The organism is Pseudovibrio sp. FO-BEG1 (assembly GCF_000236645.1).
In the GTDB taxonomy this organism is placed as follows: domain Bacteria; phylum Pseudomonadota; class Alphaproteobacteria; order Rhizobiales; family Stappiaceae; genus Pseudovibrio.
In genome coordinates this window covers 3,281,708-3,397,050 of sequence record NC_016642.1, presented here as the reverse complement: position 1 = coordinate 3,397,050, position 115,343 = coordinate 3,281,708, and the positions used below count along the sequence as shown (strand labels likewise).

General features: G+C 51.3%; 104 protein-coding genes, 2 tRNA genes and 1 pseudogene (2 of these 107 running past the window's edge). 23 read left to right on the top strand and 84 right to left on the bottom strand.

Going from position 1 to position 115,343, the window contains the following annotated elements:
- Both PSE_RS15440 and adhP read left to right on the top strand, forming a co-directional pair.
- Positions 1-266: the 3' end of a CoA ester lyase gene (locus PSE_RS15440; RefSeq protein ID WP_208997950.1), read on the top strand. 580 nt of this gene lie to the left of the window's left edge; only the last 266 of its 846 coding nucleotides appear in the window; its start codon lies off the left edge, out of view; its stop codon occupies positions 264-266.
- 631 nt (positions 267-897) lie between these two features.
- Positions 898-1,914 (top strand): alcohol dehydrogenase AdhP, encoded by a 1,017-nt coding sequence (gene adhP / locus PSE_RS15435; RefSeq protein ID WP_041768593.1) that lies wholly within the window; start codon positions 898-900, stop codon positions 1,912-1,914.
- A 195-nt stretch (positions 1,915-2,109) separates the two neighbouring features.
- Here the strand turns inward: adhP and wecB are convergent, their stop codons facing one another.
- The 26 genes from wecB to PSE_RS15305 form a co-directional block, all read right to left on the bottom strand.
- Positions 2,110-3,255 carry a non-hydrolyzing UDP-N-acetylglucosamine 2-epimerase gene (gene wecB / locus PSE_RS15430; protein ID WP_014285723.1) on the bottom strand — a complete coding sequence of 382 codons (1,146 nt, stop codon included), beginning with the start codon at positions 3,253-3,255 and terminating at the stop codon, positions 2,110-2,112.
- Between the two features lie 18 nt (positions 3,256-3,273).
- The gene (locus tag PSE_RS15425; protein WP_083841574.1) at positions 3,274-4,212 is read right to left on the bottom strand and encodes a DUF4434 domain-containing protein; all 939 of its coding nucleotides are present in this window, start codon (positions 4,210-4,212) and stop codon (positions 3,274-3,276) included.
- Positions 4,213-4,318: 106 nt separating this feature from the next.
- Positions 4,319-8,020 (bottom strand): tetratricopeptide repeat protein, encoded by a 3,702-nt coding sequence (locus PSE_RS15420; RefSeq protein WP_041768591.1) that lies wholly within the window; start codon positions 8,018-8,020, stop codon positions 4,319-4,321.
- Positions 8,017-9,483 carry a glycosyltransferase gene (locus PSE_RS15415; RefSeq protein WP_014285720.1) on the bottom strand — a complete coding sequence of 489 codons (1,467 nt, stop codon included), beginning with the start codon at positions 9,481-9,483 and terminating at the stop codon, positions 8,017-8,019. The genes PSE_RS15420 and PSE_RS15415 overlap by 4 nt, the downstream gene beginning before the upstream one ends.
- Before the next feature lie 174 nt (positions 9,484-9,657).
- Positions 9,658-10,797: a CaiB/BaiF CoA-transferase family protein gene (locus tag PSE_RS15410; RefSeq protein WP_014285719.1), complete on the bottom strand. Its 1,140-nt coding sequence runs from the start codon at positions 10,795-10,797 to the stop codon at positions 9,658-9,660.
- A gap of 416 nt (positions 10,798-11,213) precedes the next feature.
- Positions 11,214-12,023, bottom strand: coding sequence for an alpha/beta hydrolase (locus PSE_RS15405; RefSeq protein ID WP_041768589.1), 810 nt, complete (start codon positions 12,021-12,023; stop codon positions 11,214-11,216).
- A 4-nt stretch (positions 12,024-12,027) separates the two neighbouring features.
- Positions 12,028-12,447, bottom strand: a complete 420-nt coding sequence (locus PSE_RS15400) for a RidA family protein (RefSeq protein ID WP_008547140.1) — start codon at positions 12,445-12,447, stop codon at positions 12,028-12,030.
- Positions 12,444-12,866, bottom strand: coding sequence for a thioesterase family protein (locus PSE_RS15395; RefSeq protein WP_041768587.1), 423 nt, complete (start codon positions 12,864-12,866; stop codon positions 12,444-12,446). Before PSE_RS15395 ends, PSE_RS15400 begins: the two co-directional genes overlap by 4 nt.
- Positions 12,856-13,539, bottom strand: a complete 684-nt coding sequence (locus PSE_RS15390) for an ABC transporter ATP-binding protein (protein WP_008546744.1) — start codon at positions 13,537-13,539, stop codon at positions 12,856-12,858. Before PSE_RS15390 ends, PSE_RS15395 begins: the two co-directional genes overlap by 11 nt.
- Positions 13,539-14,288: an ABC transporter ATP-binding protein gene (locus PSE_RS15385; RefSeq protein ID WP_014285716.1), complete on the bottom strand. Its 750-nt coding sequence runs from the start codon at positions 14,286-14,288 to the stop codon at positions 13,539-13,541. The genes PSE_RS15390 and PSE_RS15385 overlap by 1 nt, the downstream gene beginning before the upstream one ends.
- Entirely contained in the window at positions 14,281-15,306 is a 1,026-nt protein-coding gene (locus tag PSE_RS15380; RefSeq protein WP_014285715.1) for a branched-chain amino acid ABC transporter permease, read from the bottom strand. Before PSE_RS15380 ends, PSE_RS15385 begins: the two co-directional genes overlap by 8 nt.
- Positions 15,293-16,213, bottom strand: coding sequence for a branched-chain amino acid ABC transporter permease (locus PSE_RS15375; protein WP_014285714.1), 921 nt, complete (start codon positions 16,211-16,213; stop codon positions 15,293-15,295). Before PSE_RS15375 ends, PSE_RS15380 begins: the two co-directional genes overlap by 14 nt.
- 108 nt (positions 16,214-16,321) lie before the next feature.
- On the bottom strand, positions 16,322-17,461 hold the full coding sequence (locus PSE_RS15370) for an ABC transporter substrate-binding protein (RefSeq protein WP_014285713.1): 1,140 nt from the start codon (positions 17,459-17,461) through the stop codon (positions 16,322-16,324).
- Positions 17,458-19,104, bottom strand: coding sequence for an AMP-binding protein (locus PSE_RS15365; RefSeq protein ID WP_193384370.1), 1,647 nt, complete (start codon positions 19,102-19,104; stop codon positions 17,458-17,460). Before PSE_RS15365 ends, PSE_RS15370 begins: the two co-directional genes overlap by 4 nt.
- The gene (locus tag PSE_RS15360; RefSeq protein ID WP_014285711.1) at positions 19,046-20,257 is read right to left on the bottom strand and encodes an acyl-CoA dehydrogenase family protein; all 1,212 of its coding nucleotides are present in this window, start codon (positions 20,255-20,257) and stop codon (positions 19,046-19,048) included. The genes PSE_RS15365 and PSE_RS15360 overlap by 59 nt, the downstream gene beginning before the upstream one ends.
- Entirely contained in the window at positions 20,258-21,079 is an 822-nt protein-coding gene (locus tag PSE_RS15355) for an enoyl-CoA hydratase family protein (RefSeq protein WP_014285710.1), read from the bottom strand.
- A complete protein-coding gene (locus PSE_RS15350; RefSeq protein ID WP_008546910.1) occupies positions 21,079-21,561 on the bottom strand; it encodes a MarR family winged helix-turn-helix transcriptional regulator in 483 nt (160 codons plus the stop codon). Before PSE_RS15350 ends, PSE_RS15355 begins: the two co-directional genes overlap by 1 nt.
- Positions 21,558-22,310, bottom strand: coding sequence for an SDR family NAD(P)-dependent oxidoreductase (locus PSE_RS15345; protein ID WP_014285709.1), 753 nt, complete (start codon positions 22,308-22,310; stop codon positions 21,558-21,560). The genes PSE_RS15350 and PSE_RS15345 overlap by 4 nt, the downstream gene beginning before the upstream one ends.
- A gap of 11 nt (positions 22,311-22,321) precedes the next feature.
- Positions 22,322-24,619: a bifunctional salicylyl-CoA 5-hydroxylase/oxidoreductase gene (locus tag PSE_RS15340; RefSeq protein ID WP_014285708.1), complete on the bottom strand. Its 2,298-nt coding sequence runs from the start codon at positions 24,617-24,619 to the stop codon at positions 22,322-22,324.
- Between the two features lie 295 nt (positions 24,620-24,914).
- On the bottom strand, positions 24,915-25,733 hold the full coding sequence (locus PSE_RS15335) for an MBL fold metallo-hydrolase (RefSeq protein ID WP_014285707.1): 819 nt from the start codon (positions 25,731-25,733) through the stop codon (positions 24,915-24,917).
- Between the two features lie 49 nt (positions 25,734-25,782).
- Positions 25,783-26,565 (bottom strand): TatD family hydrolase, encoded by a 783-nt coding sequence (locus tag PSE_RS15330; protein ID WP_014285706.1) that lies wholly within the window; start codon positions 26,563-26,565, stop codon positions 25,783-25,785.
- 147 nt (positions 26,566-26,712) lie between these two features.
- Positions 26,713-28,266: a methionine--tRNA ligase gene (gene metG, locus PSE_RS15325; protein ID WP_014285705.1), complete on the bottom strand. Its 1,554-nt coding sequence runs from the start codon at positions 28,264-28,266 to the stop codon at positions 26,713-26,715.
- A 232-nt stretch (positions 28,267-28,498) separates the two neighbouring features.
- On the bottom strand, positions 28,499-29,407 hold the full coding sequence (locus tag PSE_RS15320; protein WP_014285704.1) for a DNA polymerase III subunit delta': 909 nt from the start codon (positions 29,405-29,407) through the stop codon (positions 28,499-28,501).
- A 2-nt stretch (positions 29,408-29,409) separates the two neighbouring features.
- Entirely contained in the window at positions 29,410-30,093 is a 684-nt protein-coding gene (gene tmk / locus PSE_RS15315; RefSeq protein ID WP_014285703.1) for a dTMP kinase, read from the bottom strand.
- A 52-nt stretch (positions 30,094-30,145) separates the two neighbouring features.
- Entirely contained in the window at positions 30,146-31,267 is a 1,122-nt protein-coding gene (locus PSE_RS15310; protein ID WP_014285702.1) for a D-alanyl-D-alanine carboxypeptidase family protein, read from the bottom strand.
- A gap of 205 nt (positions 31,268-31,472) precedes the next feature.
- Positions 31,473-32,615, bottom strand: coding sequence for a septal ring lytic transglycosylase RlpA family protein (locus PSE_RS15305; RefSeq protein WP_041768584.1), 1,143 nt, complete (start codon positions 32,613-32,615; stop codon positions 31,473-31,475).
- A 307-nt stretch (positions 32,616-32,922) separates the two neighbouring features.
- Between PSE_RS15305 and PSE_RS15300 the strand changes: the two genes are divergently transcribed.
- A tRNA-Ser gene (locus tag PSE_RS15300) sits at positions 32,923-33,012 on the top strand.
- A gap of 232 nt (positions 33,013-33,244) precedes the next feature.
- The gene (locus PSE_RS15295) at positions 33,245-33,574 is read left to right on the top strand and encodes a hypothetical protein (RefSeq protein WP_041768582.1); all 330 of its coding nucleotides are present in this window, start codon (positions 33,245-33,247) and stop codon (positions 33,572-33,574) included.
- An 868-nt stretch (positions 33,575-34,442) separates the two neighbouring features.
- On the opposite strand, the gene speB is transcribed toward PSE_RS15295, so the two are convergent.
- The 4 genes from speB to speA are packed head-to-tail and all read right to left on the bottom strand — an operon-like array spanning position 34,443 to position 39,615.
- Entirely contained in the window at positions 34,443-35,303 is an 861-nt protein-coding gene (speB, locus tag PSE_RS15285) for an agmatinase (RefSeq protein WP_014285699.1), read from the bottom strand.
- Between the two features lie 9 nt (positions 35,304-35,312).
- Complete coding sequence (gene nspC / locus PSE_RS15280; RefSeq protein ID WP_208997949.1) at positions 35,313-36,476, bottom strand: carboxynorspermidine decarboxylase; 1,164 nt, start codon at positions 36,474-36,476, stop codon at positions 35,313-35,315.
- 16 nt (positions 36,477-36,492) lie between these two features.
- A complete protein-coding gene (locus PSE_RS15275) occupies positions 36,493-37,704 on the bottom strand; it encodes a saccharopine dehydrogenase family protein (protein WP_014285697.1) in 1,212 nt (403 codons plus the stop codon).
- Positions 37,705-37,725: 21 nt separating this feature from the next.
- On the bottom strand, positions 37,726-39,615 hold the full coding sequence (speA, locus tag PSE_RS15270) for a biosynthetic arginine decarboxylase (protein WP_014285696.1): 1,890 nt from the start codon (positions 39,613-39,615) through the stop codon (positions 37,726-37,728).
- Positions 39,616-39,953: 338 nt separating this feature from the next.
- Here speA and PSE_RS15265 point away from each other — a divergent pair, with 338 nt between their 5' ends.
- Both PSE_RS15265 and PSE_RS15260 read left to right on the top strand, forming a co-directional pair.
- A complete protein-coding gene (locus PSE_RS15265) occupies positions 39,954-40,373 on the top strand; it encodes a helix-turn-helix transcriptional regulator (protein ID WP_014285694.1) in 420 nt (139 codons plus the stop codon).
- A gap of 518 nt (positions 40,374-40,891) precedes the next feature.
- The gene (locus PSE_RS15260) at positions 40,892-41,323 is read left to right on the top strand and encodes a hypothetical protein (protein ID WP_128647452.1); all 432 of its coding nucleotides are present in this window, start codon (positions 40,892-40,894) and stop codon (positions 41,321-41,323) included.
- Positions 41,324-41,410: 87 nt separating this feature from the next.
- Here the strand turns inward: PSE_RS15260 and PSE_RS15255 are convergent, their stop codons facing one another.
- From PSE_RS15255 to PSE_RS15230, 6 genes and pseudogenes are all read right to left on the bottom strand, one after another.
- Entirely contained in the window at positions 41,411-41,938 is a 528-nt protein-coding gene (locus PSE_RS15255; protein ID WP_014285693.1) for a nitrous oxide reductase accessory protein NosL, read from the bottom strand.
- Entirely contained in the window at positions 41,935-42,765 is an 831-nt protein-coding gene (locus PSE_RS15250) for an ABC transporter permease (RefSeq protein WP_014285692.1), read from the bottom strand. Before PSE_RS15250 ends, PSE_RS15255 begins: the two co-directional genes overlap by 4 nt.
- 3 nt (positions 42,766-42,768) lie before the next feature.
- On the bottom strand, positions 42,769-43,689 hold the full coding sequence (locus tag PSE_RS15245) for an ABC transporter ATP-binding protein (RefSeq protein WP_008546182.1): 921 nt from the start codon (positions 43,687-43,689) through the stop codon (positions 42,769-42,771).
- The gene (locus tag PSE_RS15240) at positions 43,686-44,960 is read right to left on the bottom strand and encodes a nitrous oxide reductase family maturation protein NosD (protein WP_008546637.1); all 1,275 of its coding nucleotides are present in this window, start codon (positions 44,958-44,960) and stop codon (positions 43,686-43,688) included. Before PSE_RS15240 ends, PSE_RS15245 begins: the two co-directional genes overlap by 4 nt.
- 13 nt (positions 44,961-44,973) lie before the next feature.
- Positions 44,974-46,866: pseudogene (gene nosZ / locus PSE_RS15235) on the bottom strand (TAT-dependent nitrous-oxide reductase); the annotation flags it as partial.
- Between the two features lie 49 nt (positions 46,867-46,915).
- The gene (locus PSE_RS15230; RefSeq protein WP_014285689.1) at positions 46,916-49,117 is read right to left on the bottom strand and encodes a NosR/NirI family protein; all 2,202 of its coding nucleotides are present in this window, start codon (positions 49,115-49,117) and stop codon (positions 46,916-46,918) included.
- 643 nt (positions 49,118-49,760) lie between these two features.
- On the opposite strand from PSE_RS15230, the gene PSE_RS15225 reads away from it, so the two are divergent.
- Positions 49,761-49,836: transfer RNA gene (locus tag PSE_RS15225), tRNA-Lys, on the top strand.
- A gap of 382 nt (positions 49,837-50,218) precedes the next feature.
- Here PSE_RS15225 and PSE_RS15220 read toward each other — a convergent pair.
- Positions 50,219-50,482: a hypothetical protein gene (locus tag PSE_RS15220; protein ID WP_041768574.1), complete on the bottom strand. Its 264-nt coding sequence runs from the start codon at positions 50,480-50,482 to the stop codon at positions 50,219-50,221.
- A gap of 1,782 nt (positions 50,483-52,264) precedes the next feature.
- On the opposite strand from PSE_RS15220, the gene PSE_RS15215 reads away from it, so the two are divergent.
- Positions 52,265-55,291 (top strand): hypothetical protein, encoded by a 3,027-nt coding sequence (locus PSE_RS15215; protein ID WP_014285684.1) that lies wholly within the window; start codon positions 52,265-52,267, stop codon positions 55,289-55,291.
- Between the two features lie 30 nt (positions 55,292-55,321).
- Here the strand turns inward: PSE_RS15215 and PSE_RS15210 are convergent.
- Positions 55,322-56,673 (bottom strand): IS3 family transposase gene (locus PSE_RS15210; protein ID WP_086003608.1). Its coding sequence is split into 2 segments (ribosomal slippage): positions 55,322-56,335 and positions 56,338-56,673, totalling 1,350 coding nucleotides; the frame shifts between segments, so codons are not numbered across the junction.
- A gap of 526 nt (positions 56,674-57,199) precedes the next feature.
- Here PSE_RS15210 and PSE_RS15195 point away from each other — a divergent pair.
- Positions 57,200-57,715 (top strand): MBL fold metallo-hydrolase, encoded by a 516-nt coding sequence (locus PSE_RS15195; protein WP_208997948.1) that lies wholly within the window; start codon positions 57,200-57,202, stop codon positions 57,713-57,715.
- A 622-nt stretch (positions 57,716-58,337) separates the two neighbouring features.
- On the opposite strand, the gene PSE_RS27485 is transcribed toward PSE_RS15195, so the two are convergent.
- Complete coding sequence (locus tag PSE_RS27485; protein ID WP_014285681.1) at positions 58,338-58,709, bottom strand: HlyD family efflux transporter periplasmic adaptor subunit; 372 nt, start codon at positions 58,707-58,709, stop codon at positions 58,338-58,340.
- Between the two features lie 203 nt (positions 58,710-58,912).
- Positions 58,913-59,776, bottom strand: coding sequence for an ankyrin repeat domain-containing protein (locus tag PSE_RS15185; protein ID WP_041768572.1), 864 nt, complete (start codon positions 59,774-59,776; stop codon positions 58,913-58,915).
- A 209-nt stretch (positions 59,777-59,985) separates the two neighbouring features.
- Between PSE_RS15185 and PSE_RS27235 the strand changes: the two genes are divergently transcribed.
- Complete coding sequence (locus tag PSE_RS27235) at positions 59,986-60,309, top strand: hypothetical protein (protein ID WP_148266156.1); 324 nt, start codon at positions 59,986-59,988, stop codon at positions 60,307-60,309.
- 381 nt (positions 60,310-60,690) lie between these two features.
- Here the strand turns inward: PSE_RS27235 and alr are convergent, their stop codons facing one another.
- The 4 genes from alr to dctP form a co-directional block, all read right to left on the bottom strand.
- Positions 60,691-61,794: an alanine racemase gene (gene alr, locus PSE_RS15180; protein WP_256378190.1), complete on the bottom strand. Its 1,104-nt coding sequence runs from the start codon at positions 61,792-61,794 to the stop codon at positions 60,691-60,693.
- Positions 61,795-61,880: 86 nt separating this feature from the next.
- On the bottom strand, positions 61,881-63,170 hold the full coding sequence (locus PSE_RS15175; protein WP_014285677.1) for a TRAP transporter large permease: 1,290 nt from the start codon (positions 63,168-63,170) through the stop codon (positions 61,881-61,883).
- On the bottom strand, positions 63,167-63,781 hold the full coding sequence (locus PSE_RS15170; protein ID WP_014285676.1) for a TRAP transporter small permease: 615 nt from the start codon (positions 63,779-63,781) through the stop codon (positions 63,167-63,169). Before PSE_RS15170 ends, PSE_RS15175 begins: the two co-directional genes overlap by 4 nt.
- Before the next feature lie 78 nt (positions 63,782-63,859).
- Entirely contained in the window at positions 63,860-64,852 is a 993-nt protein-coding gene (dctP, locus tag PSE_RS15165; RefSeq protein ID WP_014285675.1) for a TRAP transporter substrate-binding protein DctP, read from the bottom strand.
- 163 nt (positions 64,853-65,015) lie between these two features.
- Here dctP and PSE_RS15160 point away from each other — a divergent pair, with 163 nt between their 5' ends.
- Positions 65,016-65,975 carry a LysR family transcriptional regulator gene (locus PSE_RS15160; RefSeq protein ID WP_014285674.1) on the top strand — a complete coding sequence of 320 codons (960 nt, stop codon included), beginning with the start codon at positions 65,016-65,018 and terminating at the stop codon, positions 65,973-65,975.
- A gap of 157 nt (positions 65,976-66,132) precedes the next feature.
- Here PSE_RS15160 and PSE_RS27480 read toward each other — a convergent pair whose 3' ends face one another.
- The 14 genes from PSE_RS27480 to PSE_RS15100 all read right to left on the bottom strand — a co-directional run bounded on the left by PSE_RS27480 (position 66,133) and on the right by PSE_RS15100 (position 81,701).
- Positions 66,133-66,288, bottom strand: coding sequence for a hypothetical protein (locus PSE_RS27480; RefSeq protein ID WP_014285673.1), 156 nt, complete (start codon positions 66,286-66,288; stop codon positions 66,133-66,135).
- Complete coding sequence (locus PSE_RS27475) at positions 66,269-66,589, bottom strand: tyrosine-type recombinase/integrase (RefSeq protein WP_208997946.1); 321 nt, start codon at positions 66,587-66,589, stop codon at positions 66,269-66,271. Before PSE_RS27475 ends, PSE_RS27480 begins: the two co-directional genes overlap by 20 nt.
- 328 nt (positions 66,590-66,917) lie before the next feature.
- The gene (locus tag PSE_RS27470) at positions 66,918-67,286 is read right to left on the bottom strand and encodes an Arm DNA-binding domain-containing protein (RefSeq protein ID WP_208997945.1); all 369 of its coding nucleotides are present in this window, start codon (positions 67,284-67,286) and stop codon (positions 66,918-66,920) included.
- Between the two features lie 451 nt (positions 67,287-67,737).
- A complete protein-coding gene (locus PSE_RS15150) occupies positions 67,738-69,153 on the bottom strand; it encodes an exonuclease domain-containing protein (protein WP_014285669.1) in 1,416 nt (471 codons plus the stop codon).
- Complete coding sequence (locus PSE_RS15145) at positions 69,153-69,674, bottom strand: hypothetical protein (RefSeq protein WP_014285668.1); 522 nt, start codon at positions 69,672-69,674, stop codon at positions 69,153-69,155. Before PSE_RS15145 ends, PSE_RS15150 begins: the two co-directional genes overlap by 1 nt.
- Positions 69,675-69,734: 60 nt before the next feature.
- On the bottom strand, positions 69,735-71,564 hold the full coding sequence (locus tag PSE_RS15140; protein ID WP_014285667.1) for a DUF294 nucleotidyltransferase-like domain-containing protein: 1,830 nt from the start codon (positions 71,562-71,564) through the stop codon (positions 69,735-69,737).
- A gap of 106 nt (positions 71,565-71,670) precedes the next feature.
- Entirely contained in the window at positions 71,671-73,458 is a 1,788-nt protein-coding gene (locus PSE_RS15135) for a sodium:solute symporter family protein (protein WP_008546604.1), read from the bottom strand.
- A gap of 12 nt (positions 73,459-73,470) precedes the next feature.
- Positions 73,471-73,731: a DUF4212 domain-containing protein gene (locus PSE_RS15130; protein WP_014285666.1), complete on the bottom strand. Its 261-nt coding sequence runs from the start codon at positions 73,729-73,731 to the stop codon at positions 73,471-73,473.
- Positions 73,732-74,237: 506 nt separating this feature from the next.
- Positions 74,238-74,996 carry an ABC transporter ATP-binding protein gene (locus PSE_RS15125; protein ID WP_014285665.1) on the bottom strand — a complete coding sequence of 253 codons (759 nt, stop codon included), beginning with the start codon at positions 74,994-74,996 and terminating at the stop codon, positions 74,238-74,240.
- Positions 74,993-75,952, bottom strand: coding sequence for an iron chelate uptake ABC transporter family permease subunit (locus tag PSE_RS15120; RefSeq protein WP_014285664.1), 960 nt, complete (start codon positions 75,950-75,952; stop codon positions 74,993-74,995). Before PSE_RS15120 ends, PSE_RS15125 begins: the two co-directional genes overlap by 4 nt.
- On the bottom strand, positions 75,927-76,880 hold the full coding sequence (locus PSE_RS15115; RefSeq protein ID WP_014285663.1) for an ABC transporter permease: 954 nt from the start codon (positions 76,878-76,880) through the stop codon (positions 75,927-75,929). Before PSE_RS15115 ends, PSE_RS15120 begins: the two co-directional genes overlap by 26 nt.
- Before the next feature lie 59 nt (positions 76,881-76,939).
- Positions 76,940-77,848 (bottom strand): siderophore ABC transporter substrate-binding protein, encoded by a 909-nt coding sequence (locus tag PSE_RS15110; protein ID WP_041768569.1) that lies wholly within the window; start codon positions 77,846-77,848, stop codon positions 76,940-76,942.
- A gap of 151 nt (positions 77,849-77,999) precedes the next feature.
- Positions 78,000-79,601, bottom strand: a complete 1,602-nt coding sequence (locus PSE_RS15105; protein WP_014285661.1) for an alpha/beta hydrolase-fold protein — start codon at positions 79,599-79,601, stop codon at positions 78,000-78,002.
- 63 nt (positions 79,602-79,664) lie between these two features.
- Entirely contained in the window at positions 79,665-81,701 is a 2,037-nt protein-coding gene (locus PSE_RS15100; protein ID WP_014285660.1) for a TonB-dependent receptor domain-containing protein, read from the bottom strand.
- Between the two features lie 261 nt (positions 81,702-81,962).
- On the opposite strand from PSE_RS15100, the gene PSE_RS15095 reads away from it, so the two are divergent.
- From PSE_RS15095 to PSE_RS15080, 3 genes are all read left to right on the top strand, one after another.
- Positions 81,963-82,823: an AraC family transcriptional regulator gene (locus tag PSE_RS15095; protein WP_208997944.1), complete on the top strand. Its 861-nt coding sequence runs from the start codon at positions 81,963-81,965 to the stop codon at positions 82,821-82,823.
- A gap of 146 nt (positions 82,824-82,969) precedes the next feature.
- The gene (locus PSE_RS15090; RefSeq protein ID WP_008547124.1) at positions 82,970-83,464 is read left to right on the top strand and encodes a ferritin; all 495 of its coding nucleotides are present in this window, start codon (positions 82,970-82,972) and stop codon (positions 83,462-83,464) included.
- Positions 83,465-83,774: 310 nt separating this feature from the next.
- Positions 83,775-85,754 carry a TonB-dependent receptor domain-containing protein gene (locus PSE_RS15080; RefSeq protein ID WP_014285657.1) on the top strand — a complete coding sequence of 660 codons (1,980 nt, stop codon included), beginning with the start codon at positions 83,775-83,777 and terminating at the stop codon, positions 85,752-85,754.
- A 32-nt stretch (positions 85,755-85,786) separates the two neighbouring features.
- Here PSE_RS15080 and PSE_RS15075 read toward each other — a convergent pair whose 3' ends face one another.
- From PSE_RS15075 to PSE_RS15065, 3 genes are all read right to left on the bottom strand, one after another.
- Positions 85,787-86,245 (bottom strand): MarR family winged helix-turn-helix transcriptional regulator, encoded by a 459-nt coding sequence (locus PSE_RS15075; protein ID WP_014285656.1) that lies wholly within the window; start codon positions 86,243-86,245, stop codon positions 85,787-85,789.
- Between the two features lie 102 nt (positions 86,246-86,347).
- The gene (locus tag PSE_RS15070) at positions 86,348-87,103 is read right to left on the bottom strand and encodes a hypothetical protein (RefSeq protein ID WP_014285655.1); all 756 of its coding nucleotides are present in this window, start codon (positions 87,101-87,103) and stop codon (positions 86,348-86,350) included.
- Complete coding sequence (locus PSE_RS15065; protein WP_244421316.1) at positions 87,100-87,696, bottom strand: RNA polymerase sigma factor; 597 nt, start codon at positions 87,694-87,696, stop codon at positions 87,100-87,102. Before PSE_RS15065 ends, PSE_RS15070 begins: the two co-directional genes overlap by 4 nt.
- Positions 87,697-87,721: 25 nt before the next feature.
- Between PSE_RS15065 and PSE_RS27685 the strand changes: the two genes are divergently transcribed.
- Positions 87,722-88,663 (top strand): cytochrome c family protein, encoded by a 942-nt coding sequence (locus PSE_RS27685; protein WP_014285653.1) that lies wholly within the window; start codon positions 87,722-87,724, stop codon positions 88,661-88,663.
- Between the two features lie 57 nt (positions 88,664-88,720).
- On the opposite strand, the gene PSE_RS15055 is transcribed toward PSE_RS27685, so the two are convergent.
- The 5 genes from PSE_RS15055 to bioB are packed head-to-tail and all read right to left on the bottom strand — an operon-like array spanning position 88,721 to position 93,718.
- Positions 88,721-89,713, bottom strand: coding sequence for a beta-ketoacyl-ACP synthase III (locus PSE_RS15055; RefSeq protein WP_014285652.1), 993 nt, complete (start codon positions 89,711-89,713; stop codon positions 88,721-88,723).
- The gene (locus tag PSE_RS15050) at positions 89,700-90,959 is read right to left on the bottom strand and encodes an adenosylmethionine--8-amino-7-oxononanoate transaminase (protein ID WP_014285651.1); all 1,260 of its coding nucleotides are present in this window, start codon (positions 90,957-90,959) and stop codon (positions 89,700-89,702) included. The genes PSE_RS15055 and PSE_RS15050 overlap by 14 nt, the downstream gene beginning before the upstream one ends.
- Positions 90,959-91,597: a dethiobiotin synthase gene (bioD, locus tag PSE_RS15045; RefSeq protein WP_014285650.1), complete on the bottom strand. Its 639-nt coding sequence runs from the start codon at positions 91,595-91,597 to the stop codon at positions 90,959-90,961. Before bioD ends, PSE_RS15050 begins: the two co-directional genes overlap by 1 nt.
- Positions 91,594-92,733 (bottom strand): 8-amino-7-oxononanoate synthase, encoded by a 1,140-nt coding sequence (locus tag PSE_RS15040; protein WP_041768565.1) that lies wholly within the window; start codon positions 92,731-92,733, stop codon positions 91,594-91,596. Before PSE_RS15040 ends, bioD begins: the two co-directional genes overlap by 4 nt.
- Positions 92,717-93,718, bottom strand: coding sequence for a biotin synthase BioB (bioB, locus tag PSE_RS15035; protein ID WP_371256218.1), 1,002 nt, complete (start codon positions 93,716-93,718; stop codon positions 92,717-92,719). The genes PSE_RS15040 and bioB overlap by 17 nt, the downstream gene beginning before the upstream one ends.
- A gap of 649 nt (positions 93,719-94,367) precedes the next feature.
- On the opposite strand from bioB, the gene PSE_RS15030 reads away from it, so the two are divergent.
- On the top strand, positions 94,368-94,922 hold the full coding sequence (locus PSE_RS15030; RefSeq protein ID WP_041768563.1) for a hypothetical protein: 555 nt from the start codon (positions 94,368-94,370) through the stop codon (positions 94,920-94,922).
- 30 nt (positions 94,923-94,952) lie between these two features.
- Here the strand turns inward: PSE_RS15030 and PSE_RS15025 are convergent, their stop codons facing one another.
- Complete coding sequence (locus PSE_RS15025; RefSeq protein ID WP_051125919.1) at positions 94,953-96,002, bottom strand: endonuclease/exonuclease/phosphatase family protein; 1,050 nt, start codon at positions 96,000-96,002, stop codon at positions 94,953-94,955.
- Between the two features lie 148 nt (positions 96,003-96,150).
- Positions 96,151-96,810 (bottom strand): hypothetical protein, encoded by a 660-nt coding sequence (locus tag PSE_RS15020; protein WP_014285643.1) that lies wholly within the window; start codon positions 96,808-96,810, stop codon positions 96,151-96,153.
- A 130-nt stretch (positions 96,811-96,940) separates the two neighbouring features.
- Here PSE_RS15020 and PSE_RS26755 point away from each other — a divergent pair, with 130 nt between their 5' ends.
- Positions 96,941-97,507, top strand: coding sequence for a hypothetical protein (locus tag PSE_RS26755; RefSeq protein WP_014285642.1), 567 nt, complete (start codon positions 96,941-96,943; stop codon positions 97,505-97,507).
- Between the two features lie 99 nt (positions 97,508-97,606).
- A complete protein-coding gene (locus PSE_RS15010; RefSeq protein WP_014285641.1) occupies positions 97,607-98,461 on the top strand; it encodes a hypothetical protein in 855 nt (284 codons plus the stop codon).
- A gap of 34 nt (positions 98,462-98,495) precedes the next feature.
- Here PSE_RS15010 and PSE_RS26990 read toward each other — a convergent pair whose 3' ends face one another.
- Together PSE_RS26990 and PSE_RS15000 are read right to left on the bottom strand one after the other, a co-directional pair.
- The gene (locus tag PSE_RS26990; RefSeq protein WP_014285640.1) at positions 98,496-99,362 is read right to left on the bottom strand and encodes a Bro-N domain-containing protein; all 867 of its coding nucleotides are present in this window, start codon (positions 99,360-99,362) and stop codon (positions 98,496-98,498) included.
- Complete coding sequence (locus PSE_RS15000) at positions 99,359-99,616, bottom strand: hypothetical protein (protein ID WP_041768559.1); 258 nt, start codon at positions 99,614-99,616, stop codon at positions 99,359-99,361. The genes PSE_RS26990 and PSE_RS15000 overlap by 4 nt, the downstream gene beginning before the upstream one ends.
- Positions 99,617-100,476: 860 nt before the next feature.
- Here PSE_RS15000 and PSE_RS27390 point away from each other — a divergent pair.
- From PSE_RS27390 to PSE_RS14985, 4 genes are all read left to right on the top strand, one after another.
- On the top strand, positions 100,477-100,614 hold the full coding sequence (locus PSE_RS27390; RefSeq protein WP_014285638.1) for a hypothetical protein: 138 nt from the start codon (positions 100,477-100,479) through the stop codon (positions 100,612-100,614).
- A 134-nt stretch (positions 100,615-100,748) separates the two neighbouring features.
- The gene (locus PSE_RS14995) at positions 100,749-102,341 is read left to right on the top strand and encodes an AAA family ATPase (RefSeq protein ID WP_014285637.1); all 1,593 of its coding nucleotides are present in this window, start codon (positions 100,749-100,751) and stop codon (positions 102,339-102,341) included.
- A complete protein-coding gene (locus PSE_RS14990; RefSeq protein WP_051125918.1) occupies positions 102,334-102,963 on the top strand; it encodes an HNH endonuclease in 630 nt (209 codons plus the stop codon). The genes PSE_RS14995 and PSE_RS14990 overlap by 8 nt, the downstream gene beginning before the upstream one ends.
- A gap of 7 nt (positions 102,964-102,970) precedes the next feature.
- The gene (locus PSE_RS14985; RefSeq protein WP_041768557.1) at positions 102,971-103,495 is read left to right on the top strand and encodes a hypothetical protein; all 525 of its coding nucleotides are present in this window, start codon (positions 102,971-102,973) and stop codon (positions 103,493-103,495) included.
- Positions 103,496-103,544: 49 nt separating this feature from the next.
- Here PSE_RS14985 and PSE_RS14980 read toward each other — a convergent pair whose 3' ends face one another.
- The gene (locus tag PSE_RS14980) at positions 103,545-104,309 is read right to left on the bottom strand and encodes a hypothetical protein (protein WP_014285635.1); all 765 of its coding nucleotides are present in this window, start codon (positions 104,307-104,309) and stop codon (positions 103,545-103,547) included.
- Between the two features lie 389 nt (positions 104,310-104,698).
- On the opposite strand from PSE_RS14980, the gene PSE_RS14975 reads away from it, so the two are divergent.
- Positions 104,699-105,322 (top strand): hypothetical protein, encoded by a 624-nt coding sequence (locus PSE_RS14975; RefSeq protein ID WP_014285634.1) that lies wholly within the window; start codon positions 104,699-104,701, stop codon positions 105,320-105,322.
- Between the two features lie 38 nt (positions 105,323-105,360).
- Here the strand turns inward: PSE_RS14975 and PSE_RS27815 are convergent, their stop codons facing one another.
- The 13 genes from PSE_RS27815 to PSE_RS14910 form a co-directional block, all read right to left on the bottom strand.
- Entirely contained in the window at positions 105,361-106,404 is a 1,044-nt protein-coding gene (locus PSE_RS27815; protein WP_014285633.1) for a calcium-binding protein, read from the bottom strand.
- Between the two features lie 194 nt (positions 106,405-106,598).
- Positions 106,599-106,949 carry a hypothetical protein gene (locus tag PSE_RS14965; RefSeq protein ID WP_014285632.1) on the bottom strand — a complete coding sequence of 117 codons (351 nt, stop codon included), beginning with the start codon at positions 106,947-106,949 and terminating at the stop codon, positions 106,599-106,601.
- 73 nt (positions 106,950-107,022) lie between these two features.
- Positions 107,023-107,526, bottom strand: a complete 504-nt coding sequence (locus PSE_RS14960) for a thermonuclease family protein (RefSeq protein WP_014285631.1) — start codon at positions 107,524-107,526, stop codon at positions 107,023-107,025.
- 218 nt (positions 107,527-107,744) lie between these two features.
- Positions 107,745-107,966, bottom strand: coding sequence for a hypothetical protein (locus PSE_RS14955; RefSeq protein WP_014285629.1), 222 nt, complete (start codon positions 107,964-107,966; stop codon positions 107,745-107,747).
- Positions 107,963-108,469, bottom strand: a complete 507-nt coding sequence (locus PSE_RS14950) for a hypothetical protein (protein WP_041768555.1) — start codon at positions 108,467-108,469, stop codon at positions 107,963-107,965. The genes PSE_RS14955 and PSE_RS14950 overlap by 4 nt, the downstream gene beginning before the upstream one ends.
- A 33-nt stretch (positions 108,470-108,502) precedes the next feature.
- Positions 108,503-108,970 carry a D-Ala-D-Ala carboxypeptidase family metallohydrolase gene (locus PSE_RS26750; RefSeq protein ID WP_014285627.1) on the bottom strand — a complete coding sequence of 156 codons (468 nt, stop codon included), beginning with the start codon at positions 108,968-108,970 and terminating at the stop codon, positions 108,503-108,505.
- Positions 108,971-109,404: 434 nt separating this feature from the next.
- Positions 109,405-110,397 (bottom strand): phage late control D family protein, encoded by a 993-nt coding sequence (locus PSE_RS14940; protein WP_014285626.1) that lies wholly within the window; start codon positions 110,395-110,397, stop codon positions 109,405-109,407.
- 3 nt (positions 110,398-110,400) lie between these two features.
- Entirely contained in the window at positions 110,401-110,610 is a 210-nt protein-coding gene (locus tag PSE_RS14935; RefSeq protein ID WP_014285625.1) for a tail protein X, read from the bottom strand.
- A gap of 19 nt (positions 110,611-110,629) precedes the next feature.
- On the bottom strand, positions 110,630-111,058 hold the full coding sequence (locus PSE_RS14930; protein ID WP_014285624.1) for a phage tail protein: 429 nt from the start codon (positions 111,056-111,058) through the stop codon (positions 110,630-110,632).
- Between the two features lie 44 nt (positions 111,059-111,102).
- A complete protein-coding gene (locus PSE_RS14925; RefSeq protein WP_014285623.1) occupies positions 111,103-114,252 on the bottom strand; it encodes a phage tail tape measure protein in 3,150 nt (1,049 codons plus the stop codon).
- Between the two features lie 168 nt (positions 114,253-114,420).
- On the bottom strand, positions 114,421-114,729 hold the full coding sequence (locus PSE_RS14920; protein ID WP_014285621.1) for a phage tail assembly protein: 309 nt from the start codon (positions 114,727-114,729) through the stop codon (positions 114,421-114,423).
- Between the two features lie 9 nt (positions 114,730-114,738).
- Entirely contained in the window at positions 114,739-115,245 is a 507-nt protein-coding gene (locus PSE_RS14915) for a phage major tail tube protein (protein ID WP_014285620.1), read from the bottom strand.
- Between the two features lie 9 nt (positions 115,246-115,254).
- Positions 115,255-115,343, bottom strand: the end of a protein-coding gene (locus PSE_RS14910; RefSeq protein WP_014285619.1) for a phage tail sheath C-terminal domain-containing protein. Its footprint extends 1,312 nt past the window's final position; 89 of the gene's 1,401 nt are visible here — the last part of the coding sequence; its start codon lies beyond the right edge, outside the window; the stop codon is at positions 115,255-115,257.

Here is a 115,343-nt window from a genome sequence, read left to right as displayed (position 1 = left end):
CTGAAGGGCTTGAGGATGAAGCTCAAAACGCGCGTGACATGGGCTACAACGGAAAGTTTGCCATTCATCCCTCTCAGGTCAGCGTGATCAACACCTGCTTTGAGCCAAGCGATGAAGAGGTTCAGTGGGCGCTCAATGTGCTTGAGCAGCAGAAAAACTTTGCGGGTCAGGGGGCCTTTGTGGTCGATGGCAAAATGGTGGATGCGCCGGTCATCTTACGCGCCCGTCGGGTGCTAGGATTGACTGATAGTGATGCTCATCCATGAGGTTTTGAGAGATTAATTACAGTACTACACTCTCTGTTCTTTCCTGCAGATGTATATCCGTGTAGTGCTGCGTATTTCTCGTGTGAAATTATGTTGAATTATGTATAGTTATATTATAAAATAATAAATTGGCGCATAATATTACGTAATTCCATAATCTACCTTATGCATATTTGATGTTATTTCACAGAGAGAGGGGGTATATTGTAAGTATAGGTGGTGTTGTGTTGTTGGTTTTGCTTGGGACGGGTGATCTGGGTGAGGGGTGTTTTCCGATGACTGGGTTGGCGGGGGAGAGAGACTCACGCGCTCCGCATATCCTCGTATTTTCTTTTACGTAGAAAGACTAAGATACTGAATTCATTTCACTTTACGGAAATGTATGTCCTTGAATACATGGTTTCTGGGCATGTGATTTAGGTTTGAAAGAACAAGCTTTTTTAACTTTGAATGACCTTGCTGAAACGCTGTTAACTGCAGAAGTATCCTTGAAATATCATCTCTTTTATACTTACCGGAAGGTTTGTTAGGCTTGCTGTAAATGCAGGCATTTTGTGCTCGCATTTGAAAAATTTAGCTGTCCCTGTATGCTTTTGGGCTGTCCTGGCCCAAACAGGTTTAGGAGCCCGTCATGTCTATGATGAGAGCAGCGGTTGTGCGTGAATTTGGTGCGCCGCTGGACGTGTGTGAAGTTGAAAAACCTACAGTAACTGATGATACCGTTGTGGTGAAGATTGAAGCCACAGGCGTGTGCCATACGGACCTTCATGCTGCGGAAGGTGATTGGCCGGTCAAGCCGACACCAGCCTTTATTCCGGGCCATGAAGGCGTTGGGATTGTGGTTGAGAAAGGCCGCAATGTGACTTCAGTGAAGGAGGGGGATCGTGTTGGAATTCCCTGGCTCCACACGGCTTGTCGGTGCTGCCGGCACTGCGTAGACGGCTGGGAAACCCTTTGCGAAAGCCAGCAGAACTCAGGCTACAGCGTCAATGGCAGCTTTGCTGAATATGCTGTGGCAGACCCCAACTTCGTCGCTCATTTGCCCAAAGAACTTGAGTTTGCACCAGCTGCGCCAATCCTGTGTGCGGGTGTGACAGTTTACAAGGGCTTGAAGGAAACAGAGACAAAACCGGGGCAAACCGTCGTGATTTCCGGCATCGGTGGTCTGGGGCATCTGGCTGTTCAGTATGCCAAAGCCATGGGCTTGCACGTGATTGCGGTTGATATTGCAGAGGACAAACTGGAGCTTGCAAAGTCTTTGGGCGCTGACATGACGCTCAATGCCTTCAAGTGTGATCCGGTGGCAGAAGTGCAAGCCGGCGGCGGTGCTGAGGGCGTGTTGGTGACAGCGGTGGCTGGCAAGAGCTTCCAGCAAGGCGTTGGCATGCTGGCCCGTGGTGGCACGATGAGCCTTGTGGGTCTGCCACCAGAAGATTTCCCGCTGAACATTTTTGATATGGTGCTGAACCGGAAAACACTGCGTGGTTCCATTGTGGGCACGCGAAATGATCTGCGCGAGTCATTGGAGTTTGCTGGCGATGGCCAGGTTGCTGCGCATTACACCACAGAGCCGCTGGACAACATCAACGACATCTTCGATCGCATGCGTAACGGCAAGATTGATGGTCGTATCGTGATGGATATGTAAAAGCCTGATTTGAGTATTGTGATGCCGCAGACACATGCGTGTCTGCGGCATTGGCTTGTCTAAAGCTGGTTTGATGGAACGTGTTTGAAGCCAGTTCCGCGCTTGCCAGCACCACAAACCGTGCTATGGGGCGTCTATATCATTAATACGCATAAGGTAGATTATGGAATTAAATGATAAAAGGTCAGATTCTGATTAGTGGACTGACTTTATGTGGTTTTCGACGGCAGCTGCGATGCGCTGTGATGCGTGGCCGTCGCCAAACGGGTTTTTGCGGTCGATCTTTGTCCGCTCACATTTCAGAATATGTGCGGCTTCGTCTGTGATTGTTTGCTCGCATGTGCCGACCAGTTTTGCAAGTCCGCTGGTCAGAGCTTCCGGTCGTTCGGTTGTCTTGCGCAGGATCAGCAGCGGCGTTCCAAATTCGGGTGCTTCTTCCTGTATGCCGCCGCTGTCTGTCAGGATCAGGTCAGCATCCCGTTCCAACGCCACGAGCGCTTCATAGGACAGCGGCTTGACCAGATGAACGCGCCGGACGTTTTTTAGCACATCCTCAACAACGTCTCTGACCACTGGATTTGGATGCACCGGCAAAACCACTTGGAGATCTTCGTGGGTGTCGACTATGTGTTTTATGGCCTGGCAAATGCGGCGCATGGGATCGCCCCAATTTTCACGCCGGTGTGTGGTGACCAGTGCCAGTCGCTTTTCAGGCTCCAGTACGTTCTTTAGCTCATGGAGCTCTCGTGCTGGTTTGATCTTCTGAGCCAGATGGCGCACGGCGTCGACCACCGTGTTTCCGGTGGTGAGGATTTTGTCTTCGCTCAGGCCTTCGCGCAGCAGGTTGTCCTTGGCGATGGATGTTGGTGCGAACAGCCTGTGACACAGTTGATCTGCCAGCCGCCGGTTGGCTTCTTCGGGAAACGGGTCCGTCAGCTCGCCGCTGCGCAAACCGGCTTCCACATGGCCAACTGGCACGGCGCTGTAAAAGCTGGCAAGCGCACCGACGAAGCCTGTTGTGGTGTCGCCGTGGACCAAAGCGTATTTGGGATGATGCACGGCCATATAGGCGTTGATGCCTTTGAGCAGCTCACCGGCCTGATCGGCCAGTTTGTGGCTGGTGCTGGAAACATCGAGCCAGTTGATTTGGGTGATATCAAAGGACTTTAGCGCTTCTGATGCGATTTCGCGGTGCTGACCCGTCATGAGAACATGGGCATGAAGATTTGGGCAGTTTGCGATGGCAGAGATAACCGGCGCCATCTTGATAGCTTCCGGGCGTGTGCCGATGATGCACAGGACTTTCGCCGCGCCCGATCCGATGATCTCTGGTTCCTTCATCCTGTGTGCTTCTGTCCTTTATTGCGGCGTTGAGGTGTTGGCGGTTTCCAGCTCTAGGCCGTTGCAAACCTTGGCGTTTTGCTTCAAAAACGTCTCGATGTCCCGGCTGTGCTTGTTATCAAACTTGAGTACGTGACTGGATAATGAGAATAAAGCCACCGGGTTGCCCGGAGCAAAGCGCACGTTCTTCAGGCGGCTTTTCATGGTGCCAACGGTGGTCGGGATTGTTTTGAAATCTGCGGTGCGTGGGTCAATCTCGAAGATCTCAACAACCGGAATAACTGTATGTTTTTGCTGGCGAAATGCTGTGCTGACCGCATTGTGCAGGCTGCGGCTGGAGTAAGGTTCCATAAGCTTGGCCCCTAGCCCATCCTGCAAAAGCAAGATGTCCATGGAGGACTTGCTCATCAACTTATCCCAGTGACCGGCCAGTTTCTTCGGTTTGCTTTTCAAATCAGTGTATCCAGATATGGCCACCGGGCCCGGCAATATGCTTTTCAGAATTGCCCGGGTCTGGGTGGTGTACCTGGTGACGAGCTTTCTGAGGTTGCTATCCAACAGCAGTTCGCCGTCGATTTCATCTGAGATATACCAGCCCGCGAAAATCTTATTGGGCTCGGATGAGACATAGAGGATCTGTGATTTCAGTGCTTTTGCGAGCCTGCTGGTTTCCTGAAGGCGTTGATGCAGATAGGTGCTGCCGTTTTGCTTCAGCTTTTCGATGAAGGACGGATCGTAACGCAGGCCGAACCAGATCTTGGTGCCAGATTCATCTGCCCCGCGGATCGCTGCTTCCACCCACATGGGAAGTTTGACTGGCTGGCTGACATCCGTGCCCCACAGGGTCCACTGCAGGACCACTTCATTTATGCCAAGTCTTTGATGTGAAAGGAGTTCACTGCGCCATAATCCGGGGTTAGGAAAATATTCATCACCCCACGGCTGAATGAAACTCATGCGGATAGGAATACATTCCGGAGCGCCCGAATCTTGTCGTGCGAGGGTTTTATGTGGTGCTATGAATGTGAGGAAAGAGAGGCAGAGCAGCCCAAAAATCAAATGCTTAAAAGTTTGCTTGTAGGCCGAGAAGAACCCGGCTGGTTTGGCTGTCATCGGTGTTCAGTACTTCATGTCCTACTCGCCCGAACACTTCCAGCTGAAGCAGGTCACCGTAGGTTTCGGTGTACCACCCTCTCCACTTCAAAGATGCTCCCAGCCCTGCTTCTATGGCGACAGCGCTGGTTTGGGAGTTCCAGTTTCCGCTGCCTATGGAATACGCAAAGGGCGACAAAATCAGGTTAGGATCGAGCCTAAAAGTGTAACCAAGTCGGCCATCTCCATAGAATAGAATGGTTTTTTCGTTTTCGAAGAAACGTCCTCCTTCCACGTAAAGACTGACGTAAGGCTCTTTGTCGATGGGCTCGCCGGAGTACATATCGTAAAGGGGCAGGAAGTCGTTGCCGGTGGTGAAAGACCAAAGCACCCTCCCCAGCCAGTTGTCTTCGGTGATGCTGCCGCCCTTGAAGAAGCGCTCCAGACCGATCTTGAGGTTCTGGGTCATAAAAGGCTTGAAGCGCAGGCCGACGATGGTTTGGTAGGTGTCCGGATTGGGTCGGAAGCTGTAGCGTTCGTTGAGCCATTGGGCGCGGGCGATGATCTCGAAGACCCGGCCATTCTGGTAGCCGATGACCGGCGGTCGCCATGCCACCTCCAGGGAGCCGAACGGGCTACTTGAGGGAATGCCGAGGATAGCGCCTGCGAAATCCTCTTCGTCTTGCCGTGATGGGCTGGCACCATCGAAGAACAGGAAGCTGATCGGGATTTCAAGGATGCGGAGCTGGCGCTGGAAACGCTCCAGTTTGTCTTGCCCGTAGATGTCGAGATGCTGCTGGTTCAGAGCATGGATTCGCTTGCGAAACATTTCAGCAGCCTTCTTGTTCTCATAGGCTGCCAGATAGGTATATGCGAGGTCTTCCTCCAGATTGGCCTGATCCGGCTTTTCATGCAGCGAATGCTCAAAGCGGGTGATGGCGAGGTCGTAATCGCCCTGTGCCCGCGCAAGATAACCACCGAGGGCCAGAGTGGCTGGGTTGTTTTTGTCTGAGGGAGGCAACTGCTCATATTCAGCTTCGGCCTCTTGCAACTGATCCAGCTGGAACAGAACCTGAACCACGGAGAAGCGGTTGTCGGGCGTTGAGGATATGGCACGTGCTCTGCGGAAGTCGTCCAGAGCGCTTTCCAGCGCCTCGTAGGATTGATCGCCTTTGTGGAGGGTGAGCTGGGCTCTGGCGGCGTAGTAGCCTGCCATTTGCTCCTGTGAGAGCTTTGCGGGGTCGAGCTCGGCCAGAAGCTTTTCTGCTTGCGGATAGTCCATCTGGCGTAGGTTGATGAAAAGCAATGCCATACCGGCGGTCTGGTCGTCGTGTTCTTCAAAGCTCTCCTCAAACCATTCCTCAGCTTCCTCAATTTCACCCAGTTGCTGATAAAGGAACCCCAGTTGATTGGCTGTGGCAAGGCTTGGGCTGAGCTCGTAGGCCTGCTGAAGCTCCTGACGGGCCTTGTCTCGGTCTCCCAGACGCAAATAGAGGCTTGCCAGTGTCAGGTGTTTATCAGCGCTTGCAGGTTGGGCCAGTGCTTCTTCCTGAGCACAGGCCAGCGCTTCCAGATTGCGGCCCAAAGAGCGATAGGCTTCGCACTTGATGGCCATGATGGCGTCGATGTTCTTGGTCTGGTCGAGCTTCTGGACCAGCATGAGTGCGCGTCTGGGGTGATTGAGCTGTAAGGCCAGATAAGCTGCTTCCAGCCGTGTTTCGACTGCCGGGTTTAACCTCAGAGACTGGCGGTACATTCTTTGCGCTTCTTCCGGCTGGTCTTCTGTTTTCAGGAGACGTGCCAGCGAGAGGAAAGACGCGGCGTACATCTCTTTGCTCTCAATAGTCAGGTTCGCCGTGTTGGTGTAGGCGAAAACGTAGTTGAGCCACATGTTGGCTGTAATGTTTTTCGCCGTGCTTTCCTTGAGCATAAGGTAGGCTGGCAGGACAAGCGTGGGATCAGGCTGAAGCTTCCAGTCTGCGATCAGATAGTCCAGCGTGCTTGTCCAGTCCTCATTGGTGGCGGAAACGGCGGCCAGATCAAACAGAAGCCGTGCGTAGGCTTTCTTGTCGTTCTCATTAAAGGCACCAGCAGCACGGGCCCGTTTGGCGCGGGCAAGAGCATCCTGAAGCACAGCAGAGGCGATGCGGTGTTTGTTGGAGAGAAGGGCGACCTGCCCGCGCTTTGCTGTGATGCGCCAGTTGGGCATTAAGGCTTCAGCTTCCTTCAGCACCTCGTTGGCGAGGTCCAGATCCCCTGCTCTTCGTGCCAGATCAGAGAGCGTTTGCAGCAGTTCCACCCATGCTTCCGGTGATTTTTGCCGGTCTGTGAACTGGGTGATGGCCCGCAGTTCTACAAGTGCGTTGATGGCCTGCGTTTCCCAGCCGTTGGCGAGTGCGACCTTGCTGAGCTGGAGGCCATACTCCGGGCTGCGGGTGAGTTTGATCAGCAAACGGCCCGCAGTAACGGCTCTGGCGTCATCTCCGGCGCGGATGGCGATGTCTGCCAGCGCCAGATAGTAGTTGGCGGCTTCTTCCGGCCCTGAGGCCTTGGTGTCCAGAATTCTGCCATCTGCGGTCAGCAACGCCATTTCCGCTTCAGCGCTGGAGCCCTTTTTCACCAAGGCATAGGCAAGCTGTACCCGTGTCGATAATCCCAGAAGGTCAATGCGACCGGGGAGAAGAAAAGCCAGCAGCTCATCCAGGTGACCTGAGTTGAGTGCGGCGGCTGACAGGGCTCTTGCAAAGGTGCGTTGTTCCAATGCGGAGGACTGGCGCCCGGTGAAGAGGCCATTCATTTCACCGCGGAGCAGCAGGCGGTAGGCATCTTCGTCCTTGCCTTGCTCCAAAAGCAGGAAAGCTTCGTTGAGGATGGCTGTGCGCTGGGTTCTTGGCGCATTGTCCAGTTTGGAGAGCTCATCCCATTCGCTGCGTGCTTCCTCCAGTTGATTGAAGTTGCGCAGGAGGTCGGCGCGGATCAGGCGCTGTCTTGGTGTGGCGGCACCCAGCTCCCGCAGGATGTTAAGGGCGTGGAGTGCTTCCTTTGTTTTGCCGAGCTTGATGGCGGCTTCTGCGGCGCCGGCCAATGCCTCTTCCCGATCACTCGGCAGCAGCTTGCCGGTTTCGATGGCGAGGCGGAAGTCATCAAAGGCTTCGGCATACTCGCCGGTAAGCATTTGCAGGTGGCCGAGGGAGAGATAGCCACGACTGAAAGCGGGGGCGAGGGTTTGCAGGGTTTCCAGTTGGTCGATGGCTGCCAGCGGACGGTTGAGGCCAATCAGGAGCTGAACCTTTTGCCAGCGGGCGACCAGATGATCAGGATCCTGCTTGAGCAGCTCATCCAGTTCGCGCAAGGCATCTTCTGTTCTGCCTTCTGCAAGTAGTCGGTAGGCCAGATCCAGCAAGGGGTATGAGCGGTAGTCGCGCCATTTGCTTTGCAACAGGGACTGGCTGTCTTGCCGATCCTTCAGCAAGCTGATGTAATAGGCATCCTTTTGGGCGTTGGTGTATGGCGTGTTGCCAGTAATTGCGCTCGGTTCAGGCTGAGGGGCTGGGTTCTGGGACTGGGTTGGAATGGACAGGCCCAACGCAAACATGACCACCCACAGCAGATAGAATGCCGAGTTCCGGTTTGCCTCCTTTCGTGCGTTGTGGGATGAGCGGAAGCGGGTCATGTGGGTGCTTCCTGTTTTACCGGGATGTTATGAAGGCTGTCGTCATCCGGGTAGTCGTGGGCTGTTTTATCCCATCCGATCACCTCACCTGTACCCAGATGACGGATCCATGTTTTGATGGCGCGCATCATGGCGATGTAATTGATGATGATGGAAACGAAATAGCGCAGTGTGACAGGCGCGAGTGCACGCAGACCGTAGTGATAGCCGGTCCAGATATGGCGTTGAAGGAGACGGTGGGCCAGCAAAAGTACGTTGAACCAAATCACATACCAAAACGGGCTGTTTTCCGGCAGCAATGGGGGCAAGTGGTAGGCGTCTGGTGCGAGGTGCTCATAAAGGCGCAGGCACCAGTAGAAGATCAATGAAATATAGCCGATGATGATGGCGTGGCTGAAGAACACCATCTTCCTGTCGCGCCAATAAAAGTACTTATCGGCGAGCCCTCCTTTCCACCCCAGCTGCGCCCAGCCCTGAAAGGCTATGCCGATGGTCCAACGGGTTTTCTGGCGCACGCTCTGCCAGAAGCCAGAGGGAAACAGCTCCTGAGTGACTGCAAAGTCCGTGTGATCGCTCTTTTGGGATGGATGGACCCAGAGTAGGCGGTGAGTGAGCCCCTTCCCTGTGAGCCGCATGGCCAGATCATAGTCTTCTGTGAGTGAGCCGGTGTTGAAGACCTCCGGTATGCCGTTGTCATCTGTTCCGGATATGGACTTGGCGGTCTCAATTGTCTTCTTGGAATAACAGGTGCCAACGCCTGCACCGGGGACGGTTCCGGTCAGAAACCCTCTGACGAGCACTTCCTTGGAGTGGAACTCAGCGAACTCGTCCATATAGTGGCCAGCGGTCAGGTCTCGTCGGCGGCGTGGCAGGGACAGAACAGGCAGTTGGACCACATCGGTCAGTTCCAGACTGGCGTTGAAGATATGTAGGGCGTTTGGATTGAGGATGTCTTCGGCATCTTGCATGACGATGCCTGCAAAGGAGATGTTCTGCTCCTGTTCAAACTTTTCTATTTCCGCGATGATGGTGTTGACGCAATCGGCCTTGCAGGTTGGGCCGGGATTATTGGTGATGACGACCCGCAGGTTCTCATGCTCTGCTGCGAGCCGGTTTGCAGCCTTCTGGGTGGCCTCGTCATTGGGATAGACGCCGATGAAGATCCAGTAGGACGGATAATCCAGCTTTCGCATGATGCCGGTGACAGCGGGATAAAGGATGGCTGCTTCATCCCACGCGGGCAGCATGATGGCCAGCGGCCTTGGCTCCACATGGCCTGTTTCGTCAAACAGGCGCTCTTCTGTGCGTCCTACAAGCGGGCCGCGATACCAGGCGACGAAGAAGTAATAGAGCGTGTCCACAAACAGGTCATCCGCGCCCGACACCGCAAAGACGTAAGAGGCGACGAGGAAGAGGCCCTGGGTAACAAGAAACAACAAGACAAAAGCATCTGTTACCAGCATTCTCCGGTAGACCTCTTTCGCAGTAACTGATCAAAGTTACCCTAGGAGATTCGGGAGAATGCCCTCAGTCATGGGATGTTCTCAGAGGATTGGGCGGAGGCAGTTATAACGTGGGAGGGAGTGCTGAGGCCCCCTCCTTTCTCCGTTTGTTTCGCATCGTTAATTAACGCAGATTCAGGCCAAAGTTTTGCTCTGCTGCATCTCATTGATGTCGCTTTCAGAAAAACCAAGCTCCTGTAAAACCTGTGAAGTATGGTCTCCGGTTCTTCCTGCTGGTTCAGGCGTTTGCGGAACAGTGCGGCTGAAGCGCGGTGCGGGTGCTGCCTGTGTGACGCCGCCCAGTCGGATGCGGTTGGCGCGTTCTGTGTTGAGAGCGGCTGCGTTGGCCTCTTCAATGGAAAGCACCGGGGCAACGCAGGCATCTGTTCCGGCAAAGACACCGGTCCAGTGATCCAGCGTGTTGGCTTTGATGGCCGTGCCGATCTGTTCTTCCAGCTTCGGCCATTCCTTCATGTTCATCTGGATCTTGGAGAGCTCTGGCGGCAGGTCCAGACCTTTCAGCAGCAATGCGAAGAACTGAGGCTCCAGAGACCCCACTGACAGGTAGCGGCCATCGGAGGTTTCATAACAGCGGTAGAACGGTGCGCCGCCATCCAGCAGGTTGGTTTGGCGTTTGTCCTGCCACAGGCCGCGACCCATCAAAGAGTAGATCAAGCCCATCATGGCTGGTACGCCATCAACCATGGCCGCGTCGATCACCTGCCCTTTGCCGCTTCTGGACCGTTCAAACAGGGCTGAGAGCACACCCAGCAGAAGGAACATGGAGCCGCCGCCATAGTCTGCGGCCATATTGAGAGGCGGCACAGGTGGACGGCCTTCTTCGCCAATAGCGTGGAGCATGCCTGTCATGGCGAGGTAGTTGAGGTCGTGACCAGCGACATGGGCCAGTGGGCCGTCCTGCCCCCAACCGGTCATGCGGCCATAAATCAGGCCGGGGTTCCTGGCGAGGCACTCGTCCGGCCCCAGACCGAGACGTTCCATCACGCCAGGGCGGAAGCCTTCAATCAGGATGTCAGCTTTCTCAATCAGGGAGAAGAACACGTTGACGGCGCCTTCGCTCTTCATGTTAAGCGCGATGGATTTCTTGCCGCGGCGGTTCACATCCTTGTCGATGCGCTCGCCCGTGCGCCTGTCTATGACGATGACATCAGCCCCAAGATCGGCAAGCAACTGTCCAGCCATGGGCGCTGGGCCAAGGCCTGCCATCTCCACCACCTGAAGTCCTGAAAGTGGTCCTGCTTTTGCTGCTGTCACGTATGCCTCCCCAGTCAGCCAAGTTCTGCGCGTATGAGTACCCTTGGTGAGCGCTCATTGCCGGAGCTGATTTGCCTCAGTGCAGAATTGAGTATTCAGTCTACCCGACTTCTGCGCTGGGCGGATAACTCCGGCTCGCTTTCTTGGATCAACCTTAAAGTGGCTGAGGGTAGCTCCACAACTCTCCATTTGGTGAATAGCTTATCCATTAGGTTAAGAGAGATTGTGGGGGCTGGGAATTTGAGGAGATGTTGCCCGATGAGGTTTGATGATGCTTGATGATGAAATGCGTTCATCTGGCGGGCAGCATAGCAACTTAAAGTAACGCATGAATCTTTTAAACCACGCAAATGAACGCACATAAGAGCGCAAAATCGCGCGGTTTAGAAAGATTTATATATTACAGTATGATACAACTATGTATTCAACATAGTTGTGAGGAGAAGGCTATCTGCCTGTTCCAGTGCCTCTACCACGGTAAAATGGTTTTTGCCCGGGTCCTCATAGGCCGTGACCTGCGTTTCAAAACCGCCCCACATGGCACAGTGGGCCGCATTCTGACGGCGGAATTCGGCAAGCTCTTCTGCCCCAACCCAGCCGGTAAAGCGCAGGTTATCAAGAGGTTCGTGCAGCACCGGACTTTCCGCCAGCGCCTCCGCCTCGTCGATATGCAGCGTCTCGTTCATCGCCGTCCTGCGGATCGGCCGCAGATCGTAGACACCACTGATGCCGAGGATGTGCTTAATCCTGCCAGTGATACTATCTGGTATCATCGCGTTCTTACAACCAAGCCGCGCTACCAAGTGACCACCAGCGGAGTGACCAGTCAGATGAATCGGTCCTTTAACTTGTTCAGCCACAACTTCAAGAGCGCGATGCATCTGCTTGGTAATGCTGGTTATTTTCGTATTTGGGCATAGGTCATAGGACGGCACGGCTACGGTGTAACCCATCTCCGTAGGCCCCTTTGCCAGGTGGCTGAACGCGGACTTGTCGAAGGCCTTCCAGTACCCGCCATGAACGATCATAACGAGCCCTTTGGATGCCTCGGGAGCTTTGGGGAAGAAGAGGTCGAGCTTTTCTCTCTCCCCGCTTCCATAGGCGATATCCAGCTGGTTGTTTGACGTCTCGCGAAACGCTTTGGAGCGCTCAACCCATTGATCGAACAGCTCTAGCGCGTTCGGCACTACGCCGGAGTTATGGTAGGCCGCGTCCCAATCCCGCATCACGTTATCCCGCTTTTGGCAGCACTGCTGTTGCTTCAATTTCCACCTTGGCCTGATCTTCCACCAGATCAGCCACCTGGATCATGGTCATGGACGGGAAATGACGCCCAAACACAGAGCGATAAGCCTCACCCACTTCGCGCAGACGTGCGGTGTAGTCCTTCTTGTCGACCACATACCATGTCAGGCGCACCACATGCTCAGGTTTTGCCCCTGCGACAGCGAGAATTTCGCGAATGTTCTCAAGCGTTTGCTTGATCTGATCGACGAGGTCATCGCTCTCGAATACTTGCTGTGCATTCCAGCCGATTTGTCCGCCCAGAAAGATCGGAGTGCCTTCCGCCATAATACCGTTGGCATAACCGGAGGCTGGCTTCCAACCTTCCGGCTGGAGATGTTTGAACAGTGCTTGTTGTGTTGTCATGAAGGTCCCTCTTCCTTCAGGAAAAATTCCATTTGTTTTCTAATGGTTTGCGGCCAACTCACTGGCTTCTTGTCTTCGCCTTTGACGTAGACAATGACCGAGCGGCTAGTGAGACGAAGCTCGTCCTCGCATGTCACCGTGAACTCCAGGTGGACGCTGGAACGGCCCAGCTTTGTCACCTGAAGCGTGAACAAGAGTGTGTCGCCAAGCTTACTCGGCTTTTTGAACTCTGTTTCGATCTTTGCGGTGGGGACTGCATCCCCTTGATTTATATGAATGTCTACGAACGACGCCCCGAGCGATTGCTCGAACCACTCCTCGGTGACCTGATTGATCATCTCGTAGTAGCGGGGATAGAAGACAATTCCAGCCGGATCGCAGTGCTGGAATGCCACCTTTATCGTGCGTTCAAAGACCAAGGTATCTGTCCTTCATTTCCTCGGTGAGCGTGTCCGGACGTCCCGCCCAGACGGACTCGCCTTTTTCCAGAATGACGGCCTGATCCGCCAATGGCAGGAGCTCCTTCAAGGTCTTGTCGACGATGAGGATGGACAGTCCTTCCTTCTTCAGCTTGGCAATGGCCTGCCAGATTTCCCCGCGGACTACCGGCGCCAGACCTTCTGTTGCTTCATCAAGGATCAGCAATTTCGGGTTTGTCATCAGGGCTCTGGAGATAGCGAGCATCTGCTGCTCACCGCCCGAAAGCGTGTTGGCGCTCTGGTTTTTCCTCTCTTTGAGCCGCGGAAACAGGTCGTAAACGCGGTCCAGCGTCCACTCGCCTTTACGCGCAGCGGCAGTGAGGTTTTCCAGAACGGACAGGTTTGGGAAGCAGCGGCGCCCTTCTGGCACCAGTCCCAGCCCCAATCGTGCAGCTTTATGGCTGGACATGCGGTTCAGGCTTTGGCCGCGGAACTCGATGGTGCCTCTGGTTGGTGTAACCATCTGACAAATCGAGCTGATTGTGGTTGATTTGCCCATGCCGTTTCGGCCGAGCATGGCCACCATCTCACCTTCGTTGACGGTAAGGTTGACGCCAAACAACGCTTGTGCTGCGCCGTAATGAGCTTCTAAGCCTTTGACTTCTAACAGCATCAGGCTTCCTCCCCAAGATAGGCTTCTCTAACCAACGCACTGGCACGGATCTCGTCGACGGATCCTGACAGGATGGCCGCACCGCCGACCAGTACCGTGATGCGGTCAGCCAGACGGAACACTGCATCCATGTCGTGCTCAATGAGCAGGATCGGGATCTCCGGGCGGATTTCCTCAAGGAATTCAGTGAGCTGTACTGAGCCAGTCGGGCCGAGACCTGCCATAGGCTCGTCCAGCAGCAGCGCCTTTGGTTTCAGGGCTAGAGCGCAAGCCACTTCCACCTGACGGCGTTCACCGTGAGACAGTTCAGAGACCGCGATATCCTCACGCCCGCCAAGGCCGACCTTTTTCAGCCAGTTTCCGGCGGTTTCCCTCAGTTCCTGATCGGATTTGGTCTGCTTCCAGAAGCGGAAGCTGGAACCCTGACTGGCCTGTACAGAAAGCATCACATTGCGGCGTGCACTCACTTCCATTGCCAGTGAAGAGACCTGAAAGCTGCGTCCCAACCCCTTACGGGAGCGGCTGGCAACTGTCTCAGTAGTTACGTCTTCTCCATCCAGATAGATGCTGCCAGCGTCTGGTGTGATCCAACCAGCAATCTGCCCGATGAGTGTCGACTTACCTGCTCCATTTGGACCGATAAGAGCATGAATCTCATTGGGTTTCAGGTCCAGATTGACGTTTTTTGTGGCCTGAAGAGCGCCAAAGTTTTTGTGCAGGCCTTTGACTTCAAGAACTGGTTTAGTCATGGCGCGCCCTCCCTGCGATCAAGCCCATCACACCGCCTCGGGCGAAGAGAACGACACCGAGCAAGGCGAAGCCGAGCAGCAGCTGCCAGTGTTCTGTCCATTCGCCGATATAAGTTTCCAGCAGCACGAACAGCGCAGCGCCGATTACAGGGCCATAGAGACGCCCTACGCCGCCGAGGATGACAAACACCATGATCTCGCCAGAACGGTGCCAGGAGAGCATTGAAGGGCCTACAAAGCCGTTCAGCTCGGCAAACAGAGCGCCAGCAAGGCCGGTGATCATCGCCGAGATGACAAAACCGGTGAGTTTGATCGGGAATGGGTCGATGCCCGAAGTCGCCAATCGGGTCTCGTTCATGCGCGCTGTGCCAAGGGCTGCCCCAAAGCGGGAGCCTGACAAGCGAGCGGAGACAAAGATCGCGCCAAGCAGCAGAATGAAGCAGATAAGGAAGAACGTCAAAGCGCTTTCTGCATCCACCATCGGCAGTTCGTTGCGCAGGTAGATGGACAGGCCGTCTTCACCGCCGTAAGTCGGCCAGGAGATGGCGAAATAGTAGATCATCTGAGCAAATGCCAGAGTGATCATGATGAAGTAAACGCCTTCGGTACGCAGGGAAATTGCGCCGATGGCAAGTGCAACAAGGCCGCAGAGCACCATAGCTACAATCCAGATGATGAGCATCTGATTGGTGCCGGAAATGGCGAATGGCATGGCCATGAAGAGCGTTTCTTCAAAGCTGTGAAAGGCTGCAATGCCAGTAGTGTAACCACCAATACCGAAGAAGGCTGCGTGGCCGAAGCTAACCATACCACCCTGCCCGATGGCAAAGTTGAGGCCTACGCCAGCGATCGCGAAGATGGTGATCAGACTCGCCAGATTAACGTAGTAGTCCTCGCCAATCGACGATGCCCAAAGTGGTAGCGCCAGCAGAATTACCATAACGGCGATGTTGACGATGGTTTCGCGGTTGAGTTTTGGCATGGTGACAGATTGCGGAGCTGTATCAGTTTGCTGCATTGAAGAGCCCCTTTGGTTTTACTGCCAGAATGCCAGCCATCATCAGGTAGATGAGCATGGACGACAGAGCTGCTCCAACGCTGTTCGCGCTGGCGTTTTCCATGAAGAACTTCAGAATAACCGGCAGGAAGATGCGGCCAAGCGTGTCGACCAGACCAATCAGGATAGAGCCGATTAAGGCGCCTTTGATGGAGCCTATGCCGCCAATAACAATCACCACAAAAGCCAGAATGAGAACGGGCTCGCCCATGCCAACCTGAACGGAGCGCAGCGCGCCGACGAGCGTTCCAGAAAGGCCTGCGATTGCAGCACCCAGCGCGAAGACGATGGTGTAAAGCGTTTTGATATCAACACCGAGGGCTGCGATCATCTCGCGGTCGCTTTCACCGGCGCGGATCCGCATACCAAGGCGTGTTTTGGAAATGAGCATGTAGAGGAGCACAGCAACGGCCAGTGCCGCCAGAATGACAAACAGGCGGTAGACCGGATAGGCTTCTACGCCCGGCAAGGCTACGGTTCCGCTCAGTGCCTCAGGGATGTTGAGGTAAAGCGGCATGGAGCCGAACACCATACGGGTGCCTTCGGAGAAAATGAGAATGAGCGCGAAAGTTGCCAGCACCTGATCCAGGTGATCGCGGTCATAAAGCCTGCGGATGACAAGCATTTCGATGAGAGCGCCCGCTGCTGCTGCTCCAAGGACACCTCCGCCCAGACCCAGCCAGAAAGAGCCGGTCTGCTGAGTGATCCAAGCGCAACAAAAGGCACCGATCATATAAAGCGAGCCATGAGCAAGGTTGATCAGACCCATCACGCCGAACACCAGCGTGAGGCCAGCTGCCATCAGAAACAAAGTGAGACCGAATTGCAGCCCGTTCAATATCTGCTCAAAAATCAAAGCTGCCGTCATTTATGATATTCCCGAGGCTTCTTTTTCATTATCAGATCAGTATGAGGGGATCAGCGGAGAAGAATTGGGATTCCCCGCTGATTAATATTGTTAGTTCAATAAGTTGACTTACTTCATGCGGCACTTAGATGCGTAAGCATCCTGATGGCCTTTGATTGCGACACCAACGATTTTGTTGGTGATCTGGCCGTCTTCTTTAATCACCTCACGGACGTAAATGTCCTGAATTGGGTGGTTGTTGTTGCCGAACTTGAAGTCACCGCGTACGGAAGTAAAATCTGCCTCTTTCAGCGCTGCGCGGAACTCGTCCTTGTCGCTCACATCAGCTTTCGCCATTGCGGACAGGATCAGGTTTGCAGCGTCGTAGCCCTGAGAAGCGTAAAGTGATGGCAAGCGGCCATAAGCTTCTTTGAAGCCTTTGACGAACTTGGCGTTTACTTCGCTCTCGATGTCCTTACCCCACTGTGAGGAGTTGGCTACGCCAAGAGCTGCATCGCCGATCGCAGGCAGAATGTCCTGCGAGAAGGAGAAGGCTGGACCCATGACAGGCACATCAACGCCGGACTGTGCGTACTGCTTCATGAACGCAATGCCCATGCCGCCTGGTAGGAAGAAGAACACACTGTCAGCACCGGACGCTCGGATCTGTGCGATTTCTGCAGCGTAATCGTCCTGACCGAGTTTGGTGAAGAGCTCACCTGCTAGCTCACCCTTGTACATACGCTTGAAGCCCTTCAGAGCGTCCGTACCAGCTGGATAGTTTGGTGCCAGAATGAAGGTCTTTTTGTAGCCAGCTTTGTTGGCGTGCGACCCCATTGCCTCGTGCAGGTTGTCGTTCTGCCAAGCCACGTTGAAGTAGTTTTCGTGACATGCTTTACCAGCCAGTGCAGATGGGCCTGCATTTGGGCTGACGTATAGAGTGCCTTTGCGTGTTGCCGCAGGAACCACCGCCATCGCAAGGTTGGACCAGATAATGCCGGTTAGAATATCAACCTTGTCTTTTTGAATGAACTTGTCTGCCAGTTTTTTAGCAACGTCCGGCTTGCGGGCGTCATCTTCTACCAGCAGCTTAACATCGGAAGCGCCTGCCTGTTTGAGAGCGAGCTCAAAACCATCGCGGACGTCGATACCGAGTGTGGAGCCACCGCCTGATAAGGTGGTGATCATGCCGATTTTGACTTCGGCTTGCGCCACGCCAGCTGTACAACACAGAAGGGCGGCTACTCCGGCTGAAACGAGTTTTTTCATATAAGTTCCCCTGATTTATCCTCGACCGGTTGTTCCTTCAGGCGGAATCTTTGAATTTTCCCAGTCGCGGTTTTTGGTAGCGAATCTACCAGTTTAAGTGAACGAGGGTATTTATAAGGCGCTATAGTAGATTTTACATAGTCCTGAAGACGTTTGATGACCTCTGCATCTTGTGGGTGGTCCTCCACCAACACCACATGTGCTTCGACAATCTGTCCCCGGTCCTCATCAGGCACGCCTATAACTGCACACTCGGACACTTCCGGGCTGCTTAGCAAAGCAGCCTCGACCTCAGGTCCGGCAACGTTGTAACCGGACGTGATGATCATGTCGTCTGCGCGAGCTGCGAAGTGGAAGTAGCCTTTTTCATCCTGATAAAAGGCATCTCCTGTTAAATTCCAGCCCTCACGCACATATTTCTGCTGTCGGTCATCCTGCATGTACCGGCAGCCTGTTGGTCCTCTTACAGCCAGTTTGCCAACTGTGCCGCGTGGAACCTCCTTCATCTCCTCATCCACCACCTTTGCGGAGTAGCCTTTGATTACGCGGCCAGTAGTGGCCGGCTTGGCGTCTTCCAAGTGATTGGAAATAAAGATGTGCAACATTTCCGTTGCGCCAATTCCGTCCAGCATCGGAATGCCAGTTTTGGACTTCCACTGCTCGAAAACAGGGGCAGGCAGTGTTTCACCCGCTGAAACTGCGATGCGAAGTGAAGACAGGTCTGCGCCCTCTTCCATCGCGGCCATCATTGCGCGGTAAGCTGTTGGGGCCGTGAAGGAAATTGTCGCTTTGTAAGTCTCAATGATTTCAATGAGCTGCTTAGGACCAGCTGTTTCCAGCAGGGTTGCAGTTGCACCAAAGCGCAGCGGGAAGATCGCCAAACCACCGAGGCCGAACGTAAAGGCCAGAGGCGGGCTGCCAACGAAAACGTCTGTTGGCTGCACGTCCAGCACTTCTTTGGCGTAGGCATCCGCGATGATCAGCAGATCGCGGTGGAAGTGCATGGTTGCCTTGGGCTGGCCGGTGGTACCGGATGTAAAACCCAGGAGGCAGACATCGTCCCTGCCCGTTTTAACGGCCTCAAACTGCACCGGTTTTGACAGGGCGACCTTGTCCAGCTCTCCAGCAAAGTTGGCAGTGCCATCAAAGCTGACGATTTTGGTCAGGTGGTCGTTCCGCTTAAGGCAGAGTTCCATCTCTTCCATGAGGCGCAGATCGCACATGGCGAGTTTGATTTCGGCCTTGTCGATGATCTGGCTCAGTTCGCCAGCACGCAGCATGGGCATGGTGTTGACCACCACAGCGCCTGCTTTTGTGGCAGCAAGCCAACAGGCGACCATGGCCGGGTTATTGGCTGAGCGGATCAGAACGCGGTTGCCCGGCTCGACGCCGTAATCTTCCTGCAGGGCACGGGCGATGCGGTTTGTCCAGTCCGCAAGCTCCTTATAAGTGCGTTTCCTGCCATTGCCGATGAGAGCAATGTTGTCACCAAATCCGCGCTCGACCATTTTATCGGTCAGCTCTACTGCGGCGTTGATGTAGTCTGGGTACTCAAACCCCTCCAGCTGAAAAACTGGCTGCTGATCAACTGGTGGCAGCCTGTCCCTTGTGAAGGTGTCTTTGTGTGCGCTTGGTCCCAGCATTTCTCCCCTCCTGAGAAAGCAATTGCCTTGCTACTATTATTTTTTGAACATCGGATGCGCCTTCGTAGATGCGAAGGGCTCTGATTTCGCGATAAAGTTTTTCGACAGTATTGCCCGAACGGACGCCCTCGCCTCCGTGGATTTGCACCGCCTTATCAATAATTTGTTGTGCCTGATCTGTTGCGAACTGCTTTGCCATAGCCGCTTCGCGGGAAACCCGTGCAGCGCCCATATCCTTCGTCCAGGCTGCGCGGTAGATCAGAAGTGCGGATGCATCAATATCAATGGCCATTTCTGCCAGATGGCCCTGCACCATCTGCATGTCTGCCAGAACGCCGTCTCCCAACTTGCGGGTTGTGGCGCGGGCAACGGCTTCTTCCAATGCACGGCGGGCAAAGCCCAAAGCTGCAGCACCAACAGTGCAGCGGAAGACATCCAGAACCGACATTGAAATCTTGAAGCCCTCTCCAGCTCCTCCGATGCGGTTTGCTGCAGGAATGCGCAGTTGCTTAAAGCCCAATCGTGCCAGTGGATGTGGTGCCATGACATCGAGCCGTTCTTCAATGGTCAGGCCCAGTGTATCTGCTGGCACTATAAAGGCGCTGATGCCTTTGGCACCCGGTGCTTCGCCCGTCCTTGCGAAGACAACGTAAAGGCCAGCAATACCACCGTTGGAAATCCAGGTCTTTTCACCGTTGAGCACATAATCATCGCCATCGCGGATGGCTGACAGCTCTATGTTTGCAACGTCAGAGCCAGAATCTGGTTCTGTCAGTGCAAATGCAGAAAGTGTCTGACCTGCTCTGGTCTTGTTGAGCCACTGCTGCTGCTCCGGGGTGCCAAACAGGCTGATGGCGCCTGTTCCAAGTCCTTGCATGGCAAAGGCGAAATCTCCCAGTCCGTCATGACGAGCCAGAGTTTCGCGCATGATGCAGAGGCTGCGGACATCCAGCGGTTTGGGATCTGCTGGATCAACGGCAGTAAGCTTGAGGAAGCCAGCGGTACCAAGATCATTTACGAGCTTGATACAGGCAGCATCCGTGTCAGAGTGGTCTGCGGGAAGGTTCTCGCAGCACCAGGTTTCAATAGCTTCGGCCAGCTCTCGGTGTTTTTCTTCAAAAAACGGCCATGTGAGGAAGGTAGTGTCAGCCATTTACGCTCCCTCAAAAACCGGTTTTTCTTTTGCTACGAAAGCCTTGTAGGCGGTTTCAAAATCTTTGGTCTGCATGCAGATGGCTTGTGCCTGCGCTTCAGCCTCGATGGCCTGATCCAGACCCATGTTCCATTCCTGATTGAGCTGTGTCTTGGTGATGCCATGGGCGAAGTTTGGACCTGCGGTGATACGCTGTGCCATGCGAATGGCATCGGCCTCCAAGGCTTCAGAGGTGGACATGGAGTTGAAGTAGCCCCAAGTGTAGCCCTCTTCTGCGCTCATCGAACGGCCTGTATAGAGCAGCTCGGCTGCACGGCCTTGTCCGATGATGCGTGGAAGAATGGCGCATGCGCCCATGTCACAGCCTGCAAGGCCGACGCGGGTGAACAGGAAGGCGGTTTTGGCGTCAGGTGTACCAATGCGCAGATCGGATGCCATTGCCATGATAGCGCCTGCGCCCACGCTGATGCCGTCTACGGCTGAAATGATTGGCTTGGTGCAGTTGATCATGGCTTTGACCAGATCACCGGTCATGCGGGTGAACTTCAGCAGATCCTTCATGTCCATGGAGACAAGAGGACCGATGATGTCATGGACATCGCCACCCGAGCAGTAGTTGCCCTCATTGGAGGCAATTACCACTGCGTTGACGTCATCGGCGTAAACCAGATCACGGAATGTATCGCGCAGTTCGGCATAACTCTCAAAAGTCAGCGGGTTTTTGCGGTCCGGGCGGTCAAGCTGGATGATTGCGACGTCGCCTTCCATGCGCCAGAGGAAATGCTTTGGCTGCAGATCCGCCATTTTGTAGGTTGTTAGCATTATCGGGCCTCCCCCTCCCAATCGCTGGCGAATACCTTCAGGGTCTCGGCAAGTGTTTCGGCTTCTTCCGGAGAAAAGTGCGAAAGCAGCTCGTTGATCCATTCACGATGACTGGCGGCCATTTGCTCGAAGTTTTCTCTGCCAGCTTTGGTGAGCAGAACAACAGAAGTTCTGCGGTCGCCGTCTCTCAATGTGCGCTGGACCAGGCCGTCCGTGGTCAGGCGATCAATGAGGCCGGTGACGTTGCCGTTGGATACCATCAGGTATTTTGAGAGCTGGGACATGAGCATGCCCTCTGGCTCCCGGTACAGTGCTGCCATCACATCAAAGCGCGGCAGAGTTACGTTATATGTGGTGCGCAGCCGTTCCCGCAGTTCGCTTTCAATTGCGCGAGAGGCGCGAAGCAGTCTCAGCCAGAGGCGAACACGGGATTTGTCATCGGTTGCGTTGTTTGCTTTGAGCATTTCCTGAGAGGCTGTCATTGGGTCTCGCCTCCTGATACTGAAATGGATTGTCCGGTGACTGAGCGGGCGCCTTCGCTGATGAGCCAAGCAACCGTTGCGGCGACTTCATCCGGCTGGATAAAACGCTGCTGCGGGTTGTCCTTATAGAGCGCAGCGCGGGCCTGCTCTTCGTTCATTCCGGTTTTCTGCATGATGTTTTCAATTGAGCGTTGCAACATTGGGGTCTCTGTGAATCCAGGACACACAGCATTGACCGTAATGGGCTTGCTGGCAAGTTCAAGAGCGAGTGATCTGACCATGCCAACGACTCCATGCTTGGCGGCGGCGTAGTGAGACACATAGGAGTAACCACGCAGACCTGCGGTTGAAGCGATTGCGATCAAGCGCCCGTACTCCTGCCCTTTCAGGTGCTCCAGCCCCTTCTGGAAGGTCAGAAAAGTACCAGTCAGGTTGATGTCGAGCATGCGTTGGAAGCCGTCCCGATCAATCTTGCCAAATGGTGCAGATTCAGCTGCGCCGGCATTGGCAATCACGATATTGACCGGTCCGTTTGCCTCAACAGCCTTTTCGAACATTTGGGCAACGGACACCTCATCTGTGATGTCTGCTGTCACTGCCTTAATGCGGCTGTTAGCGCTTGCGACCAGATCAAGCGGCTCGCGTCTGCGTCCTGCAACGGTGACCTTTACTCCGGCTCCCGCGAGGTGGCGGGCAATTTCGGCCCCAACGCCGGTCCCGCCACCTGTTATGACTGCATGCTTTTCCAAACTGCTCTTCCTTACACGCGAACTTTCATCGTCTCGGCGCGTTCTGCCAGACGGTACAACTGGTCACGACCTGCATGATATGGTTCTGGCCAGTAAACGCCTTTGTCGCCCAGCTCAGCCGCTGCGTGCAGGGTCCAGTACGGATCTGACAGGTGTGGACGTGCCAGGCAGACAAGATCTGCGCGCCCTGCCATCAAGATTGAGTTCACGTGGTCCGGCTCGTAGATGTTGCCTACTGCCATGGTTTTCATGCCGGCATCGTTGCGGATGCGGTCTGAGAACGGCACCTGGAACATGCGGCCATACACGGGCTGTGCACGTGTGCTGGTCTGGCCTGCGGATACGTCACAGATATCAACGTCGGCTGCGTCGAGCATGCGAGCGATTTCAACGGCTTCTTCTGGAGTAAGGCCTTCGTCCTCTACCCAGTCTGTTGCAGAGATACGCGCAGACATTGGTTTGTCCTGTGGCCATGCTTCGCGCACGGCTTTGATGACTTCCAATGGGTATCTCATGCGGTTTTCGAGAGAACCGCCATACTCATCTTCGCGCTTGTTGGTGAGCGGAGAGATGAAAGATGACAGCAGATATCCGTGGGCGCAGTGGACTTCGATCATGTCGAAACCTGAGGCATCTGCCATTTGGGCAGCGTTCACGAACTCTTCTTTCACGCGGTCCATGTCCGCACGATCCATCTGCTTTGGTGTCTGGTTGCGTTCAGACCAAGCAATTGGAGAAGCTGCGAGAAGTGGCCAGTTGCCGTCTTTTAAAGGTGCATCCATCTCTTCCCAACCGAGCTGAGTAGACCCCTTTGGTCCCGCATGGCCGAGCTGGCAGCAGATTTTTGCGTGGCTGTGTTCATGGACAAAACCTGTGATGCGTTTCCACGCCTTCTCATGTTCTGGTGCATAGAGACCCGGACATCCCGGTGTAATGCGGCCATCTGCGCTCACACAGGTCATTTCCACGACCACCATACCAGCACCGCCTTTGGCGCGTTCGCCGTAATGGGCCAGATGCCAATCAGAAACAGTTCCGTTTTCTGCTTTGTATTGTGCCATAGGAGAGACGACCACGCGGTTGTTCAGCTCCATCTCGCGCAGTTTGAACGGCGCAAACATTGGCGGGCGCGGCGCATTGTCGGTGTCAGATACACCAGCCTGATTTTGGAACCAGCCTTCTGCAGTTCCCAACCACTCCGCATCACGCTCGCGCAGATTCTCGTGCGAGATACGCTGAGAGCGGGTCAGAAGTGAGTAATTGAACTGGACCGGGTCCAAATGCAGGTAGCGTTCAACGTTTTCGAACCATTCGAGAGAGTTACGTGCTGCTGACTGGAGCTTCAGCACTTCCAGGCGGCGCTCGTCTTCGTATTTCTGAAAAGCATCCTGAACGGACTTTTCGCTGTGCAGGTAGTCTGCCAGTGCGATTGCACTTTCCATGGCAAGCTTTGAGCCTGAGCCGATGGAGAAGTGTGCGGTTGCTGCGGCGTCACCCATCAGAACGAGGTTCTCGTGGGACCACTTTTCGCAGAGAACACGGGGGAAGTTGATCCATGCGGAACCGCGAATGTGGTTCGCGTTGGTCATCAACTCATTACCGCCGAGATGCTTTTCGAAGATCTTTTCGCAAGTCCGGCAGGATTCTGCCTGGCTCATGTCTGCGAAGCCGAATGCTTCGTAAGTCTCTTCCGTACATTCTACGATGAAGGTCGCGGTATCATCGTCAAACTGATAGGCGTGTGCCCAGATCCAACCGTGCTCTGTTTCTTCAAAGATAAAGGTGAAAGCATCGTCGAATTTCTGGTGCGTGCCGAGCCAGACAAACTTACATTTGCGGGTGTCGATGTCTGGTTTGAAGTGTTCTGCAAACTCGGTGCGGCTGGTGGAGTTCAGGCCATCTGCTGCAACAACGAGATCGTAGTCGCCCATGAACTCTTTGGCGCTGGTGTAGTTGCGTTCAAACTCCATGTTCACGCCAAGTTCGCGCGCCCGGTCCTGAAGGAGCAAAAGCAGCTGCTTGCGGCCAATGCCGCAGAAGCCGTGACCACTGGAAACATGGCAGGTGTCTCTGTAGTGGACTGCGATATCATCCCAGTAGGCAAAGTGAGCGCGGATGGCTTCAGCGCTTTTTTCGTCGTTGGCCTTGAAGTTGTCCAGCGTCTCATCTGAAAGAACAACACCCCATCCAAAGGTGTCGTCGAACTTATTCCGCTCAATGACTGTGACCTCATGCTGAGGATCACGGAGTTTCATGCTGATTGCGAAATAAAGACCTGCCGGGCCGCCTCCAAGACATGCGACTTTCATTGTTCTCTCCCCCCTCAGGCTGCAAGCGCCTAATTTCAACTTGGGGCAAGCGTGACAGGTTTTTTGAATTATTTCAAACATAAAATATCTAAGCATAAAATATATGTGATACTACAGAAAGTCACTGTAACCTATTGTATTTTATGAAATTATGTCTGATTTTGAGTGAGCCGATTAAACCGACTTGGAAAATATATTTATCACGCACACGCCGCTGATATATCTATATCAGCACAAAAAGCGGAGCCGTGGCAAGCAATGATTCTGTGTAGGTATCATAAAAAATGCGACGGCCTTAAACCGTCGCATGTGCTGGAAACTCGACTGCCCGACCATCAAACGCGGGCGAAACCTTATTTGGCAACTGTGATTTCAATCGCTGATAATCCAGATCACAGTGCAAGTTGGTGAGGATGCTGTTTGCCGGTTTCATCCGCTCAATCCACTCCAACGCATCATTGACGCAGAAGTGGCTTTGGTGCGGCTTCTCACGCAGTGCATCGATGATCCATGTGTCCAGCCCCTTCAATGCATGAAAGCTGCTTTCCGGGATGTCGTTGACATCTGGCGTGTAAGCCAGATCCTGAAAGCGGAAGCCAAGGGCATCGATGTCACCATGGTGAACGAGAAATGGCAGAGCAGTGATCGGTCCCCCTGCTCCGTCAATGGTAACCGGTGTTCCGTCGGTCAGCCGGTTCTCACTCAAGATTGGCGGATAGCCGGAGCCCGGTGGTGTCACGAAGCAATAGTCAAAGGCAGAACGGACGCGCTTTGACGTGAACTCATCCATGTAGACCGGCACTTTGGCGCGCTGCATGAGCGCAAAAAAGCGCAGATCGTCGATGCCGTGCAAGTGGTCTGCATGGGCATGAGTGTACAGCACAGCGTCAACATGCGTGACATTGGCAGCCAGCATTTGCTCACGCAAGTCGGGACCAGTATCAACGACAATGGTGGTGGTGCCGGTCTCGGAGAACCTCTGGACCAGCAGTGCACATCTACGGCGGCGGTTTTTGGGCTCATTGGGATCGCAAACGCCCCAATCTCCGCCAATCCGTGGCACGCCGGTCGATGAGCCGCAGCCCAGAATGGTGACCTTAAAATTGCTGGTCATTGGTCCTCTCAAAGAATAGTGGCAATACGATCCGCGTCAGTCTAGCCAATCACACTGGCTGTGGCACCTTGGAAAACAGGCGCAGGAAGTTTTGTGTCGTGGCTTCAGCCATCTCTTCTTCTGAAACACCGAGAGCTTCTGCCAGTACCTTGTTGGTATGCGCCACATAAGCTGGCTCATTGCGCTTTCCGCGCCATGGTTGCGGAGCAAGATACGGTGCGTCTGTTTCAACAAGAAGGCGATCTATTGGCAGTTCTGCTGCGATCTCACGTAGTTCCGTAGAACGCTTGAATGTGAGAATGCCGGAGAAGGACACGTAAAGGCCAAGTTCGAGGCCCTTCATTGCAAGCTCTTTGCCGGAGGAGAAGCAATGAAGAAGTGCTGGAAACGCACCGATTTTCATCTCTTCTTCCAAGATACGCATCATATCGTCGTCAGCATCACGGCTATGGATTACCAGCGGCAGCTGCGTTTCGCGCGCGGCTTTGATGTGCGTGCGCAGGACCTTTTCCTGATCTTCTGGAGATGCGTTGTCATAAAAGTAGTCCAGACCAGCTTCACCGATTGCGACCACTTTGGGGTGCTTTGAGAGTTCGATCAGCTCTTCTGCGGTCACGTCGGTCTCTTCCCCTGCCTGATGCGGGTGAGTTCCAACGGAGCAATAAACGCTGTCGTAGGCTTCAGCGATCTCTTTGATCTGCTCAAACTTGCGGACGCGGGTACAGATGGTGACCATCAGCTTGACGCCTGCTTCGTGGGCGCGCTCGATGATCTGATCGCGTTCTTCTGCGAAATCCGGAAAATCCAGATGACAATGACTATCAACTAACATGGTCACAGCAAAAGCGCCTCCAGTGCGATTCTGTCAATAGGCCTTACCGACCTCTTGTGGTATCCCTCGCGGAAAATGCCAGCGCACTTCCCTCATAAAAAAGGGAGGCTCATGCGCCTCCCCCTTCAAGCCAGATAGATTGGCGTTTTATTCTGCAGTTTCCGGCTCAACATAGCGTGGGAACACGCCCTGTGGCTTCGGCAACTCACGACCGCTTTGCAGACGGCCAGCTTCACCCAACTGCGCAAACGACCGCTCATAGTCAGAAAGTACTAACAGATCCAGCAGTTTACCTGCAGATGTCGGCATGACTGGCTGCGCCAGAATGCCAACCTGACGGATGATCTCTGCAGTGGTGTAAAGCACTGTGCCCATACGTTCCGGGTCAGTCTTCTTCAGCGCCCATGGCTCCTGAGACGCGAAGTAACGGTTTGCTTCGCCAACAGTTGACCAGATACACGCCAGAGCGTGATGGATTTCCTGCTTTGCCATGAAGCCACGGCACTTTTCAAGCATCTCATCAGCCTGCTGCAGGATAGCCTTGTCGTCCGCGGAGAACTCGCCAGGAACCGGCAATTTGCCTTCACAGTTCTTGAAGATCATGGAGAGCGAACGCTGAGCCAGGTTGCCAATGTCATTGGCGAGGTCAGCATTGATGCGGTTCACCATTGCTTCGTGGTTGTAGTTGCCATCCTGACCGAATGGAACTTCACGCAGGAAGAAATATCGGATCTGATCCAGACCGTAGGTTTCCACCAGATCACGCGGTGCGATGACATTGCCCAGAGATTTGGACATCTTCTCACCGGAGTTGAAGAGGAAGCCATGTGCAAACACGCGCTCAGGCAATGGAACACCAGCAGACATCAGGAATGCTGGCCAGTACACTGCGTGGAAACGGATGATGTCCTTACCGATGATATGAGCGTTTGCAGGCCAGAACTTAGCCATATCGCCGTCCATATCCGGATAGCCAAGCGCGGTGATGTAGTTGGTCAGCGCATCGACCCAAACGTACATGACGTGCTTTTCATCACCTGGAACCGGGATGCCCCAGTCGAAGGTGGTGCGGGAAATGGAGAGGTCTTTCAGGCCACCTTTTACGAAGCTCATCACTTCGTTGCGGCGTGCGTTTGGACCGATAAAGTCAGGGTTCTTCTCGTAAAGCTCAATCAGCTTTTCTTCGTAAGCTGAGAGACGGAAGAAATAGCTTTCCTCTTCCACCCATTCAACAGGTGTACCCTGAGGGCCGTAGCGAACACCGTCTTCACGAACTTCTGTTTCGCCTTCCTGATAGTAGGCTTCGTCGCGAACGGAGTACCAACCGGCGTAGCTGTCTTTGTAGATGTCGCCAGTGTCAGCCATTTTCTGCCAGATTGCCTGACAGGATTTGTAGTGACGTTCTTCGTTGGTCTGAATGAAATCGTCGTTGGAACAGCCGAGCATCTCCACCATTTCGCGGAAGAGCTTGGAGTTCTTGTCAGCAAGATCTGATGGTGACATGCCTTCCTTGACGGCGGTCTGAAGCATCTTCTGGCCATGTACGTCAGTACCAGTCAGGAAGTGTACTTCACGGCCATCCAGTCTCTGGAAACGGGCCAGCACGTCAGTTGCAATTGCCTCATAGGCGTGGCCGATATGCGGCTCACCATTTGGGTAGGAAATTGCCGTTGTAATATAGAAAGGCGATTTTTCTGTCATATCCTAAGGTGATCTCTTGATCCGGGATCTAAATCTGGAAAGTTCTTTGAGTGTTGGCTCAAAGATAACAGTCGTACGTCAGCCAGAGCTTGCTTTCCGCAGGTCAACGAGGAAAGTCAACACAACTTGCTTCCGATCGAGGTTTAAAGCATCTGCCGTTGAAGCAGCGCGGCCAACCTTTTCCCACAAGTCAGCCCACCTGACAAGCGCATCCGGCTTTGTGCTTGCATCTTTACGCAGTTGATTGCTCAAGAATGTGCGCGCAAGCTCTAAAAAATGTGTTCCAGGCATCCTCTGCACCGCGTGCTGCAATCTTATCTGCAAAGCCATGCGCACGGATCATGTCCAGATTTGTGATGGTCTCAACCAGTCCGGTGAACTCCTGCGCGATATCCAGTGCACCGCCGTTTGCGGCCAGTGCTGCCTGTCGCAGGCTCCCATCGGCAAGCGTGTGAAGGGCTTCTGTGTTGCCGGATGGGCCACATCCCATTTCTGTGAGGGCATGTTCAATCATCGGCTCTTCCAGTTTGCGCATGGTGAGTTTGCGGCATCTGGAACGGATTGTTGGCAGCAACCGACCCGGATTGTGGGAGAGCAAGATGAACAAGGACTGTTTTGGCGGTTCTTCAAGGATTTTGAGAAGTGCATTGGCTGCGGACTGGTTCATATCATCGGCAGAATCAACAATACAGATGCGCCAATTTCCGCCAGCCGCCGTGGAACCGAAGAAACCTGTCGTCCTACGCACTTCATCGACTGGAAGATCTCGCTTGAACCGTTTGCCTTTCAGATCCCACGGGCGGCGCAGGTGCAGAAGGTCTGCATGAGACCCTGCGGCAACCATTTGTGCACTATGGCTTTCTGGTGGAACGTACAGGCTGTTTGCAGCCATGACAGGTGTTGAAAAGCGATCAGGATGTTCAAGGATGAAGCGGGCGAAGCGAAACGCGAGCGTGGCTTTGCCAATGCCTTTCGGGCCGCCGAGAATCCAGGCATGATGAAACCGCTGCGATCTATAGGCATCAAGCAGTTCAGTTTCTGCTAGTTCATGGCCGTAAAGACGTGTTTGTTCGCGTGGGAGCGGCAGGCCGTCGACCTCGTCAAATTCAGGGACTTCTTCGATTATGGGAGCCTTGGCCATACTCACCCTTCCCTGTTTGCGTCAGGTTCGCCTGATTCCTGCTGGATCTGCTCAGCGAAGCGGTCCTGTACCGCCTGCCAGATGTCTTCGGTTACCTTATCCTGAGGCTGGTCGCCGTCAATCACGACTATGCGATCTGGCTCATTACGGGCCATTTCCAGAAACAGTTCCTGCCTGCGGCGGTGCGTTTCCAGTGTATCTGTTTCAAACCGATCCGGGCCGTCAAACTCAACGGGTGCTGTGCGCTTTGAGACGCGGGCCAAGCCAACTTCTGGTGTTACGTTGATGAGCAACGTCATATCCGGGTTATGACCTGCGATTGCGACTTGCTGCAGAGCCTCTACTGTCGGGGTAGGGACGCCGGATTCGCCCTGATAAACGCGGGATGAATCTGCAAAGCGGTCACACAGAACCCATTTGCCATCCTCAAGCGCCGGTTTGATGAGCGTATCGATGTGGTCCGCGCGTGCTGCTGCAAACAGAACTGCTTCGGCTGTGACACCGTAGTCTTTTGCCGCGCCAGACAGGAGAACCTCGCGAACCAGCTCAGCACCTTGTGAGCCGCCGGGTTCGCGTGTGGTGACAGCTTCAATTCCTTTGGCCGCGAGTTTGTCGCGTAAGCGCTGGATTTGAGTCGACTTACCGGCGCCTTCACCGCCTTCAAAACTGATAAAAATACCCGACAACGTCGAACAGGCCTCCAAGACCTTCGGAATTCAATAGTGCTGAAAACCGGCGCTAAAACAACTGGTAGAAGAACTCTCCAAGGGCATCCCAAGCGCGGCCCTGAAGGTCTCCAATGGCTACATCCTCTCCTGTAACCAGTGTTGCCCGATAAATCACGTCATTTTTGGAAAGAACTTGTAGTTCTCCCACTTCCATTCCTTTTTCGACGGGTGCCGGAATGGGGCCATTGTAAACGACACGCAGCTTATACTTGTCTTTCTCATTCGGGTTGATGAGCGTGGCGACAGCGTCATTTGTCTTCAGAGATACGGTTGTTTTCTTGCCGCCGTAGACTTGCGCATCACTAACAAGTTCGCCTTTGCGATAGAACTGCTGCAGCTTCAGGCCGGAAAACGTGGGCAACAGCAGCGTTTTCATGTCCTGAACACGATCCTGAAGCGTCGGAGAGGCTGCAATCGCTGCAACGTAGCGTTGCCCGTTGCTGTCCAGTGTTCCGAGCGCTGCGAAGCCTTCTCGCTCAGAGAACCCAGCACCAAATCCATCAAGGCCTTCGATATCACGCATAAGCGGGTTTTTGTTGCGCTGGGTGATTTTGTTCCAGGTGAAGCGGTCCATGGCAAAGACGGAATGCAGCTCCGGCTCATGTTCCAGAACGTAGGCGGCGAGAATAGTCAGATCTTCGAGAGTAGTCTTGTGGTTCTCATCGGGAAAGCCAGTTGGGTTGGTGAAGTTTGAGTTCTCCATACCAATGGACTTTGCCAGCTTGTTCATTTCCCGGGCAAAGTTTTCTTCGCTACCAGCAAGCCCCTCAGCCAAAATGATTGCGGCATCATTTGCGCTGTGTACGATCAGTCCATACATCAGATCATTGACAGATAAAGATGAGTTCAGGCGCGCAAACATTGTTGTGACGCGTGCTGGTGCACCGCCAGTGCGCCAGGCATGCTCACTGACTTTGAACATGGTTTGCGGTGTGATATCACCAGCATGGATGGCCTGCTGCACGGTGACGGCAGTCATCAGTTTTGTCAGGTTGGCCGGGGCCATCAGAACCTGAGAGTTTTTGGAGAAGACGAGCGACTTATTTGTGAAGTCGTAGAGCGTTGCAGCTTTGGCTTTGATTTCGACAGCCTGAGCCGTTGGGGCTGCGAGTATGCTGCAAAAAGCCAACACAGCGATTGCTGACGCTCTCCAGATTTTAGGAGATGTCCAGTACCTGCAGTTGTCTTGAGATTTATGCTGTTTGCACTTCTGCCACCCAACTTGCACGCCTGCGTCTCCCTGATTGATTTTGGTGGGGCTATGCTACGCCCCATCCCTTAAAACAAACACTAACGCAGGTGTGCTGACTGGGTAAAGCCGTTTAGAACTAAATGACTTAGTGATTTTGACCAGTACGAGATAGCAGTAGCTCTTTCAGGCCTGAGCCTCCAGAAACAGACTTGAATGCATCATGCGCACTGTTGAGCCTGTGCTCAGATGCATAAGATGAAATTGCATTGCCAGTCTGGAAGGTTGGCGCAGTGCTGGTCGGTGTTTTGTAGACCCCAGAGCTTGGTGGTGGCAGCAGAGATGTTCCAAAGGAGGTCGAAACAGGCTGTGCTGCAATGGCTGGTCTCGGAGCGTTTGGATTTGCGCTGGTGGACAATGCGCTGTTGATCCGGTTTTTGAAGCTGCTGATGGACGCAACCTGTGTTGTGCTCAGGTTACGCTCGTAAACCACTGCTGGATCAAGCTGGTTGGCATTGAACGCCAGAACGTTCTGTGCTGCCAGAATAGGTGTGTCGTATGGCCTGCTTTTTGGCATTGGTGCCGGGCCAGAGATACGGTTCACAGGATTTGCAAAGGCGAACATGGTGCGCGGTGCAGAGCTGCCGCCATTCCAGTTGCCACCATTGCCGGAATAAGAAGCCAGAAGCTTTTTCTCATCCCGTCCATGGAGCGGCGCACGACCAACATACTCCACACGAACTTTTGCAACACCGCTGGATTTGGTGCCGAGCATGCCAGCAACGCGTTCTGATAAGTCGATGATACGATTGTCATGGAACGGACCGCGGTCATTCACACGCACAACCATGGACTTGCCGTTTTGAAGGTTTGTCACCTTGGCATAGCTTGGTAGCGGCATGGTTGGGTGGGCGGCGGTCAGCGCGTTCCGATCGAAGATTTCGCCGTTAGCGGTTTTGCGGCCATGGAAGGTTGGGCCATACCATGATGCCTTGCCGGTTTTCTTGTAGTTATCGTCCCTTTTGGGATAGTACCACTTGCCGGCCACCTTATACGGTTTGCCGACAACAGCGCGCCCTCCTCCTTTGGGAACAGGCTTCGAGCCTTTCACCACACGAGGACTTGCAGCTACGCCGTATTTCTTTTCACTGAACTTCACTTTATCCGTGCCGCCACCGCAGGCTGCAATGCCTGCGCACAGGGCAACCACAGATATGCTGGTCGCTACGCGTTTGATCGTTTCGGGAGCTGGTGCTTTCACCGAATAGCCCCAATTCAGTAAAGAAGTCATACCGTTGTTACTCACTACATGTTCGGCACTGACGGATTTCAGATTGGTTGAGCAAAAATACCCGAGCTCACTACAAACTGAACCAATATTAAAAAGATAGCCGATAAACCTTAACTGAATCCGATCAAAATGTCTCCACAAGAAAGAGAGATTTTTGCCTAAGCTAACTTCCTTAGGGGAAATGGCGGTTTTGATAGGACTGTTTGATTTCATTGTGAAAAAATAAATTCATGCTGTGGAACAAGTTTTACGCCCGCTTGACTTTGAGGGCTGCATGAACGAAATAGAGCCCACACCACACAGCGCCGGAGAGGTGGCAGAGTGGTTGAATGCACCGGTCTTGAAAACCGGCGGGCGTGGAAGCGTCTCGTGGGTTCGAATCCCACCCTCTCCGCCATCTATCTTATTGATAGATAAGGCAAAAAACCCAACTTCGCGGTGGGTTTTTTGCTTTCTGGCTAATGAAAAATGCCCTGAACTTCCGGAAAAGTGAGAGAGTGTTTGCTGCTTTCTGGGGCCGCTGTATCAGGAAATGGAGCTCAGTCCTTCAGAATGCCTTTGAGAGAATTGCAAGATGGACAGTCGGAAACGGCATAGTCACACTGGCACTTTCTTCTCGGGGATTTTCTATGAAACGTTTAGTTTTGGCTGCTGGCCTCTCCTGCTCGCTCGCTGTGCCGGCTTTGGCACTAGCACCTAAAGACATGATCAAAGAGATTTTTCTGATCGACACTATGGATAATTTCTGTGAACTCGGCATCGTGCACGAGCGGACACTGGATTACATCAGGGAAAACAAACTCAAAACTACGCCCAACTGCATCATTCATGTTCAGCAAAGTATCAGCCTGGCAGGTGAGGTTCAGCATACACTGGAAGATGCCCATGAGGATGCAAGTGGTGTCGTGTGTATTCAGATCCGTGAGCGGGCAAAAGAACTCAATCTGCTAGGTAAGTAAGCTAAAAGCGCGGGTTTGTGGCGTTTAAGGCGGGTTTTGACTTATCCATTCACCAGGGTTCGCCTCAAAAATTGAGTATGATCATCTGATGCACGCCTTAATGTTCCAACTTGCTTTCTCGCAATTTCAATGTGCGAGAAAGCTCACGCATTCTTCAAAGTAAGCGCTGATCGCTATAGATCCCGTAGCACCTTATTGCCTTCCATATAAATGGTACACTTTTTCTTGATATTTGCCTTTTTTCGCCCAATCTCACAACGTCTGAGAGCATCTTTTACAGCGTGTGCTCGAGTCGCGCTGCCTCTATTATACCCGTATGACCAAGCACCATTCTTACCAATAGCAGTCGCGAAGGCTTTCCGATGTTTGTAGTACTTGTATTTTTCTATTGCCCTTTCCATTTCGCTTAACTCACTGGAGTTAGGGGCGACACGTTTTTCAGGTTGTGTGTTTGACGTCTGACAGCCAGCCAATACTGCACATATCAATATAGTCAGCATGGTTGAATTATAAATTTTCATTAGTTTGCATTTCCAAGTTTGATAAGTAAATAATACCGATATCTCTGGCCTCAATATACAGCATACTACGTGATACATTAGGAGATTCGATGCTAATTTCGAACTTCTTAAACGGTTGTAAATAGAATTTTCTTGGCGATATGGTCCTCAATATTTTGACCACTTCAAAAACCAAAGATTATCGCAGTCTAATATATGGCCTTCTGTCTAATCGACAGTAAGGCGTATGTACTTGATGCCATGACAAGTGTTCATGAAGGTTTTGGAGATCGGTCAGCCGTTCCGAGCAAAGAAGAGCTGTAACCTTTCAGTATCAGCTTTCTCAAAATCAACGCGTACCTTAAAAGTTATATTCTTGACTTAAGCGCTGCAGCCATGAGGCGGTATGTGATCTGAGCGGCGGTGAAATCCCATGCGGCATTCCCATCTGGGGCTAGTTCAACTACATCAAGACCGACGCACTTGCGGCCTTTGAGGGCATGCTCCACCAGATGAATGGCTTGATAATAGCCAAGGCCACCTGGTACCGGCGTGCCTGTGGCTGGCATCTGGGATGGATCGAGGCCGTCGACATCAAAGGAAATGTAGATGTCCTCCGGGAAGTCTTCCGGCAAATCAACAGCATGCAAGCCTTTGGTCACCAGCTCTTCCGCATCGACAAAGAACACCTTGTTTTCTGATCTGCTATCCATTTCCTGCTGACAAAGTGCACGCACGCCGAACTGAGCGAGAGAATTCCCCTCTTCCATCAGAAGGTTCATGACAGAGGCGTGGGAGTGCTTTTCACCCTGATAGGCAATGCGCAGATCTGCATGTGCATCTACCTGCACGATTCCTACTGGCTTACCTAGTGCGCGAGCGACTCCGGACACAGCGCCATAAGATAGAGAATGCTCTCCGCCGAGCGTGACCGGGATCTTGCCAGCTTTGACTGCAGCTTCAGTGCGCTGTGCTAGACGTTCCATTACCTCTGGGAGAGGACCATCACACGCTACCGGCTCTTGTGTAGAAATGCCGGAGGCGCATGGTTCAACGCCATTACTGCCGCGCTCCAGTTCGTTACTTGCTTCGATGATGGCTTCTGGCCCTTTTACGGTGCCAGAGCCATAAGAAACGGTACGCTCCAGAGGCACCGGAATGATGGTGAAGAGCACGTCTTCTGCCTTACGTTCTGCTTCAGTCAGCTCACTGTCGAGAAAAACAGACATTTTGTACCTTTAGGAAAGACGGTTCAGAAAATCATTGTAGGAGAACTCGCGAGTAATCTTGAGTTCGTCGCTCTCAGAGTTCCAAAGGGCGATTGTTGGTAGAGGAACACCATTGAAGGTGTTGGTTTTCACCATCGAGTAGTGCCCCTGGTCAAGAAACGCGAAACGATCGCCGATCTGGAGTGGTGCTACCCGGGTGTAATCCCCGATGACATCGCCCGCAAGGCAAGATGGACCGCCGAAGCGGTATGTATGCCCCTCTTCCGCTTCACCCAGCATGGCCGGACGATATGGTGCCTCGATGACGTCCGGCATATGACAGGTTGCGGAAATGTCCACGATTGCCAGATCCATGCCGTTCTTTGGCAGGTCCAAAACTTCGCCAATCAGGATGCCTGCATCCAGAGCAACAGCTTCACCTGGCTCCAGATAGACTTCCAGGCACGTTTCTGCGCGTACATCTTTGATGAACGCGATAAGGGCTTCGCGGTCGTAATCTTCGCGGGTGATATGATGACCACCGCCGAAGTTGATCCACTTCAACTGGCCGAAATATGGTGCAAGCTTATCCTTAACTGCGTTCCACGTACGCTGGAGAGGTTCGAACTCCTGCTCACAGAGCGTGTGCATATGGATGCCATCAACGCCTGCCAGAACTTCTGCACTCAGCTGGGAAATGGGAAAACCAAGCCGTGAGCATGGGGCGCAGGGATCGTATTTTTCCACTTCGCCTTCTGAGTGCTCTGGGTTGATACGCAGGCCTACATCCACATTGTGCTTCGCGGCGCGTACGTTTGGCAGAAAGCGGTCCTTTTGAGCCGCTGAGTTGAAGATCATGTGATCGGTGTAACCGATGATCTCATCAATCTCACTGGCCTTATAGCCCGCGCAGAATGTTGCTACTTCACCACCATACTTTTCGCGGCCCAGACGCGCCTCATAAAGGCCAGAAGCACAGGTTCCTTCCAGATACTCGCGCACCACTGGGGCTAATGCGAACATGGAAAAGGCTTTCAGCGCTGACAGGATATGTGCGCCGGAGCGGTCAGCAACGTCTTTAAGCACAGAGAGGTTGCGGCGAACCGCAACCTCATCAACGACAAAACAGGGACTTGGCGCTCGGGAGAGATCAAAAGATTTGAACGCTCCCGCATCGCCAGCCTGTGTCTGCATAAACTCTGCCATCAGCTTAGAACTGAACCGGACCGTCGAGTTCTTTAACCTGCCATGGCAGGCCGTGCTCGTTCAGCATGTCCATGAAGTTGTCTGGGTCCAGCTGTTCCATGTTCCACACGCCCGGCTCTTTCCAGTTCCCTTTCAGGATCTGTGCTGCACCAATCATTGCAGGTACGCCAGTGGTGTAAGAAACCGCCTGAGAGCCTACTTCTGCGTAGCACTCTTCGTGATCGCAGATGTTGTAGATGTAGTAGGTTTTCTCGCCGGAGCCGTCTTTTGCCTGACCCGTTGCGATGTCACCGATACAGGTCTTACCTTTGGTCAGCTCACCCAGACCGCTTGGGTCTGGCAGAACAGATTTGAGGAACTGCAGTGGGATGATTTCGTGGCCTTCGTGCATGACTGGCTCGATAGAGGTCATGCCGATGCCTTCAAGCACGCGTACGTGGTTGATGTAGGCATCGCCGAAGGTCATCCAGAAACGCGCCCGCTCAATCTCGGTGAAGTGGGTTTTCAGGCTTTCCAGTTCCTCATGGTACATGAGGTACATGTTTTTCTCACCTACGCCCGGGAAATCAAATGCCACTTTGTGGGTCATTGCTGGGCTAGTTACCCAGTCGCCTTTTTCCCAGTGACGTGCGTCTGCTGTTACTTCACGGATGTTGATTTCCGGGTTGAAGTTGGTCGCAAATGCTTTGCCATTGTCGCCACCGTTACAGTCAAGGATGTCGATCTGACGGATGTTTTCTAGCTTGTGCTTCTTCAGCCAAGTTGCGAATACGGAGGTTACGCCCGGATCGAAGCCAGAGCCGAGAATTGCGGTCAGGCCAGCTTCTTTGAAGCGTTCCTGATAAGCCCACTGCCAGTGGTACTCGAATTTTGCTTCGTCTTCTGGCTCGTAGTTTGCGGTGTCCAGATAGTTGATGCCAGCTTCCAGACATGCGTCCATCAGCTTGAGATCCTGATACGGCAGTGCCAGGTTCACCAGCAGCTCAGCGCCACTTTCTTTGATGAGAGCAACAACAGCTGCGACGTCCATTGCGTCTACTTCAGCAGTTTTGATCTCAATGCCGGTTTTCTCTTTAACGCTTTTTGCGATGTCGTCACACTTGAACTTGCGACGGGATGCCAGCGTGATTTCGGAGAAGATATCCGAGTTCATTGCCATTTTGTGTACGGCAGCGGAGGAAACACCACCAGCGCCGATTACCAGAGTTTTACCCATGTCTATTCCCCGGTCCTTGGATTATTCGTAATAAGTGTAGCCGTTGATGCTGTCACGGTAGGCAGCAACCAACGTGCGTCGGTCAGCATTCTTGAGTGTGCCGGCGGAGACCGCCTCATCAATGAGTTTGCGGAAAGCATCTACGCAATCGCGAGGATCATACTCTACATACGAGAGAACCTGCGAGATTGTATCGCCTTCAACTTCCTGAAGCAGATCAAATCCGCCATCTGCTCTCAGGTCAATGGTTGCGACATTGGTGTCGCCGAACAGGTTGTGCAGATCGCCTAATGTTTCCTGATAGGCGCCAACAAAGAAGACGCCAAGATAATATGGCTTGCCTTCTTCAAGCGTATGCACCGGCAAAGATGGCGAGATACCATCTGCCAGGATGAACTTGTCTACTTTGCCGTCGCTGTCACAGGTGATGTCTGAAAGTACCGCGCGGCGATCAGGAACTTCGTTCAGGCGCTGCAACGGAACAATTGGATGCAGCTGATCGATTGCCCAAACGTCTGGCAGGGATTGGAAGAGAGAGAAGTTGCAGTGATAGATGTCAGCGACTTTTTCCAGTTGCTCATCAATCTCTGGCGCTGTACCTGCTGTTGGTGCGAGTTCTTTGATCTTGGACATCAAATGCAGGTAAATGCGTTCGGCTCGTCCCATCTGACGCAAGTTGATGTAACCACGGCGGAATAAGGCACGCAGCTCGTTGCGATAAAATGTGGCGTCGTTCAAGCACTCCTGAAGACGCTCTGCGTTGAGATAGCCTTCAACGGCTGCGAGGTCTGCAACCAAATGGTGATCGTCTTCTTCAGGCTTTGGTGCAGTTGGCGCATCAAACAATGTCGCTTCAAGAACGTTGAAGAGCAGCATTGAGGATGTTGCAACAACAGCACGGCCACTTTCCGTAATCAGAGTAGGATGCGTGAGCTCAGCTTCGTCCATTGCATAGGCAACAGTTTCTACCACGTTGGCACAGTACTCTTCAACGGAGTAGTTGGTGGAGTTCTCGATGGCCTTCTTTTCACCGGTATAGTCGACGCCGAGGCCACCGCCCAGATCAAGATGGGTTAGTTCAGCCCCTTCCCTTGTCAGCTCAACAAAGTAGCGACAAGCTTCACCTACAGCTCGGCGGACATCATTGACGTCGGGCACCTGTGAACCAAGGTGGGAATGCTGAAGTTTCAGGCAGTGCAGAAGCTTCGCTTCACGCAGCTTATCGATCACAGAGACGAGCTGGTCGGTGTTCATCCCGAATGTGGAACGATCGCCGGAGCTTTCTTCCCATTTGCCGCCAATCTGGTTGGTTAGCTTAACACGCACGCCGAGAAGTGGTTCTTCTCCCAGTTCTTCAACCACATCGATGACCGTTTCAAGTTCTTTTGGGCTTTCCAGAACGATGATGGTGTTGAAGCCGAGCTTGCGCGACAGGATTGCAAGACGGATAAACTCTTCGTCTTTTACCCCGTTACAAACAATCAAGGCGTCTTTGGGCAAACGGTGCGCGAGTGCAATGACTAGCTCAGGTTTGGAGCCAGCTTCCAAGCCGTAGGAGTAAGGGCGACCGAACTCAACGATGCGGTCTACGACCTGTGCCTGCTGGTTCACTTTAATTGGGAAAACGCCGCGATATTTACCCTTGTAGCCAACACGCTTGATCGCGTCTGCCATGGAGTTGTTGATGTGTGCGATTTCGTTTTGAAGAAATGAACTGACACGCAGCAAAAGTGGAGAATGGATACCACGTTGTTCAAGGTCGTGAACGATCTCTGGAAGACTCACTTTCGGAGCGTCCGGCATCAAAGGATTACTTAGTGCAATATCGCCGTTCGGCAGCACAGAGAGAAGATCTTTACCCCAGCGCCCCATGCCGTAAATGGCATGAGCAGTACCTTGATTATTTGGCAACCATTTATCCCCTTCCAGAATTGATTTTGCCCCATTTACTCATGGTGTATCCATCTGACAAGCCCAATCTTGGTGTTCTAAACATCAGAGCGGACAGAACAGGTGCACAAATCATTTTTTGCGGAAATTAAATCTACAATCTGAGATTTTGGTGATGTCGAAAAATGAGTAGTTTTCAAAAAGGTGTAAGCCATGTGAAGACATCGGCAGGATGTCCCCCTGATTTTTTGCGGATATCTTTCTTGGTTATTTATTTGCGAGCAATCGGGGGATAGATTAATTGCACTAACCGGATTACTTCTCCATGAGACTTTGTTTTTAGCGACTGCAGAGCAACCATGACTTGGCAAGAGCGACTTCAAAAACTTCGCAAGCAGAATGACCTTACAGTTAAAGATTTGGCAAGGCGTGCAAACGTTGGTTATGACAATCTTTACAAGATCGAAAAAGGTCTCATCGAGAATCCGCGTGGGGACACGCTTGGAAAGCTGGCACAAGCGCTTGGCGTAAATGAACAGTTTCTTCGTTTTGGTCTTCATGGAGTTGGAGACGCAACGTATCTTGATGATGCGCAGATTTTGGCTGAGTTGGAAGAAAATACGAGCCAGACTGATCTGGATCTGATTGATAGTGCCTGGAAGCAAGCACTTGAGATTGAAACTCAAGTGTACGGTCCCGGGAGTAAAGCTCCTACAAATTTTGTATCGATGATGTTTGCGCGTATCTACCAAGAGATGTTGAAGCGTAATGAGCACTAACTAATGCAGGTTTGTCTGTTAAAGGAGTTCAGCTTAACTCTGATAGATCGGATTGCGTGAGCATTCTGAAAATCGATGCAGTGGAAATAGCTTAGCCTCCCTGACCTAAAGTTCCTCAAATCCTATTTTGTCCTCCGTTCGTGATTTCAGTTAAACCTTGTAGGGGGTTTCCACCTATTGGGTAGAATGAGAAGCAAACTCTTTTTGCGAGTTATCCGAGATATTTTCTTTGGAATATGTTTTGTGTATTCATCAGTTCGTTAACTTATCCAATGCCGTTGATGTAATCCTACACGTCTGTATTTTATAAATAATTTCGGATGATGCTTGTTTAAGAACCTATTCACTAACTATGTGCATGATGCATGTTATTTAAAGCTTGAGTTTATTTACCTTTCCACCATCTTAAATCTAAGATATGGATTTATTATCCAATTCAACTTTGATTTGTATGCCCTGTCCCATTTTGCAGGGAATAGCTTTGGGGATTGGAAACCTGTTTGGACGGCTTGTCTTGATTGGTACTTTTTGATTTTGCTTTTAGTTCTCTAGTTGAAAGAGCTCTTATGCCCATCGACTTAAATCGCGCTGATCATTCTAATGAAGTGGAAAATAAGCACTCAACTGCGCGGCAAGATGTTTTTGATGAACTTCTGAAATCAGCAACTGCACATGGTTCTGAAACTGGATCTGATGTCGATTTTCTGAACATGTTCGGTTCAGACATCTCACTTTGTGAACCCGAGCTGGGTTCTATTGTGAAGCATAGAGATACAGAGGAAGTTGGATTTGTATGCGGTGAGACGACGATGCTGTCTGGGCTTCGTGCGTTCAAGTTTAGGCCCTTTGATAGTGCCCCAACTGAAAGCGTAACGTGTGATCCTGATGAGCTGATAGTGGTCGGGGATCCTAAACTTAGGGTTGGCTATCCAGTTCATTGTAAAAACTGATAGAGGCTGTGATCAGCTAACTCAGACGTAACAAACAAAAAACGCTCCATTTCTGGAGCGTTTTGTTTTTTTAAGCTTGCTTAACGGCTAATTGTTGGAAGCATCGCTAAGTGTAAACTCAACTGGTTTGAGCACATACTCACTCGGGATTTCGGCAAGCTTAACAATCTTACCTCCATTCTCAGCTGAGAATTTTTCTGCGCCTGCTTTGGTGCCAAATGGGATTGCCTCTGGGGCTCCCATTCCGCCTATCTGTGAACTCTCAATCACAAAAAAAGCGGCATCTGCATCGATCCAGTTGTTGTTACCTGGCTGCTCCCAGCTTTCTGCTTTATCCATGTCATTTACATAGATAGCTACATAGTCTTTGGATTCTTCCGGGAGACGCGTGAATGCGACAGCGTCACGTATCTGAGAGAACCATAGCGGGAATGGATTGCCGGCAAGATGGATTTGTGCCTTCGGCCCCTCGTGGTCCAATATGGTCATCTGGCAGTAGTGACCTGCAGCTTCAGCACTCAGCTCCATAGCCGCTGGTTTAGCGATTTGCTGCTCTTCCTGACAAGCTGCCAGAAGCAACGTGACACCAACGACTGCAAACAGTTTCTTCATCATGGGGAGACCCTCTTAAGCAGTAGGATAGCACCAGACATGGCAGCGCCAGCAAACACGAAGATGGAAGCCAGTGCCGCTGCTGGTGGGAATGGAAGACTTTCTGCAACGCCCGCCATACCACCAACCATAGCGTTTGCATTCAACGCAGACAGGTTGAAGAGACGGAAAGCATCTGCTGGATTTGCCAGTAGTGCAAACGGGAAGACGGTAGATGCAAAGAACCCTTCGCTATCTGCAACGAGTGCACCGAGCAAAGCCAGATCATAGAGAACGATCAGAACAAGCCAGATACCAATCGCCATTGCGGCTGCAGTTGTGACCTGACGCACCAATGCACTGACAATGTAACCAAGTGCGAGGAATGCAAAGCCGAGGATCGCAGAGGTACCGATCAATCGTGCGAAATCGATGAAACCGCTTGTATCTCCACCACCTGTTGCTGCCAGCATACCTGCTGTTGCTCCATAACCTAATGTCAGAGCCAGCAATAGGACGCAGATGTGACCGACTGCCTTACCAATGAGGAACTCACTTCGCGTCATTGGAGAGGAGAAGATCAAGAGCAATGTACCGCGTTCGATCTCGCCGGCAACTGCATCAAAAGCCAGCAATAGTGCGATCAAGGGAACCAGATAGACTGATAAGCTGGAGAGTGATGCCACGGTGATGGTCATGCGGCTCACGTCGAGTGTACCAGCTGGTGCAGAACCAAGTAGTGCGAGCGCCATGGAAAATGCTGCCAGAATAACAACGGACAGCAGGATCCAGCGGTTACGCAGACCGATACGGAACTCTTGGCCAGCTACTGTTAGGATACGCTGAAACATGACTCAAGCCTCCCCTGCACTATCTTCGGCATTCGCCTTTTCGGAGAAGTGCTTATAGACGTCGTCCAGTGTTGGCAGATGCACATCGATATCCTCGATCATGGCACCCAAGCTGGTAACAGCTGCAATTCTCGCGATCTTGTCTTCATGTGCGCACATGATCTCTACACTGCGGCAGTTAACTGGAGTGCCACCAAGACGGTTTGCCAGTTGTTCGGCTGGTTCTTCCTTGGCTTTTACCTTCAGACGAATTGGCAGACGAGCTGCTGTACGCAGGTGTTCCAGAGTGTCGTTGGCAACCAGTTTGCCTTTGGACATGATCAGGATACGATCTGTGCGGGCTTCCATTTCTGTCAGAGCATGACTTGACAGAAGTACGGTTGCGCCGTTTCCAGAAATCTCTGTTACGAGATCATAGAAGTTCTGGCGGGAGATCGGGTCCAGACCACTGGTTGGCTCATCAAGCAACACTAGTTTGGGTGTGCCAATTAGAGCCTGTGCGAGGCCAAGACGTTGCCGCATACCTTTTGAATAGGTGCCAACACGGCGTGTACCAGCTTCTGCGAGACCAACACGTTCGAGCAGTCCAACTGCTTTCTTCGGGTCTTCGCCTTTAAGCTTGGCGTAGTATTTGAGAACTTCAACACCTGTCAAAGTCCTTTGGAAGGCAACAGATTCTGGTAGAAACGCGGTGGAAGAGCGCGCTTTATCACTACCAGGCTCTGCGCCCAAAACTTCAATCCGTCCAGCAGATGGTGTCAGGAAGCCAAGTGACATTTTGAAGAATGTCGTCTTACCTGCACCGTTATGACCGAGCAGCGCTACCCTCTCTGCGCCTCCCAGTTCAAAGGAAAGATCTTTAACAGCATCCCGTCCATCGAAGGTCTTGCGGACGTTTTCAGCTCGAAGAACTGTATTATTCATCTTCTTGCTCCTACCTTCGGCATTGCTATTTCCGGAGCGTGCATCAGAGGTTTGGTATCTACGATGCCACCTGGCAAAAGTGCTGGAAACTGCGATTGAGTCCAGCTGAGGAGCTGAACTGCAGGACTTCCGGTAAGCAGCTTTGCGGCAGGCTGTGTCCAGAGAATTTGATCGACCATGTCGTTTGGCCGGTAGGCGGTGTCGGCTACTCCATCTCCATTCATGTCAAAGGCTGAATGATCACTCCAGAAGTTTCCGCGACCTTCGTATGTCCATTCCAGGTGGCGTGTGCCCACGTACTTCACCTGTGTCTTGTTTCCAATGAAGGCATTGTTGGAAAATTTGTTTTTTGCAGAACCTGCAGTGAAGTGAACCCCGATGTCACAGCGCTCAAACTTGTTGCCGTCAACAATGTTTTTGTTGGCGTTGTACATGAATAAGCACTTCTCAGGAGAAGCTTTCACATAGTTTCCGGTAATCACGGCATTGTTGGCGTAGTTCAACATCAAGCCATGGTCACGGTCATCTTTAGAGATGTTGCCCGTAATCGTGAGTTTGTCTGAGAACATCAGCGCATAACCGATGTGATTGCCGACTGACACGTTGTTGGAGATAGTGCCCTTATTGCCGTACATGTAATGCACCGCAAAGCGGGTTTTTTCGAAATAGTTGTTTTTGAAAGTATCGTTCGGGCTGGTGTTTACGAAAACGCCGTCCCGACCATATTTGATGGTGTTGTATTCCACCAAAAGTCTTGGTGAGTTCCAGACATAGATGCCATTTCCGCGCTCGTTAGGGCGCAGATCGCGACGACCTTCAATCAGGTTGTCGGCAATGTAAGCATCATCCGGTCCGTGCGCATCGACACCAACCAGATTGTTGAGGAACTTGTTACCTGTAATTCGGGCACGATCTGCTTTTTTTGTCAGCTTCACGCCTGAATCGATTGTTTGGTTGGAAAGACCTGAACCGGTGATGACCAGTCCATCGACGACCACATCTGGTGCTTCGACAGTTATTACTGAGCCTTTGCCATTGCCTTTAAGCTCTGCGCCTGGCTCTCCTTTAAGCACCAAAGACCGATCGATGACGACCGGTCCCTGATGAACTCCAGCAGATAAGCGCAAAACGTCTCCGTCCTGCGCCTCTCTCAAGGCGCGGGCTAAGGCATCAGGCTGTGCCGGTACAATGATTTCAGCGGCGTGAGCAGAAACGCTCACGCCAACCAAAGCCGTCGCACCTAGCAGCAATTGCCAGAAGGACCTCGTCATGCCCGCAACTCCCTTATGCGTCGCGTGGCTCAACGAACATACGACCGCGCATTTCCATGTGCAGTGCATGACAGAACCACTGGCAATAGAACCAGTGAACACCTGGACGCTCTGCGATAAAGGTTACGGAAGCAGTTGCCTGAGGCCCAATTTCCATTGCCACGTTGTAGTTAGAAATACAGAAGCCGTGTGTCAGGTCATCGATGTCATCAATGTTGGTGACATAAACGGTAACTTCGTCGCCCTGCTTAACTGTGAACTTCTCAAGAGAGAAGGTTGGTGCAGCAGAATGCATGTAAACACGAACTTTGTTGCCGTCGCGGATGACGTGTTCTGCTTCTTCCAGATCCACACCGTCAGCTTTAGCCTGTGCGACAGCATCAGCGAACATTGGGTCGTCACGCTGCCAGACAGATGCTGGGTTCACAACGGAGTTGTGTACGATGATGACGTCGTGCGGTTCTGCAAAGGTAGGACCATCGTGAACGATTTTCATTTCATCGCCAGAAATATCGATCAGCTGTTCGTTTTCTGGTTTCAGAGGACCAACGTTCAGGAAGCGGTCTTTAGAGAACTTGTTCAGAGAAACAAGCCACTTGCCGTCTGCTTCTGATGTTTCACCCATAGAGGTGTGGTTGTGACCTGGCTGGTAAGCCACATCGATTTTTGAGTGAATTGGATCGACGTCTTCGCCTGCATACTGACGGATCGCTTTGTCGATGTCCCACTTAACCATCTGGCTGTCGAGGAACAGAGTGGTGTAAGCGAAGCCGCGGTTATCGAATGCAGTGTGGAGTGGGCCAAGACCCAGCTCTGGTTCAGCAACAACTGCGGAGCGTGGATCTGCGCCGTCGAATACTGCGTCCAGTTTGGTCACGTCGATAACAGAAACTGTTGGAGACAGTTTACCGTTGATCATCAGGTGTTTTTTATCTGGGCAGGTGTTACAGCCGTGTGGGCTGTTTGGTACAGGGATGTACGCGGTGTACTTGGAGCCTTTACGGCCATCAAGAACAGGAACACCATTCAGCATCTGGTAGTCGCCGTTTTTGACGCCTTCTTCGATGCGTTTGATGTTGAATACAACGCAGTGGTCCATTTCAGAGGCTGTCATTTCTGCCAGATTTGTACCCATTTCTGAGTTGTAGCTGGTAGAGAAAGCGTATTTACCCTGATAGTCAGCGTCACAGTTGTCCAGGTTACCGGTTACGATGACCTGCCATGCAACTTCCATGGTATCACCATCGAGTGCAGTGAAGATGCAGCTGTACTTATCTGGCTCATCCAGGATTGTGCCGTCGTTTACGAGTGGAGCTTCATGCTCACCGTTTGCGAAGACGTAGCCAGTACGTGGGTACTTCTGAGGACGCAGACCGTGGATGTCGTGTGCGTTTGGAATCTCGGTGATCTTGTCACATTTCATAACGTCACAGCGTACACGTGCAACACGGGTGTTCGCTTTGTCGTTCATGAACAGGTAACGACCGTCATATGTACCTTCGGTGAAGGACATATGTGGGTGGTGGAGGTCACCGTTGTCGTAGTGTTCCATGCCATGCGCAGCCAAGAACTCTTTGGTTTCTGGCAGCATGTTTTCCTGCAGAATCTTCTTAGATTCGTTGGTCTGACCCCAACCGGTTGCAGAACAACGGTTGAATACAGGAATACGCATCAGTTCGCGCATGGATGGCAGACCCATAATGCGCAGTTCGCCGGTCTGACCTGATGACCAGAAGCCATAGTATTCGTCCAGCTCGCCTGGACCTACATGGTACTTGAGGCCACCTTCAGCAGCGCGAGCTGGTGCAAAACCACCAGCGCCTGCTGCAGCAACGGCACCCAAACCTGCTACTGCAGCGGTCTTTGCGGTACCACCAAGCAGTGCGCGGCGTGAAAGGCCTGTTTCTTTTTATCAGTCATGAAAGTCTCCCTTGATACTTTCGAGTTGATTTGGCTTAAGCCGGTTGTTTGACGGAAGTGCCCTTTTCCGTCTTTGAAATACCCGTCTGCGCTTCGAACTTCTTGCGTCGTGCAAGCTTCTTGATGCAGACCGGACATTTATCGTCGCTCTGATACAGAACCTGACAGTGCAGGCAGTTCAGGCATTCGTTTGGATTGATGTGACCTTCAGGATGGATAGCTCCGACCATGCATTCTTTTTCACAGCGAGCGCATGGGTTGCCGCATTCCTTGTAACGCTTGAGCCAATCGAACATGCGCAGGCGTGCCGGAATTGCGAGAGCTGCTCCCAAAGGACAGAGGTAACGGCAGTAGAACCGCTCGATGAAGAGACCAGCTGCCAAAAGTGCTACTGCAAAGAGCACATATGGCCACCCGCGCTGGAACTTCAGAATGATTGCGGTTTTGAACGGTTCGACTTCAGCGTAATGCTCAGCCACTGCCAGTGAGTAGAGTGAGAGACCAAACAGTCCCAAGAAGATCATGTACTTCAGAGCCCACAGACGCTCATGGAGCCCCCATGGCAAGGTAACCTGTGGCACTTTGAAGAACTTCGCGATCCGGTTAGACAGTTCCTGCAGGGCGCCAAATGGGCAGAGCCAGCCACAATATGCGCCGCGGCCCCAGAAGATGAGAGCTGCTGCAACTGCAAACCAAAGCAGGAAGACCAACGGATCCATCAGGAATGCGCTCCAGCTGAACTCTGTGGTCAGCGCTGAGAAGAGCGCCAGAACATTCACAACAGAGAGCTGCGCATTTTCCATCCAGCCGAGCCAGACCAAAACAAAGGTCAGGAAGCCGATGCGGAACCAGAAGGTGAATTTTTCAGACTTGGCGACCTGCATCTGGAAGAAGAAGACGCCTGTCAGGATCGTCAAAGCGACACCGAGGATCGCAATATCCACCTGACGGTCATTCCAGATGCGTTGCCACAACTCAACGCGCTGCTCTTCTGCAGGAGCTACAGCAGCACCCTCACCTGAGCCTTCTGCTGCTACTGGCGCAACTTCTACCTTCTTCAGGTATTGCTGCGGCAACTGGTAGCCCAAATCAAAGGTCAGGAAGGTCTTTTCGATCGCGCCAATTTCGCGGTGAACCAAAAGCTGCAGGCGGAACGGCTTGCTTGGATCAAAACCTGAATCTGCTGGAATTGTGAAGATGTCCAGTTCTTTGAACGTTGGTGCATCACCTGCATCAATTACATTCAAACGCTTATGTTGACGATCTTTGAAACGGACAGAAATATCGTTCTGGATCAACTGAATACGATCGAAGATACCACCACGAACATACCCAGTGCCTTTGAAGGAATACCGACCACGACCAAGCACCACTATGGCGTGGTCACCTTCCTTCATGCGTTTCTTGAGGTTGGCGTACTCTGCGTCTCCCAGGATGGTGCGACCAATAACCGGGACGTCAGCAAGGCCCATATACATATCAACATAAGAGTCGGTATCCGGACCTTTTGCAGGGCGTTTGATAGCTTTTGGATTGCCTTGTTCAACAAAGGCAGCATTGATCTGACCCACATCAAGCGTGAGACGGCGGAGTGAGCCATCACCCGTTAGTGTCATCCAATCTGAGGCTGCAGTCTTGTCCGGATCAATGACGAACTTTGGACCGGTGTCTGCCTCAGCACCTTTAAGACCGCCGATTCCAAGGGTGCGCGCTACCTTTAAGCTCGCTCTCACAACAGAATCGTCGATCACCATGATAGTGACGGTTGCGCCGGAAATAATGTCGAGTTCGTGAGCAGAGCCACCCTGCTCCGCTTCTTTCTTGATGTCGAGGCCAGCGTAGTTCTCAGTGACTTGCTTGATCTCGCTATCAGGGATGCCGATAAGAACAATTGGTTCTGCGTGTTTTACCAGCTGCACGCTGGTGAGCATGCCATCTGGATCAATGCCAACTAATGTGTCGATTGGCTTACCAGAATATCCTGTGGTGGAGACCAGGTCGGTGGTCAGAAAGACCCAGCCCAGCACTTCCTCCCCAGCCATTGCAGGTAGAACCGCGATGTCCTCGCGCAGTTCCCCATATCTGTCGGCTTTCGGGAAGAATTTGGTGACCTCAACTTTCTTAGAGAAATTAAGGACACGATTTGAAGAGTCCGACGCAGCTATCGCGTAGTTCGACGCACTGAGAAAGAACGTAAAAATAAGAAGGAAGACAGTGCGCAACCTGAGAGCTCGCATTTCCGAGACACCTTATCTCGCATGAAAAATATACATTAAGTAGGTGCGCTTATTCGGGATGGAGTTCTTTGCGAAAAATCAAAAAGCGTTTTGCCCTTATCGATGAAAACCGGCATCTCCACAGTATTTAGATATTTCACAACTTTTGATTGATTTTGAAGATATGCGTCGCGCAATTTGGTATGATTTATCCTCTTAATATATTGTTTTTATTTGATATTATTCGAAACTTTAAAATGCGTAGGTATGGACTGAGATTACAGTAAATACAGTGAATATACGTAGGTGGTCAGGTGTTTGGTTGTATTTCTGCGTAGAAATCGGGACAATTTGACCTAGGGAGAAAGTCGCAATGTAGAATTCTTTGAAGCTGATCTGCTCTCAATCGTCTGAATGGTGTGCACGGGGCGATTCCGTGAGTTGAATGAGTTTCCACTTTTGTAATGGCTACATCATTCATATTTACAGATCTATTTGATGCTGCAACGAATGCCAGCCCACTTTAAGTTTGAGGCGATGGCTCTCAATCTCGTCAAAAGGAATTTTCATGCACTGTGTGGAAAATGAAAAAAAGCTCTTGCGCTAAGCCCCTGCAATCCTTAGAAGACCCCTCACAGGCAGCGACCCAGCGGTCACCGCCTAAGAGCCCGTAGCTCAGCTGGTAGAGCAACTGACTTTTAATCAGTAGGTCCACGGTTCGAACCCGTGCGGGCTCACCATTTAACCTCATGGTATATAAAGAGGTTTAGCAAAGCTCCCTCCCGGGAGCTTTTTGCTTTTGTGCCTTGTGTCAGCATTATGTCAACAAATGAGAGCGCTTGAGAGCTCGATTTCGCCCCTCGTTGCTCCTGCAAATACCCTTTCAAATTTATTCTGGAAAAGCTGTTAATGTCGTCACTAGTCGTCAGTACGCAGGCTTCCCATAAAGTTAGTGCCCTGGAAAGCCGTCAGAGAACTGTTGCTTGTCGTCAGAGCGCAATTTCAGTGCCTTTGATAAAGGGCATATCTGCTTGAAGCGAACATCAAAAAGGCCTGAGAAGCATCACGCTTCCCAAGCCAGAATAGTCCGTGAGAGGCAAAACCTCTCTTCATTCCGTATTTTTAGTCTTTGGAGATTTCCAGCGCACAAGGCTCAAGCAGCTCGGAAATCTTCTCGCTACTTCCCTGCACATCTTCAATGTGATTGCGCACAGTATCAAACAGCGTCAGCAACGCTTCATATTCCTGTGTGTGCTCCATGCGTTCGCTCAGAACCACGCTCATAGAATAAACCAGATTTTTGAGGTGGTTGGCTGTGAGGTGAAGTTGGTCCACTTCATTGCGATGGGATGTATGGGCACATCTCTCTTTACCAGTATCAGTCATTACGAAGCCCTCTTCGTTGGCTTGTTGAACAAACCACTCGGCAGAAAGCTTTCGACAACCCACTGGCGAGCGGGAGGTTCGAAACCTGACGAAGACAGGCGGGTTTATTCCCCCGCAAAGGGTATTGTATTCACCGCCCTCCCGCCCATAAGCGAGAGTTTGCGTTTGGAGAGCTAACTCCAGACACAAAAAAACCGCCAATAAACGGATGCGGTTACCGCTTCGTAGAGGTTTCGACGCCTCAAGATGAACATGCGATGATTGGAACAAGGTGTCAATGCAAGGAAACTGAATTCCTCCACAAACCCATGGGATTAGCGGGGCGAAAATGTGAGAACAACAACATTAACATAAACATCAAGCCCTCGCGAAAACCACATAACCGCTTGCACCATGGTCTCGAACTACCCGTAGGCAAGCAGAGGCCCAGGAAGGACCCGCGGTACCTTGAAAAGGAAGGAGCTAGGTCACATCCAGATAAATCAGTCGCCTTAAACCCACCACCTTCTTCAGCACTTGAATCTGCTTCTGCCTCAACAACTGAGAGGCTCAATCTACCGCACTGCTAAAAGCATCTACTTTTGCTGGCCAGAAACGTGAGCTTTCCCCACAGAAGTGGTCCACGTTTATGATTGAGAAAATGGAAGATCAGATACGGGAAGCAAGAGAGCTAAACCAGAGGAATTGTCATTTAACCGCGACAGGTTGAAGTCCTTACCTAATAAGGGTTGACGCGTGTTGACGTGATCAGGCTGATCGGTGTGACTGAGCAAGCTTGTTATCGAAAGAAGAAGAAGCATGGCTTAATGGGCACGGAGTAGCTCAAAGAACTAAAACGGCTCAAGAAAGTAAATGAGTGGTTGCGCCGCGTTGTCTTTGAATTGGTACTGGACAAGTAGATCCTCACTGAGATTGCTAAGGAAAACTTTTAAGCCCGTCCCATCGCCGGACCTGCATCAACCATGTTTGCAGCCAATTGAAGATTACCGAGCGATGTGTTTACCGCGTCCTCGGTCAGCACCGATCCATGCAGCATTCTTCGCTGACTGGGCGAATGGCCCTATATCTATGTACATCATCGCACAGATGATGGCATGGCTTTCAGAACATTAAAAGCAGGAGGAAGCACCACAACAAAAAACGATTCTACAGTGCTCTAAGTCGCCGCCCGCTGGCACCGGAGACATTATCGCGATGGACCTGAGACCAACTATGCATTAACTTTTAATTTGAGCCACTCAATGGAAGCTTCTCAGCTTCACTCACTTCATCCTGATCAAACAACAATCTCCTAAGCAGCTTTGAAGTAAGGCCCTTCAACAAGCGGCAGATCACACTCAGCAGCCTCCCCCATTCGATCCCCCTAAACTCACGATCACGGACGTTCAGTGTAACCTATCGCAAACCGAGAGAGATGCTGCCAATGAGAATTGTTTTCTAGCGACGCACGAGTTGAATGAGAGCTTAACTTCTGAAACGACCTTAGCCATCATTGGAAGACTATTTACTGAAGGTTTCACGGTAGCCCTTTGAGCGATTTAGGCTTACTCAATGTGATCAATTGCGGACATTGGCGCATAGGGTCGTTACGAAACACTGTGGCTCTCTTTCAATTTCTGATTGCTTCTTAAGTCACCGTCTTTCTTGATGAGATAAGCGGCCTAAGCAAATGAGCGCAAATCACTTGAAGCTACAGAGCATGCCAAATCACCTACATGTTATTGACGCAGACAGATAGAAACATATTGCATTTTTTGTTGTGGCTGCGGCAGAGTAGACCCCATGAAAAAACGGATTCTTCAACGTCAGCTGAGGTTCTGGGAAGGCCAAAAATCTTCTGTTGTCACTCTAGATTCTTTGAAAAGTGATAACCGATCACTGATCGTGCTTGGTGAAGCTGGTATGGGCAAATCTATGCTGCTCAAAAGCTTGGAATCTAAAAACAATATTGCTTATTGCACTGCCCGCGCATTTCTTAGAGCTCCTGATCCAAAACGCTTGATTGGTGAGGCTAGTACGTTGGCGATTGATGCACTTGATGAAGTCCCAGCCTTACACGATGGAGATGTGATCGACCGAGTTTTGGCCCGGTTAGTTGAACTGGGGGTACCGCAGTTCATTTTATCCTGCCGCGTCGCAGATTGGCGGAGCGCCACAGCCTTAGAAAGCATTCTCGAAGAATACGGTAGCGTACCTCTTGAGTTGCATCTGGAGCCTTTCTCAAGAGAAGACGCAGTCACTTTTTTATCAGATGAGTTAAGCGACGAGGAGGCCGAGCTCACAGTCTGCCGTTTGGAGGAACTTGGGCTGAGCGGCATATGGTGCAATCCTCAGACATTGGACATGGTGAAAACAGTTGCCCAGCAAGGGGACCAGCCGAACTCTAAAGGAGATTTATTTGCTGAAGCAACCAAAATGCTGCGAAAAGAGCACCGTCAGGTAAAAGCTGATACTGTTCTGGCAAACCTATCGGAAACGGAGGTTCTCGATGCTGCGGGAGCTGCTTTTGCCACATTAATTCTTACAGGTAAGGAAGCATTATCCCGCGATGTTGCCCCAAATGAGTTCGATATTCCTGTCGCAGAAATTTCTGTCTTGCCGGGCGCAGGCCAGATAAGAGATATTTTGGGCTCCCGCTTATTTGAAGCCCTTTCACCCAAGCGCTTTACATACACGCACCGTGCTATTGCAGAGTTTCTGGGAGCCCGTTGGCTTGCAAAACAAGCAGATACTCCGCGTAAGAAACGAAGACTGCTTCAGCTGTTTCACTGTCTGGCTTTAGTTCCAGCAAGCCTTCGAGGCCTTCATGCATGGTTGGCTTATCATCCAGGCGAACTGGCTAATCAAATCATTGCAGCAGATCCCATAGGCGTTTTGGAGTATGCGGATGCAAATTGGCTAGATGAATCAAAAAGCAGAGCACTACTAACTGCATTGCACAAACTTTCAGAAGAAAATCCTCGTTTTAAAGGCTGGTCAGAGTATCGGGCTGATGGCTTGGTGCAACCAGGGTTGTTGCCCGAGATACGCAAGATCATCACAGATAGGTCGCATGAGTTTGGTTTCCGCTTGCTCATCTTGGAAGTTCTAAAGAGTTCTGACTTGGTGCCAAAACTACAGAATAAGCTTTTGGACTTATTGCGCGACGCAAACGAGGTGTATGCAATAAGGAGTGAGGCGGGAGATCGGTTAACAGAGCTCAATACTTCTATCGAATGGACTAGTATTGTTGCTGGGTTGTTTAAAGAAGGTGGCGAAGACTGTTTGAGGCTTGGCGGCGAACTAATGGACGGTGTTGGTTACGAGAGCTTCAACGACACTGAAATCTTTGCTCTCGTTAAAGCGCACAATGAACTCCCCGAAGACGGAGTCAATAACTTATTCAGTTTAGGTCGTAACCTTCCAGCTGACCGTATCCCTGCACTCCTTGATGGTATTGTAGATATGCTAGCTGAAACTGATGGTGGTGAAGATCTTAATGCAGCGGATGAACTTACATTAGACGAGCAAGGCGGTATTGCGGAACTCACTGATTTAGTTTTTGAGTTGATCGCCAGATACATTTCAAAAAATTCACTGACCGCTGAAAGATTTTGGCGTTGGTTGATGCTCTTTGACCCTGATCGCGGATATCAGGACGCATCGAAAAAAGCCATTGCAGAAATTCTCAGCACCAGAGATGAACTACGCCGCGCTGTGCAACACTATGCGCTCCTGGAACTGAAAAGCGACCAGAGCATTTGGCAACGTGCTTGGCGAATGAGGAAATTCGGGCTTTATCCCAATGAAAACGATGTTCTTTGGCTGCTTAAGCAAATTAAGGACGAAGATCCACGCTGGCGCGAACTGGTCCAACTATCCAACCACGGGGCAGAGGACGGAAAACACATCAGAGCTGCTGCTCTTCGATTTGCTGAAGATAATGTAGAGAACCAAGCATGGCTTGATGAACTTGCCAACCCCAAAATCCCGCAGTGGCAAGTTGAACAAGAGCAGCGGAAGCAAACAGAAGCAGCCGAACGCGAAGCGACCCGCAAAAAAACGCGCTCTGAATATGCAAATCGTATTGAAGAGATGCGAAACGGCGACTATGGCGGCATAGTTTGTCCAGCAAAAGCTTATCTGAACTTATTCAAAGATATTGGAGATGAAACCTCAGACGGGCCAGCACGGGTCGAACTGTGGCTGGGGGGCGATCTGTGCAAAGCAGTACTCGAAGGTTTTGAAGTATTTCTGACCAAAGAAGAACCAAAACCAACTGCGACGGACATTGCTAGTAGTTATGCTGAAGGGCGAAGATGGGATGCAGCTGACATCATCGTTGCAGCTCTTGCTGAACGCTCACGCACTGGACGCGGGTTCGTGGGGCTTTCTGATGAGCGTTTAATGGCTGGCTACATTGAGCTTGAACAGCATCCAATTGCTGAAAAAGCTGGAATCACAGGGCTTAAGAGCCAGCTAGAGAATGAGTTACGCGCAATAAGGAGTTGGGAAGAAACACAACGATTATTGATAGAGCCCAAGCTCAAAGCCGGGCATCAACACGTTACTGGCCTTTATCGCCTTATGCGTAGTGATGAAGATGCTGACTTGGCTGGTGAGCTTGGTTGCGAGTGGTTTGAGAATATTTCCAATCTTTCAGAAGAAGCAGAAGCTGAGATTTTGGGCAGGCTTGTAACGGTGCCAGCGGGCATTTCGTTGATAAAAAAGCTAATGTCAGACCGTTTGCAAACGGCGATCAGTAACGAACTTCGTCGCACATGGGTGTCCGTCATCAAAGATAGTTGGACAAGATTGGCTTTCGAATAGTGGAGTGTCTGGCCCTTTTGCGTGTTGATGTTAAGCGGCTTGAGCGTGGTAGCGCAAGCGACGATTTTGAAGAGTTCTGCGTTTAATCATCTGTCGGTTTTGTAAGATCGCCTTATCCCTCTCGAAATAAACATCTGCTGGTGTCACGTTACCTAGGCTCTCGTGATAGCGATGATTATTGTAGTAATCGACGAAGTTCCCGATCTGTGCTTCCAAGTCCTCCGACATGTAGTAGTTTTCGAGTAAGATGCGGTTCTTCATGGTCTGATGCCAACGCTCGATCTTACCTTGCGTTTGCGGATGGTATGGCGCTCCCCGAACATGCTTCATACGCTTCTCCTCCAACCATTCAGCCAGGTCGGTAGAGATGTAGGAGCTCCCGTTATCGGACAGTAGCCGTGGACGATGGAGTATCTTGGGCTGCTCGCATCCAGAGACATCGAGTGCCAGTTGAAGGGTATCGGTTACATCCTTGGCTTTCATAGTGGAACACAGCTTCCAGGCAATGATGTAACGGGAGTAATCGTCGAGAACAGTTGAGAGATAGAACCAACCCCAACCAATAATCTTGAAATAGGTAAAATCGGTCTGCCACTGCTGGTTCGGCTTTGTTGTCTTATCCTTGAACTCGTCTGCGGCCTTGATGACGACATAAGCCGGGCTGGTAATCAGGTCTTGCGCTTTCAGTAGTCGGTAGACAGAAGCTTCAGATACAAAATAGCCTTTTGTGTCTGTGAAGCGGACCGCGAGCTCTCGTGGTGACAAATCTGGCTCGTCTAGCGCCATCTCGATAATCTGTGATCTGATCTCATCGGGAATACGGTTCCAGACCTTGGCGGGACGTGAAACTCTGTCCTCCAACGCTTCAACGCCGCCTTCCAGATAGCAGTTATACCAAACATAGAACGTTGAGCGTGGAATACCCAGCAGCTCTAACGTGCGCTTGATTGGCTGATGTGATCCTTCAACCAGCCGAATAATCTCCAACTTCTCGTGGGCGGGATATCTCATTCGTCGTCTCCCCCATCCTCGAGCATGCTTTTTTTAAGAAGCCGCAGCTCCAGAGCTTGTTCGGCGACCACCTCCTTGAGATCGCGTGCTTCTTTGCGCAGCACCTTGACCTCACCGGTGCTGGCCTGACGGGCCGTATCACCAGCAAGTCGCTTCTTACCGGCTTCCAGAAACTCCTTCGACCAGCTGTAGTAAAGCCCCTGTGAGATGCCCTCTTGTCGGCACAACTCGGCAATACTGTCCTCACCACGCAGTCCAGCCAGAACGATACGTATCTTGTCTTCAGTGGAATAGCGCTTTCGGGTCTTGCGCCGGATGTCTTTAACCGCCTTCTCAGCTGCAGCGCTGGCGGTCCTTGTGTTTTGCCCCATTGTTCACTCCTAGTCTAGTGATCATGGGCCAAAACACTCCCTTACTCAAATCGATCGATCTGTCCATATGACTTCGACGGGGAACATCGCCACAGGTCAGATCGGAACATACAACAACTGCACACTCCCCATTGATGAACCTGACACTTGCGCAAAAATTAGGCTTTGGGAGCTGAAATATGAAGGTTTCCAAGAACTGAGAAATCAGACGGTACTCGGCCATTTTACGCAAATTGAGACCACTGAGATATCCAAAGTATCTATTTATGACAGTCGATTTGTTGTCGCCTTTGTTGAGGCAGATGGAAACCTGAAAATCACTGTCTGGGGTGTGGACGGTTAGCCCGTCGATATCTATCCTAAATTCACCAGATGAGCGCAGGTATGACCATAACCTTGAAGCAAGTACCAGTTTTGTCTGCGTTCATTACAAACTTCTTGAGCTTCATAAGTTTTCAAAATCTGTTATAAAAGCTGCTCGTTCGCTGGTTGATTAGCGGTGCAGTCTTCAGAACGGATCTGACCCATGCGCCTCTACTTACTTCCATTGGCTACAATGCAACCCGGCAATATACCTGTCCCTGGTTACGTCATCCAAACAGATGATAACATCAATATTCTCATCGACTCGGGTTGGCCTCGTTCCTTTATTGACAACCCACAAAATCCACCAGGCCTCACTATCGAAATGTCAGCGGAGGATTCTATCGTCTCCCGTCTTTCATCAATTGGACTTTCTGCCTTGGATATTCACTACCTTGTTTGCTCACATTTGGATGATGACCATTCCGGCAACCACGACCTTTTCACCAACGCAGAGTTGATCATTCAACGTGAACATTACGCTCTCGCCAAAAGTGGGCATCCTCGTTTTTCCGCAAATAGAGGTGTGTGGGGTGGTGCATCACTTAACTACCGTGTCATTAACGGTGACATGGAGTTGGTACCAGGTGTCGAGCTATTAGAGACGAGTGGTCACACCAGTCATTGCTTGTCCGCTTACCTCGAACTGGACCGATCCTGTTGGCCATTGATGCTGTGATGCACAGTTCAATGGCAGATGCTGCAACACGCGAGATGTATATCACTGATATGGATGACGAACCACGCATACGAGCCAGTACACAGAAAATCTGTGATGTTGCAAATCGAGAAAATGCGGCTCTTGTCATATACGGGCATGATAGCGAGCAGTGGTCAACTCTGCGACATGCTCCAGCCTACTACGATTAAGTTCAGTGATTGGTTTCAAGGTCTATTTTGAACTTAGAATTAGGTCTCGCTAAGGTATTCAGAGTACCTTCCATGTAGATACCATCAACCCTTGATGGAAACGCTCTAATGTCCGCTTAGTTTCCCTCAGCGCCAAGCGGATTAAAGCCAATCCTAAGTCGACATCACTCTCTGTATAGGCTGCTCCGTCATTAAGCGAATAGCAGCTATGGGCCATAAGCGGACATTCACTTGCTTCCATCGAGGGTTGAGATGCTGTTTAAGGACGAGCCGAAGCTTTCATCTCATGAAGTCCTTTTGGTACGAAGCTACGTGGGTGTAAGGAGCCAAATGGATACATCGAATAACCTGTGATTGCTCGAAGTATTTGGTATATCTTAGCGTTCATACGTACTTTCCTACTTCTCCTTAAGCGCGTGGGCGATTTGGACTTAGAGGGGTTTTACGAAGTAGGAGAGGACGGTGCGTTCGCCGGGCATGCCTGGAACCAGTGTCTGGCCGATCAGCTTTGATATCTCGCTTTCCAGAATCTTCAGACGTGCCAGATAGAACGGCTCGCCGGTGACTTCATCACGGGTCAGGTCCGGGGAGACGTTGAGCACAGCGGTGCTCAGCTCTGGTGTGGCGCGCTGGTCGAAAACGGCAAGGCGCACGTAAGCGTCCTGTCCAACCTGCAGCTGATCCACATCGATTGGCTGAACACGGCTTTCGATCACCAGCTCGCTGTCTTCGGGCACCACCAGCATCAAGGTATCACCCGGTGCAATCACGCCGCCCACGGTGTGAACTGCAAGCTGGCGCACCTAGCCAGACTGCGGCGCGTGGATGTCGATACGCTTCAGGCGGTCTTCAGCGGCAACTTCCTGTTATTCCAGCTCAGCAATCTAAGAGCGGATAGTCTGGAGATCAGAGAGCACCTTTTCAAGGAACTCCTCTTCCAGCTGCAGGATCTGCACGCGCTTTCACTAATCGCTTCCTTGGTCTGGGCAATCTGGGAGATCAGCCCCTATTGTATTATTTTTTCTTCAGAGACGCTAGAGAGGTATTTTAATATATCTTTTTTGTTTCTTGTTTTAGCGATATGCCATGCTGTTAATCCTGCATTATTAGCTAGCAATGCATCGGCTCCATTTTCAACCAAAAAACGAACATTTTCGATATTTCCAGCTCGCGCAGCAGCCATCAGAGGGGTGTATCCACGCTCTTCTTTTGCGTCGATATCCGCACCTGCTTTCACGAGTAGCGCCAAGACTTCTGTATTTCTTCTTCGGTATGACGCATAATGTAATGCGGTTCGGTCTCTTTCGTTTATACCGCCCCATTGTCGTAGTTTTGCATTTGCACCGGCATCAATCAATTTTTGTGCCATAACACCAGATCCCTTGACCGCTGCTACCATCAAGGGGCTTGTACCTACGGCATCTTCTTGATGAACGTCAGCTTGATTTGCTACAAGTAACTCAAAAATATAGACATTCCCAAATGAGATGGCCCACAGGAGAGCCGTGCAACCCGCCTCATTTGCTTCATTAATATCCACACCTGCAGCCAGTAATTTTTTGACCACTCCACCTTGGTTTCTGACAACAGCCGACATTAGATTTGTGTTAATTTGAGACGGCTTAATTTTACCGGAGATATGTTTTTCTGCATTTCGTGCCAGTCCCTTCTCACTAAAAGCTGGCAAAGCCCAAAACGAGGCAACACATCCATTTGGTGTGATGCGAGTTATAGTTTTAGATGTAGTACTTACCTGTGCAATCTTAATGCTCGTCGTTGGTGCTTTAACATTGCTCTGCTCACCATAGGCTCGGTTATCTGGGAAAATGATGAGAAGTGCTAATAATAGAATTGGTATTGATTTTTGCATACCGTTTATGCACCAGTTTGAGATCTTACAAGTCAAACCCATACATAGTCATGTCGCGTCGATTGAAAACACACTAAAACTTGCAAGAATCCCCAGCCATAACTCCGAGTGGTTTAAGCGGTATTTTTTTGTATTTAGCCTCCCAAAATGATGAAAATCTGCACAGATGATGGATAGGTTCTGCAAACTAGCGTGGCACAACGATTTGCATGAAACACATTCTTACACACCATCAATTTGCGGCATTCTGGTTTGGTCTGGCCTCAGCGATTGTGGCGTTCGAGCCTTTTCTCTGGCTGGTCCGAACTTGGCTTGACCCTTCTTATTCTTCTTGTACAGTTTATCTTGTTGCAATTGCGAGTCTGCTCATCGCCTTAGCAGGGCTTTCAATTCGTTTTCGCAAGAAGCCAGAAAACATTAACTGCGCCAAAAGCGGTAATTTTTTGCGACAAAATCAGCGCCGAGTTAAGCAAAAAAGCATTGACCGTACATTGCCATATAAACTGAGACGAGACAGTTGGTGGTTAGATTGAATGTCGAGGTAGATAGATCCAACCTTTGATCATATACGGTACTAATCTAGGACCACGCGTGAGCACCAATGAATGGCCTCAATCAGCTTGATGCTGACGGGGCACTGCGGATCTTCGGACATCTCCATCATGGGTTGAAGTATGTTCGCCCGAAGGCTTCCATGTTAGTTTTCATCGACGAGCTGGATATATTTCGCTGACCAATAACTGTTATTCGCCTCCCTAACAAAGCTTCATAAACAAAGCACTGGAGTATCATGCCCCAGATTCCTTTGTTGATGAGCATTTGGGGGCGGCATTGTTCCACCGTCTGTCGTGATCTCTTCACTAACTGGCTGGCTCTACGGCACAAGCCTCTAGCCTAACCAGTTATACTTTGCCTCACCCAAGTATACGCGTATTTCGCTGACCCCAGTCTGAGTAAAGATCGGCCATGATGGTACCGGAGAGGTCTTCAATCATCTGGGTAGTGATTTCTGCGTTTTGTTGTCGACCAAATGCGACAACTTCATCTCCTAAGATGACTTCAGGTTGGTCGGAGACGTCGACGACGATCGTATTCATAGAGATTTTGCCGAGAACTGGGAGATGCTTGCCATGAACAAGGACACAGCTTTGGTCTGAAAATTGACGATGATATCCATTTGAGTATCCAAGAGACACGGTTGCTAAACGCCGATCCTCAGCCAAAGTCATGGACCGATCATAACCAATGGTGCTTCCTGCGGGAAAGTCGCCAAGGCTAGTGACCCGTGCTTTGAGAGACATTGTCGTTTTGAAACCTAACTCCGGCTTAACGATACCATACATTATCGCTCCGCATCGTAGCATATCAGTATTAGGAGCAAGCCCCGAAACGAGCGTTAATGTGCTGCCTGCATGAACTAAAAGATCACTCCGTTTTAAAGAAGTTTCGGCTACAACCCAATCCAGATCCTGCTGGAAGCGCTTGATACTTTGTCCCAGGTCCTCTGGCAAGTTAGATGGGAAATGGGTGCAAACACCGACTATCTGTTCACCTAGAAGATCAACAATCTGCTTACATACCGCCTTACCGTTGTGGGAAGACAATTCCAGTCCATCTCGCGACATGCCGCCCGCGTTTAAGGAGAGATGGAATTTGGCTGGTTTGTTGCATCTATCCGGTAGGTTCGCCAAAGCGAGCGCGCTTTCAAGGCTTCCTACCTGCTCCTGCACATTGTAACCAAGAGCGGCCTGTGCTTCATGTCCAGTTGTTCCTCGTAAACGCAATACGTTTCCATCAAAACCAGCAGATCGAACAGCCTCAGCTTCTGCATTGGATGTGATCCCAACATGGTCAACTCCATTGCGAACGAGAATAGGAACAACATTCTCTATCCCATGGCCGTAAGCATCTGATTTAACAACGGCACAGAACTTGGCGTTTGCAGGTAACAGACTGAGTGCAATCTGCAAATTTTTCTCAATTTGGGCGCACGAAATCTCGCACCAAGACGTGTACATTGGTGTTGTCATCTTCATATTTGCCGATGTGAAACTATTGGTAATAACTCACCTCAGCTCAAATTATGAGCTGAGGTAGTACTTGTTTATCCGAACACCAGTTCTGGCAACCAGAGCGCCACTTGTGGTACAAAGGTTGTGATCACTAGCGTAGGCAGCCATGCAAACGCGATCATCAAGAGTGTCGGTTTCATCATCTTGTTGACCGGAGCGTCTGTTACGCGTGCGCCAAGATAAAGCAGTGGTGCAGTCGGAGGTGTGATGTTTGCCATACCTAGGTTGACCCCGAGAACAGCTGCAAAATGCACAGGCTCCATACCGACGCTCTGCACGATGGGCAGGAGAAGTGGCGCAGATAAAAGCAGACCAGAAATATCGTCCATAAGCATGCCAATGAGGATCATCACCAGATTGACCATGAGCAAGATTATAATCGGATTGTCAGAGACCGAATAAATGAGCTCCTTTGCCATTGCTGGGATGTTCTCAAACACCAAAAACTGACTGACAATGAGAACCATCAGCACCATCATCATAACGACGCCAATAGTCGTGCCTGCATAGCGCAGCGTAGGAAAGAAGTTCTCCCGATTGAGGCCGCGATAGATAAAAAAACCGATAGGAATTGCATAGATTACGGCTACACCAGCAGCTTCTGTCGGTGTCATAACACCTCCATAAATGCCGCCCAAAATAATGACAGGCATCAATAGAGCTGGCATAGCTTTGAAACCGCGGGTGCGTAGCTCAAATGTAAATTTGCCTCCAACACGTTCGGTCTTCAGATCCTTCACATTGCGCAGCATTACGAAGTTCACGATGCACAGGAAACCGATCAGTATGATCCCAGGAATGACAGTTGCCAGAAAGCACTTGAGCACAGATTGCTGTGTAGTCCAAGCATAGAGAATTTGTGAGGAGCTTGGCGGAATGAGTAGACCCAATGGGCTTGCGCTCACAATGAGTGCTGCGGCCATGCCTTCAGGATAATTGGCTTTACGCAGGTGCGGCATCATAATGGAACCGATGCAGGTCAGAGTTGCAGCAGCAGAGCCAGAGATTGCTCCGAATATTCCGCTTGCTACAACTGCTGCAGCACTCAAACCACCACGAATGTTGCCCACCATAAGTTCGGCAAGCGATACAAGGGGCGCCGCTATGCGGCCTCGTTCCATGATAGCTCCAGCTAGAATGAACAACGGGATTGCGAGCAGAACGAGTGAGCTCACCTTCCAGTGCCCGGTTGGCATAAAACCGCTGACGTCATGACCACCAAAAACTGCAATAAACAGCAGAACTGCGCCAAAAGACATGGGGACACTGACACCAATCACCAGCATGAGACAGATTAGAATAAGGCTTCCCAGAATAATCATAGCGCTGGCTCTTTTGTTTTTGTCGTCACTGAAATGATGGGTGGTGTCACCTCATCATTGCTCTGTTGCACCTCTGGCGCTGCTTTGGATATCGAGGGACCTGTTTTGATGAGAACAATCAGATGTAGCAGGCTGTAGAAAGCCATGGTTGCAAATCCGATCAACATGGCAAGGCGTGGTACAAAGAACGGAATACGCAGAGCGATTGTCGCGCGCCAACGCGGGTAACTATCTATCTCGTCGATGATCATAAGTGCTGACCAATAAACCAGCGCCATCGCAATGATGAACTCAATTGATCCGATCACAACCGCGCGCACATACGCTTTCCTTGGATCTTTGATCACATAGGTCAGCAGGTCTGCATTCACATGAGAGCCATCGTATGTTCCTAATGCAGCACCTGCAAAGTACATCCAGAAACAGATAATCAGCAACCATTCCTCATAGGCAAACAAGTCTGAGCCAAATCCGTAGCGAAAAATTACAACGAGAAAAAACGTGCCGGCCATGATGATGCAGCCAGTGGCAAGCAACCAGGACTTGATCGTAACCAGGCGATCTACAAACCGAGACCACCCGGGAGAAAGATGTTGTGAGAGTTCAGACATGAATGCTCATTGTTCTGGCTTAGTGTCAGGTATAGAACGGATGGCATTTGCCACCCGTCCGCATAGGCATTTTGAGACTTATTTGTCTGCCATCAGAGCATCAATGGTATCCTTGCCAACAATTTCTGAGATTTGAGGCCATACATCTGTACGTACTTTTTCAGCAATAGCCGCACGCTCTTCATCTGACACAGCTACGACTTGGTATCCACTTTCCTGCAGTTTTGTGACGTATTGCGCTTCGTTGTTTCTGCCCCAGCTGGCGTAGTCTCGCGCTGCTTTGTCAAAAGCTGACTGAACAGCTGCCTGCTGCTCTTCTGAAAGCTTGCCCCATGAGCGCGCAGAAGCGTAATAAGTCGTGTTCTCAACGACTGCATTGTAAGGAATGAACGCTTTGCCTACGTCAGAGGTTGCGAATGCGCTGTAAGCCAGCTGGGCTGTGCAGCAGATCGCACCATCAACCGTGCCAGCCTGAATGGCCGGGAAAACTTCACCCCAGTTCATTGTGGTTGCTTTAAAGCCGATTGACTCAACTGTCGCTTTGATAACCTGAGAGCTCCAGACACGAATGTTCATGCCTTTATCGCCTGTGTTCGCTGCATTCTCAGGAATGTCGTTTGCGACTACACCGATGAACCCTTCCGGTGCATTTGCCAGCAGTTTGAGACCCAAACCATCAAGGCGCTCAGCAAAGATCGTGTTAAAAGCAGAATCTTTGTTCAGATAAACTTTTTCTGCCTCGTCCCAGTTGCTCACGAGATATGGCAGTGAGTTGATTTCCAACACTGGATCACTGTGAGCGTACACAACGGAGTGAACCAGATCGACATTACCACGAGCCGCCGCTTCAAAAAGCTCCTCACCTGCGCCGAGCTGTCCTGCTGGGAAGACGGTTACTTTCAAGTCCACGTCGGCGGCTTCAATGTCACTCTTGATTTGCTCAAGTAATGTATTGCCGTAGTGTTCAACTGGCACAACACCTGCGAGTTTCAATGTGGTTGCAGTAGCAGCTCCGCCAGTCAAACCAAACGTCAGTGCAGTTGCTAAGGCGAGTTTTGAAATGTTGGTCAAGTTCGTCTCCTCCGGAAAATCGTTTTTTGCATGCTGGGTGCTGGTTATGCGGCTACCCCTTTTTGCTGCACCTAACAACCTACGCATAAACTCATAGGACCAAGAGTGGACGCATTAAGCAAATTCATATATTTAATATCGACATAAACATGAGTTATGTCATATGAACCGCACTTCTCTTGAAAGATTTTGTCGAAGCTTAGACTGGAACCTGCTGTACACTTTTCTCATTATTGCTGAGGAGAAGGGCGTGACAAAAGCAGCAAAGCGGCTTTTACTCACTCAACCTGCGATTACAAATGCTTTGAAAAGGCTTGAAAGCCAATTTGATTGCATCCTGATCGACCGCACAGTAGGTGAGTTCTCGTTAACGAAAGCAGGGCAGCTTCTTTATGAGGAATGTTTAGAAATTTACAGCGGTGTCTCACGAATAGCTGCAGCACTTAAAGATGTGCGTGAAGATGTTACAGGGCACGTTTCTATAGCAACAGCTACACATGCAGAGTCGCCAGTAATTGACGCAGCACTAGTGCGTTTTCACAAAACATATCCCAAGGCAACACTTTCTATTAAAGTGGCAACAAGCGGTGATGTTGTTACTCAAGTAAAAAGAAAAACAGCGTCTTGCGGCATAGGACTTACAACAGCTCGGCAGCCAGGGTTGAATTATGAACTCATATACCGAGAGAGGTTCGCATTTTACTGCGGTAAGCTAAATCCGTTGTTTGGTCGAAATGATATTCGCAAAGAAGAACTTGCCCGAGAAGCCTACGTCACATTTCCAACAGATGAGCCTGATGGTGAAATGAGTGAGTTTGCAATGGCCCGTACCAAACTGGGCTTAGAACACGCACCAGTTGGTCGCTCATATTATCTGGAAGAGCTGCGCCGCCTTATTGAGATTGGCGTTGGGATTGGGCCGTTTCCAGTACATGTCGCCAAGCCCTACGTCGACATGCAACGTTTGTGGCGCATAACCAACTTCGAAGATCTCCCAATCTACGACATCGCACTTATCACCAACCCCAAAACCCGCCATAACCCCGCCGAAGCAGCCTTTATAGATATTCTGCGCGATGAAATTGAAAGGGTTCCATTGAAAGACAGGAGTTACTTGGGTTGAGAAGCGCAGGTCTTCATTTTCAGAGCAACTTATAGTTGATTTCGTACTCTGGATTGGGCAGTCACGTAACAAGGCGAATGGCAGCTTTTGGTCAAAAGCCTCATACGGTGCTCGCAAATATCTAATTAGATACCTTTAAACGCCTGTTGCCGATTTTTCATTCCCCTCCTTCCAATCCTGATGCAATCCGCTCCCCAATCGTTTCAGACAACACCCGGATCGGGTGTGCATCATGGTTCACATAGCGATTGGTGATGGTCACGTTGCGGTGGCGCAGATCGTGAATACGAACATCAGGAATGTTGCCATGCATTCTCAATTACCTCAATCGAAATAGGTTGTGTCGGATCTTTATAGCCCGGTAAAACATAAGGTGAACCATGCACTCGTTGGATCTCAGAGAGTATTTCGACGGCGCTGATACTTACCGGATGAGGTTTACGTTCATCCCCTTTTCTTGAAGGCAGTGCAAACGTGGCCAATTCAAAATCAATATGCTCCCATTTCAGGGTTGCGATCTCACTCAAACGCGCACCGGTGTAAAGCAGCAGACGCAAGCAACAAAGAGTTCTTGGGTTAACAAGTGTCTTCCGCTTTGCAATATCTTTGGGCAAGTGCTTGGCTGTACTCTTCCCAGCTTTTATGACCCAGGGAAGACCTTCCTGGTCTGCCAGTTCAAGAGTCCGCCCCAGTCATTGCAACTCCTCCCCTGTTAGGAAACGGTCACGCTCGTTTTCTTTGTAACGCTTGACCAACCGAACCGGATTAGTGTGCTCTGGTCGCAATCCCCACACTTCAGCGAGATTGAACGCCTTTGATAAGACTGCCAGAACTTGATTGGTTTGACGTGGTGTTGCTCGCAACGCGTGGTGCAGCTTTGCAATATCCTGCCGCCTAACAGAGCTGAGTTTCATGTGTCCCAGTCGTGAACGACACATCGCTTTAGGAGACGTTCATTGTCTTAGGCATATTATGAACCTGCACATGTTTGCTCATGTAAGTATCAAGAAGATGATTCACTATGGGAGCCGGTCGTTTGTTTTCCCGCTCTAACAAGGGATCATCCCCGTTTCGGACCTTTGCCAGAACATCGGTCGCCAAGTCCCTAGCTTGATCTGGGGTCAACTCTCCATTTCTGCCAAGGCTCATACGACGGAAGCGGCCTTCATGCGTGCGATATTGCACAATGAATGTTTTTGCACCGCTTGGCATCACTTGAAGGCCAAAGCCTTTGAGCTTGCTATCCCTTAGAAGTCGCTTTTTGCTTGCTGGACTTGCCGCATCCACCGTTCGCTTCGTTATGTTCGGCATAGACAAACCTCTCCCGCTGACGGCTCGTGACAGGAGCCACCACACATACGAAAATATCAATTGAAATACGTAGCCGATTACTGCCGTTTCTGAAGGCCTGACAGCCTGTGACGACCACTAGGAGGTTCTTTTAGAACCTGTGCAAAACAGCATCCAAACCGTGATAGGTCAAAACGAACTGCTTACCGTTCTCTGTCAGCAAATGTATGAGATTGAGCGCGAAAAGCAAGGTAGGTCAGAGCAAATAATTTTCTGCAACTATTTGTGATTCATAGTAATGAATCGCTCTTCAACGCAAATGAACGCTCCCCGCTGAAGTGCCATCTAGTCAGTAGGTCCACGGTTCGAACCGGTGCGGGCTCACCATTTAACCTCATGGTATATTAAGAGGTTTAGTAAAGTTTTCAATTGGGAATTTTTTGCATTTCTGGGGATTGTTATCCCAGCAATTTTAATTCATATCCTTCAGCAACCGCCCATGTTTCCTTGTCTGTTCAACAACTTTCCCAAAGGTATCGAACCCACGGGATGTCAGGATGGGGAGGAGTTTGCAGAGGGCCTCGGCGGTGGCTTGGGCGTCGCCTAGGGCGGTGTGGCGGAGGGCTTCAGGGAGTTCGATATCAAGTCGAGAACAGAGAGCGTCGAGGGTGTGTTCCTGCTCTGCTCCAAAGACGACTGCTGAGAGCAGAACAGTATCGAGGATTGGATGATCCCATACATGACCAGACATATGGCCATAGCGTTGCAAGAAAGCCATATCGAATGGGGCGTTGTGGGCAACGATAACAGCATCTTTGGCGAACACGTGAAAATCTGAAGTCGCTGTCACAGGATCCGGGGCATCTGCCACCATATCGTCGGTGATACGGTGCACTCCCGTGGAGGCGGCTGGGATCGGGCGGCCCGGGTTCACCAGTTGATTTACTGTTTCACCGGGAATTATCCGTCCATTAACAACCCGTACAGCACCGATTTGAACGATTTCATCTTTGTTCGGCATCAGACCCGTGGTTTCAGTATCAAACACAACAAAGCTCAGATCTTTCAGAGGTTGCTGCTCGATCGCCTTTTCGGTCTCAAAATGTTGAGTGGCGTCAAAATCATAGATCAATGGCCGTGGAGCTTCGGGTGCGAGGCGTGCGGTGGCATCGTCGATCAGGATCATGTAGCCCGATGCCTGACTGAGCTTTTTAAGGCGCAGTTGGAAGTTGAGATTACCTCTTGCCCCTTTGGCCTTCACCGCAATTTCGGTGCGCAGTTCCTTGAGCTGCTCATAAGCACCAAGAATCTCGTCTTCAGCAAAGTAATCAAAGATAGATGCACTCAGACGTGGAACGTGGACCTGCCCAAGGATATCTGCTGCTTGTCCATCATAAAGCATGATCTTGTGAGCTGGGCTGACAAGAACGATGGCAACGGGAATTTCAGTAAGAAGCAAGGCAAGCTGTTCGCGTTCGGCAGCTAACTGCGCTGTTGCATCGGCGACCAGATCACCCACACCGGCGGCTTCGTCAGTCAATCGCCCTGTTACAGCCTGTGCAGCCGGTGCAAGGTCGCCCAAATACTTTGCACTTTGTAAGTCAATTGATGCTTCCACATCTGCGTGCGTTCTTGTGCGGATCGCTGCGGAAAGCTGTTGCACTGGTTTAGCGACGTTTTCATCAAATAGCAGCCAGATGCTGACAGAGATGGCAAGCAGTCCAAAACTGGAAAGCAACCCGGCGAGAATAAACCCGGAGGCAGCATTGGTTTCAGGGATACGGGTGTATCCGAAATAGAGCGCAGCCCCGACGACGGCACAACTGGCTGCGGCAACACCTGCAAACAGAAGAAAAATCCGAAGTCGTAGACTGAGCCCTACCAACATTATCCTGCCCCACATATTGTTGAGATGATCGGGTCATCTTTGGAAGCTGCAACCCATTGCGCGCCTGTCACTGCACCACCTTTTTCAAAGGCAATGCCATCTGCCAGAGCTGCCCGCCGACCTTCCGTGCAGTCTGTGAGTACGGGAAGCTTATTCACTGGCGCCCAACGCCCGAAGAAGTAGGCCTGCGCCAACTTCATGCCTGGCTGGTCTGGGTGCCTCTGAATGGTTGCCGTATCAATTGCCACAAATCTCTCGGTGAAGGGCTGCACATACGTCCAGGGCCGATAGAAAGCTTTGCTTTCAACCGTTTGCGCCACAACCATACCTTCTGGCAGAGTGTCTTTGGTACGAGAAAACCAACTGTACTCGCTTGAGATTGTTGTCAGAAGCATTGCAAGGCCCGCTGCAACAGGAGCGAACCAGCGCGGCAAGCGACCACGAAGAACATGATTGATCAGCATCACAAGGCCAGCTCCGGCGATACCTGCGATAAACGTCCCAATCAATTCGATAAACATTCAATTCCTCCCAAGCAGCTCTCATAAGCCTTCGCTCAATCCAGCCATTATGATTGTTGTTTAGCTCAGCATTCCACGGCCATGCCCGACGGCAGATTGCATAGTTTTGACCACTACAAACGCATCACGCACATGCGCCCGCTCAAAATCTGACAGAGTAGACGGCTGGAGAAAGTTGTCTGGCTCAGCCCCTTGTTTGACCAAGTCTGCCTGATGTTGAATGCGGGTTTCTGCAATCAAGTCATAAGCATCCAACAGGTCTCCGGCGCCTGATTTGCTCAGTTGACCGGTTTCCCGAGCTTCTTCCAGACGGGCTCTGGTGTTGACGGCACCAATCTGCCCCTGCAGAGCGTAAATGCGGGCCAGATCAACCACAGGCACAACACCGTTGTGCTTCATGTCCAATGTGTTTTTGTGTTCTCCAGAGCGGATAGTCGCCAATCCGCGCAGCAAACTCAAAGGTGGCGTGTGTTTCAGCGAATTACTGACCATGTGTGCAACAAAGATTGAGTTGCGGCTGGAAGCTTCCAGTGTTTCAGTCTGCAGGTTCTCGAAAAGCGCTGTGTCTCCACCAATTGGCCTTAAATCGAACATTACCGAACTCAGCATCTGCGCTTCCGGATCTGGCTTGTTGATCCAACCTTCGAAATAGGATTTCCAAATGGCCAATGGCTGTGTCCATCGTGGATTGGTGGCCATCATATCACCTGGACAATAGACATAGCCGCTTGTGTTCAGGCCATCGCAGACATATTGGGCCAGCTCAGCAAAGTATCCTTCACGATCGGTTTCAGTGACATCGTCGTGCAAAATCAAACAGTTGTCCTGATCACTTACGCCGGTCTGCTCCCGGCGCCCCTGAGAGCCACAGGCAAGCCACAGATAAGGCACCGGTGGAGGGCCAAACTTTTTTTCTGCTAAAGACAACAAACGTCTGGTCGCCGCATCTGCAATATCAGTAATCAGGCGTGTTACGATCTCATGTCGGCTGCCACCTGCGACCAACTGAACGAGGAGATTTGGTATTCTGGCTGTCGCCTGAGCAATCTCTTCTGCATCTTTAGCCGTTGCAATCTGGCTCACCAACTCAGCAGAACTGATGGCCTGAAAACGGGTCAGGTCTGTCTGGGTCACCATGCCGACCAGATGCCCACCTTCCACGATTGGTACGTGCCCAATGCGACGTTCCATCATAAGATGAAGCAAATCTGATCCGATTGCAGAAGGAACAAGAGTAATTGGATTTGCCGTCATCACAGCTTCAACCAGTGTCTCCACCGAGAGCTCGGATGCCAGCACCTTAAAAGATAAGTCGCGTACTGTGATGATCCCAATCAGCCTGCCTTCATCATCTGTCACGCATAGGGATGAAACTCGCGCGTCGCGCATCTGCTGCGCTGCTTGCTTAACCGTATCTTCAGGACGGCAGGTCAGTGGATTGGACGCCATGAAGGATTCAATGGGAATAGCCGTCAGATCATTCTCTCGGCTTCGCGGCTTCTGTGTTCTGTCAAAAAAACGGGCAACAGGTTGGTACTTTGCGATCAGGCCAGCGATAATCTCGGGTGAAAAAACCAAAAGAATTGTTGGTTCTGCGCTGTAAGCTGATGTGACAGCGCGTCCATCAAGAAGAAGCCCACGCTCGCCAAAGGAGTTCCGGATTCCAAGGCGACTGATCATCGCATTGTTCTTGTCGCGGATTTCAGCTGTGCCTTCATAAATCAGAAAGAGGCCCGGCAGGTCATCTCCGAGCTGGTAAATGCCTTCACCCGACGCTTTTTCCCAGACGCCGATCTGTCCAGCCAAATCCTCCTGATCCGCCTCTGGAAGGGCATCATAAGGATGCACAGATTTCAGGAAGTGCAGGATTTGCGCAGATGTGAGAGGCATGATTCCACCTTTGGGTAGAAGAAGTAAGATCCTGCCCAGCCTAAGCCGGGCAGGATTCATTTTGTAGAGTGCGGCTTACAGATTTTATGTAAGCCGCTCCCTGAGCTTAGTGGTCTGCAGCTGCGCCAGCACCACGTGGGATACGAACGCTTTCGACCAGATCTTTGATCGCTTCAGGTGTTTCTTTGGTCATACCAGCCACGATGTAAGCCACTGCGAAGTTCACCGCAGCACCAATTGCACCGAAGGACGTTGACTTGATGGTACCTAGAAGTGGATCTGCATCGGTGAAGCTGTTTGTGCCTGGAATGAAGAACCAACCTTTATGCAGGAAGATGTAGACCAGTGTCACAACCAGACCAGCCAGCATGCCAGCAACAGCGCCGGTGTTGTTGATGCGGGTTGAGAAGATACCCATCATCAGCGCCGGGAAGATCGAAGCCGCAGCAAGACCGAAGGCCAATGCCACTGTTTGTGCCGCAAATCCCGGAGGATTAAGCCCGAGATAAGTTGCCACAACAATCGCGACAGCCATCGCCACACGGGCCGACATCAGCTCGCTCTTTTCCGAAATAGACGGATTGATCGCCCCTTTAATGAGGTCATGACTGACCGCGGAGGAGATCGCGAGCAACAATCCTGCTGCCGTTGAGAGCGCTGCCGCCAAACCACCGGCAGCCACCAGACCAATCACCCAACCCGGCAGGTTTGCGATTTCCGGATTCGCCAGCACGAGGATGTCGCGGTTGAACTTAGTCAACTCATTGCCAACCCAGCCTTTTTCACCGGCAAGGGTCTGCATGTCTGCATTCTTGTCGTTGTAGTACTGGATTTTGCCGTCGCCGTTTTTGTCGTCCCAAGCGAGAAGACCAGTCTTCTGCCAGGTGTGCATCCAGTCGTACTTCGGATCGTTCTGGATCTGCTCGACAGCAACTGCTTCGCCTTTCACGCCGCCGTTTGGCCACATCATTTCAGTGATGTTCAGACGAGCCATCGCACCCACAGCAGGTGCTGTGATGTAAAGCAGGGCAATGAACACCAGTGCCCAGCCAGCTGACCAGCGCGCATCAGCCACTTTCGGCACGGTGAAGAAGCGCATGATCACGTGTGGAAGACCAGCTGTACCGATCATTAGTGACAATGTGAACAGCACCATATTGAAGGTGTCAGCGTGATGCGAGGTGTAAGCGTTGAAGCCAAGCTCAGTTACAACCTGATCCAGCTTGGTCAGCAGTGGAACGCCGCTTGCTGCGTCATTACCAAACAGACCAAGGCCTGGGATTGGGTTGCCAGTCAGCTGCAATGAGATGAAGACAGCTGGAATGGTGTAAGCGGTGATGAGCACTACGTACTGCGCAACCTGTGTGTACGTCACGCCTTTCATGCCGCCAAACACAGCATATGCAAACACCACACATGCACCAATCAACAGACCGGTTGTGTTATCCACTTCGAGGAAGCGACCAAACGCAACACCAACGCCTGTCATCTGACCAATCACGTAGGTGGTTGAAGCTACAATCAGACACACAACAGCCACGATGCGGGCGGTCTGGCTGTAGAAGCGATCTCCGATGAACTCAGAAACGGTGAACTTTCCGAACTTGCGAAGGTAAGGTGCAAGCAGCAATGCCAGCAGCACGTAACCGCCAGTCCATCCCATCAGGAACGATGAGTTATCATAGCCGGTAAACGCGATGAGACCCGCCATGGAGATAAAGGATGCTGCAGACATCCAGTCAGCAGCTGTTGCCATACCGTTGGTGACAGGGTGAACACCCCGGCCAGCAGCATAAAAGTCAGAAGTTGAGCCCGCACGAGCCCAGATTGCGATGCCGATGTAGAGCGCAAAAGAGCTACCTACAAAGAACAGGTTGATAGTAAACTGATCCATGACTTGCAGCCCTTACTCTTCTTCAACGCCGTGTTCACGGTCGAGACGGTTCATACGCCATGCGTAGAAAAAGATGATTCCCAGGAAGACCAGAATGGATCCCTGTTGCGCAAACCAGAAGCCAAGGTCTGTTCCACCAACCGCGATGCCGCTCAGCAACGGGCGCAGCAAAATGCCAAACCCAAATGAAACCACCGCCCAAATGACGAGGCTGACCATAATGATGCGCTTATTGGCAGCCCAATAAGCGTTGTTGGATGAGTTCTCGGACATAAATCTCCTCCCGTTCGGGTCCGGATGACTTTCGACCGGACGGCATTTCCGCCCCCCAATTTACAAAGTGGCTCTGCCGAAACGACCGGTTCCTCCCACCGATCAGCAGAACTGGAGATAAGCTTTGGATCTTTCTTAGAGTTCAACTCTCACTGCAGCACAGGCACTAAACCTGCCAGTAAGCCGGATTTCAGATTACGTACGCACTCACTTCGCAATCCAGTTGCCCCAGCGAGCTCTTTGCTTCAGTTGTTATCGTCTGAGCAAAGGCTTTTTTCACCAAGTCCTACAGGCACAGATTGAGATCCCTTAAGATCCTCACGTTCCCCAAATAAACCACCTTCACCACCCAGTGTGTTCCCTACAGGCAACCTCTTACAAGGCTACTTACGTAGAGAAGACTTATGTATTAGATCGAAAGAACTTGGAGATACTTGTGGAGAGCAAATGCGTTACTAAAGACATAAAGCATGGTGTTTGGCCCAGTAGGCAACTCAAGAATCCCTCTACAAATGATGCAGCGCGACGCGCTGGCCTTGGTGCTGGGTAACTGTGATTTCCATGGCGTATAGAGACTTCAGGGCTTGGGTTTCCAGAACGTCATGTGGAGTTCCATGGATGGCGAGTCCTCCGTTTTTTAGGGCTATGATTTCGTTGGCGTAGGCGCCTGCGTAGTTGATGTCGTGGAGGACGATGACGAAGGAGCGTTGGCGGGCGTCGGCGATTTCTCGCAAGCGTTTCATGAGGCTACGAGCATAATACATGTCGAGATTGTTCAGGGGCTCGTCGAGCAGCAGGTATTTGGTTTCCTGACAGAAAGCCATGGCCACGAGTGCGCGTTGTCTTTGGCCGCCAGAGACCTCGTCGATGAACCTGTCTGCCATATCCTGAAGATCAAAGTAATCGAGGGCCTCGTCGACGGCTTTGTGATCATTGGCAGTTGGCCGGCCTTTGTGGTGAGGGTAACGACCGAAACCGACCAGATCCCTCAGGGACATACGGCTGCTTAAGGCGTTGTCTTGCCGCAGGATTGCGAGTGTTTTGGCAAGCTCTCTGGTTGGTGTCTGGGTGACTGATTGTCCGTCAAAGGAGATTGAGCCGCTTTGTAGTGGTTGGAGGCGGGCCATGAGGGAGAGCAGCGTTGACTTCCCTGCCCCGTTTGGACCGATCAGGGCTGTAATGCCGCTGTCCTGAATGGTGAGTGAGATGTCGCTCAGGATCTTGCTCTTTCCATACCTATGAGAAACACCAGTTATTTCAATCATTTCATTTTCCCTCGGAAAAGAAGCAGCAGGAAGAGAAGTCCACCAAAGAACTCTACAGTTACACTGAGCGTGGATTGGCTCTTCAGAATACGTTCAAAGGCGGTTTGGCCAGTCACAAGAATAATCGCTGCGATCAAAATGGATGCAGGCAGAAGAATGCTGTGGCGATGCGTGTTCATAATGAAATGAGCCAGGCTGGTTACCAGCAATCCGAAGAAGGCTACTGGCCCAACCAGAGCGGTTGAGACCGATACAAGCGTTGCGACCAAAACAAGTACGATAAAGCTTGTCCGCTCGTAGCTGACACCCAGATTGATGGCATTGTTTCGACCAAGTGCGATGACATCAAGAGTGTGTCTGAGACGCCAAATAGCGATGCAGCAGCCAGATACCAGCAGAATACTGACGCCCAATAGTTCCTTATCAACACTTGAGAACTGGGCGAAACTGGCACCTTGCAGGATGGCGAAGTCGTTGGGATCGATAATGCGTTGCAAAAACCCTGCAAGGCTACGGAAGAGTACACCAAAGATGATCCCGACCAGTACCATGCGGTGGAGATCCTGCTTTCCTTTCCCCATGATCGTCGTGAAGAGAAGTGTAGCCGCGAAGAGCATGACACCCACTTCTGCAAGAAACTTCAGCTGACCATCCAGAGCCACGTAGGTGAAGCCCCCTAGAGTGAAGACCAGTAAGGTTTGCACGAGCAAGTATAGAGCATCGAACCCCATAATGGATGGGGTCAGGATGCGGTTTCCGCTGATGGTTTGGAATAGAAGCGTTGCGACCGAGATGGCAACAGAAACCAGCAATAGTGCTAGGAGTTTGGTTCCGCGAAACACCAAAAGGAAGCTCCAGCTGCCCTTGGCACCAATGGTCATGAACGCGATGCAAGCCAACGCGAGCAAAACACTCATGATGATGAGTTTTTTAGCGTGCATGGGTTGATCTCGCATAAAGCAGGTATAGGAAGACAAAGGAGCCAATCACTCCTAGGATCGTTCCCACTGGAATCTCATAGGGAAAATGAACAAGCCGGCCAATAAGATCGCAAGTCAGCACGAGTAATGCACCAAGAACGGCCACCCAAGGCAAGCTGGCGCGCAGGTTATCTCCCATCATGCGTCTTGCGATGTTTGGTACAACCAGTCCGACAAATGGGATCATGCCAACCGTTACGACAATCAGAGATGTTGAAAGTGCCAGAATAAACAGGCCAAGAATAACCACTTGCTTGTAGTTGAGGCCCAGGTTGATGCTGGCATCTTTGCCCATACCGATTATGGTGAACTGGTCGGCCACGATGTAAGTCAGTATTGCCAGAACCCCGCAGAGCCAAAGCAGCTCATAGCGACCGCGCAGAATGCCTGAGAACTCACCGCTCATCCATGTACCGTGGAACTGAAGCATTTCAGCTTCGAACACGATAAACACAGTCATCGCTTCAATTATGCCGCTAAAAATCAAACCGACAAGCGGAACCAGAAGAGGCGATGTGACAGGCAACTTGGATATCATTGTTAGGAATATCGCCATACCAATCATTGCTGTTATCGAAGCGACAATCATCTTTATGATGAGCGGACTGCCTGGATAAAGCAGTGTTACCAAAAGGATACCTAAGGACGCACACTGAGCTGTGCCTACACTTGAAGGTTCGACGAAACTGTTTCTTGCAAGCATCTGAATAACAGAGCCGGAGACAGCGAGTGATGCACCTGTCAAAATGACAGCTAATGTGCGTGGTATGCGGCTGATTAGGAAGAGGTCAGTGTTTTGCGGATCCTGCCACCAATTAGCAATCGAGACGTCTTGGACGCCTACGAGTAAGCTGAAGCAGGAAAGAGCGAACAGAGCGACGATGGCAACGCCGATGTTTTTCATGGAGCACCGAGAGGTAAGCTAGAGCTGAGCTACGAATGCTCAGCTCTTGGCAATATTCGTTATTTATTAAAGGCTTCGATCAGTTGCTCGAAGATGCGTGTTGTTGCTTGGTAACCACCCTGAGCAATGTAAGTTGCTGCTGGGTCTAGATAGATCACTTGCCCTTTCTTCCAGGCAGTAGTCGACGTAACCAGCTCATTATCCAATGTTTGACGGGCATTATCGGCATCGCTTCCGATTGCTGTTGCACGATCCAAAACTAATAACCAATCAGGGTTTGCCTTCTGGATGTATTCGAAGGAAACGGCTTCACCGTGGGAAGCTACTGCAACTTCAGCCATTGCTGGCTCAATTTCCAGTTCATCGTGGAACCAGCCGAAACGTGATCCTGGGCCGAAAACGGAAACCTTTGGACCATTGGTCAGAACAAAAAGCGCCTTGCCTTTGCCTTTAACCACTGCTTTCACTTCATTCAGCAACCTATTGTATTTGCTGGTAAGTTCGGCGGTTTCTTTCTGCTTATTGAAGACCTTGCCGTATGCTTCAAGATGAGCAAGCAGCGTCTGGGAGACCTCAGAGGCGCTTGGGGTCATATCGATGGTTGGTGCGAGCTCAGAGAGTGGTTTTGCCTGCTTGCTGGAACGACCGCCAACAATGATCAGCTCGGGTTCCAGAGCGTTGATGGCTTCGAAATCCGGCTCAAAAAGTGTGCCGATGACTTCAGCATTGGACTGCACGCCATCCAGATAATCAACGTACATTTTATTGACTACGCCTGCAGGCTGTACGCCCAAGGCGTTCAGGTTGTCCACTGCGCCAATATCAAACACGACGAGGTTTTTTGGTGTGACAGTGACGTTGACTTTGCCTGTTGCGGTGGTGATTTCTACCTGATCAGCAAGGGCTGGAGACGCGGCCATTGCGAGGCAAGCCAATGCAGCTACAGACCTTTTTACACGATGAAACATGTCTAACTCCGTTGGATAGATGTCTCATGGCTTGGCCGCAGCCTGGCTGTTGAGCTTTGTCTCTATCTAAAATCAAAACTAAAGGTTGTCCAACAATACCTGAAGGTTACACTCAGAATTTTATGCAGGTGCATCTAATTGTGATGCATGGCTACTTTCGAGCGGCGTTTCCAAGCAGGTGAATGAGGCCATCGCTGAGGATGGTTTGCCATGAAAACAGATCATGTCCAGCTGCGTATATTCTCATCTGAACGGGATAACCTTTTGCTATCAGGACATCTCTAAGATGTTGATTGGAATAGAGGATACCTCGATCTCGACCGCCAACTCCCTTCTCAAACAGCCCTGCACTCAGGAAAAATGAGAGGTCTTGCTTTGGCTTGCTTGCAATGAGCTTTGCGACATAGTTCTCATCCCCCTCCTCTGAATACCAGTAGGAGCCGGACATGGAGAGAACGTTCCCAAACTGTCGCGGATAGCGGAGGGCAACAGTGCTTGAGGCAAGACCGCCATAGCTGGAGCCGGCTAAAATGGTTCTATCTGGTGATGAAAACGCCCCCAACTTCTCTTCCACGAACGGAAGTAGAGTTTTGGCCATAAACTGAGCAAAACTCGCATTGTTTGGCAGCTCGTTGGACCGTGCTTTACCATCTATATGCGAGATGAAAACTGCAGCAAGTGGCGGGATAACGCCTTCCGCGACCATGTTATCCAGAATGGTTGGAACTGAGATGCGACCGTTGTAGTGCTCTGCGTCAAACATCAGCAGGAGCGGAGCTGTTTCTTTTGATACCTCATAACCTACTGAGCGGTAGATCCAGATGTTGCGTTTGTTTTCAAGGATCCGGCTTTCTATCACATGTTTGGTCAGAGAGCCTTTTGCGCCACCACGATCCTGCAAAAAACGGCCTTTTTCGGCTTTGGGTAAAAGAACCGTAGAGTGTTGATTATATGGATCGATTGCGTCTGAAGGCCATGGATATTTGTTGAATGGGTCAGCTGATAAAGTTGCAAGGATTGCTCTGCGGCGTTCCATCCATGAGCCGGTAATCTGAGGAACGTCTTTTGCCAACTGATAGGACAATCGGGTCGTGTTGGGCAGGACAAATGATTTGAACCAGACATCGCTGATGCCAAGTCTGTCCAACTCTTCGTGATTGCTGGTTGGGGCGCCTAGCAAACGAACGGCGTTTTTCGCGTCTTTGGCCAGAAACGTCAGGATGCTATTACCGTTCCCTTGATCTTCAACAAGAGGAGTGCCAGTTGCCACCACTTCCGACCAGAAATCATCGGAAGTACCACCCGTTTTCAGGTGCTCTGCCAGTTTTGCGATGCGTGGGCTAAGGTATTCTTCTTGTGAGGAAACATGCTCACTCGAAGCTACCTCCCTCAAAACAGAAAGTGTGAACTGGCCTGTTTGAACTGCTGAGACTTTAAGATCCATCGGTTGCTCTCCGGCAACCAAAAGAAACGGGGCTCTGCCGACGTTTTCGGAGATGAAGCGGCGAATGTGTTTGCCGGTTGTTCTTTCAACGCTGTCCAGGTGAAAACTTCCTGATGAGGCGGACCAGCCAAGCTGGATGTAATCCCCCGGATCTGCCTGCAACTCAAACAACAGCTCCTGGCCCTGTTGAAGAGACACAGCTTCTGCTGGAGTTTCGGGGCTGAGGGAACGTGCTGCACTGCTCGGCACGACACTTTGTGAAATCATAAGAACCAACAGGCCTAGAAGAGTTTTCTTGAATGAAAACATGATGGTATGCCTTTACGCGAGAAGGTGGGCTGTACCCACCTTCCCGTTTCAATGTCCAACTCGTTAGAAACGTGTAGTGCCGGAGATGAAGTAGCGGCGGCCATCGACGTTGAACTCATCCCAGTCCGTTTTGAGGATCTGGTTGTCAGCGATGTTCAGGACGCCTGCCCGGAGGATGAAGTTCTCATTCACATCATACCGGCCTGTAAAATCTGCGGTGACATAACCGTCAACTTTGCGGGCGTAAGTCATGTCTCCATTGGCAGGTACTGAGGTGTACTGTTCGCCTACATAGTTGGCAGACAAGGCAAAACTCAGCTTTTCGTTAAAGGCGTAGTCCAGCTTGATGTTGGCAGAGTGTTCTGGCTGGAACGCCAGTGGAGCGTCGTTGGCGCTGGTGTTTTTAGCATCCAGATATGTGTAGTTGGCGGAGACTGTCAGCTCGTCGATTGGACGGACTGTCAGGTTCGCCTCTATCCCCATTGTACGGGCCTCTTCAATATTCTCAAACTTGAAGATCGGCTTACCGTCAGAGGTCAGTCCAACGTAGTTAGAGTATGTCTGAGCCACTGCTATATCAGCGGTTCTGGCGGGTGGGAACTGGATCATGTCTTTGATTGTGTTATGGAAACCTGTCAGGCCGGCACTCCACTTATCCTGATCATATTTGAAACCAACCTCGAAGCTGCTGCCAACTTCCGGGTTCAGATCTTCTGCGCCTTCCAGGAAGCAATCCCCGCCGCAAGAGACCTGTTTCCAATTTGGAGACAGCTGCAGGAGTGTTGGGGCTTTGAAGGACGAGGACCAGCCGCCTTTGAATGTGAGGGCATCGGTGAAGTGGTAGACGCCGTAAACGCGGGGGCTGGCGTTCCAGCCGAATTTTTCGTGCTTGTCGAGGCGGCCACCGAGGGTGAGCTCGAAACTCTCTGTGATTTCAAGGCGATCTTCGATGAAGGCTGCTGCTTGCCAGATGGAGCTGTCAGAGCCGCCCTCGCCGATCAGAACGTACTTGTCTTCGAGGGATTGATGTTGATAAGCCGCGCCCACGGTGAGGAAGTTTGGCACGAGCAGATCAGCGTCAAAACTGAGTTTGCCATCTCCTGTGAAGTTGTAGGCAGTGTTCGGCATGTCTTCACCTGCGGCGTTGCCATGGCCATAGGAGTTCTCGATCCGATCCCCGAAGGCACGCAGCTCGGTTTCACCAAACTCGTAGGAGCCGTGGTGAGTTATCCCCCCGGATACCCGGTCTAGAGTCGTCTTATCGTGTGTGCGCTTGCTGTAACCTGCGTTAAAATCGAGAGAATTTTCCTCATTCACATCCCAGGTCACGGTTGTGTCGATGTACTTGTTATCGCTTTTAGCAAAGCCTGCGTTGGCTCCTCCACTCGGACTATCCGGGTTTAGGCTACTAGAGTCCTGACGGCGGAAATCCCAGCTGCCGTAGGTGCGCATGAAGAGTTTGTCCTTCAACAACGGGCCAGAGAGATTGAAGCCTGTGCGGCCATAATCACCGGATTTGCGGTTTTCCTGAAGGGTATATTCGGTGGTAAGTGAGCCATGCCACTCATCCGTTTCCTTCTTGGTGATGATGTTGACCACGCCGCCAATGGCGTCTGAACCGTAGAGCGAAGACATGGGACCGCGAACGATTTCAATGCGTTCGACGGCTTCCAGTGGGACCCAGCCGGAATCGTAGTCGTTGCCGCGGAAAGCGTTTGGGGCGGAGGTGACGCGTTTTCCATCGATCAGGAAGAGCGTGTAATTCTCGTTGAGGCCGCGGATCTGCACCTTGCTCTGATTGCCTGCTCTGTTGAATGTGAGGCCCTCCACACTTTCCAGCAGGGAACGAACATCCTTAGCACCCTGATTTTCCAGCTCTTCTGCGGTGATAACCGAGATGCTGGCTGGAGCGTTCTTGTAGGTTACTTCAGAGGCCGAGGCTGTGACGACCACCTCATCCAGCAAGTTATTCTCCTGCGCGACAGCCGCTGTTGAGCAGGTCAGCGCCGTTGACACCAATAAGAGATTTAGTGCGTTGGTTTGCGTTTTTTTGCAGAAAAGGCCGTTCTTAGGTGCTTTTTCAACGCCGCGGCTGGTCATCGAGACATTCTCCAATCCTGTCCGCGCGGCAGCACAGCACCATGAGCGCCTGCGGGGATAACAAGCACTTTGGGCACCTCATTCAGAGATGTTGGTTAGCTGGAAGGTCGCGCTGGACTAACTTCAATCATACGAAGTTTTAAACTTGACTTCAAAACTCACAATATATTTATGAGGGGGTGTTCGTCGATTGGAAATGCATTGGCGTGTGCGCCAAAAACATCTTCATGCGCGCCAATGAAAAGTCAGGGGGCATTTTCGGTGCAGATTGCGCAGCAGATTCGAGTCAAAGTTCTTGATGAGACCATGGGGCATCATGCGCATGATAGTCTGGTGGAGCTCTCACCCATTTTTCAGATCTTCATTTATCTGGAAGGACAGCAGCAGTTTTACATTGATGATGTCTATTTTGATCTGGATGCAGGTAATCGAAATGCGCCCAAGCCTCAAGCGCTGCTTTTTAACCTGAAAAAGAGTGCCAATCTGCGCTTGAAGCCGAGTGAAGCCGGGCATTCTTTGCGCAAAGTTGGCATTGCCGCACAGCCGGACTGGTTTGGGTCTCTCGGGCTGGAGTCCTCTGCTCTTTCTGAGGAACTGCGCAGCTTCATGAATGGCCACTTGAACTACTTCATCTGGCAGCCGGATGAGCAGATGGTGGAGTGTGCTACTCGGGTTCTTTCCATGAGCTCTGAGAGCTGCGATGAGATTGGCGGTTTGCAGCGACAGGCGGAGGCTCTGGGGCTTCTGGCGCAAACGTGTGCACATTTGCGCGGGGCTGTGCAGGCCGAAGCGCAGGAAGATGATACGAAACTGCGGATCAAAGGCCTGAAGGTTCGCGAGTACTTGCTGGAGCATTTGGGAGAGGATCTCTCTATTGAACGAATTTCCAAAGAGACTGGCCTCAGCAAGCGCAGCATTCAGCGGCATTTTAAAGAAAAGTACAACCTGACGGTCTCTGATTTCATCCGCAAACAGCGTCTGGAAAAAGCACGGCAAGCAATCAACAAAGGCGGTATTACGGTCGCGGAAGCGGCGTATATGGCTGGTTACAACAGCCCGTCCAGCTTCAGCAACGCCTTTAAACGGGTCTATGGTTCTGCTCCGAAAAACTGGCGGGCGTGAGAGATAAAGCATGCGCCACAAGTGTATTTGTGAAATTGCTAATCACTTGCAATTGCTAAGATAATTCTGCTGCAATTGACTTTAGTCAAGGCGATTAGTTTGTAGCTTTTCAAATCTGTCTCCACGAATTTTGATTGGAGATTATGATGAAACTGAACACAAAAGTTGCTGACGCCCTGAACCAGCAGATCAATGCTGAGCTGAGCGCATCCTACGTTTATCTTGCTGTAGCTGCCTATTTTGACTCTTGCGAACTGCCAGGTTTCGCAAAGTGGTTTCGCCTTCATTCCAAGGAAGAAACTGAGCACGCCATGCGTATCTACGACTTCATCGTCAAGCGCGATTCCCGCGTGACGCTGGAAGGCATTTCCGCTCCGACTGTTGAATTTGATTCAGCTCAGGCTGCGATTGAACTGGCTATGAAAATGGAAGTGAAAGTAACAGAGCAGATCCACGCTCTGTTCGATCTTGCCCATGAGGAAAAAGAGTACGGCACTCAAAACATGCTGCATTGGTTCCTGGAAGAACAGATTGAAGAGGAAGACCTGTTCCGCCGCGTTCTTGATCAGGTCAAAGCAGCTGGAGATGACCGTTGGCACCTGCTGACACTGGACGATCAGATGGGTCAGCGCCAAGCTTAATCCTCTTTGTTTTTATGAGCCCCTGCCAAGCGATTGGTGGGGGCTTTTTTTGTGCCTTTGGCCTGCCTGCTACGGCTCGTACCTGTAAAAATTGCTAAATACACACAGGTGCAATTCAGCGCAAAATACCCACTAACATATTGATATAAATAAAGAATGGAGATTGTCTCCATCTGCAGTGCCATTTTGTCTATTTAGATGCACTTGCATCTATAATTTCCTTCCCGTATACCCACGCGAATAAACATGAGTAATTTTCTCATATTTGATTCGCCGTAGGTAATACGGCCAATATGTGGGTGGGGACCTAATGAAGAAACTTCGGTGGCAGTTGCTTGTTTCCGTTTGCGTTTTAAACGGTGCTTATTTTTCTACCGGGGCTGCAGCGCAAGATAGCGTGGATGCCAGCGAAGAGCTGGACCCTGTTGTTGTTTACAGTTTCAACAATGACCGCTTTGCAGTTGCTGCAGACAGAAACACCTCAATCTACGTTTCCAGGCAGGCGATCGAAGCTGCGGAGATGGGCACACTGCGGGATGTGTTTGCTGAAGACGCCTCAGTGACTGTTGGTGGCGGTATTCCGATTGCCCAAAAGATCTTCGTCAATGGTGTGGACGCGCTCAATCTGAACATGACCATTGAAGGGGCGATGCAGAACAACCGTGCCTTCCACCATGTGACAGCCAATGCCATTGATCCCGCTTTGCTACGTGCCGTGCGTGTGGACGCAGGTATTGCGGCTGCAGATTCTGGTCCAAATGCACTGGGCGGCTCTATCGCCTTTCAGCTGATCGATGCGCTGGACCTGCTGGAAGACGGTGAGACCATGGGCGGCAAAGCCACGCTGAGCTTTGACACAAACGGCAACACGTTCTCTCAAGCCCTGACGGGTTTTGCTGAACACAACGGTTTTGATATTCTCGCCTTTGCCAAGAACGCCAAAGGACAGGATTACACCTCAGGCGGTGACTGGGAAATCCCGGGTACCGGCGCAAACTTGCAAACCGGCCTTCTCAAAGGCGGCTACACCTCAGACACGGGACACCGATTTGAGGTTTCCGGAATGATGCTGAAGGACAAGGAAGAGCGGCCTTATCGCGCGAATATTGGCTCTTTACCTTCCAAGCCCAACGATACAACACGACTGTATGACACCACCCGTAAGAGCTTCTCATTCCGCTATGAGCACCTTGAGCCAACGGATCTTTATGATCCTGAAGTGGTGATTGGTTTCAGTGAAAGTAACATTGATGTTCCGGAGCCGGAAAACAGCAAAGGGACTTCCAACACTCTAAACGGTAAACTCGCCAACACCTTCCATTTCAGTGATCTCACAAGCTTTACCGGGGGTTTCGACTTCTATCGTAAAACCTCTACCTACGAAGGCGCATCTGACGATTCTACTGAAGCTGCGAATAACTTTGGTGCATTCGGCCAAGTGCGTTCAGAAGTTCTGTCAGGCCTTGAGGTTTCTGTCGGTGCACGCGTTGATCATCAGACTTTCGAAGGTATTTCGGACTTTGATACCAAAACAACAGGAGCCAGTGGTAACGCCTCTGTTTCTTATGAGCTTGTCGATGGCTTCAAACTGAAAGCCGGATACGCAAATGTGTTTGGTGGGTACGCGCTCGAAGACAACTACCTGTTCTGGACCGATTGGGACTACACCGGCTTCAAGCCATCACGTGCGCAAAACGTGACTGCCGGTTTTGAGTTTAATCGACAGGGCCTATCTTTCTCCGGTAACGTTTTCAAAACCGAAATTAAGAACGCTCGTGGAGAGAAGCTCAACCGAGGCCCCTTCAAATACGAAGTCGTCAACAAAGACGTCACCACGAAAGGCTTCAATCTTTCTGCTGGTTACAACTGGCTTTCTGGTTCTGCAAAGCTGACTTATTCTTATACAGAAGCTGAAGTTGAAGGCAGTGAGGCAAGCTCTTACTCAGTTATCGATCTGGCTGCACCGCTTGGTCAGGTTATCGCCTTCAACGTCTCCCATACATTTGAAGAATATGACCTGACATTCGGCGGCGACATTCAGGGGGCATTTGACTATGACACCGGTGCAACGGGTGACTCAGACCGGATCCTTGAAGGTTATGCAGTTGTCGGGTTGTTTGCTGAATATGAGCCAGAACAGATTGACGGGTTAAAGCTTCGGTTTGATGCTAAGAACATCTTTGATGAAGATTATTCTGATCGTGGCACATATGGTGGAGATTACACCAGTATTGAAACCCTGAGAGAGCCTGGACGGTCCTTTAGCCTGACGGCAAACTACAGATTTTAAAATGAAATTGGGCCGCTGCTGAGCGGCCTTTTTTATGAGTAGATCTTTGTTAGCAGTTTGAAGAGCGTAAAGGCCTCGTCTTTGTTAAGGTGGGCGCCGACTTCCTTTTGAATAGTGCGGAAGTAATGGGGCCAGAGCTCTTTGTTGACGTCTGCGCCCTTCTTCGTCAGGAAGATCAGATGAGCGCGGCCATCTTCTTTGTCGGGATGCCGCTCCACCAAGCCCTTCTTTTCCATCCGTGAGATATGGCGCGACATGGTGAACTGGGCCATGTAGAGCTTGTCCTGCAAATCAGCGGCCTTTGCGCCCTGCTCTCCTGCCCGTTCAATCTCCAGCATGATCTCGTACCACACCGGATTATCAATGCCGTAGTCACGCAAGCTCCGCTCAAACCTTGGGTAGAGGTAGCGATGAGCCCGCATCAGGTGAAACCAGGCACGACTGGCCAGTTCCTCCTGGTTCTCCGCTTCAATCTCATTGTAAGTCTTCATAAAACAACATCCTGATCGGCAATCTGGAAGACTTATCATAAGAACTCCCGTCAATGCAGGCGCTCTTGCAGATACTGACAGAAAGATAAGTGCTTAGACCACCTACAGAACGCGGGAGTGGATTTGCTGGGCCACGGTGTCGATACGGTTCTGATTGTCGCCGCCGATGACCAGATAGCGGTAGCCATTGCCGGTCCAGTCGGCGGCGGCCATGCCTTTCAGATTATCGGAGTGCATGGCAGTATCTGATGCGCCGGTGTCTTTCAGAATGCAGAATGCGATGGGAGCACCGTTCGGATCCGCGAAGACAATCTGGATCAGCGGAGCCCCTTCATGGCCGAGGATCTGGGTTCTAAGCAGTTTCAGGCCTTGCAGGTCCGTCAGGTCACTCAGGTTAAGCTGCTGGCCCACTGCTGCAGAGGCTATGGCAAGTTCCTGCTTCAGTTCGTCTTCTGAGCGGTTCAGAGAGGCGATGGTGTCTTTGACGTAAAGGGCCTGATAGCTGGCAACTTCCTGGCGCCAGTCAGGTGCATCATCCGCCCAGATCATCATACCAGCGCCGATCACAAGGCCTGCTGCAAGCGTTGCCGCGCGGGCGCCCCATTGGCGATAGAACGGTGTGGTCGGGATTTGCTCACTGGCGGTATCTTCAAAGATTTTCTCTTCCAGTTCCTTCAGGTGTTCCGGAGCTGGTTGATCTGCAAAGCCGTGCTGGACGACTGGGATCAGGCCTTCCAGAGCCAGAAGGCGTTGCTCAAGGATCGGGTCGGTTTCCAGATCAGCCTCGATCTGCTGTATCAGAGAGGCTTCCGCTGAACCAGCGAGATAGGAACGCAGTTGTGCATCGGTGTATGTCATGCCAGCTCTCCTTTCTTCATCTGGTTGGCGTGATCCTGTTGCAAAGGTGCCAATGTTTTGCGGGCAGCAGATAATCGACTCATGACCGTCCCAATAGGAATACCCAAAATTGCGGCTGCTTCGCGATAGGTGAATTGCTCTACAAAGACAAGTTCCACCACAGACCGTTGTCCTTCTGGCAGCTGCATCACTTGCTTAAACACTTCAGCGGCGAAAATATTCGTTTCTGGAGATGGCGACGGATCAATAAGGCCAGATTCCACGGCAGCATCAAGCTGTCCGGTTTTTCTCAGGTGCTGGCTGCGCATTTCGTTGAGCCAGATGGACCGGCAGATGGTCATGGTCCACGCGGCAAAGTTTGATCCGGCCTTGAACTGGCTTTCTCTTTCCAGCGCGCGCAGGCATGTGGCCTGCACCAGATCGTCGGCCAGATCCTGTTGTCCGGCCAGTGACAAAGCAAAGCGCCAGAGCCTTGGCATCACCGTGATCAGATCCCCCTGAAAACGCTTCGGATATTTTTTTCCAAAATGCATCGAATAAAAGCCAGCTGTCGTGTGTTTCCCATTTGATAGCAACCAAAAATCGTCAATCACATCAAATCACGAAGGCGACATACCTATGGTAAAATCCTTTTTCCGCACCTCCGCGATGCTTTTATTGTTGTCGGGCAGCGCTCTTGCACAGAGCTGGACTGTCGACAGCGACAGCTCGCGTCTTTCCTACGGCACAATCAAGAAGAACTCCGTTGGCGAGGTGAACAGCTTTGAGAAGCTTTCCGGCACGGTGTCGGAGGACGGCAAGCTGCAGCTGGCGATCGATCTGGGTTCCGTTGAAACCAACATCGACATCCGTAATGAGCGTATGCGCCAAATTGTGTTTCAGAGCATCGGTGCGGCTGATCTGACAGCGCAGCTGGATATGGCAGAACTGAACAAGCTTGGCGTGGGGGAGACGACCGTTGTTGATCTGGAAGCCACGCTGAACCTGCTTGGAACCGAGGTTCCGCTGGAGACAGAAGTGTTTGTGGCCCGAATTTCTGAAGGCAAGGTTCTGGCGACCACCAATGACATGTTGTTTTTGGGGACAGAAGAGGCTGGCGTGAACGCTGGCGTTGATCAGCTGAAGGTGCTTGCCAAGCTGAACGGCATTACGCGGACTGTGCCAGTGACCCTGCGCCTTGTTTTGAACGCAGATGGTAAACAGTCAGCAGCTGCGCCTGCTCCAGTGGCCGCCCCGGTTCAGGTGGCGTTGGCGGGTGACGTGAAGGCGGGCAAGAAGGTTTTTAAGAAGTGCAGAGCCTGCCACAGCGTGAAGGAAGGCCAGAACAAGGTTGGGCCGAGCCTTTATGGTGTGATCGGCAGTCAAGCTGGTGCTGTTGAGGGCTTCAAGTACTCCAAAGCCTTGGCGAATGCAGATGTGACCTGGGACGCTGCGAGCCTGACTGAGTTCCTCGCCAAGCCGAAGAAGTTTATTCCGAAGAACCGAATGGCCTTTGCGGGCCTGAAGAAGCCAGCAGATATTGAAAACCTGCTGGCATATCTGGACAGCGCATCAAAATAGCTGCGGTTTGATGCGCCAGCGCCCGCTCGTTTTTCCACCGCGAGTGGGCGCCCCTTGTTACATGCCGATCAGCAAAGAGCCGCTTACGAAACCGGCGCCGATAGCGGACAACAGCAGCTTGTCGCCAGGCTTATAGCTGCGCTCTTCGCGGCATTTGGACAGGCTGAATGGGATCGTTGCAGCGGAGCTGTTGCCATACTCACCCAGAGTCATCAGAGTCTTGTCGGTGTTTATTCCAAGATTGGTTCCGACGGCCTGAATGATCCGCGCGTTGGCCTGATGGGGTGCCCAGTGGTCCACATCAGATGGTTTCAGTTCGGACTTGTCCAGAATCTTCATGGCAGAATCTGTGAGGGTGTTCACCGCTTTGGCGAACACGGTCTGACCGCCCTTCAAGCTCATCAGGTATTCGTTGGGGTCCATATCCGGTCGATACGGATTGCGGCTGCCGCCACCTGAGATCTTGATGAGATCGTAGTAAGCACCATCTGAGGCAAGGTCGGAAGCAAGGATGCCCTGCCCATCTTGCGTTGGCGGTGTCACCACAACGGCTCCAGCCGCATCGGCAAACAGCACGCGGCTGGCACGTTCTTCCGGGTTGATACGGCGGCTCAGGATGTTGGCTGCAACCACCAGAACAGCAATGCCCTGCATTTTAGCATAGGCATCAGCCATGGCGAGTGCGTAGAGAAACCCAGCGCACGCACCTGCCATGTCGATGCCACCAGAGTTCGGCAGCCCCAGTTTGTGCACCAGCAGAGGAGCTGAAGGTGGCAACAGATGATCCGGCGTGCTGGTGGCCAGTAGTGTCAGGCCGATTTTTGCTGGATCGATGCCAGAATCTTCGATGGCCATTTGCGCCGCTGGCAGTGCGATGTCTGTCAGGGCCTGATCTGGCGCCACAAAGCGGCGTGCGCGAATGCCGGTGCGGCGTTCAATCCAGCCGTCTTCCAGGCCCAGATCCTGCTCGATCTCTGCGTTTGCTACACGTCTTTGCGGGGCATAGTGCCCAAATCCGATCAGTCCACCGCAATCCTTAAAGGAGTTCATCAGCGGCCTCGGCAATTGCGTCGTAGATCTGGTTGATGTCCTCTTGCGTCACGCAATAAGGCGGCATGGAATAGAGCGTGTTGCCCAGTGGACGCAGCAGCAAGTTCTTGGATTTGAAGAACTCATAGAGGCGCGGGCCAACATCGGACAGATAACCGTGATCCTTCACGTTGATATCCATTGCGGCGATGGTGCCGGTCTGACGGATATTGGTGAAGCGATCATCATCCTTAAAGCGCGCCAGACCTGCTGCCTGCATTTCTATGAGCTTTTCAATGCGCTCGTAGACAGGTTCATTCTCCCAGATCTCCAGATTGGCAACTGCTGCGGCGCACGCAATCGGGTTGGCCGTGTAGGAACTGGAATGGAAGAAGGTCTTACTTCTGTCTGTCGAGTAATGCTCATCATAGATCTCTGAGGAGCACATGGTGACCGCAAGTGGCAGAGACCCGCCGGTCAAGCCCTTGGAATAGCAGGCGATGTCTGGTGTGATCTGGGCGTGCTCACAGGCGAACAATTTGCCGGTGCGGCCCCAGCCGGTCATCACTTCATCAGCAATGAACAGTGTATTGTGCTTTTTGCAGGTCTCATAGAGCGCCCGCAGCGTTTCTGCGGAGTACATGAGCATGCCACCCGCGCCCAGAACCAGCGGCTCGACAATAAAGGCGGCAACATCGCCTTGAGCGCAGAGTTTTTCGAGCTCATCAATTGTGGCTTGCTCATTGCCCGCAGACGGGAACGGCACTTTGGCCACATCAAACAGCAGCGGGTTATAGGGCTGGTTGAACACTCCGCGTTCACCCACGGACATAGTGCCGATGGTGTCTCCGTGATAGCTGTTTTCCATCACGATGATGCGCTGGCGGTTCTCGCCCAGATGATGCCAATAGCCGAGTGCCATCTTCAGCGCCACTTCCACACTGGTGGAGCCGCTGTCGGAGAAAAACACGTAATCCAGCCCATCTGGCGTGCAGTTCAGCAGTTGCTGAGCCAAACGCTCGGCAGGTTCGTGAGTGTGGCCAGCGAAGATCACCTGATCCAGTTTATCGGCCTGCTCTTTGATGGCGCCAATAACGTGCGGATGGCAGTGACCATGGGTGACGACCCACCATGATGCGATGGCGTCGAGCAGCTTTTCACCGTCAGCCTTGGTCAGGTAAGCGCCGGAACCGCCAGTAATCTTGGTCATTTCCTGCAGCACGGCGTGCTGGGTGAACGGATGCCAGATCGGTGAGCTCTTGGACATTAAGCAGTCTCCCCGGTTTGCGCGCGAAAATCTTCCAGACGGAAGTTCTCAGCAAACGCTGTTCTTATTGTTTCTGGGGTGATTTCTTTCAGCAGCGGCAAGCGGCCAAGTTTTTTGACGCCTGCGTATTCTGCAATGGTACGCTCAGAATCTGCCACTTCTTCGCCAATGAATACGATACCGAGCAGATTGCAGCCACGGGCTCGCAGCGCTTCAATGGAAAGCAGGCTGTGATTGATGGTGCCAAGACCTGTGCGGGCGCACAGCACAATGGGTGCCTGCCACTTTTTGAAAAGGTCGATATAGAGCGTCTCACGGGTGAGCGGAACCATAAGGCCGCCTGCCCCTTCAACCACCAGAGGACCATCAATCTCAGGCAGGGTCAGGTTCTCGACATCAATCAGGACGCCTTCTTCCTCTGCCGAAAAATGCGGAGAGGCCGGGATTTGCAGGCGATATGTTTCCGGCAAAGCCGTACAGCCTGTGAGGCGTGTGACAGCCTGCGTATCTGTTTCTTCTTCCAGGCCAGACTGGACAGGTTTCCAGTAGGTGGCGGAAAGAGCCTGAGTCAGCGCTGCAGAAAAGATTGTTTTGCCGATGCCGGTGTCTGTACCAGTAACGATGATTGGTTGTGTCATAACGGAACCAGATCCATTTCTTCTGCAAGCACTTCAAACATGCTGGATACATCAGCCTTGCTGGCATGCAAGGTCAAAGCAATACGTAGACGGGAGGTGCCACGCGGAACGGTTGGTGGGCGAATGCCGCGAATGTCGTAGCCCGTTTCCTGCAGAGCCTTGGCGATGCGCATGGTGCGTTTGTCATCGCCAATCAGGAACGGCAGAATATGCGTTCCGCTGCCCTTTTGACCGCACAGGCGTTCCATCTCCGCGTTTGCGTGGGCAACCAGATCTGCCAGTTGCTCCCGGCGCTGCGGCTGGTTCTGTACCAGTTGCAAAGACGCGCGGACAATAGCCGCAACCAGAGGAGATGGTGCTGTGGCGTAGATGAATGCGCGGGCCCGGTTAATGAGATAGTCGATCATGACCGATGGACCGCAGACCAGAGCGCCGGATGCGCCCAGTGCTTTGCCACAGGTGTGCAGTGAAATGACGTTTTCACGGCCTTCGAACTCAGCTGCCAGACCTCGACCGCCCTCGCCCAGAACGCCAGTTGCATGGGCCTCATCAACCAACAGGAAGGCATCGTGCTGATCGGCAAGCTCCACCAGTTCCCTGATCGGCGCCTGATCGCCATCCATGCTGTAAAGGCTTTCGCAGGCCAGCCAGATGCGGCCCGTGCCACCCTGCTCGCGCCACTGCCTGATACGGTCTTGCGCGTCTGCTACCTGATTGTGGCGGAAGGCCATGGACTGGGCTGAACCCAGTTTAATGCCGTCGTGCGCACTGGCGTGGATCAGGCTGTCGTGAAGCACCAGATCGCCATTTTGAGGAAGCGTGGAGAACATGGCCAGATTGGCGTTATAACCACCTCCGAAGAACAAGGTGCGCTCTGCCCCAAAGAGCTTGGCAGCTTCTTCTTCCAATGCCTCATGTTCAGGATCATTGCCGCGCAGCAGACGGGAGCCGCCTGCCCCCATGCCAACGCCACGTTGCAGAGCATTTTCTGCTGCCAAACGCAATTCTGGCGCTGTTGTCAGCGCCAGATAGTCGTTGGATGAGAAATCACAGCCATGCGCTTTGAGCAGGGAACGGGACCTGCCCCGTTCCGCCAGACGCTCCAGCGCACCCTGATGCTTATTCAGCAGGCTCATGGGCAGCCGCACAGCTCTTCAGCCCCATTGGGCGGATGCCAAGGCGTTTGAACAGAGCTGCGTCCTTGGAGTCTTCAGGGTTGTCTGTGGTGAGCAGCGTGTCGCCTTTGAAGATGGAGTTTGCACCCGCAAAGAAGCTCATCGCCTGCGTTTCATCAGACATTTCCGTACGGCCTGCGGACAGGCGTACGTGGGATTTTGGCATCATGATGCGGGCAACAGCGATCAGACGAACGAAGTCGATCGGATCAACCGGCTCAGCATCCTGAAGCGGCGTGCCCTCAATCGGGATAAGCATGTTGATCGGCACGCTGTCCGGATGTTCGTCCAATGTGGCAAGAGACACCAGCATGTCGAGGCGATCCATATCCTTCTCGCCCATGCCGACGATGCCACCGGAACATACTTTGATGCCCGCTTCCTTCACCAGGTTGAGGGTGTCGATACGGTCGGAGAACTTACGGGTTGTAATGATCTCGCTGTAGTAGCGCTCTGAGGTATCGATGTTGTGGTTGTAATAGTCCAACCCGGCATCTTTCAGGCGCAGGATTTGCTCAGGGGTCAGCATGCCAAGTGTCATGCAGCTTTCCATGCCGAGCTCTTTGACACCTTCCACCATCATTTCGATGGCGCGCATATCGCGGTCTTTTGGAGAGCGCCAAGCAGCGCCCATGCAATAACGGGTTGCGCCGCTTTCTTTCGCCTTCTTGGCTTCTTCAAGCACCATTTGCACTTCAAGCATCTTTGAAGCGGAAAGCTCGGTGTTGTTGCGAGCGGACTGACTGCAATAAGCACAATCTTCCGGGCAACCGCCTGTCTTGATGCTCAAGAGCTGGCTCTGCTGGACCTCGTTGGGGTCAAAATGCTCGCGATGAACGCAATGAGCTTTAAACAGCAGGTCATTAAACGGCAGGTTGTAAAGGGCTTCAGCCTCTTCACGTGTCCAGTTAGTACGGATTTCTGATGAATTTTGCACGCAGTTCAACTCGTTGATTTCCCCTAGGGCGTGTTTTGCCGTCAAATACAGCAAAAATGTGGCATGCACAATGATCTATTAGAGGAATTTATTAAAACTGCGGCGGATTGAACACCTTATATCCCTTCAGTTTTACTGGGCTTTCGAGAGGTTCAAAACTGGAGATTTCAAAGAGCTTTGCAATCGTGGAATACAAAGCTGCACTGCTCAACTGATGAGGCGAATTTACTCTTTAGGTGCAAAAACAGAGAAAGCGGTTTCAACATCGCCATTGATGGCATTGTGTGTCGCTGCCGCTTGAATTTTCAGGAGAAAAAAGTGGCGATCCCTGCAGGACTCTAGCACCCCTAAAGCCCTAACACCAAATTTTGCTGCAGTTGCTGTATATTATGTTATTTCAATGCCTTATTGAATTCTCCAAATAAATCATGCGTTGATCTGCTCAAAAATGTTACGGGATTTGTTACGGGATTTGTTACGGGAAATAGGGCGCCGGTCGCCAGCGAAAGTATGCCTGCGATATATGTCGGCCTGATGCGCAATGCTTGTCGGAAATGGAGGATGAAGTTGGCTGGTCAGATTACAACTATAACTTTCTTGATAATGAGAACAAAACAAGTACAAATATTATTCCACTCTAAAACTGATCAGAGAGGTGATGATGGCAAAGGATCGTGAGTTTGAATGGCGCCCACGTTTCAAAAACCAGTCGAGCCATTATGTAGGCACAGGTAGCCATAGTTTTGATTTGGTAATGTTTGTGCAGGTTAGTCTCGAGAAAATGCCTGTTTACAAATGGGTCTGGGAGTTGCGAGACGACAGCCAGTGTATTGCTGAAGGAAAGTCGCCAGGCCTTACCCAGGCAAAACATATGGCCCAAACTGCATACCTGCAGCATTTAGCAAGCTTGTACTCGCCTTCCCTTCATAACTCGATGAAATCCAGGGCGATGCGCTATAAGTGGCTGCCCGCTTACGGTACGAGTAAGGGGGATGGTCACGGGATCGCTGTGGATCCGGCAAATCCAAAAGGCGTTATGAAGGTTGATCGATGTGTCACTGACAACAAGAGCAGCTTGTGGGCATTTGAGGTTGTTTGCGATGGGCGAAAAGTTGATAGCGGTTTTAGGGCCTCTCAACTTGAAGCGATTCATACAGCGGAACACATCTACTTTTTGTGGAGTGTGATCCACGAAAACAAGAGATCGGGCTGAAACTCAGCCCGACCAGCGTACTTCTTACAGCTACTTTTCAGATGAAATAGTCATTGCTACAGGCAAATGATCACTTACACCTTTGCCGGTTTTGATATTGAAGCGGTTTGGAACGACGAGGCCGGTTTCTGCGTCTGTGCGCATTTGGCTGTCGTGACTGATAACTTCAGTGAAGGAACCGATGTCAGCTTTCCATGAGGCAGACGCTTCTGTCATTGCTGGAGACGCCATGATCACGTCGAGGAAGGACCAGGTCTTATTTTTCCAGTAGAAAGAGCTTCCGGGAGCCTTACAGCTGTTTACTTTGTCGGAATAAGCCCAGCCGATCTCGGCAGCTTTCTTTTGAACAACCTTATCTGAACGCGTCCAGTCACCGCAGTTGAAGTTGAAATCTCCCGCCGCGATCGCCAGGGAGTTTGGAGGCAAGGCTTTGAAAGCATCGTTCAGCACATCGAAGGCTTGAAGCCGGCAATCCAATCCGCGCCCGCCGGATGGGAAATGGACACCAAACACATGTAGGCTTTCACCCGTTGGCAGTTCGAACTCAGCCTGGACGATGTCACGCGTCACACGGCAGGCGCCCTCTCCGCCATTTTCTGGAAACACCTTGATTGCTTTGGGATCTGACTTGAGAGGCAGCTTCGAGACCATTGCGACATCAATGCCGCGATTGCCTTTTTCTGCGCTGGAGTTGAGCTGAACCACTTCAGGGAAAGAACCTGCAGGCAGTTTGCCCATAAGATCTGTTACGACCTGTTTGTTTTCTGTTTCTGGCAGCACCAGTACGGCTGGAAGTTCATCAAATGAAGTGATCACAGACGCCAGAGCAGAGAGTTTTGTCTCATATGTGCTCTTGCTCCAATCCATATTCAGGCAGTCTTTGACGTACCATTCGCGATTGTTGTTGTCTTCACAAGATTTTACATGCGCTGCGCCACGGGCATCTTTTTCAGCTTTAGGCAAATAAGTGTCGTCGTGAGGATTCTTCGGGTCATCTGCTGTGTCGAACAGATTTTCTACGTTGTAGCTCATGATGGAGAGCGAGGTTTCGCTTGCAAAACCCATTGTTGTTGAAGCCATAAGCAAGCTTACGCTTATTGCTAAAACTGCTTTTTTCATCGCAAAATCCTCCCAGATTATCGGTTGGCTCAAAATGAACCCACAACCTAAGATAAAAGTTAAATTTTGTCACAACTGAGATGATACGATGAAGCTTTAATGACAGCGGTTATGGGGTGCTCTCTAAAATGTGAAGGGCTTTAATCACGTCAGCACCGAGCTGGCGCGTGTTTTTTGCACCTCCGCTGCCGTTGATGAGGCCAACACCGACGCGTTTGGCAACTTCTCTTAAATGAGGTTTGGTCGGTGTCAGTATTTCTCCTGCTCTTTCAACTTGGATGCTCTGATTTTCAAATCGGGACAGAACGTAATCGTCAAACCTTTCCGTATCGATGATCTTGAGATCCTCAGTTGATCTCTTTTCGGTCTTGCGACCAATCGTAAATCGGATTTTCCCATTGCTTTCGTTAGCCTGATCCTGAAGCTGATCTGGACTACAATCGAGAATAGTTTCGACTGAAACGCCCTGATCATCATCTACGTTCACACGCAGTATCATGACGCGATCAACCAGATCGATCGTATTAGGATTAAATGAAACGTGGTTGCTGGAGGTGATCGTTTTCACGGAAATCCGCTCGTTTTCTGCGCTAATGACGTCATATCCGTGCTGATTTGTTTCTAAGGCCATTTGGCCTCGTGTGATCATTGCAGCGTAAAGCTCACCTATTCTACCTGTGAGGTGGTTTAACTCAGCCGGAGCTACACCCCAACTCAGCTCTTTTTCAAACCAGGCAAGCGCTTCGCCCAGAGATTGAATGATTTGCACTTGAGATAGAGGCATCCATCCACCGCACTGTTCCAGAGATTATAAGCAAAACAATTGCACGATCTATCTCGTCACAAGTGACTATGCTAAGCAACGGAAAAGAAGTTATTTTTGGTGGTGGAACGAATTTATGAAGACTTTTTTTGCGTTTGCGTTGATGGCAATTGGCCTATCTGGCTGTAACACAACGTGCGATGGCACTGGAAAGTGTTTTAAGGAGCGGTGGTCTCCCGAGGCGAAGTACACTGAGGATGCGAAAGAGTTTCACAAACTGATGTCCGGTTCCACATCTAAATCTTATGATCGGCGGCACGGAACACAGTATGAGTATTTTGCTCCAAATGGCCGGACCTATCTCGTTTATCCGGGAAACAAATACGTTCTGCCCGGCTTTTGGAAAATTGAACAGAAGAAGTCCAGTACCAGGATTTGCTTCCTTTACCCAAGCAACAGCTATAACCCGGTAACACGTGAGTACGGTGGCGATTGGGAATGTCAGAGAGGAACCTCTTACTTGCTGCGTCGCAATGAGGTGCGCAAAGGTGATCTGCTACGGCTTGCGAAAACCACTAAGTTGCCAAAGGTCTTACCAAAAAAGATCAACCTGTCGATTGAGACCGCGATGAAGGAAGTGGGATACAAAAACAAACTCACTCCGAACCGTGCCTGCGAATGGAAGAGCCGCTGTCGCAAATAGCGTGAGAACGCTTTAATGCATTGTTTGCCAGCTCTAAAAGGGCTGGCTCACGATCACTCCCCGTCCTCGTCTTCTAGTGGACAAGAAAAGGAGTGAAAAATGTCTCTAATAAAGAAAAGAATGAAATTGGCTCTGGCTGCGACGGCTTTTGCAGCTATGTTAGGTATCCAAAATGCCTCAGCACAGCGATCAATTTTGGTGCAAGCTGACATCTGCCAAGATGTTTATCCCCTCGGTATTTTCACTGTGCATTGGCTGACCGCAACCAACCAGTACGACAATCTTTATTTTATGGATGCAGTTGGTCAAGTTTTCTCCCTAATTCCAAATTCTCCACCCTTTGAAAACACTACAGATCTCTGGGTGCACGCCCATGGGAACTGTGGGGCTATTGGTCAGTTTACTGCTGACCAATTTGGTCGTGCTCTCGATCAAGCTTTTCCGAATGCAAAACCAGAACGCGTAGTGCTAGCGTCTTGCATGGCCGGGACTGGACAAGGGCAGAGCCCTGTCTCTGTTGTCTCTGAAGCATTGGGCCAGGCATCGTCTGTTACTGGTTGGGATGGTTCTGTGGGAGTTCGCGGGAACGGCTCCCAGCAACTAGCCGACTTTAGCTATGGGCTTGCTCGAATTCCATTGGATGAATGGGAGCAAGATGTAGGTGATATTGGAGCAGCTATCTCGAACTTATGGACGGACGTTGTCGACGGAGTTCCAAATCAAACGAATTGCACTGATGCTTTAATGGAAGCAATGGCGCCAGTTAACCCTCAATCTTTTATTGGTTTTGTTAATGCCACCGCAGAGTTTTTCAGCAATGACATAGCTGCTGGGGCCGGATCTGATTATACTGAGGCTCTTTCCAAACGATATTCACCCGGCGTCAGTGTATGTGGTCGAGATGTACCAGTGAATCTGTTGAGAGATGATCCAAACTGTGTGTTCCCGGACTAACCCCCACCACCCCAACAGGTGGTGAGGCTTCTCTTCAGCCGACATAACTCTCCACCAGCGCGAGGGGCAGTATCACTGCCCTTCGCTGCTTGCCGTCTATGGTGATGGCGTTTTGGGATTGGTGGGCGCCTAGCAGTTTTTGCAGGGCGAGTTTCCAGTTGCCGTGCCATTGGGTGAGGCGGAAGACCTCCCACAGGTACTCGTGATCGTAGGCGATAGCGACGCCGTCGGGGTAGGCCTGGGGGCGGAGTTTGATGCCCAGTTGCTCCATGCGGCGGGCGCCGACGTCATCTGACAGGGCGAAGGCCAGGGCAATGCGGACGGAGAGGTTTTTGCCGCAGGTGAAGTTGATCAGGTGGGTCAGGCAGCCTTCGGGATCATCGGCGGCGGTGCCGGCCAGCTGGTTGACGCCCTCGCCTGCGATATCCGGCAGGCCGAGCCTGTCCCACAGGGTCATGGCGGCCTCGCGGCCATAGATGTAGCGCGCTTCTTTGAGCAGATTGGCGCGGGCGTTCATCTCATTGACCAGCAGCACCTGCTTTGCGTCTGGCCCTTGCTGCTTTTGCGGTGTGGGGCCCATGGAGTAGGTGCCGGACTGGCGCAGCGCGGGCAGCACTTCTGCCGTCACCCATTTTTTGAACTTTTTGGCCGCTGGCTTGCGGGATTCAAAAATGAGCGAGTAGAGACCGCTTTCATTCACCGCTGTAAATTGCCGCTTGCCCGCGTTCGTGTCATTTGAAATGACACGAACGTCATCGCTGTCAAGTTTGGTGACAGCCTGCCGACTGTTCTTGATATCCAGCGCAGCACAGACATCTCTGGCGATGAACCAGAACAGGCCCTCGTCTGCCCATGTGCGCAGGCTGTGGTCTTCAAAGTCGAAGATGGTGAGCGCGCTCATGCCTGCCCTCCCCGGTTCAAAGAGCTGATTTTGCGCTCCATGACATCCAGTTCTTTGATGAGATCGCCGTGACGCTCGGAGAGTTCATCCTGCAAGGCAACGGCTGCGTTCCACAGTGGGCTTGGGCTGGAGATCTCGTTGGAGACATGCCCCAGAGCCTGAAACAGCCCCTCGATGCGCGCTGCGAGGCTCAGCAATGCCGAATGACTGGAGGAAAGGGCTTGAAGTGAGGTATTCCGGGAAAATTCTGTCATGACTAATTCCCTTGTGCATGGAGTTAGTCTGAGCGTCACCTGCTAAAATGGCGGCCAGACACCACGGGTTAGCAGACCGGTGCACAAGGTAAACCGGCAGGCCGAAGCCTCCCATAGCGCCTGACCATAGACGCAACAAAAAACGCGCTCAAAAAGAACGGTTTTTTGGCGCGGTGACGCCTTGTGCATACGCGAGCTGCTAAACCCGGCTCACCGCTTTCAGATGAGCGTGGACAGGTTGACGGAGGATGGGAAGGTTGTCAAGGGAGGTGGGATAAGTGGAGTTAGAGCCTTGTAAGAGCAGCACACTTTTGCGTCAATGAACACAAGCACATTAGTCATCAACTCATATGGTTTAACGAAGTACTAACGGCATCAAAATGATGTATTAATGATATCAAAATGATACCAAAATAGTATCACTATGATTACATAATAATTATGCAATGATTACACAATAATTACACAATAATTACACAGTGATATCAGAATATTTTCGAAGTACTTTATATGATTGGATCTAGCCCCTCACCTCAACACAACTAGTCACATACTTTGAGATAGGAAAAACACGCACCTTTTGTTGTGGATTATTGGGAGTCTAACAGCTAACGTTCCCATCAACGCTCTTGTTGAAGGAAGTGCAATGTGCAACCTTAGTTCTCGTTGCTGCAATAAGCTACGCGAAGAAAACACTATCAAAAGAAAAGCGGTTCCCTTTGGCGAGGAAACCGCTTTTGAGAAACTTTAATAGTACCAAAGGTGATGGTCCTTAAAGCCCCCTACACATCAGCTAGTCTAGCTGACAGGGCGTTTAGGGGCAACAACTTTGGTGCCCCTAAAAAAGAGAGTTCAGCACTATGTCTGACACAAAGCGTCCTGCCACGCCCAAAGGCAATTTCATCTACCGCCGTTTTCGTCGGGTCAAAAACTCCGACCGCCTGCTAGATGCCCACGATTACGGGTACGAAGCATGGCCAATCCCAATCAAACGATAACCAGAAAGCCCCGTCACTTTGGCGGGGCTTTTTGCAATGTCTCGGAAGAACGCTGAACCATAAATGAATATGGATTGAATGCGGCACGCATCAAGAATATACAACTTTAAGTTTCTTAAATTTGGATTTGCCCGATGACATTTCGACTGCTTGAAGTTGAGTATCCAATCAACCAAGGAGTGACCACTCCACTTTTTCCCGAACACATTCACACTAGCAGTAAGCCAGTACTTAGTGTGAGCGACGTCGATCAAAGCGCCTATACCACCGCTCAGCTTTCAAATTTAGAGCAGCTGCACCACAATCAGTATACGGTAGTCATTGGAAGAAATGGTGCTGGAAAGAGTTTTCTGCTCACCTCAATCATTACCGCTTTTTTACATATCAGACTTCGGAACAGAGATTTAAACTCTCAATTTGGGACAGATCTCAGAAGAATAAAATACTATTACAATGGAAGTATTTATGAGGTCTTCTTCCAATATCCTTTCATTGTGAATGCAAGACGTGATGGGAAAAACGTTGATGCTTTTGATATACCTGTTCCAAGCAATATAACGGCCATAAGCAATGCGAGTCACAGCCGATTCAATAAACTGTATAATGATCTGAACCGCGGTAAACATCCTGACGATCGTATGGTTTTAGACATTTACAACAAATACGTTCACGCTCCGAGTTACAACATAACACCTGATTCCTTCAGTGGCTTTTTGAACCTTTTATTTAATCAGAACCTCAACATATTTCGCTTCTTAAGCAATAAAGAGAAACTTAAAAGGGTGTTTAACACACTCGGCTATCAGCCACACCTAACCTACACAGCTACTTTCTTTTCGGGAAATGAGTTTATTTTTGATGCTTTATTAGGAAACGAGAGTCCCTCATATAAGCTTGAGAAAATAAGAACTTACGAAGAAGAGCATAACAAAAATAGTAGCCTGATCGGAGGCAGTTATAAAAGCTCGATATTGGAACGCGAGGATATTGAACGCCTCTCTGAGCTTCTGCTAAACTTAATAACAGGCAAACGAGATGAAGGTTTCGATTTTAGGTCGAACTTCGATTGCAATTTTATGGATGATAACTGGGAGTCTGAGGCAATAGAAGCTCTCTCCACATTTTTGAGATTGGGCTTCCTTACTATTTCAGATATCGAGATTAATAAAACGGATGGTGGTTTAATCTCGTTATCTAATGTGAGTTCAGGTGAACTCACTATGTTCTCAAACATTCTGAATGTTGCTAGCACTTGGCACCAAGACACCTTGTTTTTGATAGATGAACCCGAAGTTAGTCTTCATCCAGAATGGCAGGAAAACTATATTTCTATTCTGGATGATGTTTTCGAGGACTTCCTTCCTGCTCAGTTTATTTTTGCCACTCATTCCCCACTCGTGCTTAGCAGTTTACCAGCCCAAAACTCGACGATCGTCAGTTTAGCAGGAGAAAACACGAGATCCATTCACGCAGAAGACATCACCAAGAAGTCAATCGATCAACTTTTGATCGAGGCATTTGGCACTGGATCCAACAACAATCTTTTTGTCAAAGAACGAGTTGTGAAGTGCCTGTCAATGCTTACGGACAACAAGCAATCTACGCCTGCATTTCAAAACTTACTAAACGAGCTGGAGCACATTCTTCCGTTGGTACCTGAAGATGAAGGCTCCAGAGAAATTATTGCTTCACTGCTAGCGCTAAAATCGGAGGGGGCAAATGATTGAAGAGGCCGTCTCGTTTAACGAAGACCATCGAGCAGTCATTGATGCTTATGAGAATAGTGATCTAGACAGCAACTACTGGGGAGCCGATGAGGTTAGACCGATTGTTGCAATTATCAGGGCACACTACTTGCGTCAGCAAAATGGCCGTTGTTGCTACTGTGATCGTGAAATTACAAACAACGCATTTGTACAGCATGTAGAGCACATTGTTTGTCGCAGTACAGACGCAAGGTTCATGTTTACACCACGTAATCTTGCTGTTGCCTGTTCAACCTGCAATGGGCGAAAAAACGCGAAAGCGGTTTTAACCCGAGAAGCAATGGTGGAGTACCCAAGGTCTAGTGGCGCATTCTCGATCGTGCATCCGCATTTTGATGAGTATGAAGAACATATCAATCGGATTGGAGACGACATCTATGCTCCGCTTACCCCAAAGGGAACTGAGACAATTAAGCTATGTGAACTTACTCGCTTTGTTGCGGAGCGCCTTGAGAGAGGAGAAACAATCGAAATGCAGCAAACTCTGAGTGATTTCTATGATGAGATAAATAATGGAAGTTATACCCCGGAGCAGAGCAAAAAATTAATGATGTTGATGATGAAAACTTTGAAGTTGGGGTAAGTAAGAAGTGCTCTTTACGCAACTAAGTGATGCTGACGAAAAATCTCTTCGGAAGTCGATTATTGTCTTAACGGTGATATCTTTTTTGATGGTACGTTATGATATGAATTTTACCCTACCAAGTGGTTTTGTATCTGAAACTGACGGAGAAAAAATACTATTTTTGTTGAGAGATAGCGCAGTTGTTCTCCTAATTATTCAGGCCTATTTACTGTATAAGCTATTTACAATTAAGTTTATTCAAGCATATGAAACACGCCTTAATAATTTATCTGAAGAATTCAAGAAGAATGAATCTGATAAATGGATAAAATTTTCGAGCGGAGACCTTGATGTATCGCTCGACGAAGATGCACATAATGCTAGGCTAGAGCAGTTAAACCGTGTTGTTAAAACGCAAAGGTCTATGAAGTTACTACGAAGTGCTTTTAGCTTGTTCTTCGAGCTTCTAGTGCCTTTTACTCTGGGCGTTCTATCAATTAATAACTTTTCTCAATTTGCAGAATGGAACATTATCTGGTCATGGATATAAGCATCCTGCAACCACAGCCAAACCACGTTGGCTGCGGTCTGGAGCAAAGTCATTTAAGCCTTAGAACATTGATGTGCTCAACTTCGTTGTCTGGCACTGCATGACCCTTGAGTGAAACCTGCCATTTGCTGTCATTGGGCTTCATGGAAATGGTTCGTTGGCTGACGCCGGAAGATCCATCAGCGCGCACATCACTGCAATCAATAATGCTCAGATACTGAGTGGCCCCCGTGGTGTGAAGCACCGTATCTTCCGCAACCACCATCACATGCCCGGTATCATTGTTTTGCTTTAAAGACCACGCCAGTATGGAGCCTCGCGCGATGTAAAACGGGCCGGTGTTGACCGTACAGTCATCATGCGCCGTGATGTTTTGCTTGATGAAAAACTCATCTGATGCCTGTGCGGCATAAACATTTGCGAGTTTCCTATCCCCCTTCGCATCAAGAGCCGCGCCGACACCTCCACACACATGAGAGACAACATGATTGATAAAGCCTGAGCAATCGGTGAGCACAAACGGTCTGTTTTCAATGATGCCAATGCATGGATTGCCCGGAGCTGCCGCCATGCCAAACACACCAACGGTTGAAACGGTGTAAGTGTCTTTGGTAAGAGACGTCAAAAGTGATTTGGCTTCTTTCAGCTGATCCGTGAACGCGTCAGTGGTTCTGAGATCATCGAGGCTCGCGATCTTCTCTCCTGAGCGGAACTTAAGATCACCATAAGCATAGACATTCAGCGTCTTCTCAGTGGCCAACACAAAACTTTGCGCACATTCCAAAACAGAGCCGTAATTGATAGGGAGTAACATTTCCAGTTTCCTTATTCTTGGTTTTTCTGGAGTTGTTGCGGTACTGCGGCCCAACCCTAAGTTTCGCCGCGCTCCCCTGCCAAGCCCTGTTTCAATCTAAGGTGTACATGCCTTTTACCTACACCCGCGCATTTTATGATGGTTGCATTTGTGTGTTTGAGAGACTTTTGAGCCCCTAAAATTTGAAAGCATGAGCGGATTTAAATGACGCTCATTACAAGCTCTGCAAGCGAGCGGATCTGCCCTGCTCCCAGTTGTTGGTAAGGCCAAAAGAGCGCTTTGGGTGAACCTTGATGCATGCAAGATTAATACAAGCTTTTTTTCAGAGTGGTGCCTGATTTTACGGCATCATTCATTTTCAAATGCCCCACTATTTTCTCGGAGGCGGAATGCAGATTGATCATTTAAGCCAGTATTTTAGCAATGGTTTTTCCATTGAGAACGGGCAGCAGGTGCATGCACAGCTTGTTACCTTTGAAGAGTGGATGGAACGCCCGGAGGTGCGGGACAGCTGGATCAGAACCACACAAGACGGCTTCGACAGAAACATGAAATATCTTGATGAAGCCACGGCACATTATCAGGCGGTTCAGGACATGATGCCCCGATGGATCCAGCAGGATAAAGAGCGTCTTGCCAAGGCTCAGAGCAATCTAGCGCAGGCACAAACTCCGGAAGACCGTGCCGTCTATCAGCTGCACGTGGACGCCGCGCAGAAGGAGCTGGATCATCTTTACGGTGTGAAGCGGAAAATGAACGATCCAGACTACAAGCTCGAATGGATGGAACAACGTGGCTACTTTGATAACGTCGCCCAGTTCCTGCCCGGTCAATCATCCGAGCAGGTCAAACAGTCCTATCTGGCCGGTGATGATCTGCGTAAAGACTTCAACGCTCTCGAAGCCCTTTTGACCTCAGAGGTTTTCCTACCCGCTCACGCTCTCACGCTTCCGCCGCCTATCGTTTGGAGTGGGGATTCCAGCAAACACGCAAATATCGGCCATCCGGCATAGACCCACCCAAAAATGATTTGGGTGGGTCCCTCTTATCATCAGAGAAGGAAGCCACTCAGATCATAACCTTGACCGTCGCTACCAAAGACGAAATTCACATGTTCCTCGCTGGTGTAAAAATCTGCTAAGATCACGCCAGAATTGAGCTGTCCATCTGCAAAATCATCCTGAGATGAAGCGAAGAGGTCATTGCCTACTTTGAAGAAGGCCAAATCAGCTCCGACAGTTTGCTCAAGTATGATCCGGTCTTGTGCTCCACCAGAGTCCCGAACGATTACAATGCCATTCTCATAGTGTTTGAGCTCGTCGTCACCAGCTCCAAGCTCGATCACTGCAGTGCCAGCCCGTGAGTGAATTATGTCATTGCCCTCACCCGCGTCGATGAGTGCATCCAGCCCATCGGTGAAGATCGTATCATTTCCTAAACCACCGGATATTTCGGCGTCGTTACCAATAGATACGATTGTGTCGACACCTTCTCCAGCATCAATGGTCGCATGAGTGCCTTTTGAAAGGATATAGTCATCACCTTCACCACCAGTGACTTTGTTTCTGCTCACAGCCGCATCCACGACAATAACGTCGTTGCCTGTACCACCATCAATAGTGTTGTTATTGCCATAGGATTCGATGTGGTCGTTGTCTGCTCCTCCAGATAGATAAGAATGAGCTCCCGTGGAGCTGACTAGCCAGTCGTCCCCATCACCGCCATAGAGCCTGTCAGTGCCTTGCGTACCTTTCTCATCGAGAAGATCGTTACCACCGCGGCCAAACAAGGTATCGCTGCCAGTTCCACCATAGAGGCGATCGTTACCGCTACCGCCATCCAGATAATCATCTCCCTGATCACCGTAAAGATAGTCATTGCCCTGCTCACCGTGCAGAGCGTCATCATCATCGCCACCTGACATTCTGTCGTAGCCGTAACCGCCTTCAATATAGTCTTTGCCTTCGCCGCCGTAGATCAGGTCGTCGCCGCCCTCACCGTAAAGCATATCATTGCCACCTAGGCCCCAAATTTCATCGTTTTCTTCATTGCCATGAATATCATTGTTGTTGTGATCACCGACGTGATAACCCATATCTTAACACCCATTTTAGAATAAAATAATTCAGTCAAATAAATCACTTAGACCAATATTCGACGCAGCATGCATATCTGATTCTTCCTCTGCGTCATTAATGTAATGTTTTCAGTAAATAAGGGCTGCACACGACGATGTTTTAGGATTTTTACGTATTGCCAAACCTTCGTACTAGAAGGTCGCCAAACGACTTAGCTTCCAACCTTTGGGATCTTGGGATTCTCACGCCAGCGCCGTGCAATCTTGACGAGCCCCTCGGACAGCGCCAAACCGCACAAGCCCAAAACAAACCCTGTAGCTCCTTCCACACTGGCGTCGCGTACGTTAGACCAACTGGAGATAAAGGGTGCAGCTATGGGCGTCAGGTGACCGGCAAATAAAGCGCCGACAATTGCTGTCCCAACAGTTCTTAAGAGCCAGAGGAGCCAGCCATCTTTTCGTTCCTCCTTTGAAGAAACAATTGCCCGCACCAAACCACCGAAGAAGCCTGCCGAAACATGTACAAGTTTAATTCCCAGAAAAGCGTGTAGTGGGTCACTCATTGTGCTTCCAATCTTCAAAAGAAAACCCGGCCTTTGGGGAGGCCAGGTCTAAGCATCCTTCAGGTATGCTTGCCTACTGATCCAGACACCAGGGCGCGGCCTTGGTGCCGCCGTCATAGGGCACCGCATGGTCGTTCTGGATGAGGAGCTCTGCCAGATCCCTGCCATCACTCAGAGCAAGCCTGCCGACGGCGCGACCAGCGTACTTGCCGAGCTTCACAGCAGTCAGCAACAGCGTGTCCTGTGGCTTTACATGGGCCTTTACAAACTCCGTGGCCTCAAGGCCCAATTGCTTCTCCCGCTGTTTGATATGCGCCGGCACATCCGCTGCCTTGCCGCCATAGAACACTGAGCAGCCCGTGCTGCGCTTCTCCGGCGTATCAACGCCCTCCAGCCGCACATCTACGCGCTTGAAGTCCAGCGGCCAGACTTCCACGTCCACACGCACGGTGTCGGCATCAATCACCTTGATGATCTTGGCGGTGTAAGGCCCGGGCAACGTCCGGCTCTTGGCCAATGCTTGCTGTGTGCCCGCCCAGATCGTCAGGCACAGGATGACTGTCAGAAGATGTTTCATGGGAACCTTTCAGAATTTGGCAAGCCGGTTGCTGCCATGTGTCGATCGCGCACACAGCCCGCCGCAGGGCCTGATAGTGCGCCGTGATCTGTCGCAGCTTTGAATGCCGCGGCAGGTTCTCCAGCTCCTGCGCAACCCCGGCGGAGTATGTAAGGCTGTAGGACTGAAGTGTTGGGGTTGGGAAGCGCCAGTGATAGCTTGAGGTAGGTTCGGGCGGATCAGAGCCCGTGCTTGCGCAGGCGCTCAGGCAGGTCATCAGGGCTATGCTCCAGCTGAGCCTGATGAGCGGATGCCTCTGCCGCTCTGGCCTGCTGTTCAAAGTCATGATGCACCTCCGTTTTGATGAGCTCATCGGTGCGGGCCTGCGTGCGTTTCTGGTCAAGGCGGTCGAACATCGCCTCAGCCAGAGCTTTGAGGACGAGGCGCAGTAACTGGCTCATGTGCTGCCCTGCCCGGTTGTCCGCGTGCCCTGCTGGATCTTCTGCAGGGTTTTGGGCCCCACACGTCCGGAGACGAACTCCGCCAGATCTGCAGGCTGTAGTTTGAAGTGGCGAATGGCGTCCGGTGCTTTTCTGGCCGCGTAGCCGGCAACTTCAGCCACAAGCCGGGATCTGGAGTGGATGCGCATAGAGGCCCGGTTGCCCTCATAGGCATCGGTCAACATCTGGCGCAGTTTGGAAACGACAATCTCTTCCAGAGTTTTGCGATGACGTTCATCCAGCGATACGCCTACGTATCGGTGCAGCAAGCGACCGGCCCATGCCAGAACGGCAGAGACGAGTGCTCCCAGCAATGCGATCAGCGTTGGCAGGACGGCATCTGCAAGAGGAGCAAGGTCGATGGTGTAACTGGCCTCAGTTGCCGCCCATACAGCGCTGGTAAAACTGAGAAGCGCACAGCAAAGGGCGCACAGGCCCATTGCAAGGGAAAAGATCCGTTGCATCAGAAATGTCCTTTCAGGATTGAAGTTGGATGATCAGGTGTTGATCCAGGTGGCGTTGGTGCCGCGCCCATCCACATGGACGAAACTGCGGTAAAGGCCGAGGCCTCCGCAAAACGCGCCGCGATCGCGCTGGATGTTGAGCCAGTCGAAACAGGCTTGCGGAGTGATGCCCGGACAGCTCAGATCCAAGGCGCTAAACTTCAGGTGCTGACTACGGGAGGCTCCACCAATAGCCACGTTGTAGACTGCGTTGCGGTAGGCAGAGAGAATGACAACCGGTCGCCCGAAGTGTTCTCTCATTCTATCCGCCATGGTGATGGCGGGGATAACATTGGCCCAGAGTTCTGGCGGGGGATCAGCATTGAGGCCGAAACCACGATGCCCCGGTGTCTCATGCGCCTTCCCCTTGCTCAGCAGCTCACGGGGTGAAAAATGGCGCAAGCCAAGGCCCTTGCAGAAGGCCTCAAAGCCTTCCACGCGCTCATGTTCAGTGATGTTCATGGGAACTACTCCAATAAAAAACCCGCCTCGGTGGGCGGGTGGATTAGTTGCGGATGACGCAACCAGGAGCTGAATAAACCTGCAAAATGCAGTATGTTGTTATGTGTGGTGAAGGGGATGGATGCCCCATCCCCACCACAAGGAGAAAAGCGAAATGAAGTTACAGCTTCTAGCAATTCTCCTTCAGATTATCGTGGGCTTGATGCTCCTAGTGAACATCATACACCATTGGTAACCTGAAGCCGGTAGTCCCTCTCTAGCACAGGGGGACTACTTGGCTTTCAATATAGGAGCACAATCATGTCAACGCAAGATAAACTGGCAATAGCCTCAATCGGGCTTTCCATCGTGATCCTAATTCTGATTGGGTTCAACTTCGGCTGGTTCTCGTAGCTCCTTGCTCTGAAAACTACGGTGAACCTGTAAAGCCTATACTATGCCGCCTTGGCCCTACCTTCAATTTCAGACACCAGACCACCGCCTTTTGAGTAGGTGTGCGTCACGCTTTCGGCGATGAACTCCAGCCCATCTACGCCAGGGCGAACCCCAGCAAAAATGAACGGTTGCCCCGCCAGAAAATCGGGCCTGCCTTCGATTGTGGCAGCTGCAGTCACCTCACCGCGCAAAAGCTCTTTCGCTCGTGCTTTGGCAGCTTCTTTTGCCTCGCTTTCTGAGCTGAAGGTCTCACGGATCTTGTAAGTGCCCTTCCCGTCTTTATCGCCTTTTGCCTCCACTCCAACGCGACGGGCTTTGTTCGGGTCCTGATAATAGGCTTTAATCGTCTTATAGCGACCACGGTCGCCAAACCGCACCCGGCATGAGCCTTCAATGATTTGGGCGGGCAAGATGGTTTGAACCGGCAGTTCTTTACCGCTTGCGCTTTTGCCTGTGCCTTTTTCAGCAAAAACGAGCCGGCCATCTTTGATCGCAAACAGCGCTCCATGACGCCGGGCAAGGCGCTCCAGAAGATGCATATCCGATTCACTCTGTTGACCAAGCCACTCATAAACGTGGGCGGCAACACCATCATCAATGACAGGCTTCAGACCATGCTCACCGGCAATCTGCTTTACAATGTCTTTGACGGACTTGTTATCAAAGTGGCGCTCTTTCTGGGTCTTCAGCTCCTCAGTCACATCTGCCCCCGTTCCAGGCACGTTGAGAAGATAGGGTAAGCACTGCACTTCAACTTCGCTGGCCGTATACTCACCTTTGTACACTAGGCCATGTGTGGCATAGCCCATCCAAACCTTGATCTTGGCTTTCGGTTTTGGCAGGGCGACAAAAGGCGGTCCATCCTCCAGCTCAAGATCAACAGTATCTGAGCGTGTTCCTTCCCGGTCCACCACACGAATGGAAATCAAACGCTGCAGAAATAGACCTGAGACCGGTTTGCCATCAATGGTAACTTTTACGCTTGGCCGCATGATCTAATCCCAGAGTTTGAGCGTGGCCGCTGTTCCGTTCTGACCTAGTACCGGCATGGAGATTTTGGTTCCACGCGGTACCATCCGAGCAATTCCCACAAGGTGCTCATTCTTGTTCAGCACCGCTTCAACACTGCCTTTTGTGTGCCCGTAATATCGAGAGCAGATCAGATCCAACGGACGATCCATATCCACTTCAATCAGTTCCGCCATAGCTGCCTCACAAACCGCGTTAGAAGATTGAAGCGACTGCCCCAATCACATTAAAAAAGCTACTTGGATAAGCCAGCAGCTCGATTGAGTATTCATTTTGCCCAGGCGTACCGATCCGGCTATGAAGGCTTTGCGCCTCTTCCACCCCTTGAATGGTGTGAGTGCCAAACACCCGGCCTCCAATGGAAACCAACATGAGTGGCACGCCCTGCTTGGCAGCGCGGCGCACACCATCAAGCGTTGTTTGCCCACCAAACTCCTGCGGGAACAAAACACCATTGATGCGGATGGTTTCAGAGCCTGGTCCCGTCCACTGCTGGGCATCCATGCGCCCGGCAGTTTCCAAAGTTGACCAACGGGTTTCCAGTGATCGTTCAAGCTCAGTGTAGCCAAAGCCGTGCGCGTGGAACATAAACGGCCCCAGCGCCATGGGAATAGGTCCAGCCATAGCAGCCCCTTCCAACTTGATTTTTTAAGAAGAAGGCTTCCCGCTTAAATGCCACCATCTGAGTGGTATTGACGGATCGCCTTAACGGTCTCACGCCCCACGTCTTTGCCCAGTGAGCGCGCATCTCTGCCACTGCCACCAGATACATGCACGTGAAGCTCACCAACCACTGGTGCACTGCGAGCTGACCCACCAGCCCCTTGCTGCTGAACGGCTGGAGGGGTGAACAAAGCCGCCTGTGCCGGTGGTTGAGGTAAAGAAAGACCAATGGGCATTGCAATCGCAGCAGAGGCCGCAAGTGCACGCATTTGCTTCAGCTGAGTGTTGTTGGAAACATACTGGCCTTTTTCGGTCCAGATGTATTCCGGCCCCCGCTCACCAACCAATGCTGGCCCTCGCCCTGTTACACCGCCCCTTGCAAAAGCCGGCACAGGCTTAGCCTGAGGCGTGGCCATTTGCACGGCCACCGCTTTAATCTGATCGGCCTTTTGTTGCAGAGCCTGGGCAATCTGAGAGGCTTGCAACTCCTTCTCCAGCTTTGCAATGGTTTGTGTCAGCTGGTCACGTGCCCTGGTCAGGGTCATGAGCTGAGATGCCTCTAAAGGCGTGCCCTTTACCTTGGCAATCTTATCGTCAATGAATGCCAGTTTTTCCTTAGCTGTCGCCAGGTCTCCGGAAAATGCACTCTGGGTTTTGGTTTCGCGTGGTCCATAGATCTGATCGCGGATTGCAGTTAGCTCTTTTGGTGTTTCCGCCAGCGGGTTATAGCGCTGCCACCAGTCATCACGTGTGGCCCAATACTCATCCTGCTTTTGCTGAAGCAGATCCGCCTTCTGACCAGCCTCGGCATGCGACGGAAATGCCTTTCCTGCCGCCCAATCAAGCCCATTGCCGGTGGCTTCAGCAACTTCCTTGTAAGCAAGCGCCCCGGTTACAGCACCGGTCAATTTCCCGGCCTTGCCGAGGAAACCACCAACTGCTCCCCAAAGCCCTTTTTTCCCTTTCACTGCTGAGCCGGACTTCTGACCAGAACCATCAATGCCCTCACCAAGCAACACCTCCCCTAGCAGACTGGAAGCGCGACGCCCCTTGATGGTACTGGTGGCCATCTTAAGACCAAACGCCGCAACCGTTGCAGTAGCAACCAGTGCAGTCAGTGCCCCGCCTACGGCAACCAGTCCGGCTACAACAGCTGCAATGGTGCCAGCAAGCTTGGCTTGATCCGGGTTCTCACGCACCCATTCACGAAGTGGAGCGAGGAACTCACGGATACTTCTGGAGACAGCCCGCACAATGGGCAGCATAGTCTCCCCAAACTCAGCTTTAAGAGCATAAAGCTCATTCACAAGCAGCTGTTGCTCGTTCGCTGTGGTGTCGGCCTTGGATGCATATTCCGCTTCAGCAGAGCCACGATAACCAGCATAGTCATCTTTGGGATCGTACTGGCCATCACTTTCAACCAGCTTGTATGTATCCTTCAGGCGCTGGACGTTTTTGGTCAAACCACCAAAGGCGTTTGCTTCTTCTCCAAAGAGCTGCCGCTCAATGGCGAGGCGGCGATACTCTTCCACCTCTCCAAGCTTTTCAACCACTTTGAGCAAAGTGCCAAAAGCATCAACCTGCATGTCCTTCGCAACTTGAACAGGATCAAGTCCAATCACATCAAAGGCTTCACGCTTGTCTTTGCTGAGCGTATCCGCGCCGGTCAGGGTCTTGGTAACGTTCTTAAAGGTGGTGGCAACAACCTCCGGAGCAAAATTACTCGCTATCATGGACGAGCCAAGTGCTAGTGTTTGGTTCTGAGTAAACCCCGCCTTCTCAAAGCTGCCAGCCACACGGGAGAAGTAGTTAAGCAGATCTGGTGCTGCCGAGGACGTCTGGTTGGAAAGGTGGTTCACCGCATCCACGTAATCGGTCAGGCCTTCAAGGTCGGTATCGAGTGCCGTTCTGGTCTTCGCCAGCACTTCACCGGCAAGCGCGCCATCAATATCAAAGGAAACTCCGGCCTTACCTGCAAGCGAGGTAAACTGCTGCAAATCTTCCTTGGCAATACCAGCTGAACTGCCAGCAGCCTGCAAGGCAAACAGCTCAAGCAGTGGCATGGCAATCTTGGTCGACATGTCGATGGTGGCTTGCTTGTACTTCTTTTCTTCCGCCTCATCGGTAAAGTTTGTTTTTGCCTTCACATCTGCAAAGGCGGCTTCTACATCGACCGCAACATCAACCGGGTTATACATCGCTAGCAAAGCATTTCGGCTGGCATAAAAAGCGGCGGCACCGCCAGCACCAGCAGCTGCTGCCTTAACAGCCTTACCCTTCATAGCCTGCTGCTTTTGCTCGCGTACCTGTGCAGCCTTCTTCTGCTGAGAGAGCTTGGTATTTTGCGCATCAATCGCTTCACTGGTTTTATCCATTGCAGCGGCGAGCTTACGCTCTTCAGCAGTCAGGTCCTTCACGTTCATGCCAGCTGAGCGCAGACCAGCCTTCATGTCTGTAAGAGACTTGGAAACCTTCCTGGTCTCTCTGGAGAGCTTTTCAGCACCCTCCTCGGCCTGGTCATAAGCCCGGCCAACTTTCTTAACTTCGCGCGTTGTGCTGGCAAGCTGCTTGGAAAGGGTTTTGGCTTCCTGTCCAGCCTCGTTAGTTTCAGTATTAAGCGCGGTCAGCTGTTCTTTCTGCGCAGCCCGAGTTGCTTTCAGGCCCTGCTCTTCTGCCTTTAACTCGGCAATAGCAGCTTTCAGGCCATCAATCGGCTCTTTGGCTTTTTTGGCTGCGCGCATCTGCTCTTCCAGAGCCTTTCGCGCTGCCTGATTGCTCGCCAGCTGTTTGCTGGTTTCAGCCTGCTGAGCTTTAAGGCGCTGCATGCGGTCAGCAAGCTGCCTCACCCGCTCACTTGCCGCTTCATAAGATCCGGCCAGTAACGCCGCCTGATTATTCAAACCAGCCAACTGTTCGCGCCGTCCTGAGAGCGTGTCGTAAGCTGCTTTGGTTTTGCTCTTCAGGCTGTCCAGCTGGCCTTCCAGCTTCTTGAAGTCGCCGAGCTGGTTCATTTTGCTGTTAAGGGCCTTGACCTCACGCACCCAGGGTTCAGAAAACTTCTTAGCGGCCTGCGCGCTTGCACCCGTGGCCTTTTGAAACTCGCGGGTCATATTGGAGACCACGCGCAGGTTCAATTGGGTTTCAATTTTGCGCATGGCGTGCTCCAGTTTGCTTCAATTACCGCAGAGAGGTCTCAAAAGCTTCCCGCTTGATCCTCTGGGCTTCATAAAAATAGTCGATGGCTTTTTGCGGTGACAGTTGTTCCACGTGGCTGAGCGGAGTGGAAAGGTGGGCGGCAATCTCTGCCGCCACCTGGAGCCAGCTTAGGGCTTTTCCGTCACCGCTTCCACGTTTGGGTCTTCACCCTCACCCGGCCTTTTGTCTGGTGGAAGGAACAATGGAACTGTGAGCGTATCGCAAGCGTTGTAATCGTAAACTTTCAGGCGCTTGATGACCGGAAGGCTGACATCAGCCATAGCCGCCAGCAACACTGCATTGCTTTCCAGAGTTTCTTTTTCAAACTTCTCTGCTGTGATCATGTCTGCGACTGTAGGTTCACGGAAGACCAGCTCGTTGTAGGTCCGCCCGTCATGCTCAACGGGCACCTGTAGTTTTACGGTGATCTGATTCATCTTGATCCCTTACAGCTGGAGAGCGCTGCGGATGCTGTCATATTGCGACACACCGCCAATCTTCACGTCGAAATCGTCCATCTCAACGATGGGAGCCCCATTGATCTCCAGTTTCATTGAATGGACAGAGACCTGGTAATCGGTCTCAGCTTTATCGCCAGGCTTCCAGCCACCGGCATCAACTTCACGCAGGAAACCGCGCATGTAACAGGTTGCGCTATGGGTGGTGCCGTCTTCATCAACAAGCGCGCCGGTGGCAAGAAAGTCCTTCTCAACCCCAGCAGCTAGCCCGAAGAGTTTCAACGTCTCAGGATCAAAGGCCGTCATTTTGAAACTCATTTCCAGCTTCTCATAGCCAAGGACTACATCACGTTCTTTGATCATGCCAGCATTGCGCAGGCTCTCAGTTTTCACCGTGAGCTTTGGAATGGTGATTTCACTTGCATTGCCCACTTTGGAATCGCGATCCACGAAAATGGTGCAGTTGCGCAAGATGTATTGCGGGGTCTCTTTCATGGGATTTCCTTAAACGGAGGTGGTCAGAACACCGTTCAAAAGCTCGGTGTAGTAAGTGATGTTGCGGTGAGCGATGAAGCGGATGTCTTCCATGGGAG

Coding starts and splice junctions, on each gene's coding strand:
- PSE_RS15145 (WP_014285668.1), bottom strand. CDS start 69,674: ATGTTTATCGAATTGATTGGGACGTTTATCGCAGGTATCGCCGGAGCT.
- wecB (WP_014285723.1), bottom strand. CDS start 3,255: ATGAAGGAACCAGAGATCATCGGATCGGGCGCGGCGAAAGTCCTGTGC.
- PSE_RS15030 (WP_041768563.1), top strand. CDS start 94,368: ATGATGGCAAAGGATCGTGAGTTTGAATGGCGCCCACGTTTCAAAAAC.
- PSE_RS15070 (WP_014285655.1), bottom strand. CDS start 87,103: ATGACATACACCGATGCACAACTGCGTTCCTATCTCGCTGGTTCAGCG.
- PSE_RS15240 (WP_008546637.1), bottom strand. CDS start 44,960: ATGACGAGGTCCTTCTGGCAATTGCTGCTAGGTGCGACGGCTTTGGTT.
- PSE_RS15380 (WP_014285715.1), bottom strand. CDS start 15,306: ATGCAGCAAACTGATACAGCTCCGCAATCTGTCACCATGCCAAAACTC.
- alr (WP_256378190.1), bottom strand. CDS start 61,794: ATGTACACGTCTTGGTGCGAGATTTCGTGCGCCCAAATTGAGAAAAAT.
- PSE_RS15100 (WP_014285660.1), bottom strand. CDS start 81,701: ATGACCAGCCGCGGCGTTGAAAAAGCACCTAAGAACGGCCTTTTCTGC.
- PSE_RS15215 (WP_014285684.1), top strand. CDS start 52,265: ATGAAAAAACGGATTCTTCAACGTCAGCTGAGGTTCTGGGAAGGCCAA.
- adhP (WP_041768593.1), top strand. CDS start 898: ATGTCTATGATGAGAGCAGCGGTTGTGCGTGAATTTGGTGCGCCGCTG.
- PSE_RS15335 (WP_014285707.1), bottom strand. CDS start 25,733: ATGACCAGCAATTTTAAGGTCACCATTCTGGGCTGCGGCTCATCGACC.
- PSE_RS15075 (WP_014285656.1), bottom strand. CDS start 86,245: ATGAAGACTTACAATGAGATTGAAGCGGAGAACCAGGAGGAACTGGCC.
- PSE_RS14995 (WP_014285637.1), top strand. CDS start 100,749: ATGACATTTCGACTGCTTGAAGTTGAGTATCCAATCAACCAAGGAGTG.
- PSE_RS15375 (WP_014285714.1), bottom strand. CDS start 16,213: ATGACGGCAGCTTTGATTTTTGAGCAGATATTGAACGGGCTGCAATTC.
- PSE_RS15000 (WP_041768559.1), bottom strand. CDS start 99,616: ATGACAGAATTTTCCCGGAATACCTCACTTCAAGCCCTTTCCTCCAGT.
- PSE_RS14915 (WP_014285620.1), bottom strand. CDS start 115,245: ATGAAAGAGACCCCGCAATACATCTTGCGCAACTGCACCATTTTCGTG.
- PSE_RS26755 (WP_014285642.1), top strand. CDS start 96,941: ATGAAGACTTTTTTTGCGTTTGCGTTGATGGCAATTGGCCTATCTGGC.
- PSE_RS15220 (WP_041768574.1), bottom strand. CDS start 50,482: ATGACTGATACTGGTAAAGAGAGATGTGCCCATACATCCCATCGCAAT.
- PSE_RS14965 (WP_014285632.1), bottom strand. CDS start 106,949: ATGAGTGACCCACTACACGCTTTTCTGGGAATTAAACTTGTACATGTT.
- speB (WP_014285699.1), bottom strand. CDS start 35,303: ATGTCTGTTTTTCTCGACAGTGAGCTGACTGAAGCAGAACGTAAGGCA.
- PSE_RS14975 (WP_014285634.1), top strand. CDS start 104,699: ATGCAGATTGATCATTTAAGCCAGTATTTTAGCAATGGTTTTTCCATT.
- PSE_RS15195 (WP_208997948.1), top strand. CDS start 57,200: ATGCGCCTCTACTTACTTCCATTGGCTACAATGCAACCCGGCAATATA.
- PSE_RS15400 (WP_008547140.1), bottom strand. CDS start 12,447: ATGACAACACAACAAGCACTGTTCAAACATCTCCAGCCGGAAGGTTGG.
- PSE_RS15050 (WP_014285651.1), bottom strand. CDS start 90,959: ATGTCCAAGAGCTCACCGATCTGGCATCCGTTCACCCAGCACGCCGTG.
- PSE_RS15170 (WP_014285676.1), bottom strand. CDS start 63,781: ATGTCTGAACTCTCACAACATCTTTCTCCCGGGTGGTCTCGGTTTGTA.
- PSE_RS14930 (WP_014285624.1), bottom strand. CDS start 111,058: ATGGCTGGACCTATTCCCATGGCGCTGGGGCCGTTTATGTTCCACGCG.
- PSE_RS27235 (WP_148266156.1), top strand. CDS start 59,986: ATGAAACACATTCTTACACACCATCAATTTGCGGCATTCTGGTTTGGT.
- PSE_RS15090 (WP_008547124.1), top strand. CDS start 82,970: ATGAAACTGAACACAAAAGTTGCTGACGCCCTGAACCAGCAGATCAAT.
- PSE_RS15115 (WP_014285663.1), bottom strand. CDS start 76,880: ATGAAAAACATCGGCGTTGCCATCGTCGCTCTGTTCGCTCTTTCCTGC.
- PSE_RS26990 (WP_014285640.1), bottom strand. CDS start 99,362: ATGAGCGCGCTCACCATCTTCGACTTTGAAGACCACAGCCTGCGCACA.
- PSE_RS27685 (WP_014285653.1), top strand. CDS start 87,722: ATGGTAAAATCCTTTTTCCGCACCTCCGCGATGCTTTTATTGTTGTCG.
- PSE_RS15340 (WP_014285708.1), bottom strand. CDS start 24,619: ATGAAAGTCGCATGTCTTGGAGGCGGCCCGGCAGGTCTTTATTTCGCA.
- bioD (WP_014285650.1), bottom strand. CDS start 91,597: ATGACACAACCAATCATCGTTACTGGTACAGACACCGGCATCGGCAAA.
- PSE_RS15295 (WP_041768582.1), top strand. CDS start 33,245: ATGAAACGTTTAGTTTTGGCTGCTGGCCTCTCCTGCTCGCTCGCTGTG.
- PSE_RS15415 (WP_014285720.1), bottom strand. CDS start 9,483: ATGCTGGTAACAGATGCTTTTGTCTTGTTGTTTCTTGTTACCCAGGGC.
- PSE_RS15105 (WP_014285661.1), bottom strand. CDS start 79,601: ATGTTTTCATTCAAGAAAACTCTTCTAGGCCTGTTGGTTCTTATGATT.
- nspC (WP_208997949.1), bottom strand. CDS start 36,476: ATGCAGACACAGGCTGGCGATGCGGGAGCGTTCAAATCTTTTGATCTC.
- PSE_RS15275 (WP_014285697.1), bottom strand. CDS start 37,704: ATGGGTAAAACTCTGGTAATCGGCGCTGGTGGTGTTTCCTCCGCTGCC.
- PSE_RS26750 (WP_014285627.1), bottom strand. CDS start 108,970: ATGAACATCACTGAACATGAGCGCGTGGAAGGCTTTGAGGCCTTCTGC.
- PSE_RS15185 (WP_041768572.1), bottom strand. CDS start 59,776: ATGCAAAAATCAATACCAATTCTATTATTAGCACTTCTCATCATTTTC.
- PSE_RS15420 (WP_041768591.1), bottom strand. CDS start 8,020: ATGACCCGCTTCCGCTCATCCCACAACGCACGAAAGGAGGCAAACCGG.
- PSE_RS15390 (WP_008546744.1), bottom strand. CDS start 13,539: ATGCTGTTAGAAGTCAAAGGCTTAGAAGCTCATTACGGCGCAGCACAA.
- PSE_RS15025 (WP_051125919.1), bottom strand. CDS start 96,002: ATGGCTTCAACAACAATGGGTTTTGCAAGCGAAACCTCGCTCTCCATC.
- PSE_RS14950 (WP_041768555.1), bottom strand. CDS start 108,469: ATGCAACGGATCTTTTCCCTTGCAATGGGCCTGTGCGCCCTTTGCTGT.
- PSE_RS15350 (WP_008546910.1), bottom strand. CDS start 21,561: ATGACAGCCTCTCAGGAAATGCTCAAAGCAAACAACGCAACCGATGAC.
- PSE_RS15385 (WP_014285716.1), bottom strand. CDS start 14,288: ATGACTAAACCAGTTCTTGAAGTCAAAGGCCTGCACAAAAACTTTGGC.
- PSE_RS14955 (WP_014285629.1), bottom strand. CDS start 107,966: ATGAGCCAGTTACTGCGCCTCGTCCTCAAAGCTCTGGCTGAGGCGATG.
- PSE_RS15245 (WP_008546182.1), bottom strand. CDS start 43,689: ATGAATAATACAGTTCTTCGAGCTGAAAACGTCCGCAAGACCTTCGAT.
- metG (WP_014285705.1), bottom strand. CDS start 28,266: ATGACAGAAAAATCGCCTTTCTATATTACAACGGCAATTTCCTACCCA.
- PSE_RS14960 (WP_014285631.1), bottom strand. CDS start 107,526: ATGAAACATCTTCTGACAGTCATCCTGTGCCTGACGATCTGGGCGGGC.
- PSE_RS15130 (WP_014285666.1), bottom strand. CDS start 73,731: ATGTCCGAGAACTCATCCAACAACGCTTATTGGGCTGCCAATAAGCGC.
- PSE_RS15255 (WP_014285693.1), bottom strand. CDS start 41,938: ATGATGAAGAAACTGTTTGCAGTCGTTGGTGTCACGTTGCTTCTGGCA.
- PSE_RS15365 (WP_193384370.1), bottom strand. CDS start 19,104: ATGCTGGGACCAAGCGCACACAAAGACACCTTCACAAGGGACAGGCTG.
- PSE_RS15250 (WP_014285692.1), bottom strand. CDS start 42,765: ATGTTTCAGCGTATCCTAACAGTAGCTGGCCAAGAGTTCCGTATCGGT.
- PSE_RS15125 (WP_014285665.1), bottom strand. CDS start 74,996: ATGATTGAAATAACTGGTGTTTCTCATAGGTATGGAAAGAGCAAGATC.
- PSE_RS27480 (WP_014285673.1), bottom strand. CDS start 66,288: ATGCATGGCAACATTCCTGATGTTCGTATTCACGATCTGCGCCACCGC.
- PSE_RS27470 (WP_208997945.1), bottom strand. CDS start 67,286: ATGCCGAACATAACGAAGCGAACGGTGGATGCGGCAAGTCCAGCAAGC.
- PSE_RS27815 (WP_014285633.1), bottom strand. CDS start 106,404: ATGGGTTATCACGTCGGTGATCACAACAACAATGATATTCATGGCAAT.
- PSE_RS15120 (WP_014285664.1), bottom strand. CDS start 75,952: ATGCGAGATCAACCCATGCACGCTAAAAAACTCATCATCATGAGTGTT.
- PSE_RS15175 (WP_014285677.1), bottom strand. CDS start 63,170: ATGATTATTCTGGGAAGCCTTATTCTAATCTGTCTCATGCTGGTGATT.
- PSE_RS15080 (WP_014285657.1), top strand. CDS start 83,775: ATGAAGAAACTTCGGTGGCAGTTGCTTGTTTCCGTTTGCGTTTTAAAC.
- PSE_RS15110 (WP_041768569.1), bottom strand. CDS start 77,848: ATGTTTCATCGTGTAAAAAGGTCTGTAGCTGCATTGGCTTGCCTCGCA.
- PSE_RS27390 (WP_014285638.1), top strand. CDS start 100,477: ATGTCTGACACAAAGCGTCCTGCCACGCCCAAAGGCAATTTCATCTAC.
- PSE_RS15320 (WP_014285704.1), bottom strand. CDS start 29,407: ATGGCCAAGGCTCCCATAATCGAAGAAGTCCCTGAATTTGACGAGGTC.
- PSE_RS15265 (WP_014285694.1), top strand. CDS start 39,954: ATGACTTGGCAAGAGCGACTTCAAAAACTTCGCAAGCAGAATGACCTT.
- PSE_RS15010 (WP_014285641.1), top strand. CDS start 97,607: ATGTCTCTAATAAAGAAAAGAATGAAATTGGCTCTGGCTGCGACGGCT.
- PSE_RS14940 (WP_014285626.1), bottom strand. CDS start 110,397: ATGCGGCCAAGCGTAAAAGTTACCATTGATGGCAAACCGGTCTCAGGT.
- PSE_RS14925 (WP_014285623.1), bottom strand. CDS start 114,252: ATGCGCAAAATTGAAACCCAATTGAACCTGCGCGTGGTCTCCAATATG.
- PSE_RS15425 (WP_083841574.1), bottom strand. CDS start 4,212: ATGAGTTTCATTCAGCCGTGGGGTGATGAATATTTTCCTAACCCCGGA.
- PSE_RS15055 (WP_014285652.1), bottom strand. CDS start 89,713: ATGAACTCCTTTAAGGATTGCGGTGGACTGATCGGATTTGGGCACTAT.
- PSE_RS15360 (WP_014285711.1), bottom strand. CDS start 20,257: ATGGCTGACACTACCTTCCTCACATGGCCGTTTTTTGAAGAAAAACAC.
- PSE_RS15040 (WP_041768565.1), bottom strand. CDS start 92,733: ATGAGCCTGCTGAATAAGCATCAGGGTGCGCTGGAGCGTCTGGCGGAA.
- PSE_RS15330 (WP_014285706.1), bottom strand. CDS start 26,565: ATGTTAGTTGATAGTCATTGTCATCTGGATTTTCCGGATTTCGCAGAA.
- PSE_RS14920 (WP_014285621.1), bottom strand. CDS start 114,729: ATGAATCAGATCACCGTAAAACTACAGGTGCCCGTTGAGCATGACGGG.
- PSE_RS15140 (WP_014285667.1), bottom strand. CDS start 71,564: ATGCCTCTCACATCTGCGCAAATCCTGCACTTCCTGAAATCTGTGCAT.
- PSE_RS15405 (WP_041768589.1), bottom strand. CDS start 12,023: ATGCGGGATTGGGACGCGGCCTACCATAACTCCGGCGTAGTGCCGAAC.
- PSE_RS15135 (WP_008546604.1), bottom strand. CDS start 73,458: ATGGATCAGTTTACTATCAACCTGTTCTTTGTAGGTAGCTCTTTTGCG.
- PSE_RS14990 (WP_051125918.1), top strand. CDS start 102,334: ATGATTGAAGAGGCCGTCTCGTTTAACGAAGACCATCGAGCAGTCATT.
- PSE_RS15355 (WP_014285710.1), bottom strand. CDS start 21,079: ATGCTAACAACCTACAAAATGGCGGATCTGCAGCCAAAGCATTTCCTC.
- PSE_RS15150 (WP_014285669.1), bottom strand. CDS start 69,153: ATGTTGGTAGGGCTCAGTCTACGACTTCGGATTTTTCTTCTGTTTGCA.
- PSE_RS15305 (WP_041768584.1), bottom strand. CDS start 32,615: ATGACTTCTTTACTGAATTGGGGCTATTCGGTGAAAGCACCAGCTCCC.
- PSE_RS15160 (WP_014285674.1), top strand. CDS start 65,016: ATGAACCGCACTTCTCTTGAAAGATTTTGTCGAAGCTTAGACTGGAAC.
- PSE_RS14935 (WP_014285625.1), bottom strand. CDS start 110,610: ATGGCGGAACTGATTGAAGTGGATATGGATCGTCCGTTGGATCTGATC.
- PSE_RS14980 (WP_014285635.1), bottom strand. CDS start 104,309: ATGTTACTCCCTATCAATTACGGCTCTGTTTTGGAATGTGCGCAAAGT.
- PSE_RS15230 (WP_014285689.1), bottom strand. CDS start 49,117: ATGCGAGCTCTCAGGTTGCGCACTGTCTTCCTTCTTATTTTTACGTTC.
- PSE_RS15370 (WP_014285713.1), bottom strand. CDS start 17,461: ATGAAAAAACTCGTTTCAGCCGGAGTAGCCGCCCTTCTGTGTTGTACA.